Origin of the sequence: Streptomyces sp. NPDC026673, from assembly GCF_040638135.1 — a bacterium.
Taxonomy (GTDB): domain Bacteria; phylum Actinomycetota; class Actinomycetes; order Streptomycetales; family Streptomycetaceae; genus Actinacidiphila.
This window is the reverse complement of record NZ_JBEZXR010000007.1, coordinates 113,871-213,691: the sequence shown is the minus strand read 5'-3', so window position 1 is coordinate 213,691 and position 99,821 is coordinate 113,871. Positions and strand designations below refer to the sequence as shown.

Here is a 99,821-nt window from a genome sequence, read left to right as displayed (position 1 = left end):
GACCTTCTCGCCGTTCCGGCCGGGGCGGGTGCTACCGAGGATGATGCCGATCCTGGTCATGAGGCGTGATTCCCGATCTGTGCGGTGCGGGGGGGTATGGATTGAAGCTTCAACTTGAAGCTTCAAGTGCACAGTAACAGATCAGCTTGAAGCTTCAAGCCGTCCGCTAGCCTGGGGGGCATGACGAAGAACACAGCGGCATCGCCCGCGGCCGCGGCGGAGCCGCGCTGGCTGCGGGGCGGGGAGCTGACCGCGTGGATGTCGATGGCCAGAGTCCTGTCCCGGCTCCTGCCGGCCCTGGAGCGCGAGCTGGAGCGCGACGCCGACCTGAACTGGATGGAGTACCACGTCCTTGCGATGCTCTCCGAGCAGGAGCGCCACACCAACCGGATGAGCGTGCTCGCGGAGCGCGCGAACTCGTCCCTGTCGCGGCTGTCGCACGTGGTGCGGCGCTTGGAGCACCAGGGATTCGTCCGCCGCGAGCCGGACCCCGATGACGGCCGCTACACCCTGGCGATCCTCACGCCCGAGGGGTACGGCAAGCTCGTGGCCTCGGCGCCCGCGCACGTCGAGGCGGTGCGCCGGATGGTCCTGGACCCGCTGGACCCGGGTGAGCTGGAGTCGCTCGTGCCCGTCTTCGACCGGATCTACGCCGCCGTCGACGAGGCCGACCGCGGCCGCTGACATGGAGAGGGAGCGCTGCGGGCGGCTCGTGACAGCCCGCAGCGCCCCCTGGCACTGCCTGACGCTCGGTCAGGGTTCACTCGGGCCGGCACCGGCGACGGCAAGGCCGTCGGCCGGGTGTGGACGCCCGGGTGGCCGCCGCGGCCGGGGCGGCGGCCCTCTTCGTACCGATCGGCCGTGACGAGAGGCTGCTCAGGCTGCCGGTGGGGGGAACGCGCGGGTCGCCGGTGGGGCGGCGGTGCATCCCGCGCGAACGGCACGGCCTGAGCCGACGTCATCGTCGACGACCGCGGAACGAGGTGCGAGGTGGCGCACGTGCTCTCGTGGGACGGGACAACCGGCTTGCCCGGCGCGGGACTCAGGCTAGGGCCGGGCCCCTCGGGCCCCAATGAGGGAACCCCCTCGCCCCGGTCGCGTAGGGAAACCCCTCGGTCACCGCGCGTACCCTCCGGCGGGCCCGCCGACGGTGGCGGGAGCGTGCGGCAAGTCCGGCTCAGCCCGCCCGGCGGCCCGCCGCCAGCCGCACGATGTCCACCCGCGAGCGGATGCCGAGCTTGCGGTAGACCCGGGTCAGCGTCGCCTCGACCGTCTTCACGCTGATGAACAGCGTCGCCGCGATCTCCCGGTTGGTGGCGCCTTCCAGCACCAGCGCCGCCACCTGACGCTCCATCGAGGCCAGTCCGTCCAGTTCCGGCGGCGCCGTCGGGGCCGCGGGGGCCGGGCCCACCTGCTCCAGCCACGGCAGCGCCTTCGCCCGCCGGAACAGCCGGCCGGCCTCGTCCAGCGCGGCCCGCGCCGCCCCGCGGTTGCGCCGCTCCGCCTCGACCCGGGCCAGGGCGAAGACCGCGCGCGCCTCCTCCAGCCCGTATCCGAGACCGGCCAGCCGATGCCGGGCCGCCGTCAGCACGGCCACCGCCCCGTCGGTGTCGCCGCGGGCGGCGAGCACCATTCCCTCGGCGCGCTCCAGAACGGCCAGGATGCTCTGCCGGCCGAGTCGCAGCGCGTGCCGGCGCGTCTCGTCGATGACCTCGCGCGCCTCGCCGAGCGCGCCGGTCAGCACCAGGGCTTCGGCCAGGTCGCCCTGCCAGCGGCCCCGTGCGGGCTCGGTCACCCCCATCTCGCGTTCCAGCGCCCGCACCCTGCGCAGCGCCTCGACGGCGCCCTGGGGATCGGCGCCGACCAGCCGCGCGTGCCCGAGCGCGTACAGCGCCCGCGTCAGATACGGCATGTCGCTGTCGGCCTCGGCCCGCCGCACCGCGTCACCCGCCAGCGACAGGGCGCGCTCCACGGTGCCGCCCGCCGCCTCGGCCAGGGCCGCGATCTGCAGTGCGAAGCCCTCGCCGATGCCGATGTCCTCGGCCAGCCGCAGGCTCTCCCGGGCCAGGTCCAGGGCCGTGCGGCAGCGGCCGGAACGCAGCTCGATCTCGGCGAGGCTGCGCACGGAGTAGACCTCGGTCTCCACCGCGCCGCGCTGCCGCGCCTCACCGGCCAGCCACGTCAACGCCGTGCGCGCGTCGTCGAGCTGATCGCTCATCAGCAGATAGCGGGAGCGGATGTAGACCGGGCCGTTGTGGTTCATGGCGACGTCCGGGTCCTGCGGTTCCGCGGAGGCCAGCGCCAGGGTGGCGGCGGCGTCCGGGTGCCCCATCGTCGTCTCGTTGAGCGCCTTGAAGGACAGCGCCAGCAGCTCGGTCCGCCGGTCGCCCGCCCGGGCGGCGAGGGCGGCGGACCGCGCGGCCTCGGCGCGCGCCTCGTGCATCTGGCCGTCGACCAGGGCCCGCCAGGCGATCTGGTAGCGCACCAGTCCCTGCAGCCGCGGATCGTCGCCGGCGTCCGCCAGGGCCTGCGGGAAGACGTCGTCCACCTCGGACAGCGCCTGCCCGACCGAGTCGATCACCACGATCCACGCCCGCACCCGGTCCGCGGGAACGGTGGCGGCCTCCAGTACCTCGCGCGCGGTGGCCCGGGCGAGTTCGGGCTCGGCGGCGATCAGCGCGTCCTCGGCGGCCCGCAGCCGCCGCTCGTCCGCGGTGGGTTCCGAACCCAGGGGGGTGTGCCCGGCGGCCAGCAGGCCCAGTTGTGCGGCCACCGACGGGGCGCCGCGGGCCCGGGCCTCGTCCGCCGCCTCGGCCAGGCTCGCCGCGACCCGTTCGTCCTTGCCGGTCGTCGCCAGCGCGAGGTGCCGGGCCCGCTCGATCGGGTCGCCGGCCACCGCGGCCAGCGCGGCATGGGCACTGCGCCGCTCCTCCGGGGTCGCCTCCGCGTACAGCGCCGCCGAGATCAGCGGATGCGCGAAGCGGACGGGCCCGGTGCCGTCGTGGTGGTCCATCTCCACCAGGCCGAGGGAGGCGGCCACGGCCGTCTCGCTCTCGGCGTTCGCGCGGCCGGCGCTGCGCAGCGTCGTGAGCGTCGGACGGGCCCCGGCGCTCGCCATGAGCAGCGTGCGGCGGGTCTCCGCCGAGAGCATCTCCAGACGGTGGAGCACCAGCGCGCGCAGCGAGGTCGGCACCGGCAGCGGCTCCCCGGGCCGCGGCGGCGTGCGGTTCTCGGCGAGGGCGCGGCCGAGTTCCAGGGCGAAGAGCGGATTGCCGCCGCTGGTGCTGTGGATGTCCCGGACGACCGCGCGCGGCAGGCCGGTGTGTCCGCGCCGGTCGAGGAGCTCGGAGACCTCCGGCCGGGACAGCGGGGTCACCCGCAGGGTCAGCGTGTCCTGCGGGAAGAGCCGCAGATGGCGGTCGTGCTCGTCCTGCGGGTCGGCATCGGTGCGTACGGCGCCCAGCACCCGCACGGGCAGCCCGGCGACCCTGCGCGCGGCGAAGGCCAGCATCTCCGCGCTGGCGGGGTCCATCCACTGCAGGTCGTCGACGACGATCACCACCGGCCCGCCGGCGGCCAGCGCCCGCAGCACCGACAGCACGGCCAGGCGCAGCGCGAGCCCGTCCCTCTGCAGCGAGGACTCACCGCGGCCGGTGAGCGCCGATTCCAGCGCGGCCCGCTGCGGGGGCGGCAGGCTGTCGGACACCTGCTCGGCGACCAGGCCGAGCAGATCGACCAGGGCGAGGAAGGGGAGGTGGGATTCGGACTCCGTCGCGGAACAGCGCAGCACCGTCGGTTCGCCGCCGCATTCCTCGGCGAGTGCCCGCAATACGGTGGACTTCCCGATTCCGGCCGGCCCGTACAGCAGCAGGCTGCCACCCTGGGCAAGGTGTCCGCGGGCTCGCGCGAGCACGTCACCCCGCCCGATCACCCGGTCGGGTCGGGGCCTGGCCGGCGCGTCGAAGACGTGCTCCACGGTCGCCGCTCCCCTCGTGTCGTGTCCGGGTCAATGCTACGCAGAGAGCCGCGAAATCCCGCCGTTATGGGCGCGGCCCTTCACCTTTCCCCCGGTGCGGGGAAATTCGCCGCCGCCGCCGAATTACCTCGCGCAAAGGGCGGCGGCACGCCGGGAAATGCGCGAGGGCAGCAGCCCGTTGAATGCCGGACCATTCCTCGGGCCCGCCCCCGTCCCGCGCGTACCGGTGGACACACCCCGAATGATCGGGCCGATCACGCCGGCGGTCAAACCCCAAAATCGCCCGTGGCGAGCCGAATACGGGCGCTTGTCCGTTCTTCCGCTCCTGCTCCGCTCGCGGTGTTTTGTGGCCGATCGCGGTACCGGGGAGCGGCCGGCGCGGCCGCTGTGTCGCCAAAGTCACCCCACGGTCCGCGGCCCGCGGCCGCACCGCGTGCGGGCGAGCCGAGGGCGAGCCGGAGCCGGCGTCGCGGGCCCTACGGGAGCAGGCCCGCGCGGCGCGCGGCGACGACGGCCTCCAGGCGGGTGTGGGCACCGAGCTTGCGCATGGCGGACCGCAGATAGCTCTTGACCGTCTCCGGCCGCAGCCCCAGCCGGTCGGCGGCCGCCGCGTTCGTGGCCCCGGAGGCGACACACGCCAGGACGTCCAGCTCCCGGGAGGAGAGGGTGACCGGTTGCCCGGCGGGGGACGGACGCCCGATGCCGGCGGCCCCGGTCGCCGCCGCGAGGCGGCCGCACGCGGCGAGTAGTTCCTGGCGCAGCAGCGGATCGGCGACCCGGCCGGCCAGCGCCCGCAGCTCCCCGTGGGCCTCCCGGACCTCCTCCCAGGCCGCCGGGTCGCCGGCGGTCGGCTGGCGGCACGTCGACAGCAGGCGGTCGGCCTCGTCCCGCACCACCAGCCGCTGTTCCAGCTCGCGCGCCGCCTCCACCGCGGCGCTCACCGTACGGTCGCCGAGCGCCAGCGGATGGCGCAGCGCGCCGTACAGCACCCCGCGCACCCGCCGCCGGACGACCACCGGCACCGCGAGGACCGAGCGCAGCCCCTCCCCGGCCACCGCCGCGTCGTACTCGTGGCTGATCACCCGCGAGGTGCTGTAGTCGGTGACGGCCAGCGGCCGGCAGAGCGCGATCGTCTTGCCGCCGAGGCCGTTGCCCGAGGTGACGGTGAGCCCCTGCAGGGAGGCCGTGGCCGTGCCCGACAGCTCGGTGATCCGCAGCCGGCGCGGCTCCGGGAGCAGCCCTCCGAACGCCACCGGCAGACCGCTGGCGCGTCTCATCCGCAGCAGCGCCGCCCGCAGCTCCGCCGCCTCGCCCGATCCCGTCCGCGATCCCGTCATGCCCTCGCCGCTCCTTCACCCCCGTACGGGGGTAGTGAGAGCCCTGCCACCGACAACAGGATGCTACTGAGGAGGCCGGCGACAAGGAGGACACATGACGGCAACCAGCCGGACGGACGAGTTCCGGGCGGCCCGGGACTTCCTGCTGCGCCACCGGGAGGACTACAAGGCGGCGTACGAGGGCTTCCGCTGGCCGCGGCCCGAGCACTTCAACTGGGCGCTGGACTGGTTCGACGTCATCGCCCGCGACAACGACCGCACCGCCCTGCACATCGTCGAGGAGGACGGCACCGAATCCGTCGTCTCCTTCGCTGCGATGTCCGGGCGCTCGGACCGGGTCGCCAACCGGCTCCGCGCCCTCGGGGTGCGCGCCGGCGACCGGATCGTGGTCATGCTGGGCAACCAGACCGAGCTCTGGGAGACCGCCCTGGCCGCCATGAAACTGCGCGCCGTGGTCATCCCCGCCACCCCGCTGCTCGGGCCGGCCGATCTCACCGACCGCGTGGAGCGCGGCCGGGCCCGCCATGTGATCGTCCGCGCCGCGGACGCGGCGAAGTTCGACCGGGTGCCCGGTGAGTACACCCGGATCGCCGTCGGCGGCGCGCCCGCGGGCTGGCACGCCTACGAGGACGCCGACGACGCCCCCGCGGACTTCACGCCCGACGGGGACACCCGCGGCGACGACCCGCTGATGCTGTACTTCACCTCGGGCACCACCGCCAAGCCCAAGCTCGTCGAGCACACCCACCTGTCCTACCCGGTGGGGCACCTGGCGACGATGTACTGGATCGGCCTGCGCCCCGGCGACGTCCACCTCAACATCTCCTCGCCCGGCTGGGCCAAGCACGCCTGGTCCAACCTCTTCGCGCCCTGGAACGCCGAGGCGACGGTCTTCATCCACAACTACACGCGCTTCGACGCCGGCCGCCTGATGGCCGAGATGGACCGGGCCGGCGTCACCAGCTTCTGCGCCCCGCCCACCGTCTGGCGGATGCTGATCCAGGCCGACCTCGGGGTGCTGCGCACCCCGCCGCGCGAGGTGGTCGCCGCGGGTGAGCCGCTCAACCCGGAGGTCATCGAGCACGTGCGGCGCGCCTGGGGGCTCACCATCCGGGACGGCTTCGGGCAGACCGAGACCGCCGTCCAGGTCTCCAACTCGCCCGGCCAGCCCCTCAAGCCGGGCTCCATGGGCCGTCCAAGCCCCGGGTACGCGGTCGAGCTGGTCGATCCGCTCACCGGCAAGCCCGGCGACGAGGGCGAGATCTGCCTCGACCTGTCCGCCCGCCCGGTGGGCCTGATGACCGGCTACGAGGGCGACCCGGAGCGCACCGCCGAGGCGATGGCGGGCGGCTGGTACCGCACCGGCGACATCGGCTCCCGCGACGACGAGGGCTACATCACGTACATCGGGAGGGCCGACGACGTCTTCAAGGCCTCCGACTACAAGATCTCCCCCTTCGAGCTGGAGAGCGCCCTGCTGGAGCACGAGTGCGTGGCCGAGGCCGCCGTCGTCCCGGCCCCCGACCCGCTGCGGCTGGCCGTGCCCAAGGCGTACGTCGTCCTCGCCGAGGGCTGGGAGCCGGGCCCGGAGACCGCCGCGGCCCTCTTCGCGCACTCGCGGGCCGTGCTCGCCCCGTACAAGCGGGTGCGGCGCATCGAGTTCGCCGAGCTGCCCAAGACCGTGTCCGGCAAGATCCGCCGTATCGAGCTGCGGCAGCGCACCGCCGAGGGCGCCGTCGGCACCGAGTACCGCGAGGAGGACCACAGGTGAGCACCCCCGCGAGTCCCGTCGAGCCGTCCTACGCGAGCGGCACCGGCACCACCGCGCTGCTCGGCGACACCATCGGCCGCAACCTGGACCGGGCGGTCGCCGCCTGGCCGGACCGCGACGCGCTGGTCGACGTGCCCAGCGGCCGGCGCTGGACCTACGCGCAGTTCGGCGCCGCCGTCGACGACGTGGCGCGCGGCCTGCTCGCCAAGGGCGTCGGCAAGGGCGACCGGGTGGGCATCTGGGCCGTCAACTGCCCCGAGTGGGTGCTGGTCCAGTACGCCACCGCCCGCATCGGCGCGATCATGGTCAACATCAACCCGGCCTACCGCGTCCACGAGCTGGCGTTCGTGCTCGACCAGGCCGGCATCGAGCTGCTGGTGGCCTCGACCGCGTTCAAGTCCAGCGACTACCGCGCCATGGTGGAGCAGGTGCGCGGCGAGTGCCGCTCGCTCACCGAGGTCGTGTACATCGGCGACCCGACGTGGGACGCCCTCGTCGCGGCCGGGGCCCACGTCCCCCACGAGCGGCTCGCCGAGCGCGCGGCCGAGCTGTCCTGCGACGACCCGGTCAACATCCAGTACACCTCGGGCACGACCGGCTTCCCCAAGGGCGCGACCCTCTCCCACCACAACATCCTCAACAACGGCTACTTCGTGGGTGAGTTGGTGGGCTACTCCGAGCAGGACCGGGTCTGCCTGCCGGTGCCCTTCTACCACTGCTTCGGCATGGTCATGGGCAACCTCGGCGCCACCTCGCACGGCGCCTGCATCGTCATCCCGGCACCCGGCTTCGACCCGGCGGCGACGCTGCGCGCGGTCGAGCGGGAGCGCTGCACCTCGCTGTACGGGGTGCCGACGATGTTCATCGCCGAACTCAACCTGCCGGACTTCCAGGCGTACGACCTCTCCTCGCTGCGCACCGGCATCATGGCCGGCTCGCCCTGCCCGGTCGAGGTGATGAAGCGGGTCGTCGCCGAGATGCACATGGCCGAGGTGTCCATCTGCTACGGCATGACCGAGACCTCGCCGGTCTCCACCCAGACCCGCCGGGACGACGACCTGGAGCGCCGCACCGGCACCGTCGGCCGGGTACTGCCGCACATCGAGGTCAAGGTCGTCGACCCGGCCGGCGTGACGGTGCCGCGCGGCACGGCGGGCGAACTGTGCACCCGCGGCTACTCGGTGATGCTGGGCTACTGGGACGAGCCGGAGAAGACCGCCGAGGCCGTCGACGCCGGCCGCTGGATGCACACCGGGGACCTGGCCGTCATGCGGGAGGACGGCTACCTGCAGATCGTGGGCCGCATCAAGGACATGATCATCCGCGGCGGGGAGAACGTCTACCCGCGGGAGATCGAGGAGTTCCTCTACGCGCACCCGAAGATCGCGGACGTCCAGGTGGTCGGTGTCCCCGACGACCGGTACGGCGAGGAGATCCTGGCCTGCGTCATCCTCAAGGACCCGGCCGCCGGGCTGACGGTGGAGGAGCTCGGCGAGTTCTGCCGCGGCCGGCTCGCGCACTACAAGGTCCCGCGCCACCTGCGGCTGATGGACGCCTTCCCGATGACCGTCAGCGGCAAGGTCCGCAAGATCGAACTGCGGGAGTCCTTCAGGGCCGGGTGAGTTCGGCGACCCGCCGCGCCACCTCCCGCGGTGGCGCGGCGGTCGTGTCCACGACCGTCCCCGCCGCGCGCAGCCAGGGCAGCGCCTTCCGGTATTCCTCCAGGTGGTCCAGCCGCCACTGCCGGGCGCCGGTCTCGACCGTGTCCTGCTCGATCCTCCGGGTGAGTTCGGCCGGGTCGGTGTGCAGCACGAAGTGGCGCACGGGCAGGCCCGCCCGGTCCAGGCCGTCGGCGATCTCCCGCCAGTACACCTCCACCAGCACGGTCTGCGGCACGATCAGCGTCCCGCCGAGGTAGCCGTGCAGCTGCGTCAGCGACGCCACCGTGAGCGCCCGCCACGGGGGCCACTCCTGGAAGTCCCGTACGGGAACGGCCTCGGCGAGTACGTGCCGGAGCATGAAGCCGACGTGTTCGCTGTCGAAGACACGGGCGTCCGGCAGCAGGCCGGACAGCTGCGCCGACGTCGTCGTCTTGCCCGCCCCGAAGGTGCCGTTCAGCCAGATGATCACCCGCGGCATGGTAGCCCCGGTTACGCTGGCAACCCACCTGATGCGCACGGGAGATGGGGGACACCGGGGATGGCCGACTGGGACGAGGCGCGACCTGCCGGCAGCGAGCACCCGGCGATTCCCGAGCTGGTGTCCGCCGTGGTCGGGGCGGGCGGGGTGGTCATGCTCAGCGCGTTCATGCAGGCGGTGGGGACGAAGCTCGGCGAGATCACGGCGCTGCGCGTGAGCGGCCGGAGCCTGTGGCGCCGGCGCAGGGCCACCGAGGAGGAACGGACGGCCGCCGCCTTCATCGCGGCGGTCGAGAAGCTGGGTTCGGCCCGGCGCGACAGCGGGGGAGTGCTGCGGCTGCACGACGAGGGCTCCCGCACCCGGGTGCAGGTGCATCCGCTGCTGCCGGTCGAGGCGGTGGCGCAGTTCCAGCGGCTCGACCTGCACCACCCGGAGGTGGCCGGGCTGGAGATCGCCTGGACGGACACCCTGGGTGACCACCCGCAGGGCGTCTGGGCCACCACCGGCGGCACCGCGGGCACCGGCACCCGCTTCCTGTGGAACGACGCCCGCCGAACGTGGGAGCCCCACCGCCGTCGTTAGCGCCATCGGCAGCCGAAGCCTCCCCCGCCGTACACGAGATGGTCATCGTGCCGTCATCCCGGGCGGCTTATCGGTGCACGGTGATTGCTAGGGTGCAGGCTGCGCTGCCGCGAGCGCCTCGCTTTGGGGCGAGGGCGTGGCACGGGGGTCGTGGAGGGACGGAGCCGTCCGCGTCCCGGCCCACGCGGTGGGGCGCCTTTCGTCATCTTCAGGGCTGGAAGGATTCCATGGCGGCTTCTCCCGACGAGCCGACGGCGGCGGCAGACCAGACGTCGGCGGTGCGGCCCCCCGGCGCGAGCCCGCTGCCCCGGCGGGGCCGCAGGACGTCCGCGATCGCCGACGCCGCCGGCAGCACGAGCCGGACGCCCACGGACTGGACCGGCGGCCGCCCGTCGACGCTGCGCGCCAGGCAGGCCGCCGCCCTTCCCGAGGAGCCCGAGGGGTCCGGGGAGACGCCCGAGGAGACGCCCCGGGAGCCCGAGTCCTCCTACGCGGACGGCTTCGCGGCCGGGCTCGCCTTCGCGTCGCGTTCCGCGCCCGACGGGGAACACGCGCCGAGCGTGGCACCGGCCCCGGACGCCGCGGCGGAACCCGGTCGCCCCGCCGCGCGCCCCCGGCGGTCGCGCAAGGTCCTGCTGGTCGTCGCGGGCCTGGTGGCCGGCGTGCTGGTCTGCGCGCCGTTCCTGGTGCGCGGCGGCGGGGACGACGGCCGCGGCGATGCGCCGGTCACCCTCGCGGACACGGTGCCGGGCCAGGAGGCGACGGAAGCCGGCACGGGTGCGCCGAACCCGTCCGGCAGCCCGTCGCCCTCCTCGGGACCTTCTCCGCGGCAGTCGCCCGCGGGCGGTGCGCAGGGCGGTGCTCCGTCGCCGAGCGGATCCGGTGGCGGGTCCACCTCCGGTACCAAGGGCGGCGGGGCGGTGCGGCCGCCCACCGCGAGCCCCTCGCGCTCCGCGGGCGTCCCGGGCGTGGCGATCCGCAGTCACGCTTCCGGCCGGTGCATCGACGGCAGCACCCCGTGGGGCACGCCGCTGCAGATCTGGGACTGTACGGGCAGCGCCCAGCAGTCCTGGCGGATCAGGCCCGACGGGAGCGTCCGGGCCATGGGCAAGTGCATGGACGTCGCGGGCGGTTCGCGGGACGACGGCGCGGCGGTCCAGCTGGTCGACTGCAACGGCACCGGCGCCCAGCAGTTCCGTCTCAACTCCGCGCACGACCTGGTCAACCTCCAGGCCGACAAGTGCGTGGAGGTCGAGGACTCGCCGGGCGTCAACGGCAGCAGGCTGCGGCTGTGGAGCTGCACGGGGGCGGACGAGCAGAAGTGGAGCAAGGTCTGACGCTCCGGCCCGGCCGCCCCGCGCGGGCGGGTCAGGTGGTGTCGTTCCGGCCCAGGCACAGGACGTACCGGGTCGAGCCCCGCTTCTCGCGGAACGCGGCCACCGTGCGGGGGTAGGCGTCGCAGCGGCCGGTCTCGGTGGTGTTGTCGAAGCGACCGACGACCTCGTAGTCGGCCTCCGCGGAGCCGCAGTCGACGACGGAGACGTCGGGGTAGAAGACCTGCCCGTTGGTGTGGACGCAGTCGCCGACCTCGGCGTACTCGGGGTCGTCGCGGACCAGCAGCCAGCCGCAGCCGATGAGGACGACGGGTATCAGCAGGCCCAGTGCGGTGGCGCGGAGAAAGATCGGCCTGCCGGGGTCGGCGGGCGTGCCGGGTGCGCCGGGGACGGGCTCGGCAAGGCGGCTGATCTTCCAGCGCTGGTAGAGGTTGACCAGCAGGGTGAGCGGGTTGAGCAGCATCGAGGTGGGGCTCCACCAGCCCTGCACCAGGCTGTCGGAGACCATCTTGCGGTGCATGGCGGTGCCGCAGCGCCTGCAGAACGTCGCCCGCACCTTGAGGAACCGCATCAGCACGACCATGCCCTGGTGGCCGCGGACGGTCGCCCTGACCGCGGGCACCGAGCCGCAGAAGAGGCAGGAGGGCCCGTAGCCCGGCACCTCCTTGCCGAAGGGGGGCCGCGGCCGCGGACGGGCTGCGGCGGGAGCCGCTTCCGGCCGGGGCTGCGTGGGTGAAGGCGTGGGCGTGGTCAAGGAGTTCCCCCGGGGATCGTGTGAAGCCGACGTGAAGGGCGAGCCGCACCCTACTGGTTGGTACCGACAACGTTCGAGCCGATTCCCGAACCCGCTTTCGCGTCTCCGCCTTGACCCGTGGCCGGGGGCGCCCTATGTTCATTTCAGTTCCACATAACAAAAGAAGTCTTCCGCAATGTGGAATCACCCGGGCGCGACAACCTGGACCGCAGGACGACGCAGGAGTGACCGAATGCCTCGAATGACCGCCGCCCGAGCGGCAGTGGAGATCCTCAAGCGCGAGGGCGTGGACACCGCGTTCGGGGTGCCGGGCGCCGCGATCAACCCCTTCTACGCCGCCCTCAAGGCCGCGGGCGGCATCCAGCACACCCTGGCCCGGCACGTGGAGGGCGCCTCCCACATGGCCGAGGGCTACACGCGCACCGCCCCCGGCAACATCGGCGTCTGCATCGGCACGTCGGGACCCGCGGGCACCGACATGATCACCGGCCTCTACTCGGCGACCGGCGACTCGATCCCGATCCTCTGCATCACCGGGCAGGCGCCCACCGCGGTGATCCACAAGGAGGACTTCCAGGCCGTGGACATCGCGGCCATCGCGGCGCCCGTGACCAAGTCGGCCACCACCGTCCTGGAGGCGGCGCAGGTCCCCGGCGTCTTCCAGAAGGCGTTCCACCTGATGCGCTCCGGCCGCCCCGGCCCGGTCCTGATCGACCTGCCGGTCGACGTCCAGCTCGCCGAGATCGAGTTCGACCCCGAGACATACGAGCCGCTCCCGGTCTGGAAGCCCGCCGCCACCCGCCGCCAGATCGAGAAGGCGCTGGCGATGATGTGCGCCGCAGAGCGGCCGCTGATCGTGGCCGGCGGCGGGGTGATCAACGCCGACGCGGCGGATCTGCTGGTGGAGTTCGCCGAGCTGACCGGCACCCCGGTGGTGCCGACCCTGATGGGCTGGGGCGCCATCCCGGACGACCACGACCTCAACGCCGGCATGGTGGGCCTGCAGACCTCGCACCGCTACGGCAACGCGACCTTCCTGGAGTCGGACTTCGTCCTCGGCATCGGCAACCGCTGGGCCAACCGCCACACGGGACGGATCGACGTCTACACCGAGGGCCGCACCTTCGTCCACGTCGACATCGAACCCACCCAGATCGGCAGGATCTTCGCGCCCGACTACGGGATCGCCTCCGACGCGGGCGCGGCACTGCGGCTCTTCGTCGACGTGGCCGCCGAACGGAAGGCCGCCGGCGAACTGCCGGACCGCGGCGCCTGGGCCGCCTCCGCCCGGGAGCGCAAGGCCACCCTCCACCGCCGCACGCACTTCGACGACATCCCGATCAAGCCGCAGCGCGTGTACGAGGAGATGAACCGCGCCTTCGGACCCGAGACCCGGTACGTCACCACGATCGGCCTCTCGCAGATCGCGGGCGCGCAGATGCTGCACGTCTACCGGCCGCGCCACTGGATCAACTGCGGCCAGGCCGGCCCCCTCGGCTGGACCGTGCCCGCCGCGCTCGGCGTCGCGAAGGCCGACCCGCAGACGCCGGTCGTGGCCCTCTCGGGGGACTACGACTTCCAGTTCATGATCGAGGAACTCGCGGTGGGCGCGCAGCACCGGATCCCGTATGTCCACGTCCTGGTGAACAACTCCTACCTGGGCCTGATCCGCCAGGCGCAGCGGGCCTTCGACATCGACTTCCAGGTCAACCTGGAGTTCGAGAACGTCAACTCGCCCGAGCTGGGCGTCTACGGCGTCGACCACGTCAAGGTCGCCGAAGGCCTGGGCTGCAAGGCGATCCGGGTCACCGACCCGGCCGGGCTCGGCGCCGCCTTCGAGCAGGCGAAGAAGCTCGCGGCGGAGTACCGGGTGCCGGTGGTCGTCGAGGCGATCCTCGAACGGGTCACCAACATCGCCATGAGCGTCACCAACGACATCGGCAATGTCGTGGAGTTCGAGGAGCTCGCCACCGAACCCGGCCACGCGCCCACCGAGATCCTCCCGCTCACGGGCCCCTGAACCGGGTCCCGGCCATCACCACCGGCTGCCGCGTCCTGACCTGACGGGCGCGGCGGCCGGGCTCCACGACGGCCGCCCCGGGAACGCGGGGGAGCGGCCCGGCGGACCTCGGCCGGCCTCTAGAGCGGGCCGAACAGCCAGTTTCCGGGCGCCTCGGGGTCGGTGCCGATGTAGTAGGCGCGGATCGCCGCCACCAGTTCGCCCGTGCTGACCTGGCCGTCGCCGTCGGTGTCGATGCGGTTGAAGGCGGCGGTGATGTCGGCGACGGGTGTGTTGAAGGCCCGTTGCAGGACCTCGAACTCCCCCCGTACGACATGACCGTCGCCGTCGGTGTCGCACAGATGGGCCACGGCCTCCGCCGCCGGATGGAAGACCGGGTCGAAGGCCGGCCCCTCGATGAAGGCCTTGGTCATCCCGTGGTGGTACTCCGCGGAGGACAGCCGCCCGTCGCGGTCGCTGTCGGCGTAGGCCGCCAGCTCCGCCCAGACGGCGTCCAGCCGCACCGCGACCGCCTTGCCCTTGGGCGAGGTGGGGGACATGCCGAAACCGTGGATCAGCCGCGCGCCGACGTCCTGGAAGTCGGCGCGCTCGGCATATCCGTTGCCGTCCGTGTCCAGACGGCGGAAGGATTTGTCGAGCTTGCGCTTCAGAAGGGCCGTAGACATCGCTGCGTCCTTGACGTAGTCCTAGGGGTTGCCGAACGGAGGGGAACCTCTCGATACTCCCCCGGGACCGGCGGTCGCGCGACCCGAGTGGGCACGGAGGGTGAAGGTCAGGGCGGAGTTCGGGGCGGAGCTCGGAGTGCAGTTCGGCCGGCACAAGGGGCCGGGCCCCGGACGCGACCTGCCGGCGGCTCAGGGCGTGGCGTGCGGGCCGGTCCTGATCAGGACGTCGGCGGCGTCGTTGACCGGCTGGGGGGTGCCGGTGAGGTCCATGACGAAGAGCGGGACCCCGAGCCGGTCGGCGCGCAGGCGCGCGTCGTGGGCGTAGCCCGCCAGGGAGAAGAAGGCGCCGGTGGCGTCCTCGTTGAGGCAGTTGAGCCAGAGGGTCTCGATGTCCCGCAGCGGTGTCGGGCGCGTCGTCGGGTCGACCTGGGCGACGACGTCGTCGCCGCGCAGGTCGATGCCGTTGGCCGCGCGGTCCGCGGCGATCCGCACGCCGCCGAAGCCGAGCCACTTCAGGTACTGCGCGGCGGCGGTGACCGCGTCCCGCGCGGTGCGGATGGTCACCGGGCGGAACGGCGGTCGCGGCGAGGGTGCCGCGGGCTCCGGTCCGGCCCGGTGCGCCGGGGGGACGGGGTGCCGCTCGGGCGTCTGCAGGGCGCGGGTGTCCACCGGCAGCCGGATCACCGCTCCGCAGTCGCAGCCCAGTTCGGGCTGGGGCCACTGGTCGGCGCGGCCGCAGTCGGGGCAGCGCATCCCCACCCAGGAATCGTCCCAGGAGCGGTGGCGGATCTGCAGGGGGATGCCGCCGCGCAGGATCGGCAGGGCCAGCGGAGTGCCGCAGGCGCAGGGGAAGGTGGGCGCGGTGTACGTGTGCTCCCGGCGGCAGGCCGGACAGCGCACGGGCACGCTCTCTGCCATGGTTCGCGACTCCTGGGCGGTGCGGCGGTGCTCGCCGGGACGGTCCTGCCGTCCATGGTCCCGTACGGGGAGCCCTTCGCGCACGCGTGTTGCGGCCCCCGGCCGGGCGGCGGCGCGCCGCCGCCCGGGGACCCGTGACGTATCCGGCCCGAACGCCGTCACGGGTCCCCGGGCGGGGCCCTGGTCCGCGCCGCCTCGACCTACCCCTCAGAAGCTCTCGGCGGCGCGGACGGATCGTGGTTCCGGGCGGCGGCGCCCCCCTTGGGCGCGACAGGACAGGTCGGGGCGCCGCCGCCCGGAAGTCGGGGTCAGCCGGTGACCGGCAGACCGGACAGGCGCTCCACCCCGCGCAGGAGGGCGGAGTGGTCCAGGCCGCCGTCGCCCTGGGCCCGCAGCGAGGCGACGAGGTTCGCCACGACCGAGCCTACGGGCAGGGCGGCGCCCACGGTCCGGGCGGCGTCGGTGACGATGCCCATGTCCTTGTGGTGCAGGTCGATGCGGAAGCCGGGGGCGAACCGCCGGTCGAGGAAGTTGCCCTTCTTGCGGGTCAGCACCGTGGATCCGGCGAGGCCGCCGTTCAGCACCTCCAGCGCCGCCGCGAGGTCGACGCCGGACTTCTCCAGGAAGACCACGGCCTCGGCGCACGCCTGGATGTTGACCGCGACGATCAGCTGGTTGGCCGCCTTGACGGTCTGGCCGGAGCCGTGCGGACCGCACAGCACGACGGTCTTTCCGAGGGCGTCGAACAGGGGCCGCGCCTCGTCGAAGTCGGCCTGCGTGCCGCCGACCATGATCGACAGGACGGCCTCCACCGCTCCCGCCTCACCGCCGGAGACGGGGGCGTCCAGCACGCGGATGTTCCTGGCGGCCGCGGCGCCGGCGAGGTCGACCGAGGTCTGCGGGGTGATCGACGACATGTCGATCAGGAGCGCGCCCGGCCGGGCGTTCGCCAGGATGCCGTCCTCGCCGTAGGCGACGGCCTCCACCTGGGGGGAGGCCGGGACCATGGTGATGACGACGTCGGCGTCCTTCACGGCCTCCGCGACCGAGGCCGCGGCCGTGCCGCCCGCGGCGACCAGGCGGTCCAGCTTGTCCTGCTCCAGGGTGTAACCGGTGACGGAGTAACCGGCCTTGATGAGGTTCTCCGACATCGGGGAGCCCATGATGCCGAGGCCGATCCACGCGATCGTGGGCAGTGTGGTGGTCATGATGTCCTCTCCGGATTACTTGTCGGCGTCGGCGAGCCAGTCGAAGGAGGCGGCGCTGCCCTCCGGGCCCGGCTTGTACTCCAGGCCGACCCAGCCGTCGTAGCCCGCCTCGCGCAGCCGGCCGAGCAGGGCGGCGAGCGGCAGCGAGCCCGTACCGGGCGCGCCGCGGCCCGGGTTGTCGGCGATCTGGACGTGGCCGGTGCGGTCGGCGTAGGCGTCGATCACGGCGGGCAGGTCCTCGCCGTTCATCGACAGGTGGTAGAGGTCGAGCAGGAACCTGGCGTTGCCCAGACCCGTCTCCGCGTTGACCTTGTCGACCACCTCGACCGCCGAGGCGGCGCTCACCAGCGGGTAGTGCGGTGACTCGGGCTTGTTCAGGGCCTCGACCAGCAGCACCGCTCCGACCCGGTCGGCGGCGTGCGCGGCCCGGACCAGGTTCTCCAGGGCGAGTTCGTCCTGCACCTCGGGGCTCACGCCGTCGACCCGGTTCCCGTACAGCGCGTTGAGGGCCGTGCAGCCCACCGAGCGCGCGAACTCGGCCGCGACGTCGATGTTGGCGCGGAAGCGCGCGGACTCCTCGCCCGGTACGGACAGGGCGCCCCGGTCGGGGCCGGGGAGCTCGCCCGCGTAGAAGTTCAGGCCCACCAGTTGGGTGCCGGCCGCCTCCAGCGCGTCGCGCAGGGCGTCGAGTTCGGCCTGCGGAGGGGCCGGCATCCGGGTCCACGGCCACCACAGCTCGACCGCGGAGAAGCCGGCCGCGGCGGCCGCCGCGGGGCGCTCCAGCAGCGGAAGTTCGGTGAAGAGGATCGAGAGGTTCACATCGAAGCGCGTGGAGTCGAAGCCCATCGCGTGCGCCCTTCCGTATTACGGAAACTTGTTTCTACTTAACGGAAGATTGGATGAGCCGAACGGCGGCTGTCAAGAGGGATGTCCCGGAAAGCCGCTGACCAGCTAGGTTGAGGGCGTGCGCCTGAGACTCGAATTCACCACCGAGCCGTTCGACCTGGACGAGCCCCCGCGTCATGCCGTGGTGGGCCGCGAGGTCCTGGAGGCGGCCGAGCTGGAGGCGGTGGACGTCGGTCCCTTCGGGAACTCGGCCGAGGGCGGTGCCGAGCAGGTGGTCGCCACCGTCGGCGATCTGCTGCGGCGCACCCTGGAGGCCGGGGCGACCCGGGTGTCGCTGCAGGTCAACGTCCTCGGGGAGGCGGACCGGTGAGCGGGCCGGGCGAGCATCCGTTCAGCGCGGCGATCAAGCCGCTCGCCGACGCCATGGGCGCCGAGCTGGTGCCGCCCGGCGAGGCGCGCGGTGACGACGTGGTGCTCAGCTGGGAGGGCGCGGCGGTCGTCGCCGTACGGCTGCCGCATCTCGCGGACTCGCTCGACCACATCCTGGCCGACCTCGAGCGCCGGCACGGCAAGGCCCTGTCCGAGCTGGGGCGCAAGGAGAAGCAGACCGTCGTCCGCATCCTGGAGGAGCGTGGCGCCTTCTCGGTGCGGCACGGGGTGGAAACGGTCGCGTCGGCGCTCGGCGTGAGCCGCTTCACCGTCTACAACTACCTGAACAGGGAGAACGCGGCGAAGGAACGCCCCTAGATCCCCTGGGTCCTCCTGGGCGCCCCTGGGTCGGGCCTGGTCGTGCGGTGCGCCCGTCCGGGCGACCCGCCTCCATTTTTTCAACAAAGTGTTGACGTCGCGCCGTGGCCGCTCTTAGCGTGCCGTTGTGACTTCCAGCCCATCCCCGGGCCTGGCCCGGTTCAACGCCGCCGGCGGACCGGAGGCGGCCGCGCTGCTGCACGAGGTGTGCGCGAGCCGCTCCTGGGGTGCCGCCGTGGCCGCGGCCCGCCCGTACGACACACTCGACGCACTGCTCGCCGCCTCCGACGCCGCGACGGACGGGCTCGGCGTCGGCGACCTGGCCGAGGCGATGGCGGGCCACCCGCCGATCGGCAGACCCAGGCCCGGCGACCCGGTCTCCGCCCGCGAACAGAGCGGGGTGCGGGACTCCCTGCGTGAGGAACTGCTCGATCTCAACCTCGCGTACCAGGGGCGGCACGGCCACGTCTTCCTCATCTGCGCCACCGGCAGGACCGGTGAGGAGATGCTGGCCGCGCTGAAGGAGCGGATCGGCAACGACCCCGGCACCGAGCGCGAGATCCTCCGCACGGAACTGGGGAAGATCAACCGCATCCGGCTCGCCCGGCTCGTCGAGACCGCCCGGGAGGACCCCTCATGACCTCCGTGTCCACGCACATCCTGGACACCAGCGCCGGCCGCCCCGCGCCGGGCGTCGCCGTCGCCCAGTCGGTGCGCGCCGGGAGAGAGGCGCCCTGGGTGCCGCACGGCGCCTCGGTGACCGACGCCGACGGGCGCTGCAAGGACCTGCCCGACCCGCCGGAAGGCACCAGCCACGTACGGCTGGAGTTCGCCACCGAGGCGTACTTCGCCCGCCGGAGCACCGTCCACCGCAAGCCGGCCGCGGACCAGCAGGACGCCCCCCGCACCAGGGACAGCGGAGCCTTCTTCCCGGAGGTGGCGATCGTCTTCGCCGTCGAGCCGGGCGAGCACCACCACGTACCGCTGCTGCTCAACCCGTTCGGCTACTCCGTATACCGAGGGAGCTAGCACCGACATGTCGCCCACCCGACTCGGCCAGAACCAGTACGGCAAGGCGGAGACCCGTGTCGTCCGCGTCACCCGCGACGGCGCGACCCACCACGTCAAGGACCTCAACGTCTCCGTCGCCCTCTCCGGCGCCATGGACGACGTCCACTACTCCGGCAGCAACGCCGCCGTACTGCCCACCGACACCACCAAGAACACCGTCTTCGCCTTCGCCAAGCAGCACGGCATCGAGTCCGCGGAGCAGTTCGGCATCCACCTCGCCCGGCACTTCGTCACGAGCCAGGACTCCATCGAACGGGCCAGGATCCGGATCGAGGAGTACGCCTGGGAGCGGATCACGCAGGAGCACTCCTTCGTCCGCGGCGGCCGGGAGACCCGCACCACCGAGGTCGTCCTCGACGGCGCGCGGTGGCAGGTCGTCTCCGGTCTGAAGGACCTCGTGGTCATGAACACCACCGACTCCGAGTTCCGGGGCTTCATCAAGGACCGCTACACCACGCTGCAGGAGACCGGCGACCGCGTCCTCGCCACCGAGGTCCGCGCCCGCTGGCGGTTCGGCTGGACCCGCGACGAGGACCCCGCCCCGCACTGGGAGGAGTCCTGGGCCGAGGTCCGCCGCCACCTCCTGGAGGCCTTCGCCGGCACCTACTCGCTCTCCCTGCAGCAGACGCTGTACGCCATGGGCGACCGGGTGCTCGAGCACCGCCCCGAGATCGACGAGGTGCGGCTCTCGCTCCCCAACAAGCACCACTTCCTCGTCGACCTGGAGCCGTTCGGCCTCAAGAACGACACCCCCGACGGCGCGGTGTACTTCGCGGCCGACCGGCCCTACGGCCTCATCGAGGGCACGGTCCTGCGCGACGGCGCCGAGCCCCGCATCCCGGTGACGGACTGAGAGGCCCGCCATGACCCCCGCGACCGCCGCAGCACAGCGCATCGTCATCGAGAACTGCGCCGTCGCCACCGTCGACGCGCACGACACCGAGCACGTCACCGGGCACGTCGTCGTCTCCGGCAACCGCATCGAGTCCGTCGGCGCGGGCCCCGCCCCCACCGGGCTGGAGGGCGTCGTGCGACGGGTGGACGGCACCGGCCACCTGCTCACCCCCGGCCTGGTCAACACCCACCACCACTTCTACCAGTGGATCACCCGGGGCCTGGCCACCGACCACAACCTCTTCGACTGGCTCGTCGCCCTCTACCCCACCTGGGCGCGCATCGACGAGCGGATGACCCACGCGGCCGCCCAGGGCTCCCTGGCGATGATGGCCCGCGGCGGCGTCACCACCGCCATGGACCACCACTACGTCTTCCCGCGCGGCACGGGCGACCTGTCCGGCTCCATCATCCGGGCCGCCTCCGACATGGGCGTGCGCTTCACCCTCGCCCGCGGCTCCATGGACCGCGGCGAGTCCGACGGCGGCCTGCCCCCGGACTTCGCCGTCGAGACCCTCGACGGCGCCCTGGCCGCCACCGAGGAGACGATCGGCAAGCACCACGACGACTCCTTCGACGCCATGACGCAGATCGCCGTCGCGCCCTGCTCCCCCTTCTCGGTCACCACCGAACTGCTGCGCCAGGGCGCCGAACTGGCCCGGCGCAAGGGCGTTCGGCTGCACACCCACGGCAGCGAGACCGTCGAGGAGGAACAGTTCTGCAAGGAGCTGTTCGGCATGGGCCCGACGGACTACTTCGAGTCCACCGGCTGGCTCGGCGCGGACGTGTGGATGGCGCACTGCGTCCACATGGACGACTCCGACATCGCCGCCTTCGCCCGCACGCGGACCGGTGTCGCCCACTGCCCCTCCTCCAACGCCCGCCTCGCCGCCGGAATCGCACGCGTCCCCGACATGCTCGCCGCCGGCGTCCCGGTCGGCCTCGGCGTGGACGGCACCGCGTCCAACGAATCGGGCGAACTCCACACCGAGTTGCGCAACGCGCTGCTCATCAACCGCCTCGGCGCCCACCGCGAGGCCGCGCTGAACACCCGTCAGGCCCTGCGCCTGGCCACGTACGGCGGGGCCCGGGTGCTCGGCCGGGCCGAGCAGATCGGCTCCCTGGAGGCGGGCAAACTCGCCGACCTCGTCCTGTGGCGGATGGACACCCTCGCCCACGCCTCGATCGCCGACCCGGTCGCCGCCCTGGTGCTCGGCGCGGCCGCCCCCGTCACCCTCTCCCTGGTCAACGGCCGGCCGGTGGTGGAGGACGGCCGGCTCGTCACCGCGGACGAGGACGCCATCGCCCGCGCCACCCGCGAGCAGGCCCGGCGGCTCGCCCGGATCGCGGGCCTCACCGGCTGATCGGCGCGATCACCCGCGGACCCCGGTCGGGGGAGGGACGGCCCCCCGACCGGTGCCGGGTCCCGTCCCCGCCGGGGCCGGGACCCGGCGTTCGCCGCATCCGGACGCCGCACGGCGGAGGGCGGCGCCGACCGGCCGGGAACCCGTTGGAGCGCTCCCCACCGGCTCTGTTACCGTCACCGTGCCGGCCGCGGGACTACGGTGCGACTTCCGGAACCTGCCTCTGAAGCAATGATTCGCTGCTCGTGCCCCCATTCCCCGGCCGGCGTCCAGGACGGGGGGAGTCGACGCCATGAGCGAGCGGGGGGCGGCCGTCGCCGCCGAGGACGTGCTGCTGTTCGTCAACGCGGCGATCACCGCGACCGGTCAGCGCGAGTTCCGTTCCGGTGCCGGGGAGCAGCGGCTGTCGCTGGACTTCCTCCACGCGTACATGCTGGGCAACTACCGCGACCTGTACGCCGGGGTCCTCGCCCTCGACATCAACGACCACAACGCGGCACTGATCATCCACCGGCTGCTGGAGACCGCCGCCGAGGCCACCGACGAACAGCGCCGCGCCGAGGGCCGGCTGATCGCCTCCCGGCTCGCCCTGCTGCCGCCGCAGCGGGTGTACGGGATCTTCGGCGGCCTGCGCCGGGCCGGGGTGAACAACCGGCGGACCCGGGCGATCATCCGCGACTGGATCGCCGCCCGCCCGGACCCGGCCCTCGACGCCGTGAAGTACCGCAGCGGCTTCAAGCGGGCCCTGCGGCACGCCCATCTCGCTCCCGCGGGGGAGGAACTGGGCACGTTCGTGTTCCACCCGCTGAGCCGGGGCCGGTACGACACACCGCTCCTGGAGGCCTGGCGCCGCGCGCACTTCGCGCAGGACGCCCTGTACGAACTGCCCTACACCGTCGCCGAGGGCTTCGCCGCCAAGCACGGTGTCCCGCGCGAGGTGTTCCTGGAGCGCATCGCCCCGCGCATGACGCGCCTGGAGACCCTGCGGCTCCAGGAGTCCGCCCGGCGGCACGAAGCGGGCGCGGTGCCGGCCGCCCTGGACCGCATGCCGCTGACCCGGCTCGCCTCCTATGTGCTCTCGCTGCCCGTCGAGGAGCGCCTGCACCGGCGCCGCGAACTGACCGCCGCCCTGGACGCCGCCGCCGTACGGGTGGCCGGAGCGCACCGGGGAAGCTGGGGCCGGGTCACCGCCGTCCTCGACGACAGCTTCTCCGCCTCGGGTTCGGGCACCAAGCGCCGCCGGCCGCTGGCCGTCGCCCTGGCCTGCCACCACCTGCTCGCCGCGCTCGCCGGCGCGTACACCGGGCTGTGGACGTCCGGGCGGACCGACGCCCTGCTCGTCCGACCGTACGGGGCGACGCCGCTGGGCCGGCGGATCCTCGACGCGCTGGAGACCGGGCCGTCCCGGCTGGTGATCGTCTCCGACGGCTGGGACAACGCGCCCCCGGGCCTGGCCGGCGAGGTGCTCCGTGTGTGGCGCGCCCGCATCGACCCCGGGCGCCGCACCGAGGTTGTGCACCTCAACCCCGTCTACGACGCGGACGGCTTCGACGTGCGCCGGCTGTCCCCGGCCGTGGCCACCGCGGGCATCCGCGACGCCGAGGACCTGCCCGCGCTCGTCGAACTCGCCCAGTTCGCCGAGGGCCGCACCGGCCCGGCCGAACTGGCCGCCTACCTCGCCGCCCGCGCGCAGCGACTGTTCGACCGAACCCACCGGGGGGAGCACGCCCGATGACCGCACTCGACCTGACCGGCCTGGACACCCGCCCCTCCCAGGTCTGGGGCGCCGTGCGCCTGGTCCCGCTGGTGCGCGAGCAGCCCGTGGAGGACCTGCGGCTGCACCCGAGGGTCCTCGGCTACGGGCCGTCCGCCGTCCGGGTCGGCCCGCGGCACGGGTACGTCTCGTACATCCCGCACGCCTTCGTCGCCACCTGGACCGGTGACGGCACCCCGGCCGCCGCCTACGGGACGCAACTGACCTCGGGCGCGAACGACGTGCGCCCCGCCACGGGCGCCCTGCGCATGCACCGCCGGATGGCCCGCCGCGAGGCCAAGGGCAGGCTGCGCTTCCTCCCCCTGCACCTGGCACTGGAGGGCTATCTCGCACTGCACTTGGGCGGCCCCTCGGTCGCCTGGGAGGAGTGGTCGCAGCGCGCGCTGCGCCGGGGCCTGTCCCCGCGCGCGGAGGAGGCGTACACGGGGGCCGAGGTGCGCGGACTCGCCGACGCGCTGCGGGTCTTCGAGATCCACCCCGGTCAGTGCGGGGTCCTGCTCTACGTCGCCGACGCCCTGGCCGCGGCCTTCGTCGTGCCGCACCCCGACGACTACCGCGCGCTGCACCCGACCCTCGTGCAGGACCTCTACGGCGAACTCGTCCACCACTACGCCACGCTGATGCCGCCCGTGCAGGAGTTCCGCGCCCGTATCCCCGACACGGGCATCGGCTCCCTGGCGGAGCTGCGTGCCGCGGCGGCCGGACAGGAGCGGGCCTGGGCGCGGTTCCACGACACGACCATGGCCGCCGCGCTCCTGGAGCAGTCCCTCACCTGGCGGACGGTGTACCGGATGGGCCCCTTCACCCTCTCCCGGTTCCTGCCGGAGTTCCGCCCCGGACAGGAGAACCACATCGGTGAGGCCGTCACGGACGAGCGGGGCCGGACCGTCTACCTCAAGACCTTCCGGCTCTCGGAGAACCAGGCGCGCCGCGGCCACCTGCTCGACCGCCTCGCCGCCCACGACTGGCACCTGGCCCGCACCGCGGCCGCCCTCGGCGTCGACGAGGCGCAACTGGGCCGGCGTCTGGAGTCCGCGGGCTTCGGCTTCCTGCTCCGCCAGGACGTCCTCGACGGCCACCGGGCGCGGACCCGCACCGGCTGAACCTGTCTAACGGGCCGGGCCGCGCCCCTGCGAGCGGCCCTGGGCGGCCCGGCGGGCGGCGCCGCCTCGGGCGACGGTGTAGAGGTCGGTCGGCACCGGCCAGCCCTTGCGTCCGACGTGCTCGCCGTTCAGTCTGCGGGCCCACTTGCTGTAGTCGGTCTCCAGACCGTTCCCGGTGATGCGGATGCCGGGCGGCACCATCCGGGCGGCGCCCGAGGCCGGTTCGGCCACCGTGTGCCGCAGCGTCACGAACAGGGCCTGGTTCGCGGGGTGGTCGGGCCCGGCGTCGAGGTGCCGGGCGACGACCTCCCGGCGCACCGGCAGCCACAGGCGCAGCGCGGCCCGTGCCGAGTGGGGGAGCGCGAACTCCTGCACGGTCGCGGCGGTCCGGCCCGGCAGGTTCACCGTGAGCCTGATGCCGGACTCCGTCGCGGACAGGTCGGTGACGTCGGCCGCCACCAGGCCCTCGCGGGGCACCGCCGTCGCCCACAGCACCTCCAGCGCCGCCAGCAACCGGAGGCGGTACGGCTCTCGGCGCGGTTCCACGGGCGTGGTGAGCGCCCGGCGCAGCACGATGTGCCCGGTGAAGTCCAGCGGCTCCTTGGTGTGCTTCGACCACGGGCGCATCCCGCGGGCCTGCCACGGGAACGCGGGCCGTCCTGCCGCCCGGTTGAGGTCGGCGATGCCGTCCATGATGTCGCGCTGGCTGGCCGGCGTGAGCTCCCTGCCGACCTCCCCGGCCCGCGTGCGGTAGAGACCGGCCGCGATCCTGCCGAGCACCGTGTCCGGCCGCCCGGGGTGGCCGAGGACGGCGTCGTCGAACAGCGCGTCGAGGCTGCCCAGTGACCGCGCCGGCAGGTCGGCGGCGGCCCGCTCCAGTACGGCGGTGGCCTTCCTCAGCCGTTCCGCCCGGGACCGGGAGGTCGCGATGCCCGGGTCGCCGAGGGCCCGGTCCCGGGCGGCGCGGAGTTGGCGGATGGCGGGTGCGTTCACGGCAGCAGGGTAGATGCCGGCGGCCTCGGTCGCGCAGAATGGGCGTGAAGCCCCGCAGGTGGTCGAGACCTGCGGGGCTTCGCCATGTTCCACGGGCGGGGCATCGAAGTAATGTGGGGGTCGAGAAGCCCTGGCGCGCCGTCGCGCGCGCTCACGAGGTACCCCCGGATGCGGGCCGACCCGGAGCACGCAACTCCCGCGTCGCCGCCGGACCCGGCACGGTCACCGCACGCGAACCGCTCCGCCCTGTCGGGCGACACCCCGATCCCCGCCTCCCGCAGCGCGGCGCCCAGCGCGGCCGCCACCTCCGGCAGCCCCACCACCTCCGGCCTGGAACACGGCGTCGAACACCGGGACCTGCTCCGGGTCGGCCGGGACCGCGGCCGACCCCGTGGCAGGGCTCGCGGATCTGCGCCGCCGGCGCGGCGGTCGGGAGTGCTCCGTGTTTACGCGGGTGGCGCGGGCGCGGCATCCGCCGGTTCCCGGTGGCGTCCCTCGCCGCGCCGGGGCGTCGATCCGCTGCCCGCGGGCGCCTCAGAAGTGACAGACCGCCAGCAGCGCCATGTCGTCGCTCCGAGGGCCGCCGGTGTGCGCGTGGACGTCGTCCAGCAGCGCGTCCAGCAGTTCGGCGGGGCCGGAGAACGGGACCCCGTTCAGCCGGGTCACCGGATCGTAGAAGGTGCCGTCGGGGTCGCGGGCCTCGGTGACGCCGTCGGTGTGCATGAGCAGGGTCGAGCCCGGTGGGAAGGGCATCGTGTCGACCGCGTCGGGGTCGTTGCCGAACCCCATGCCGAGGGGCAGCGCGTGGCCCTCGGGTTCGGCGCTGCGCACCGTGCCGCCGTGCAGCACCAGCGGCGGCGGGTGGCCGCGGTTGACCAGGCACAGCCGCGTGCCGCCGGGCGGGAACTCCGCGAGCACCGCCGTGGCGAACCACTCCAGCCGGTCCATGCCCTCCCGGCGCTCCGCCTCGCGCCACAGAGCCCGGTCCATCCGCGTCGCCACCCCGGACAGGGTCGGCTCCTCGTCGGCCGCCATCCGGAACGCGCCGAGCACCACGGTCGCCGCCTCCACGGCCGCCATGCCCTTGCCGCGCACGTCGCCCATGATGCAGCGCAGCCCGTACGGCGTCTCCTGGACGGCGTAGAGGTCGCCGCCGATCTCCGCCTCGGCCTCCGCGGTCTCGTAGCGGGCGGCGACCCGGAACGGTCCGACGCGCGGCGGCGGTTCGGGGAGCACGGCCCGCTGCACGGCCGCGGCGACGCCGCGTGCGGAACGCAGCCGGACGTCGCGGATGTGCAGCAGCCGGTTGATGAACACGGCCACGATCGCGACGGCGCTGATCGACATCAGTTCGCTGATGCCGCCCGGGCCGCCGATGAGCCCGAAGTGGCTGAGGATGCCCGCGTCGGCCGCGATCGCGCCCAGCCCGACCAGCGCGGTGCCGGTCAGGGACATCAGGGGGGCCGCGAGCATCGGGGCGACGGAGTAGAAGGCGGTGGCGCTGAACTGGGCGGGGGTCACGTAGTCCACCAGGAAGCCGCCGACGAGCAGCACGACGGGCAGCAGGCGGACGTAGGCCAGTACATCGCGTCCTTCGCCGGTGCGGCCCTCGCCCTCTCTCCCCACGGGTGTGCTCCTGCCGTCGCTCTCGGGCCGCCGGGCTGCCGGGCTGGAGTCCAGGGTCCCCGCGGTCCCGCTCCCGTGCCAGCGGTGGCGGTCTTCCCGGGTGAACCGGTGGGGCGGGCGCGGGCCCGGGTAGCGCGGCACGGCTGCTCGGGCGAGGCTGGTGCCACCATCCGTGAGCACAGGGAGCAGCACCGATGATCCGCACCGACGCCCTCAACGAGCCGGCCGTCCGCGCCTTCGTCTCGGCTGTGAACGCCGGGGACCGGGAGGCCTTCCACGCCGCGCTCGCCGAGAACGCGACGATGTCCGACGACGGTTCCGACCGGAACGTCGACGAGTGGGCGGAGCGGGAGATCTTCGAGTCCCACGGCCACATGGACGTCCAGTCCCAGGACTCCGCGGGACTCACCCTCATCGCGGACTACCGGAACGACGCCTGGGGTGAGATGCGCACCAAGTGGCGCTTCACCGTGGACGAGGGCAAGATCAGCCGCTTTGACACCGGTCAGGCCTGAGCGGCACGGGGGCGGGGCGGCGTGCCGTCTCAGCCTCCCGTGTCGTTGCGGAACACCAGCAGGTAGCGCCAGAACAGCAGCCGTCTGAGGCGGCTGCCCGGCAGCAGGTGTGCCGACTCGGCGCGGATCTGCGGCAGGGGCGTGGTCGGTGGCCGTACGGGTGCCCGGACGGCTTCGGGGGAGCGGCCGCGCAGCCGGTCGGCGGCGGCGACCGCGAGCCGGGCGGCGGCGTTGACGGGGACGGCGGTCAGGCTCACCGCCCAGTCGGCGGGGGTGCGTTCGGGGTGGCAGCCCAGGACGAGCAGGACCCCGCCGGGGGCGAGGGCGGCACGGAGCGCGGTGACGGTGGAGAACGGCACGTGGTGCAGGCTGGCCAGGCAGGTGATGACGTCGTAGTGGCCCTTGGGCAGTTCCACGCGCGTCACGTCCGCGACCCGGAAGGTGATCCCGGGCGCGGTCCCGGCCGCCGTGACGGCCTCCGGTGAGGCGTCGATCGCGTCGACCCGCAGCCCCCGGGCGGCGAGGCGGCGGGCGAAGCGGCCGGTGCCGCATCCGACGTCCAGTGCGGTGAGGGCGCCGGGCGGGATCCGGCGCAGCAGCAGCCGGTGGTAGTGGTCGTTGTGGTCAAAGGGCATGCGCGGCGCCCTTCCGGGCCTTGAGGTGGGCGCATCGGTCGGCCCGCGCGATCGCGTCGCCGATGTGCACCGGGAGGTACGGGCCGGGCCTCATGGCGCGGGGGCGTGGTGCTGGCATGGCGTCGATCATGCCAGCGGGCCGTGCTCCGGGGGTGGTCTTTTCTCCGGCGCGGGCGGCGGCGCAGCGGGGCCCCGGCCGTGTCGGCCGGGGCCCGCGGGTGGTCCTCAGCCGAGCAGCTCGTACGCGGGCAGGGTCAGGAAGTCCACGTAGGTCTCGTCGAGGGCGGTCTTCAGCAGCAGGTCGTGGGCCTGCTGCCAGCGGCCCGCCGTGAAGGCCTGCTCGCCGAGTTCGGTGCGGATCGCGGCCAGTTCGCGGTCGGCCAGGGCGCGTACCAGTTCGGCGGTGGCCTTCTCGCCGTTGTCGGCGAAGACGACGCCGGCGTTGACCCACTGCCAGATCTGGGAGCGGGAGATCTCGGCGGTCGCGGCGTCCTCCATGAGGTTGAAGATGGCGACGGCGCCGAGGCCGCGCAGCCATGCCTCGATGTAGCGGGTGCCGACCTGGACGGCGTTGCGCAGCCCCTCGTAGGTGGGCTTGGCCTCCAGGGAGTCGACGGCCAGCAGGTCGGCGGCGGTGACGTGGACGTCCTCGCGCAGCCGGTCCTTCTGGTTCGGGCGGTCGCCGAGCACCGCGTCGAAGGAGGCGCGGGCGATCGGCACCAGGTCGGGGTGGGCGACCCAGGAGCCGTCGAAGCCGTCGCCGGCCTCGCGGTCCTTGTCGGCCTTGACCTTCTCGAAGGCGACCGCGTTGACCTCGGCGTCGCGCCGGGAGGGGATGAAGGCGGCCATGCCGCCGATGGCGTGGGCGCCGCGCTTGTGGCAGGTGCGGACCAGCAGTTCGGTGTAGGCGCGCATGAAGGGCGCGGTCATCGTCACGGAGTTGCGGTCGGGCAGCACGAAGCGTTCGCCGGCGTCGCGGAAGTTCTTGACGATGGAGAACAGGTAGTCCCAGCGGCCCGCGTTGAGGCCGGAGGCGTGGTCGCGCAGTTCGTGGAGGATCTCGTCCATCTCGAAGGCGGCGGTGATCGTCTCGATGAGGACGGTGGCGCGGATGGTGCCCTGCGCCACGCCCACATGGTCCTGGGCGAAGACGAACACGTCGTTCCACAGGCGGGCTTCGAGGTGGGACTCGGTCTTGGGGAGGTAGAAGTAGGGGCCTTTGCCCTTGGCGAGGAGGCGGTGCGCGTTGTGGAAGAAGTACAGGCCGAAGTCGACCAGGGCGCCGGGGACGGGCTCGCCGTCGACGGTCAGGTGGCGTTCGTCGAGGTGCCAGCCGCGGGGGCGCATGACGACGGTGGCGAGTTCCGCGTCGTCCTTGAGCGCGTAGGTCTTGCCCTCGGGGGAGGTGAAGTCGATGCGGCGCTCATAGGCGTCGATCAGGTTGATCTGGCCGCCGACGACGTTCTCCCAGGTGGGAGCGGAGGCGTCCTCGAAGTCGGCGAGCCAGATCCTGGCGCCGGAGTTGAGGGCGTTGATCGTCATCTTGCGGTCGGTGGGGCCGGTGATCTCCACCCGGCGGTCCTCGAGTGCGGCGGGGGCGTCGGCGACGCGCCAGTCGCCCTCGCGGACGGCGGCGGTCTCGGGGAGGAAGTCGAGGGTGCCGGTGCGGGCGATCTCGGCGCGGCGGTCCTTGCGCCGGGCGAGGAGTTCGGCGCGGCGGGGCGCGAAGCGGCGGTGCAACTCGGCGAGGAAGGCGAGCGCCGCGTCGGTCAGCACCTCCTCCGCGCGCTCGACGGGGGGTGCGGTGTCGGCGACGACGGCGTGCGGTGCGGGCCCTGGTGCGGACATGAACCTGACTCTCCTCTTGCCGATGAGGGGTGCCGTACGGCCGGAGGAGCCGGGCGGCCACCGCGCCCGGGCCTGGCACGGGGTGCCGGGCCGGGCGGGTTACGGCTGCGAGGCGCCCCGGCCGGGCGGGCGCTTCTGCTGCGTGGAGCATAGTTTTTGCATAGTGGAACTTCAACGTTTTGTGGCACCCGGTGCGGGGGGCTCCGGCGGTCCCGCCAGCAGCCGCAGGTCGTCCGGGGTGTCGATGTCGGCGGGGACCGCGACGTCCCCGCACTCGACGAGTGCGATCGCCTCCTCGTGCCGTCTCAGGTAGGAGCGTGCCCCCTGGTCCCCGACCGCACTCGCGGCGATCGCCGCCCAGTGGTCCGCGCCCAGCAGGATGGGATGCCCGCGCCTGCCGTCGTACGCCGCGGCGGCGAGCGTTTCCGGGGAGGCGTAGGCGGCCGCCACCCGGGCCACCGCCGCGGCCCCGATCCCGGGCTGGTCCACCAGCGCCACGACGACGGCCCGCGCGCCGCTGTCCGCCAGGGCCTCCAGACCGGCGCGGAGCGAGGAGCCCATGCCCTGCTCCCAGTGCGGGTTCACGGTCACCGCGCAGCCGTCCAGCGCGGCGCGCCGCCGCACCTCCGCGGCGGCCGCCCCCAGCACGACGTGCACCGGAGCGCAGCCGCCCGCGCGCAGCACCCGCGCGGCGTGCTCCACCAGCGGGCGTCCGCCGTACTCCAGCAGGGCCTTCGGCCGGCCGCCCAGCCGTCTGCCGCCGCCGGCCGCCAGCAGCAGCCCGGCGACGGCGCCCGTTCTCCCGTCGCGTTCCACACCCCCTGGATACCGTGGAAGGGGAGCGGGCGGAAGGACCGGCCATGACGAGCTGGATCATCGCCGTACGGCACGGCGAGAGCGAGGCGAACGCGGCCTTCGCCCGTGGCGTGTCGCTGGACGGGGTCCGGGACGCCGACGTGGCGCTGACGCCGCTCGGCCGTGAGCAGGCCGTCAGGCTCGGCCGGGAGCTGCTCGCCCTGCCCGGCGCCGAGGCGCCGGGCCTCGCCCACTGCTCGCCCTTCCGGCGGGCACGGCAGACCCTGAGCGCCGTCGCGGACGCCTACGCCGCCGCCGGCCGCGCACCGCTCCCCGTCGGCTACGACGCACGGCTCCGGGACCGCGGCATGGGGGCGCTGGAACTGATCACCCCGGAAGGGGTCCGCGAGCGTTTCCCCGAGGAGGCGCGGCGGCGCGCACGCCTGGGCGAGGCCGGGTACCGCCCACCGGGCGGCGAGTCGACGGGGGACGTCGAGGCCCGCGTCCGGGACTTCCTGGCCGCCGCCGAAGCCGGCCCGGGCCCGGTCCGGCTGCTCGTCACGCACGACGCCGTCGTTCTGGCGCTGCGCCGGCTGCTCGGCCCCCCGCCGTCCGGCGGCGCGTACGTGGCCCATGCCTCGATGGCCCGCTGGCGGCACGTCGGCGCCGGGCACTGGCTGCTCGCGGACTGGAACCGGACCGGGGCCCCGGACGTTGGGTGAATGTCGGCAAGTCGTCACGCGGCGAAGGAAGTTACGGCGGATTTCGCTCTCCGTATAGCGGGGGAAGCGCTCTGTCGCGTTTACTGTCCTCCCCGATACGGCGGACCGGATGGGGCCGGCCGTCCATGGGCGATGACCGGGGGCCTACCTGTGGGGGACGTATCAGTGGTGAAGGACGTGGCCGCGCGTGCGGCGGTGGACGACGACGGTGCCCTGGACCCGAGGGTCACCGCCCTGCGGGCCGCGGTCGCCCGCTGCCGCCGCGAACTCGCCGGGTACCGGGCGAACTTACCTGACCGGCACATCGCCGAGGACGAGCTCGCCGCCCTGGCCGCCGCCGCGGACGCCGGCGTACCGGACGTCCCGCGGCTGCGCCGCGGCCTGCTGGTGATCGCGGGCGCGCTGGGTTCCGTCAGCGCGCTGTCCGGAGCCCTCACCGAGGTCCGGCGGGCGATCGAGCTGTTCGGCACCCCGCGTCCCGAGTGACGCGGGATGCCCGCGAGGGAGGTCAGCCGAGCTCGGCCAGCCGGGGGACCGCCGGCGCGCAGTGGCTCTCGATCCAGCCGGCCGGCTCGGCGTCCGGCGGCACCACGATGACCGTCTCGATGCCGAGTTTGGCGTAACCGGCCATGTCGGCGACGAAGGCGTCGGTGTCGCCGTCCCGGATGGAGTCGCCGACGTAGAGCATGGTCTTGTGGATCTCCGCGTAGTCGCGCCCGGCCTCGTCGCAGTGCCCGCGCAGCACGTCCAGCTTGTGCGCGACCTCGGCGGGCGAGGAGGCGAAGAGGTTGCAGGCGTCCGCGTGGCGGGCGACCAGGCGCAGCGTCTTCCGCTCGCCGCTGCCGCCGATCATGATCTCCGGGCGCGGCGTGCTCACCGGGGCCGGCGTGCAGCGGGTCTCGGCGAGCCGGTAGTGCGCGCCCTCGAAGGGGCCGTTGTCGTCCGGGTCCCACATCTGCAGGCAGATCCGCAGCGTCTCCTCCAGGCGCTCGAAGCGCTCGGCGAGCGGCGGGAAGGGCACGCCCAGGCCCAGGTGCTCGCGCTCGTACCAGGCGGCGCCGAGCCCGAGTGTCGCCCGGCCGCCGGAGAGCACGTCGAGCGTGGTCGCGATCTTCGCCAGCAGGCCGGGGTGGCGGTAGGTGATCCCCGTGACGAGGACGCCGAGCCGCACGGAGGTGGTGCGGGCGGCGAGATAGCCCAGCGTCGTGTAGGCCTCCAGCATCGCGGCCTCGGCCCCGCCGTTGTTCTCCATCTGGAAGTAGTGGTCCATCACCGACAGCCAGCCCGCGCCGGCCGACTCGGCGGCCTCGCCGGCCGCGGCCAGCGCGGGCGCGAGCCCGGCCGGTCCCGCGGGGTGATCGAACTTGGTGAGGTGCAGGCCCAGTTGCATGGTGGTCACCCGTTCGGGGTCGTGGTCGCTACCGTGACGACGGTAGATGTTGGAGTGGGCTCGAGGTCAAGCCGCCCCGGCGGCACGCCGTCCCATTTCCGATCGCGTACGTCCGTACGGCGACCGCTGCCGGCCCGTCCCCGACCACCCGGGCCGCCCTCGTGCCGATGTGGCCCCGTATCGCCTCTCGCGTCGCCTCTCCCGTGATCGGGTGGCGGTGCCGGTGGTGCCGGTGGTTGGTCGGCTTTCCCGCCGTCTCGCTCCCTTCGGTCGCAAGGCGGCGGGCTGCGGATGGGGAGGGTGGGGGGCTGGTCCGTCGTGGCGGTGTGCGGGTGGGTGGTCGGCGGGGGTTCAGGCGCCGGAGCGGGGTCGGTCGTTCGCGGGTGCCGGTCTCGTCGCCGTCCGCGCGTATAGATGGCCGCTTCCACGCCTACTCCTGGTGGGTGGCGCGCCCGCCGTGACCTGCGTCTGCGGGTGATTCCCCGACAGGACATGGGTTCGGCAGGTCGGTTTCCGAGATCGGGCTCTGTTTCGCCGACATAGTCGGCGAAAGCGGGCCCGATCTTCTCCGGCCCAAAGATCGGGCTCTGTTCCGCCGACTATGTCGGCGAAAGCGAGCCCGATGTCCCATGGCCCCCTCGACAGCACCCCGAATCACCCGCAGACGCAGGTCACGGCGGGCGCGCCCACCACTGACCGATGGCGTGGAAGCGGCCATCTATACCCGCGGGCGGCAACGAGACCCGCGCCCACCCGCAAAGCCGACCCGCTCCGGAGCCTGAACCCCGCCACGCACCCACCCGCACACGCCGGACGAGAGTCGCCCCCACCCTCCCGTCCGCAGCCCGCCGCTTTGCGCCCGCAGGGCGCGAGACGAACCCGCGCCCACCCACAGGCCCCGCCGCCATGCAGGCCGAGCGCGCTCAGAGCGTCCCGTTGCCGGCCAGCGCGGCCGACAGTTGCCGCGCCACGCCCTGCAGTACCGGCACGATCTTCTCGGTCGCCGCCTCGGTGACCCGTCCGGCGGGACCGGAGATGGAGATCGCCGCGGCCGTGGGGGAGTCGGGGACGGTGACCGCGAGGCAGCGGACCCCCACCTCCTGCTCGTTGTCGTCCACTGCGTAGCCCTGCGTACGGATGCGCTCCAGCTCCGCGAGGAATTCGTCCGGGTCGACGATCGTCCGCTCCGTGGCGGCCGGCATGCCCGTGCGGGCCAGCAGGGCCCGGACCTCCTCCGGCGGCACGTACGCCAGCAGCGCCTTGCCGACGCCCGTGGAGTGCGGCAGGACGCGCCGTCCGACCTCGGTGAACATCCGCATGGAGTGCCGCGAGGGGACCTGGGCGACGTAGACGACCTCGTCGCCGTCGAGGAGTGCCATATTCGCGGTCTCGCCGGTGGCCTCGACCAGTTCCGCCAGGTACGGGCGGGCCCAGGTGCCGAGCAGCCGGGACGAGCTCTCGCCGAGGCGGATCAGCCGGGGGCCCAGCGCGTAGCGGCGGTTGGGCTGTTGGCGTACGTAGCCGCAGTCGACCAGGGTGCGCACGAGGCGGTGGATCGTGGGCAGCGGCAGCCCGCTGCTCGCGGACAGTTCGCTGAGGCCCACCTCGCCGCCCGCGTCGGCCATCCGCTCCAGCAGGTCGAAGGCGCGTTCGAGGGACTGCACGCCCCCGGCGCGGTCTGACGCCACGTTTCCTCCCCAGGCGGACGGTGGTGATGGTGCAGCCTACCGGCCCTGACCAGGCATGCGATCGCCGTTCGGGGCGGTCGTGTGCGAAGCGACGGACGGCGGGCGCGGAAACCGCATTCCATTTCGTGGAATCCTCCAACTGTACTGCCGGGGCGCACCGGGCGCTCGCGGTGGGGGTTGACGGCGCCGCGCGCGCGAGCGGAAGATGCGTTTCAACAGAACGTTGAATTTCTGTGAGACGCCCGCGGAAGGGGAGCCCGTGTCCGAGGCCGCTGACGGGATCGAGCTGGTGCTCCGTTCACCACGGGTCGTCACACCGCAGGGCGAGCGCCCCGCGGACGTGGCCGTGGCGGGCGGCCGGATCGCCGCCGTTCTGCCGTACGGGACCGGACTTCCGGCCGGCGCCCGCCTCGTCGACCTGGGCACGGACGCCCTGCTCCCGGGGCTGGTCGACACTCATGTGCACATCAACGACCCCGGCCGCTCCGAGTGGGAGGGGTTCGCGACCGCCACCCGCGCCGCCGCGGCCGGGGGTGTGACGACGCTCGTCGACATGCCGCTCAACAGCATCCCGCCGACCACCACCACTGCCCACCTCGAGGTCAAACGCGCCACCGCCCGCGGCAGGGTCCACACCGACGTCGGCTTCTGGGGCGGCGCGGTGCCCGGCAACACCAAGGACCTGCGGCCCCTCCACGAAGCCGGGGTCTTCGGCTTCAAATGCTTCCTGCTGCCCTCCGGCGTCGACGAGTTCCCGCAACTCGGCCCGGCGGAACTGGAGGAGGCGATGCGGGAGATCGCCCGCTTCGACGGGCTGCTGATCGTCCACGCCGAGGACGCCCGCCTCATCGACGGCGCCCCGCCGCCCTCGGGCCCGAAGTACGCCGACTTCCTGGCCTCCCGTCCCCGCGCCGCAGAGAACACCGCCATCGAGGGGCTGATCACTCTTGCCCGGCGTCTCGACTGCCGGGTGCACATCCTGCACCTGTCCTCCGCCGAGGCGCTGCCCCTGATCGCCGCCGCCCGCCGCGACGGGGTACGCCTGACGGCCGAGACGTGCCCGCACTATCTGACGCTCACCGCCGAGGAGGTCCCGGACGGCGCCACGCAGTTCAAGTGCTGCCCGCCGATCCGTGAGGCGGGCAACCGGGACGCCCTGTGGCAGGGGCTGCTCGACGGCACCGTCGACTGCGTCGTCTCCGACCACTCGCCCTCCACCGCCGACCTCAAGCGCCTCGACACCGGCGACTTCGGCGCCGCCTGGGGCGGGATCTCCTCCCTCCAGCTCGGTCTGCCCGCGATCTGGACCGAGGCCCGCCGGCGTGGCGCCACACTCGGCGACGTGGTCCGCTGGATGGCGTGGGGCCCCGCGCGCCTCGCCGGACTGACCACCAAGGGCGCCATCGTGCCCGGCCACGACGCCGACTTCGCCGTCCTGGCACCCGACGAGAGCTTCACCGTGGACCCGGCGGCGCTCCACCACCGCAACCAGGTCACCGCCTACGCGGGCCGCACCCTCCAGGGGGTCGTACGGAGCACCTGGCTGCGCGGCGAGCGGATCGCCGACCACGGCACCCCGGCCCACCCCTCCGGCCGCCTCATCGAAAGGGAGAACGCGTGACTGCCACACCCCGGTACACCGGCGCCGCCCAGCCGTATCCCGGAGGGGACCCCTACGCCGACTACCGCGGCGCGGACCTGCCGTTCACCGGCCTCGTCGACCTCGCCGACCGGCGCCTGGGCGCCGGGGTGATCGCCGCCAACGACGAGTTCTTCGCCGAGCGGGAGAACCTGCTCGTCCCGGAGCGCCCGGAGTTCCGGCCCGAGCAATTCGGGCACAAGGGCCAGGTCATGGACGGCTGGGAGACCCGCCGCCGGCGCGGCACCGGCCCCGACAGCCCGCACCCCGCAGACGCCGACCACGACTGGGCGCTGATCCGCCTCGCCGCCCCCGGGGTCGTCCGCGGCCTGGTGGTGGACACCGCCCACTTCCGCGGCAACCACCCCCAAGAGGTCGCCGTCGAGGCCACCTCCGCGCCGCTGTCCGCCGCGCCCGAGGACCTGCTCGCCGAGGGCGTGGAGTGGACCGGGCTCGTGCCCCGCACCGCCGTCGGCGGCCACGCCGCCAACGGCTTCGAGGTGGCCGTGGAGCGCCGCTTCACCCACCTGCGGCTCAAGCAGTTCCCCGACGGCGGCATCGCGCGGCTGCGGGTCCACGGCGAGGTCGTGCCCGACCCCGCCTGGCTGACCGCGCTGGGCACCTTCGACCTGGTCGCCCTGGAGAACGGCGGCGCGGCCGAGGACGTCTCCGACCGCTTCTACTCCTCGCCGGTCAACCCGATCCTGCCCGGAAGGTCCCGCCGCATGGGCGACGGCTGGGAGACCCGCCGCCGCCGCGACAAGGGCCACGACTGGGCGCGCTACCGCCTCGCCGCGCAGGGCGTCATCCGCGCCGTCGAGCTCGACACCGGCTACTACAAGGGCAACGCCGCCGGCTGGGCCGCGCTGCTCGGCCGCGACGGCGAAGACGGCGCGTGGTTCGAGATCCTGCCGCGCACGCGCCTGCGGCCGGACACCGTGCACCGCTTCGTGGTCGACGCCCCCGCCGCCACCCACGTGCGCGTCGAGACCTACCCCGACGGCGGCATCGCCCGCCTGCGTCTGTGGGGATCGCCGACCGAGGCGGGCGCCGACCACCTCACGCGCCGCTGGGACGACCTGGCCTGACGGCCCTCAGGAGACGGCGGGCGGGCACGAGCCGCACCAGGCGGTCCCCTCCGGGGCCCCGGCGCCCCGGAGGGGGGTTGGTGCCGCGCGGCGCCGGCCTCGCCCCGTACGCCGGCGCCGCGCGGGATTCGGTCAGCCCGCCGGCGTCAGCCGGAAGGACTGGGCGGCGGTGCCGTTGCAGGTGTACTGCTGCAGCAGGGCGCCGTCGGCCGTCGAGGCGGCGGCGACGTCCAGGCACTTGCCGCTGTGCCGGGCGGTGAGGACGTACGACCCGTCCGCCTGGAGCACCGGCCGCCACTGCTGGTTGGCGCCCGAGGACCACTGCCAGGTCTGCACCGGCACGGAGTCACCCGTCGCCGACGACCCGCCGGTGACGTCCCACACCTGCTCGGTGGCGGTCGCGCCGCGGTTGACCACCCGGTAGTAGCCGCCGTCGGTCGGGCGGAACTGCCACTGCTGGTTGGTCTGCCCGGCGACGCAGCTCCACTGCTGCACGGCCGTGCCGTTGGCGGTGCCCCGGTCCTTGGCGTCCACGCACTTGCCGGAGCCCGCGCCGGTCACCTGGTACCAGGCGGAGGTGCTGATGCCGTCGCCGCCCCCGCCGCCGGTGGGGGCACCGGACCAGGTGAAGGTGGTCGTGGCGCGGGCGGGCAGGCTGTAGGAGAAGTGCTGCCCGGCCTCGCGGACCGTGATCTGCCGGGTGGACGAGGAGGAGTTGTGGGTGACCAGCACCCGCTGCCCGTCGCTGTTGACGAAGGCCGTGTTCCACACCGGGTCCGTGGCGTTGCTGCCGATCCGGACCGCGCCCGCGCGGACGAACTTCGTCAGCTGCCCCATCGTGTAGTACTCGACGGTGTAGTCGACCTGGCCGCTGCGCGCGTCCCCGTTGTGCACGGTGATCAGCCCGGTGCAGGTGCCGCAGCCGCCCGCGTGCGGACCCATCGCCTGGTCCAGTGCCAGCGACCACTTCACGTAGGCGCGGGCCCAGTTGCGGGTGAAGCCGGTGATGTCGCGCAGGTCCTCCAGCTGCTGGTCGGCGACCCAGGTGCCGCCGGAGTGCTCGGTCTCGTACTGGGGCACGCCCGGGTACTGGTTCTGGATCGTGCCGCCGAGCCCGTAGTCCGGCGGGGTGGGCGCGTAGCCGTGCCAGGCGACGCCGCCGAAGAGCGGGTCGCCGCGCAGCGCGGCGTCGGCGAGCTGGGCTGCGCCGGTGGTGTTCCAGTCCCCGTGGTTCCAGTCGTGGATCAGCGCCTTGGTGGTGATCCCGGCCGCACGGAACGCCGGGAAGAGGTGGTTCTTGGTGAAGTCCAGCAGCGTGGCGCCGGTCCACTCCATCGTGGGGTAGTTGCTGTTCGCTCCGCAGCACTGCGGCTCGTTCTGGACGGAGACGTAGTCGACGTGGACGCCGCGCTGCTCGTACGCCTGCAGGTACTTCACGAAGTACTGCGCGTACATGCCGTAGTACTCCGGCTTCAGCCGGCCCATCTGGGTCAGCCTGCCGTTGTCCTTCATCCACGCCGGCGCCGACCACGGCACCGCCATGACCTTCAGGTCCGGGTTGAGCTGCCGTGCCCGCTGGGTCAGCGGCAGGACGTCGGCCAGGTCCCGGGAGATGGAGAAGTCCGACAGGTCGCAGCAGGTGTCGTCGTAGGTGTAGTGGCTGCGTGCGATGTCCGAGGCGCCCACGGGGTTGCGCAGGAAGCCCAGGCCGATGCCCTCCGTGGGGGAGAACAGCTTGCGCATGGTGGCGTCGCGGGTGGCCGCCGACAGCGCGCCGGAGGAGTTCATCAGCCAGGCGGCGCTGTCGGTGAAGGACGCCCCGCCGCCCTCGAAGGGCTGGTAGCGGGCGGCGGGGTCGACCGTGACGACCGTGCCGCCGCTGCCGTCGCCCGGCTCGAAGGCGGCCGGGGCCTGCTCCTGCAGGCCCCGGACGACGGTCTTGCCGTCGGAGGTGGTGGTCATGGTGACCTGGACGGCCGTGGCGGCGGCCGCTCCCGGTCCGGCGAGCACTAATCCGGCGAAGGCCGCCGCGACCGCCGCGAGCACGGCGATCAGGCGTCCGATGTGGGGGGAGTGGGGCATCGCGGATCTCCTGTGTGGGGGGTGGAGACGGGATGGCGGGGAGGTCAGGCCGCGCTGCGGGCGCGGCGCCGGTGGGCGGCGATGATGTCGGCGTAGCGGCGGCCGCTGCCCTTCACGGTCCGGCGCTGGGTCTCGTAGTCGACGTGGACGAGGCCGAAGCGCTTGTCGTAGCCGTACGCCCACTCGAAGTTGTCCAGCAGCGACCAGGCGAAGTAGCCGGCGAGCGGGGCGCCGCCGCGCACGGCGCGGGCGCAGGCCGCCAGGTGCTCCTCCAGGTAGGCGGTGCGCTCGGGGTCGTGGACCTGGCCGTCGGGGCCGACGCGGTCCTCGTACGCCGAGCCGTTCTCGGTGACGTAGATCTTGCGGGCGCCGTACTCCTCGGTCAGCCGCAGCAGCAGCCGCTCCAGGCCGTCGGCGTGCACTTCCCAGTCCATCGCGGTGCGGCGGACGTCCGGGACGCGCAGGGCGCGGGTGTGGGGGACCGGCCCCGACGGGTCGTCGGCAACGATGTCACGGAAGTAGTAGTTCAGGCCCAGCCAGTCGAGCGGAGCGGCGATGGTCTCCATGTCGCCGGCCTGGATGGGCAGTTCGACCCCGTACAGCTCCAGCATGTCCTCGGGGTAGCCGCGGCCGTGGATCGGGTCCAGCCACCAGCGGTTGGTGTGGCCGTCGGCGCGCAGCGCCGCGGCGACGTCCTCGGGCCGGTCGGAGGCGGGCTCGCTGGGGCTGAGGTTGTTGACGATGCCGACCTGGGCGTGCGGAATCGCGGCGCGCAGCGCCTGCACCGCCAGGCCGTGGCCCAGGTGCAGGTGGTACGAGGCGCGGACGGCGGCCGTGATGTCGGTCAGGCCGGGGGCCATCGCGCCCTGCAGATGGCCGATCCAGGCCGAGCAGAGCGGCTCGTTGAGCGTCGCCCAGTGGGTGACCCGGTCGCCCAGCCGCTCGGCCACCACGGAGGCGTATTCGGCGAAGCGCAGTGCGGTCTCCCGCTCCGGCCAGCCGCCGCGGTCCTGCTGGGCCTGCGGCAGGTCCCAGTGGTACAGCGTCGGGAAGGGGGTGATGCCCGCCTCCAGCAGGGCGTCGACCAGGCGGTCGTAGAAGGCCAGGCCCGCCGGGTTGACCGGCCCGCCGCCCTGCGGCATCACGCGTGGCCAGGCGATCGAGAAGCGGTAGGCGTCCAGGCCGAGGCGGCCCATCAGGGCGATGTCCTCCGGCACGCGGTGGTAGTGGTCGCAGGCGACGTCACCGGTGTCGCCGTTTGCGACCTTCCCCGGCGTGCGGGAGAAGGTGTCCCAGATGGAGGGCGCACGGCCGTCCTCGGCCACGGCTCCTTCGATCTGGTACGCGGCCGTCGCGGCGCCCCACACGAATCCGTCGGGGAGGGCGCTGAGGTCGAGGGTCACGGACTGCCTTTCGTTCGGGGGAAGCTGAGGAGCGGTCGGGCTCACTTGACGGCGCCGGCGGTCAGCCCGGCGACGAGGTAGCGCTGCAGGAGCAGGAACCCGGCGACCACGGGCACGCTCACCACGAGCGAGGCGGCCATGACCTGGTTCCAGTACACGTCGGTCTGGGTGGCGTAGCCCTGCAGGCCGACGGCGAGCGTGCGGGTGGTGTCGTTGGTCATGACGGAGGCGAAGAGGACCTCGCCCCAGGCCGTCATGAAGGCGTAGACGCACACGGCGACGATGCCGGGCACGGCGGCCGGGACGACGACCCGGAACAGCGCGCCGAGCGGCCCGCAGCCGTCGACCATGGCGGCCTCGTCCAGATCCCGGGGGATGGAGTCGAAGTAGCCCGCCAGCATCCAGATGGAGAAGGGGAGCGAGAAGGTGAGGTAGGTCAGGATCAGGCCGCCGCGGCTGCCGTACAGGGCGATGCCCGTCGCGTTCCCGAGGTTGACGAAGATCAGGAAGAGCGGCAGCAGGAAGAGGATGCCGGGGAACATCTGGGTGGACAGGATCGTCACCGAGAAGAAGCGGCGTCCCTTGAAGTCGTAGCGGCTCACCGCGTACGCCGCGAAGATCGCCACCGCGACCGAGCAGAGCGTCGCCCCGCCCGCCACGAGCAGCGAGTTCACGAAGTACCGGGCGAGCGGAACCGTGTGCCAGATGTCGGCGTACGGGCGCAGGGTGAAGCCGCTGGGGAACCAGCGGAACGGGCCCTGCACGTCCTGCAGCGGCTTCAGCGACGAGACGACCATGACGAACACCGGCGCCAGCGCGAAGGCCGCCAGCACGGTCAGCACGATCCGCCGGGTCCACACGAAGGAGCGCGGCGCGGCCATGGGGCTGCGGACGTCAGGCATCCTTCCTCCTCAGGGAGGTGGCGAGCAGGTAGATCACCGTCACGACGAGCAGGAACAGCAGCAGGAGTACGGACATCGCCGAGCCGGAGCCGAAGTTCCAGGTCACGAAGGACGACTGGTAGATGTGGATGGAGATCAGGTCCGCGGCGTCCGGCGCCGCCCGCCCGAACAGCACATAGGGCGTGTTGAAGTCGTTGAACGTCCACAGGAACAGCACCAGCACCAGCACCTGGTTGACCGGGCGCAGCGACGGCAGGGTGATCCTGCGGATCTGCTGCCAGATCCCGGCGCCGTCCATCGCCGCCGCCTCGTACAGCTCGCGCGGGATGTTCTGCAGGCCGGCCATCAGGCACAGGAACGCGAACGGCCACTGCCGCCACACCGACACCGTCACCAGCGCGAAGAAGCTGTTGTCGCCGATCAGCCAGAAGGGCCGGCCGTCGGTGAGGTGCAGCTGGTCGTGGAGGACGTGGTTGATCATGCCGGTGTCCCGCTGGAACATGAACGACCAGGTGATCACGGCGGCGTAGACCGGCAGCGCGTAGGGCACGAGGAAGACCGCGCGCAGCAGTCCGCGGCCGCGGAAGGCGTCCTGCATGAGGATCGCGGCGGCGGTGCCGAACAGCCAGGACAGGCCGACCGCCAGCACCGTGAACTCGCAGGTGACGAGGAAGGACTTGAGCAGGTCCTCGCCGACCGGGGCGTTGAAGTCCACCGCGACGCGGTAGTTGTCCAGGCCCTTCCAGGGGGCGGCCGACCAGTCGCTGATGAAGAACTGGGTGAGTTCCTTGAAGCTCATCACCACGCCGACGACCATCGGCACCAGGTGGATGAGCAGTTCCAGCGCGAGGGCCGGCAGCAGCAGGACGTACGGGAGTGACGCGCGCCGCAGCCGCGCCGGCAGGCGCAGCCGCGAGCGCGGGGCCCTCCCCCCGGCGGCCGGTCGGCCGCCGGGGGAAGGCGTCTTGGAGCTGTGCCGGACGGGCGGCACGGTGGCGGTCATCGGTTCCTTCACGCTCACGACGCCGGCATCTGCTGCTGGGCCTTTTCGAGGGCGGCCTTGACGCTGTCGGTGGTGACCGGCTTCCCGGCGGCGGCGTCGGCGAACAGGTCCTTCATCGCGGTGCCGACGGCGGTCTCGAACTGGCTCTCGTTGGCGACCTGCGGCAGCGGCGCCGCGCTGTTGGCCAGCGCGTCCGCGAGGACCTTCAGGTCCGGGGTGGCGAAGGCCGGGTCGGACTGGGCGGCCTTGACCGGCGGGAGCGAGCCGTAGGTGCCGTTGAGGATCTTCTGCTCGTCGTCGCTGGTCATGAACTTCACGAACTTCAGCGCGCCGTCGACGTTGTCGGTCTTCTTGAAGACCGCCAGGTTGATGCCCGCGACCATGGAGTTCACGGCGGTGTCGCCGGAGGCGCCCGCGGCCTGGAACGGCACCTGGGCGACGCCGTAGTCCTCGGGCTTCATGCCGTGGGACTTCAGCGAGGAGCCGGCGGCCTGCCACAGCAGCATGGCGGCCTTGCCGGTGGCGAAGTCGGCGACGGACTGGTTGGCGGCGTACTCGGCGTTGCCGGGGGCCGCGATCTTGTCCTTGGCGATGAAGTCGATGTACTGCTTGACGGCCGCGACCGCCTCGGGCGTGGTGAAGGTCGGCTTGCCGGAGGCGTCGAAGAAGTCGGCGCCGTGCTGCTTGCCGAAGACGAAGGCGTGGTGGACGTTCTCGGAGAGGTTGCCGCCCTCGACGGCGAGGCCGTACTTGCCGCCCTTGGTGAGCTTCTTGCCGTCGGCGACGAGCTCGTCCCAGGTGGCGGGCGGGTTGGCTATGCCCGCGTCGGCGAACATCTTCTTGTTGTAGTAGAGGCCGTACGCCAGCGAGTACAGCGGGACCGCGGCGGGGTCCTTGCCCTCGGCGCCCGTCGCGCCCAGCGCGGAGGAGACGAAGCGGTCCTTGCCGCCGATGGCCTCGAACGCCTTGGCGTCGAAGGGGCGCAGGGCGCCGGTGGCCTGCAGGGAGGCGGACCAGGTGTTGCCGATGTTGAGGACGTCGGGGCCCTGGCCGGAGGTGGCGGCGGCGAGGATCCGGTTCAGCAGGTCGGACCAGGGGATGACCTCGAGCTTGACCTTGATCCCGGTCTGCTTCTCGAACTTCTTGAGCTCGGGCGTCAGGGTCGCCTTGTCCGCCTCGATGCTGGCGCCCTGGTTGCTGGCCCAGTAGGTGAGCTCCTTGGGGCTGCCGTTGCCGCTGCCGTCGGTCGAGGAGCCGCCGCCGCACGCGGTGGCGGAGGCGATGAGCGCGGCCGCGAGCGTCACGGCGGCCGTGGTACGGGTGATGTGCATGACCGGGGATCCCTCTCCAGGGTGGGTGCCTTCGGGAAGTGAAGAACGTCACGCCTTAATTCAAGGCGTGATTTAACGTCTGAGAAAACCTGGCGTCAAGACTTGGCGCAGCGATAGATTCAGCCGGGGAGGGAGCACCATGGCAGACCGAGGCAAGCGGACCGTACGCGACCTGCGGCGGGGCAACCGTTCGGCGCTCTTGCGCCACCTGTACTTCGAAGGACCCCTCAGCCGTCAGGAGTTGGCGAGGGACACCGGACTGAGCACAGGTTCCATCAGCAACGTCGTGGCCGAACTGATCGCCGACGGCGTCGTCGAGGAGGCCGGCTCCGTCGAGTCCGACGGCGGACGTCCCCGCGTCATGCTCAAGGTCGCCCCCCGCCACGGCTTCCTCATCGGCGTCGACGTCGGCGAGACCCGTGTCCGCGTCACGCTCTTCGACCTCGCCCTCGCGGAGCTCTCCTCCACCGACCGCCCGCTGGCCGACAGCGGCCACGACGTCGCCCTGGTCGTCCGCCTCATCCTCGACGGCCTGTCCGCCGTCCTGGAGGACAGCCGGGTCGATCCCGCCCTCGTGCTCGGCGTGGGCATCGGCGTCCCCGGCATCGTGGAGCAGGGCACCGGCGGCGCGGGCGCGGTCGTCCACGGCCAGACCATCGACTGGGACGCCGTCCCCCTGGGCGCGCTGCTCGCCGAGGGCACGTCCCTGCCGCTGCACATCGACAACGGCGCCAAGACCCTCGGCCAGGCCGAGATGTGGTTCGGCGCCGGCCGCGGTGCCCGCAACGCCGTGATCGCCCTGCTCGGCTCCGGGGTCGGGGCCTGCGTGGTCGCCGACGGCAAGCCGTACCGCGGCGCCAGCAGCAGCGCGGGGGAGTGGGGCCACACCACCCTCCAGGTCGGCGGCCGGCGCTGCCGCTGCGGCGCCCTCGGGTGCCTGGAGGCCTACGTGGGCGCCGAGGCGCTCATCGAGCGCTGGGGCGCTGCCACCGGCGGCAGCGAGGAGTCCGCGATCGCCGCGCTCCTCGACGCCGCCGAGGCCGGCGACGCCGCCGCCGTCGCGCTGCTCGACGAGGCCGCCGAGTACCTCGGTGCCGGCATCGCCGACCTCGTCAACCTCTTCAACCCCGAGCGCATCGTGCTCTCCGGCTGGACCGGCCTGATGATCGGCCCCCGCCTGCTGCCCGCCGTCCGCGAGGCCACCGCGGCGTACGCGCTCCACCATCCCTGCGCCCAGACCTCCATCGAGCTGGGCAGGCTCGGGACGGACGCCGTCACGGTCGGCGCCGCCACCCTGCCGCTCGCCCGCTTCCTCGACGCGGGCGGCCGGCCGCCCGCCCCCGCGCCGCGGGCCGAGGAGCAAGCGGAACCGAAACGTCCGGGTCGTTCGTTGTCGGGTACATCCGTCTGAACGAGAGCGTCCCGAGACCACCCGGAGTACCGCAGTGACCCTCAAGCAGCAGATCGTCGGCAACGCCATGCAGATGGCCGTGTGCACCCTCCAGCCAGGACAGACCGTCTACTGCGAGGCGGGGAAGTTCCTCTTCAAGACCGCCAATGTGAGCATGGACACCCGGCTGTCCGGCCCCGGCGGCCAGGCCCAGCCCCAGGGCGGCGGCGCGGGCGGCGGCATGGGCGGCATGCTGCGGCAGGCGATGGGCACGGCGATGCAGGTCGGCCAGCGGATGATCGCGGGCGAGAGCATCGCCTTCCAGTACTTCAGCGCGAGCGGCGGCGAGGGCACCGTGGGCTTCGCGGGTTTCCTGCCCGGCGAGATGCGCGCCCTGGAACTGGACGGATCGCGCGCCTGGTACGCGGAGAAGGACGCCTTTGTGGCCGCCGAGTCGACCGTCGACTTCGGCATCGCCTTCCACGGCGGCCGCACCGGCACCAGCGGCGGCGAGGGCTTCATCCTGGAGAAGTTCACCGGTCGCGGCACGGTGATCATCGCGGGCGCGGGCAACTTCATCGACCTCAACCCCGCCGACTTCGGCGGCCGCATCGAGGTCGACACCGGCTGCATCGTCGCCTTCGAGGACGGCGTCCGCTACGGCGTGCAGCGCATCGGCGGCCTCAACCGGCAAGGGATCATGAACGCCGTCTTCGGCGGGGAGGGGCTGTCGCTGGCGACGCTGGAGGGCGACGGGCGTGTCATCCTGCAGTCCATGACCATCGAGGGCCTGGCCAACGCACTGAAGAAGGCCCAGGGCGGCGACAAGCAGGGCCCGACCGGCGGCCTGTTCTCCACCCACGCCGGCTGATCCCGGCCGCGCGGTCACGGAAGCGCCGCTTGGTGGCCGCGGCCCGTGCGGCCGGGGCCGTGTCGTGCCGCGCGGCCGCCGTGCGAGGCGAGCCGTCAACCGGCACGGGCCGGTGACCGTACGGCCTCGCGCGTCACGGGAGCCGTGGGCCCCGTACGGCTCACGCCGGAGGCGGTCGAAGGCGGTTCGTCACGGCGTGGCGCCGCCGGCCGTGCGCCGCGGGCGATCCGGGCCGCATGGGCGCCGACGGGATGCGTCCCCGCCCGTCTCACGCGTTGCGGCGCCCGCCCCTCGCCGTCTCGGCGACGAGCCGTCGGCCGCACGGGCCGACGCGCCGTGCCGGAGCGCTCACCCCACCCCGGCCGAGGTCAGGAGCCGCCGAATCGCCCGCTCCAGGGAGACGCGGACCGTGTCCGCGTCGCCGAGGGCGGCGGTCATCATCGCGCCGTCCCGCAGCATCATCAGCGTCGCCGCGTCCTCGGCGGGCTCCGGGGCACCCGCCTCCGCGAGCAGTCCGGCGACGAGATCCCGGAGCCAGTGCCGGTGGGCCACGATGGCCCGCGAGACGGGGTCCGCCGGGTCCGGGTACTCGGCGGCGGCGTTGAGGAACGGGCAGCCGCGGAAACCGGGCGCGCACAGCTGGTCGCCGAGCGCGCCCGCCACGGCGCGCAGCGCCTCCCGCGGGTCGAGCCCCTCCAGGGCCGCGGAGCTGAGGGCGCGGATCTGCTCGTCCGTGCTCTGGATGTAGCTCAGGACCAGCTGCTCCTTGCCCACGAAGTGGCGGTAGAGCGTGGCCCTGGTGGTCGAGGCCTCGGTGACGATCCGGTCCATGCCCACGGCGTGGATGCCCTCGGCGTAGAACAGCCGGGCCGCGGTGGCGAGGATCCGCTCGCGCGGCGGGGCGTCCGGGGCGGCGGACGTGGCGAGGGGAACGGCGGGCGGGGCGCTCATGTCCTTGACGGTAGCGGACGGCGGGGCGTAGCGTCTCGGCAAGAACGAACGTTCTGTATCGTTGTTCCCGACACCGGCGCACGGCGAGAGCCGCCGAGCCCGACCCCCGTAGGAGAGGACCCGCCATGCCCGTGCCCGAGATCGGCGCCCCCGCCCCCGACTTCACGCTCCAGGGAGTCCTGCTCGCCGACGACGGCGCCGCCGAGCGCGGCGAGTACTCCCTGTCGGCGCACCGCGGCGCCCCTGTCGTGCTCGCCTTCTACCCCGGCGACGACTCGGCGGTGTGCACCAAGCAGCTGTGCTCGTACACCTCGGACCTGGACCGCTTCCGCGACCTCGGGGCGGCGGTGTGGGGGATCAACTTCAGCGACCTCGACAGCCACGAGCACTTCGCGCGCAAGCGCGACCTGCGCTTCCCGCTGCTCGCCGACACCGACCGCTCGGTGGTGAAGGCCTACGGGATCCAGATGCCCGGTCTCGGCCTGAAGCGCTCGGTCTTCATCGTCGACGCCGACGGCATCGTGCGCTGGAAGCACGTCGCCCGCCTCGGGCTGACGTTCCAGGACACCGATGCGATCACCAGGGAACTGGCCGCGCTGGCCCCGCGCTGAACCGCCCGCGCCACTCTTGCGGCGGAGCGTGAAGCTGCGCTGTTGCCGAGCTTAAGAAAAGATCGATGGACTGAACGCTCGAAGCCGGGCAGATTGTGGTCTGCCCGGCGCATCGCGCGAGCCGGCGCCGACGGGCGCCGCCGCTCCGCCCCGGGCTCCCCCGTGCCCGGCCCGCGTTCCCCCGCGCGGGCCGGGTCGCATCGTCTCTCGGCAGGAGTGGCAAGAGTGAAGGCACTGGTGAAGGAGAAGGCCGAGCCCGGCCTGTGGCTGCGGGACGTCCCGGAGCCGGAGATCGGTCCCGGGGACGTCCTCATCAAGGTGCTGCGGACCGGGATCTGCGGCACCGACCTGCACATCCGTGCCTGGGACGGCTGGGCGCAGCAGGCCGTCGGCACCCCGCTGGTGCTCGGCCACGAGTTCGTCGGCGAGGTCGCGGCCGTCGGCGCGGACGTCGACGAGATCAAGCCCGGTGACCGGGTCAGCGGCGAGGGCCACCTCGTCTGCGGCAAGTGCCGCAACTGCCTGGCCGGCCGCCGCCACCTGTGCCGCAACACGATCGGCCTCGGCGTCGGCCGCGACGGCGCCTTCGCCGAGTACGTCGCCCTGCCCGCGTCCAACGTGTGGGTGCACCGCGTCCCGGTCGACCTCGACATCGCCGCGATCTTCGACCCCTTCGGCAACGCCGTGCACACCGCGCTGTCCTTCCCGCTGGTCGGCGAGGACGTGCTGATCACGGGCGCCGGCCCGATCGGCATCATGGCCGCCGCCGTCGCCAAGCACGCCGGTGCCCGCAACGTCGTCATCACCGACGTCAGCGAGTACCGCCTGCAGCTCGCCCGCAAGGTCGGTGTCAGCCTCGCCCTCAACGTCGCGGAGACCACCATCGCCGACGGCCAGCGCGAGCTCGGCCTGCGCGAGGGCTTCGACATCGGCCTGGAGATGTCCGGCCGCCCCGAGGCCATGCGCGACATGATCGCCAACATGACGAACGGCGGGCGCATCGCGATGCTCGGCCTGCCCTCGGAGGACTTCTCCGTCGACTTCGCCAAGATCGTCACGTCGATGATCACCATCAAGGGCATCTACGGCCGAGAGATGTTCGAGACCTGGTACGCCATGTCCGTGCTGCTCGAGGGCGGCCTCGACATCGCCCCCGTGGTCACCGGACGCTACTCCTACCGGGACTTCGACGCCGCCTTCGACGACGCCGCGAGCGGACGCTGCGGCAAGGTCGTCCTCGACTGGACGTCCTGACCCCTTCCGGGACCTCAGGACCCGCCGAGTCACGGCCCACCCGCACCCACGCACCTTCCAGGGAGATCCCCGATGTTCGACTCCGTCCGCGACGACGTGCGCACCACCCTCGACGAGATCCGCGAGGCGGGCCTGTTCAAGCCCGAGCGCGTGATCGGCAGCCCGCAAAGCGCCTCCGTCGCCGTCACCTCCGGCGGCCTGCCCGGCGACGTGCTCAACTTCTGCGCCAACAACTACCTCGGCCTCGCCGACCACCCCGAGGTCACCGCCGCCGCCAAGGAGGCCCTGGACCGCTGGGGCTACGGCATGGCGTCCGTCCGCTTCATCTGCGGCACCCAGGAGGTCCACAAGGAGCTCGAGGCCCGGCTGTCCGCCTTCCTCGGCATGGAGGACACGATCCTCTACAGCTCCTGCTTCGACGCCAACGGCGGTGTCTTCGAGACCCTGCTCGACGAGCGCGACGCCGTGATCTCCGACGCGCTCAACCACGCCAGCATCATCGACGGCATCCGGCTGTCCAAGGCCCGCCGCCTGCGCTACGCCAACCGCGACATGGCCGAGCTGGAGGCCCGCCTCAAGGAGGCGTCCGACGCCCGCCGCCGCCTCATCGTCACCGACGGCGTCTTCTCGATGGACGGCTACATCGCGCCGCTGGACGAGATCTGCGACCTCGCCGACCGCTACGACGCGATGGTCATGGTCGACGACTCCCACGCGGTGGGCTTCACCGGCCCCGGCGGCCGCGGCACCCACGCCCTGCACGGCGTGATGGACCGGGTCGACATCATCACCGGCACCCTCGGCAAGGCCCTCGGCGGTGCCTCCGGCGGCTACGTCGCGGCCCGCGCGGAGATCGTCGCGCTGCTGCGCCAGCGCTCGCGCCCGTACCTGTTCTCCAACTCCCTCGCCCCGGTGATCGCCGCCGCCTCCCTCAAGGTCCTGGACCTGATCGAGGACTCCGAGGAACTGCGCACCCGCCTCGCCGAGAACACCGCGCTCTTCCGCTCCCGCATGACCGAGGCCGGCTTCGAGATCCTCCCCGGGGAGCACCCCATCGCCCCGGTCATGATCGGCGACGCCTCGGAGGCGGGCCGCATGGCGGAGCTGCTGCTGGAGCGCGGCGTCTACGTCATCGGCTTCTCGTACCCCGTCGTGCCGCACGGCAAGGCCCGCATCCGGGTCCAGCTGTCGGCCGCCCACTCCACCGCGGACGTCGAGAAGGCGGTGAACGCGTTCATCGCCGCGCGCGAGGCCCTGGCAGGATGAATGGGTGATTGACGCACGACGGCTGCGGACCCTGCGGGCCGTGGCGGACCACCGTACGGTGACCGCCGCGGCCGCCGCGCTGTACCTGACCCCCTCCGCGGTCTCCCAGCAGCTCGCGGCGCTGGAGAACGAGACCGGCCACCGGCTGCTGGAACGCGGCGGCCGCGGGGTCCAGCTCACCCCCGTCGGGGAGATCCTGCTCACACACGCCAACGCGGTGCTCGCCCAGCTCGAACGCGCGGAGGCCGAGCTGGCCGCGTACACCTCCGGCGCCGCCGGCGAGGTGACCGTGGCCTCCTTCGCCACCGGCATCTCGCTGGTGCTCGCCCCGGCCATCGCCGCGCTCGGCGGCACCGCCCCGGGCATCCGGGTCCGGGTCCGCGACGCCGAGGGCGACGAGTCGCTGCCCATGGTGCTCGACGGGCGCGCGGAGATAGCCGTGGCCGTCGAGTACCGCGGCGGCCCCGGCGCCGACGACCAGCGGCTCTCCCGCGTCCCGCTGTACGCCGAGCCCTTCGACGCCGTCCTGCCGGCCGGCCACCGGCTCGCCGGCGCCCCGACCGGCACCGTCCGCGTCGCCGACCTCGCCGACGAGACCTGGATCGGCCCCTACCCCGGCAACCCCTGCCACGAGGTGGTCGTCCTCGCCTGCGAGTACGCCGGATTCCAGCCCCGCCTGGAGCACTCCTCCGACGACTTCCGCGCCGTCGTCGCCCTCGCGGCCGCGGCCGCGGGCGTGGCGCTCGTCCCCCGCAGTGCCCTGCGCGACATGGACCTGTCCGGGGTCGCCGTCCGCCCCGTCGACGACGTCGTCGCCACCCGCCGCGTCTTCGCCGCCGTGCGCCGCGGCGCCGAGGAGCACCCCCTGCTGCGTCCGGTCCTCGACGCGCTGCGCGAGGCGGCGGAGGAGGCCGGCGGGGCGGAGTGACCCCGGGGGCACCTGGCCGGTGCCGCGGTCGCGCGTGCCACGGCCGGGGCGATCGACTCTGTTCCGGATCTGTTCCGGATCAGGGCCGCTTCGGGTCCGGTTCGATGTGCGGAATCCCCTGTCGTAGCGCCCCCTCTGCGGCGGCCGACGCCTCACCGAAGCGGCGGTGCACGGTGTTCTCCGGGTGGTGCGGAGCCCCGTCGCCCACGACGCGCGGGTCCACATAGGGTGCGGCGCCCGGCGCGGCGTGCGGGGGCGTGCTCTTCTCCGCGGAGGAGCCGTCGGGCTGTCCGGTCGTCGTGCTGCCGCGTCCGCGGCGGGTGGAGGCCATGCCGTGACGGTCGCACAGGGCTCGGACATCGCCCCCCGGACCGGCTCGGTGTGGGTCCGGACCGGACTCCGTGTCAACGCCCCGGCGGATTCGTCCCGTAGAGCCGCTCCAGGACGCGGGCCACGCCGTCGTCCTCGTTGGACGCCGTGTGCGTGCGCACCGCGGCCAGCACCGCCGGGTGCGCGTTGGCGACGGCGCAGGCCGTGCCCGCCCAGGTCAGAACCGGCAGGTCGTTGGGCATGTCGCCGAAGGCGACGACCTCCGCGGCCGGGATGCCGCGGGCCGCGCACAGGTCCGCGAGGGCGGCCGCCTTCGTGACGCCGTGGGCGCTGACCTCCAGCAGGCCCCGGCCCCCGGAATGGGTGAACTGCGCCTGGCCGCCCGCGGCGTGCTCCGCGACGGCGAGCAGGGCGTCCGCGTCGAGCGCGGGTGACCACGCGAGCAGCTTCACGACGGGATCCGGGGTCACCCAGAGTTCCGCGAGCGACCCGACGGCGACCTCGGCAGCGGCGTCCTCGGGCAGGTGGTGTCCGTACCCCGGGGCCCAGCGCAGCAGATGGCCCGTCTCCACGGCGAAGCCGATTCCGGGCGACGCGTCCCGCAGGGCGGCGGCCGTCTTGCGGGCGACGGGGACGGGGAGCGGGGTGGACGCCGTGACGGTGCGGCTGCCGATGTCATACACGATCGCGCCGTTGCCGCACACCGCGGTCCCGGTGAGCCCGGTGGCGGCCGCGAGCGCGTCGAGGTAACGGGGCGGCCGGGCGGTGACGAGTACGACCTCGGCGCCCGCGCCGGCGGCGGAGCGCAGAGCGCCCAGCGTGCGGGCGGAGAGCGTGCCGTCGTTCCTCAGGAGCGTGCCGTCGAGATCGCTGGCGACCAGGCGCGGACGGGGTGTGGGCATCGCCGCATCCTACGGAACCCGGGTGCGGGAACGCCGGTCAGATCACCGGAAGATCGCGTTTTTAAGTTAATTAGCAATTAATATTGACAGGCTTCGGGGGTCCGGCCACAGTTTCCGCCGTGGCACCGGCGCCCGGCACGACTGGAGCGGGGTGCTTCGTATCCCCAACTCTCGGGAGAAATCAGTGGCTTCGCATCGTGCAAGGACGGCGCGACTGCGGCAGACCGCGGCGGCGCTCGGCGCCGCTGTCCTGGTCGGGTCGGCGGTTCCGGCGATACATGCCGCGGACGTGGTCGATCCCTGATCCCGCTCCAACCCGTTCCACCCCGCTTCACCCCGCTTCACCCCGCTTCACCTGCGTCAACCCGTGCCATCCGGCACCAACGGGTGTGCCTCCGGGCCGTGTTCGGCCGGAGGCGCACCTCTCGAAAAATAAATTACTAATTAATCTTGACGGCATGCGGACCCCTGCGACAGGCTGTGTCTGCCGCACCCAGAGCCGGGCCGTCAGGGGGCCTCAGCTCCGTTCCGTGGGCACATAGGGAGTGCACAGATGACCGCCTTCAACGCCACCCGCCGCAGATTCCTCGTAGGAGCAGGCGCAGTCGGCGCCGGCGCGCTGCTCAGCAGCTGCGTCACCCAGAGCCCGTCCGCCTCCGGAGGAAAGTCCGGCGGCCCGGTGACCCTGCAGTCCAACCTCTCCTCCCCGCAGGCGAAGACCTCGATGCAGCAGCTCGTGGCCGCCTTCAACAAGCGCGGCGGCGCCGAGGCAGAGCTCAACACCGTCGCGTCGGAGACCTTCCGTACGCAGCTGCCCACCTACCTCACCTCGGCCAACCCGCCGGACATCTACACCTGGTACCCCGGCTCCGTCGCCGAGTCGTACGCGAAGAAGGACCTGCTCCTCGACCTGGACGACATCTGGGGCAAGCCCGAGCTGTCCGGCTACTCCGACGCGCTGAAGAAGCTCTGCACCTCGACCTCCAGCGGCAAGAAGGTCTTCGTGCCCACCAGCTACTACTGGTGGGGCATGTTCTACCGGAAGTCCAACTTCGCCAAGTGGGGCGTCCAGGAGCCGAAGAACTGGGACGAGTTCCTCGACCTGTGCGACAAGCTCAAGAGCAAGGGCGTCGACCCGATCGGCCTCGGCGCCGGCGGCGACACCCCGTGGGTCGCCTCTGCCTGGTTCGACTACCTCAACATCCGCGTCAACGGTGCCACCTACCACCGCGAACTCCTCGCGGGCAAGCACCGCTTCGACGACCCCGAGGTCCGCAAGGTCTTCGACAAGTGGGACGAGGCGCGCCCGTACTTCGACCCCGACGGCACCGCGATCCCCTTCCAGGACGCCACCACCGCCCTCCTCCAGGGCCGCACGGGCATGATGCTCATCGGCACCTTCTTCGCCGACGCCGCACCGAAGGACGCCCTGGGCGACATCGACTTCTTCCAGTTCCCCATCATCGACCCGAAGGTGCCCGTCGCCGAGGAGGCGCCCACCGACGGCTACTTCGCCAGCGCCCGCAGCAAGCGCACCGACGGCGTCAAGGAGCTGCTGCGCTACCTGGCCTCCGCCGAGGGGCAGGAGCTGTACCTCAAGAACTCCTCCGGCACCGCGCTGCCCACGCACCCGGACGCCAAGGACTCCGGCACCCCCCTGGTGCTCAAGGGCCGCAAGCTCATCGAGAGCGCCGCCGACGTGACGCAGTTCTTCAACCGCGACTCCAGCGACGCCCTCCAGCCGACCGCCGACACCGCGCTGGTGCACTACCTGGCCAAGCCCAAGGAGATCGGCTCCATCCTCACCACGTGGCAGCGCAGCGCACAGAAGATCTGGAGCCAGTGACAATGGCGCTGTTCGGCTCCACACGACGGTCCAGGGCCACTCGGGTGCCCCCGGTGGTCCTGGCCCTCGTCCTCATCCCGCTGCTCGTCGAGGCGTTCTGGGTCTTCTGGCCGGCCTTCCAGGGGTTCTACCTCTCCCTGACCTCCTGGGACGGGCTGGCCGCCCCGCAGTTCGTGGGCCTCGACAACTTCAGCGAGATGGTGCACGACGCGGTCTTCCGCACTGCCGCGATCAACACGGTGCTGTGGCTGCTGCTCTTCGGCGGGCTCTCCGCCGCCCTGGGACTCGGTGCCGCGCTGCTGCTCCAGCAGGAGCGGCGCGGCATCGGGTTCTACCGGGCGGCGCTCTTCCTGCCGGTGGTCTTCTCATTGGTGGCGACCGCCCTGGTGTGGCAGGCCATGTACCAGCCGGACGGCCTGATCAACAACGTGCTGGAGGCGGTCGGCCTCGGGAGCTGGCGGCACGCCTGGCTCGCCGACCAGGACACGGCCTTCTACGCGGTGATCGTGCCCGCGCTGTGGCGCCAGGTCGGCTATGTGATGGTGCTGTACCTGGCCGGCCTCAAGGGCATCGACCCCGTGCTGTACGAGGCGGCCAAGGTCGACGGCGCCACCCGCCTGCAGCAGTTCCGGCACATCACGCTGCCGCAGCTGCGCAGCGTCAACGCCGTCGTCCTGTCGGTGATCGTGATCGACTCGCTGCGCTCGTTCGACGTGGTGTGGGCGCTCACCCGCGGCGGCCCGTACCACTCCTCCGAACTGCTGAGCACCTACATGTACTCCACCGCGTTCCAGTCCCTGCGCCTGGGATACGGCTCCGCGCTCGCCGTCGTCATCTTCGTGCTGGCCTTCGGCGTCATCGCGAGCTACCTCGTGCGCGCCTTCCGGGAGGCCGACTGATGACCGCCACCCACACCGCCGTGAGCGTCAAGGACCCGGCCGGCCGCGACGGCGAGACCGCCAAGGTCCCGGCGGCGCCCCGTCGGTCCCTCCTGGGCGGCCGCGCCCTGCGCACCACCGGCTTCCATCTCACCGCGGGCCTGCTGTCCGCGCTGTGGCTGCTGCCGATCGTCCTCGTCCTGGTCACCAGCACCCGGACCTTCGACGACATCGCCGCGCACGGCGTCGGGAGCTGGCCGCACTCCTTCACCCTGGACGGCTTCCGCCAGGCGTGGGTGGACGGCGGGCAGCAGCGCGCCCTCATCAACAGCATGGTGGTCACTGTCCCCAGCGTGCTGCTGTCACTGGGCCTCGCCTCCATGGCCGCCTTCGCGCTCAGCCGCTACGAGCTGCCGTTCCGCCGCGTCCTGCTGCTGCTCATGCTCGGCGGCAACCTGCTGCCCCCGCAGATCCTGCTGATCCCGGTCTCCAAACTGAGCGAAGTACTCGGCATCTACGACCAGCTGTACGCCCTGATCGGCGTGCAGGTCGGCTTCGGCGTCGGCTTCTACGTCTTCGTGCTGCACGGCTTCATGCGGGCGATCCCCGGCGAGATCCAGCAGGCCGCCGTCATCGACGGCGCCGGTCCCTGGCAGATCTACTGGCGGATCATCCTGCCGCTGGCCCGGCCGGCGCTGGCCGCGCTGAGCGCCCTGTCGTTCACCTGGATCTTCAACGACCTGCTGTGGGCCATCACGGTGCTGCGCACCGACAGCCAGATGCCCATCACCGCGTCCCTCATCGGACTGCAAGGTCAGTACGTCTCCATGTGGAACGTCATCGCGGCCGGTTCGGTGATCGCCGCCGCCCCGACCGTGGCCGTCTTCCTCAGCTTCCAGCGCCACTTCGTGGCCGGACTCAACCTCGGAGCCGTCAAGTGACCACGCACGACCGGTGGCTGCTGCGCACCGACACCACCACCTACGCCGTCACCCTCGGCGGCGACGGCCGCTGGGCCGAACTCGCCGCCTGGGGGCCGCACGGCGCCGAGGACGGGCCGTCGCCCCTGGACTGGTCGCGCCGCACCCACTTCATCACCCCCGCCGACGCGGCCCCGGCCGAGTACATCCCGTACGGTCTGCGGCCGTTCACCGGCGCCGACCTGATCGCCTCCCGCCCCGGCGGCGACCGCGGCAGCTGGTGGCGGTTCACCGGCGCCACGCAGGACGGCGACCGGGCGCTGCGCCTGGAGTTCTCCGACGACGTCCTCGGGCTGCGCACGACGCTGCACTACGAGACGGTGCCCGGCACCGATGTCGTCCTGCGCTGGGCGGAGCTGACCTGCACGGGCGAGCAGGAGGTGCGCCTGGAGCGCTTCGACTCCGCCGCCGTCAACGTGCCCGTCCAGGGTGGTTCACGGCTCAGCTACCTCTCCGGGCAGTGGTCCCAGGAGTTCCAGCTCAAGGACGTCGAGCTGGAGCGCGGCCGCTTCGAGATGGAGAGCACCCAGGGCTCGGCCGGGCACGCCTACCACCCCTGGCTCGCCGTCCAGGACGCCGCCGCTCCCGCCGAGGGACCCACCCCCACCTACGGCATCGCCCTGGAGTGGTCCGGCAACTGGCGGATCACCGCGGACGCCGAGCCCGGCGGCGCCGTACGCGTCCGCGCCGGCCGCGTACCGCACGAGGGCGCCGTCCGCCTCGCCCCCGGTGCCACCCTCGTCACGCCCCGGCTGGCCTGCGCCTTCAGCCCGGACGGCCTCGACGGCCTGGCCCGCGTGTGGCACCGCTACGAGCGCCACCTGACCGGCGAGCGCATCGACCGGCCGCGCAAGGTCCTCTACAACTCCTGGGAGGCCACCGGCTTCGACGTCGACGCCGCCGGGCAGCTGGAGCTCGCCAAGGTCGCCGCCGAACTCGGCGCCGAACTCTTCGTCGTCGACGACGGCTGGTTCATCGGACGCCCCGACGACACCGGCGGCCTCGGCGACTGGGACCCGGACCCGGCCGAGTTCCCCGGCGGATTCGACCGGTTCATCGAGGACGTCCGCGCCCTCGGCATGGACTTCGGCCTCTGGGTAGAGCCCGAGGGCATCAGCCCCCGCTCGAAGCTGTACGCCGAACACCCCGAGTGGGTGTACCGGATCGACGGCCGGCCCGCCACGCTGGTGCGCAACCAGCTTCTGCTCGACCTCGGCCGCGAGGACGTCCAGGACTTCGTCATCGGCACCCTCGACCGGCTCCTCGGCTCCCACGCCATCAGCTACCTCAAGTGGGACATGAACCGGCCGCCCACCGAGCGCGGCCGCCCCGGTCACCCGGCCGGCCCCGACCCGGAGCTCCAGGACCTCGACGCCGCCCATGTCGCCGGCTACCTCCGCGTACTGGACCACCTGCGCACCGCCCACCCGCACGTCACCGTCGAGGGCTGCGCGGGCGGCGGTGGCCGCGTCGAGCACGCCACCATCGCCCGCACCGACGTGGTGTGGCCCAGCGACAACACCGCACCCATGGACCGGCTGCGCATCCAGTACGGCTACCTGCACGCGCACGCCCCGCACACCATGAGCTCCTGGGTCACCGACGCCCCCGGCGTCTTCGACCCGCGGCCGCGCTCGCTCGCCTTCCGCTTCGTCAACTCCGCCGCCGGCGTGCTCGGCATCGGCGCCGACATCCGCCACTGGACGCCGGAACAGCGTTCCGAGGCCGCGCGATGGATCGCCCGCTACAAGGAGATCCGCGATGTCGTCCACCACGGCGAGGTGCACCTGCTGGGCAGCCCCGCCGACCCGACCTGCGGCATCCAGTACGAGGAACCGGGCGGTGCCCGCCTGGTGGTGACGGCGTGGAACACCGGTCCGCTCGACGGCGCACCCCTGGTGCCCGGCCGGGCCGCCCGGCTGCGACTGCGCGGCCTGCGGCCGGACGCCGTCTACGCCGACACCGCCGACGGCACCCGCTACAGCGGCGCCTATCTGCTCCACTCCGGGTTGCCGTTCGCCTGGACCGCCGGACACGACGCGGAGTTGACCGTCCTGGCCCGGCAGTGACGACAGCGGCAGAATCTGCACCCCACCTGATTCCCGAACAGGAGACGACCCACCCCATGAACCCAGCTGCCCGCTTCACCAACCGCGTCGCCGTCGTCACCGGCGCCGCGTCGGGCATCGGCGCGGCCTCCGCGGCACGCCTCGCCGCGGAGGGCGCCGCCGTCGTCCTCGTCGACGTCGCCGCCGAACGCGGCGAGGAGACGGCCGAGCGGCTGCGCAAGGACGGGGCACGGGCCCTGTTCGTCGCCGCCGACGTCGCGAGCGAGGACGACTGGCAGCGGGTGATCACCGCCGCCCACGGCTTCGGGCCGGTGGGCGTCCTGGTCAGCAACGCGTACACCGTGGCGGTCGCGCCGGCCCACGAGACGAGCCTCGCCTCGTGGGAGCGGCAGCTGTCGGTCAACCTCACCGGCGCCTTCCTGGGGGTGAAGGCGACCCTGCCGGACCTGCGCGAGCGGCAGGGGGCCGTGGTCCTCGTCTCGTCGGTCCACGCGAACCGGGGCATCCCCGGCCACCCGGCGTACGCGGCGAGCAAGGGCGCGCTGCTGTCGCTGTGCGGTCAGCTCGCCGTCGAGTACGGCCCGGACGTCCGCGTCAACGCGGTGCTGCCGGGCCCGATCCTGACGGCGGCCTGGGACCGGGTCCCGCAGGCCGACCGTGAACTCAGCGTCGCCGGGACCGCCGCCCGTCGTTTCGGCACCCCCGAGGAAGTCGCCGCCGCCGTCGCCTTCCTCGCCGCCGACGAAGCCTCGTACATCACCGGATCGAGCCTGCTCGTGGACGGCGGCTGGAGCGTCGCCAAGGCATCCGCCTGACGGAACCGGACGCACCGGCCACCGACCGAACAGCAAGAAAGGCAAACACATGAGGCCATACGCGCGCCGCGGAGTGCACGGACAGACCGTGGAGACCCTCGCGCGCCGGGTGCTCAGCGGCGAGATCCCCGAGGGAGCGACGCTCGACATGGCGGCCCTGCAGAGCGAGCTGGACGTCAGCCTGACGGCCCTGCGTGAATCGTTGAAGGTGCTCGCGGCCAAGGGCATGGTCGACGCCCGGCAGAAGCGCGGCACGTTCGTGCGGCCCCGCTCCGACTGGAACCTGCTCGACGCCGACGTGCTGCGCTGGCAGTTCTCCGAGGGCAGCGGCAGCGCCGCCGACCCGGGACTGCTGCGCAACCTCGGCGAGGTCCGCGGCATCATCGAGCCGGCCGCCGTGCGACTGGCCGCGGTCCGTCGCACCGACGCCGACCTGGAGGCGCTCGAGGAGGCGCTGGCCGCCATGGGCGAGGAGGGCGGCGCGAGCCACGCCGTGGAGGCCGACCTCGCCTTCCACCGGGCGCTGCTCGCGGCCACCCACAACGAACTGCTGGAACGCATGGAGATGGTCATCGAGTCGGGCCTGGCCCAGCGCGACCAGCTCGTGCACAGCGCCCCCCACAGCGAGGACCCGGTGCCCAGCCACCGAGCCGTCCTCGACGCCGTGCGCGACCGGGACCCGGCCGCCGCGGAACACGCCATGCGCGCCCTGCTCGACCAGGCGACACGCGACCTCGACAAGGTCAGCGGCCCGCACGCGCCCGAGAGCGCGGACGATTCCGCCGAGGAGAAGGACGGCCAGGCACTGTGAAGATCGCGCGCGTCGAGACGTTCCTCGTCCCGCCCCGCTGGCTGTTCTGCCGCATCGAGACCGACGACGGTGTCGTCGGCTGGGGCGAGCCGGTGGTGGAGGGCCGGGCCGAGGTGGTGCGAACCGCCGTGGAGGTGCTCGCCGAACACCTCGTGGGCCAGGATCCCCTGCGGATCCAGGACCACTGGCAGGTGCTGAGCAAGGGCGGCTTCTACCGGGGCGGCCCGGTGCTCTCCAGCGCCGTGGCCGGCATCGACCAGGCCCTGTGGGACATCGCCGGGCGTGCCCTCGGGGTTCCGGTGCACACCCTGCTCGGCGGCCCCGTCCGGGACACCGTCCGGGTGTACGCCTGGGTCGGCGGCGACGAACCGGACCGGCTCAAGGAGGAGATCGCCGCCCAGGTGGAGGCGGGCTTCACCGCGGTGAAGATGAACGCCGCCGGGCGCACCCCGCCGCTCGGCAGCCCCGCGGAGACGGCCGCCGTCGTCGAGCGCGTCGCCGCCGCCCGCGAGGCCCTGGGCCCGCACCGCGACGTCGCCGTGGACTTCCACGGGCGGTTCAGCGCCGCCAACGCGCGCCGTGTGCTCCACGAGATAGCCCCGCTGCACCCGCTGTTCGTCGAGGAACCCGTCCTGCCCGAGCAGGCGCACCTGCTCCCCGGGCTGGTCTCCGCCTCGTCCGTGCCGCTCGCCACCGGTGAACGGCTCTACGGGCGGGCCGAATTCCTCCCGGTGCTGACGGCGGGCGTCGCCGTGGCCCAGCCGGACCTCTCGCACGCCGGAGGGATATCGGAGGTCACCCGGATCGCCTCGCTCGCCGAGACCTTCGGGGCCCACCTGGCACCGCACTGCCCGCTCGGCCCCATCGCACTGGCCGCCAGCCTCCAGGTCGCCTTCGCCACACCCAACTTCCTGATCCAGGAGCAGAGCCGGGGCATCCACTACAACAAGGACGCCGACCTGCTGTCCTACCTGGTCGACACCGAGCCCTTCCGCTTTGTCGACGGCCACGCGCGCCGCACCGAACTGCCCGGACTCGGCGTCGCCATCGACGAGGACGCCGTCCGCGCCGCCGACCGCTCCGGCCACGCCTGGCGCAACCCCGTGTGGCGGCACGCCGACGGCTCCTTCGCCGAATGGTGACCGGCACCCGGCTCCCGGTCTCCGTGGTCACCGACCCCGACCACGGCGGACGCTGGACCGCGCTGACCGCGGGCGGCCGGGAATGGCTGTGGCACCGCGACGAGCCGAGGCGCCGTCTGGTCCGGCCCGGCGATCCCTTCGCCGACGCCGGCGGACTGGAGGAGTGCGTACCGACGGTGCGCGGGCTGCCCGACCACGGGGACGCCTGGTCACGGCCCTGGCGGCGGGCGGGGGACGGAGACGGAGCCGGGGACACGGACGTCGTGGACTGCCCCGACTTCCGCCTGACCCGGCGGCTCCGTGCGGAGTCGGGAGCCGCCGTCGCCGACTACACGCTCACCGCCGAACCCGGCTACCGCTTCGTGTGGGCCGCCCACGCCCTGCTGGAGCTCTCCCCGTCCGCGCGCATCGGCATCGACGGAACCGCGGAGACCCGGCTCTACCCCGACGAGGGCGCCGGCTGGGTCACCGGGCAGTGGCCGCGCGTCGACGGCATCCCGCTCGACCGGCTCGGGCCGGACGACGGGACCGCCGTCGGGGCGGTCGTCCTCACCCCACGGGTCGCCGTGCACGACGGCCCCGACACCCTGCACCTGTCCGTCGAGGTCGGCGGACAGCCGGTCGCGGTCGCCCTGTGGCGCAACCTCGGCGGCTTCCCCCAGGACGCGCCGTACCGGTCGATCGGCGTCGAGCCGATGCTCGGCCGCGTCTTCGACCGCGCCGGGGCGGACGACGGCGACACGGCCGTCGTCCCGCCCTCGGGCGAGGTCGCCTGGCGGCTCACGGTCACCGCGACCCGCCGCCCCTGAACCCCCACCACCAGAAGGGATGTCGGATGGACCTGCTCGCCGCGCTGCGTGCCCACCGGCTGCTCGCCATCGTCCGCGGCAGCGACCCGGACGCGGCGCTGACCACCGTGCTCACCCTCGCCGAGGAGGGGATCACCCTCGTCGAGGTCTCCCTCAGCGGACGTGACGCGCTCGACGTCATCGCGCGGGCCCGCGCCGCGCTCGGACCGGACGCGACCCTCGGGGCCGGAACCGTCCTCAGCGCCGACGACGCGCGGGCCGCCCAGAAGGCCGGTGCCTCCTTCCTCGTCACTCCGGCGGTCAGCGACGGCATCGCCACCGGACGCGAACTCGGACTCCCGGTGCTCGCCGGGGTGATGACCCCCACCGACATCCTCCAGGCGCTGCGGCTCGGCGCCGACGCCCTCAAGCTCTTCCCGGCCGGCAGCGCCGGCGGCCCGGGCTACCTGCGCGATCTGCGCGGCCCCTTCCCCGATCTGCCCTTCGTGCCCGTCGGGGGAGTGGACGCGGACGCCGCGGCGGCCTACCTGCGACTCGGCGCCACCGCCGTCGGCGTCGGATCACCCCTGATCGGCGACGCCGCCGAGGGCGGCAGCGTCACCGCGCTGCGCGAACGGTCCCGCGCCTTCCTGGACGTCGTCCGCCCGAAGGCCCACGCATGAGCGCGCCCGTATCCCCGGCGGTTGTCGGGACCGACCGTCTGGAACTCGGCGAGGGCATCCGCTGGACGGACGGCCGCGCCGTGCTGACCGACATCCTCAGCGGCCGGCTGCTCTCCGCCCCCGACGACCCTGCCGCGCCCTTCACCCGGATCGCCGACGTGCCCTTCCCCCTGGGCGCTGTGGCGCCGGTCGAGGGGCGCCCGGGGCACTGGGTGGCGGCCGCGGGCACCGGCATCTGCCGTATCGACCCGGCGGGCCGGGTCGAATGGATCGCGCGCCCCGAGGACGACGCCCCCGTGGCGATGCGGATGAACGACGGCGTCGCCGACCCGCACGGGCGCTTCTGGGCGGGCAGCATGGCCTACGAGGCCACCGAGGACGCGGGCTCCCTCTACCGCCTGGACCGCGACGGCCGCGTCACCCGTGTCCTGCGGGACATCACGATCCCCAACGGCCCTGCCTTCACCGCCGACGGCACCGTGATGTACCTCGCCGACAGCGCCCGAGGCGTCATCCGGCGCTATCCGGTCGACCCCGGGAGCGGCGACCTGGGCACACCCGAGCCCTTCGTCACCCTCACCATTGGCAGCCCCGACGGCATGACCACCGACACCGAGGGCGGGCTGTGGACCGCCGTCTGGGGCACCGGGCAGGCACGCCGCTACCACCCGGACGGCAGCCTCGACCGGATCGTCGAGCTGCCCGCCGGGCAGCCCGCCGGACTCTGCCTCGGCGGACCCGACGGCAGGACCCTGTTCGTCACCAGCGCGCACATCGGCCTGGCCGCCCCGGGACCGCTCGACGGCGCCGTTTTCGCCGTCCGGGTGGACGTGCCCGGCACACCGGCCGCGCCCTACCGCCCGGCGGGCCCCGCGTCCGCCACCCCCGCGGACCGCGCCGACACCCCCTAGGAAGCCAGCATGAGCACCCCCCGGCCATTGCGTCCCGGCCCCGTGGTCTGCGTCGGCGAGACCATGGCCGCCCTCGCCCCCGACCCCATCGGGCCGCTGGACGACGCCGACCTGCTGCGGATCGACATCGCGGGCGCCGAGTCCAACGTCGCCCTCTACCTCGCCGACCACGGCGTCCCCGCCCGCTGGGTCTCGGCGGTCGGCGACGACCCCTTCGGCCGGCGCGTCCGCGAACGGATCGCGGCGGGCGGCGTCGACATCAGCGGTGTGCGCACCGACCCCGTACGTCCCACCGGGCTGCTGCTGAAGGACCCCGGTGCCCACGGCACCCGCGTCCACTACCACCGCGCCGGGTCCGCCGCCTCGGCGCTCACCCCCGACGTGCTCGACGACCCCGCCGTGGCCGGAGCCGCCCTCCTCCACCTCAGCGGCATCACGCCCGCCCTGTCGCCCGGCTGCCACGCCCTCGTCGAACGGGCGCTGCGCCCCGACCGCCCGTGGCCCGTCAGTTTCGACGTCAATTACCGTCCCGCCCTGTGGACCGGCCGCTCCGCCGCCGACGTCCTGCTGCCGCTCGCCGACCGGGCCGACATCGTCCTCGTGGGCCTCGACGAGGCGCAGGCCCTGTGGGGCGAGCGGATCACCGACCCCCGCGCCGTCCGCGATCTGCTGCCCGGCCCCCATGTCCTCGTGGTCAAGGACGGGGCGCACGCCGTCACGGCCTTCACCGGAACGGACGCCCACAGCGTGCCCGCCCTCACCGTGCGCGTGGCCGAACCGGTCGGCGCCGGCGACGCCTTCGCCGCCGGATTCCTCGGCGGTCTGCTGCGGGACATGCCGGTGGAGCGCGCCCTGCGGCTCGGCCACCTGACGGCGGCCTCGGCCCTGCGGGTCCCCGCCGACCACGGGCCGCTGCCGGAGCCCTCCGTCATCGCCTCGCTCCTCGACGCCGAAGAGGAGACCTGGAAGGCCGCCACGATCGGCTGATCCCTTCGGATGAGGCCGTCCGGGACGTCTCGTCCCGCGGGGTGACGTGTCGCGGCGTCCCGCCGGGTTACCGTGCGACTCATGGACACGGTCGATCTCACGGTCTACGGCGAGGAGTTCACCGCCGACCCCTACCCCGTCTACGCCAGGCTCCGCGAGCAGGGCCCCGTGCACCGCGTGCGCACCCCCGACGCGGGGGAACTCTGGCTGATCGTCGGCTACGACCAGGCCCGGGCGGCCCTGGCCGACCCCCGGTTCGCCAAGGACTCCCGCGCCCTCGGCTGGACCTCCTACGACGAGGAGCTCCTCGGCCGCCACATGCTCGTCGCCGACCCGCCGGAGCACACCCGGTTGCGCAAGCTGGTGGCCAGGGAGTTCACCGGCCGCCGGGTCGAGGAGCTGGCGCCGCGCGTGGAGGTGGTCACGGCCGGTCTGCTCGACGCGATGCTGGCCCGCCCCGACGGCACCGCCGATCTCGTCGAGGCGCTGGCCTACCCGCTCCCCATCACGGTCATCTGCGAGCTGCTCGGAGTACCCGACCTGGACCGGGCGGCGTTCCGCGCGTGGTCGAACGAGGTCGTCGCGCCGACGGGAGCGGAGGCCGAGCGCAGGGCCTTCGAGGAACTCGCCGCCTACCTCGACGAACTGATCGAGGACAAGCGCTGCTCGCCCGGCGACGACCTGATGAGCGCGCTCATCCGCACCACCTCGGAGGACGGCGACCGGTTCTCGCGCCCCGAACTCAGCGGCATGGCCTTCCTGCTGCTGATCGCAGGCCACGAGACGACCGTCAACCTGATCTCCAACGGCGTCCGCGCGCTCCTCACCCACCCGGAGCAGCTGGCCCTCCTGCGGGCCGACGACGGCCTCCTCGACGGCGCCGTGGAGGAGATGCTCCGCTACGACGGCCCGGTCGAGACGGCGACCTTCCGCTTCACCACGGAACCGGTCGACGTCGCCGGCACCGTCATCCCCGCACGCGAACCAGTCCTCGTCGCCCTCGCCTCCGCCGACCGCGACCCGCGCCGCTTCGACGAGCCGGACCACTTCGACATCCGCCGGGACACCCGCGGCCACGTGGCCTTCGGCCACGGCCTGCACTACTGCCTCGGTGCCCCGCTGGCCCGGCTCGAAGGACGCATCGCCGTCCGTGCCCTCCTGGAGCGCTGCCCCGACCTCGCCCTGGACGCGGATCCGGCGAAGCTGGACTGGCTGCCCGGCATGCTCATGCGCGGGGTCCGCCGGCTGCCCGTACGCTTCACGCCCACCGGCCCGGGCACGGCCGGCACCTAGAATGGCGGTGCCCCGCAACGAACCCGGCTGCGTGAAGAACACCTTCCCCGAGTCCCACGAGGTGTTCGGCGCCCCGCGCCCGCGCTTCCGGCCGCCCGCCGCGCCGTCCGTCTCCGCCTCCGCGGCCGCCCCCGCGACGATCTTCCCGTTCATACCGCCCGTCCCTTCCCCCGTGTCGGCCGCAAGGCCCTTCGAACCGGGAAACCGCCTCCGCGGCGGAACGCGTTGCACGGCCGCGGCGAATTCACCGGATGCGGTGAATTAACCGGATGCGGTGACGCGCCCGCCCTGCGAAGCTGCGCCGATGAACCGTCGCCGCATGTCACGCATCGCCCACACCGACCACCCCATCGCCGCCCCGCTCGACGACTCGACCGTGCGCCGCCTGCTCGACAGGGCGCTGCGCCGCGGCGACGAGCGCGTCCTCGACCTGGGATGCGGTGAGGCGCCCTGGCTCCTGCGGGCTCTCGACGGCCACCCGGGCGTCACCGCGGAGGGCGTCGACCTGGACACCGAGGCGCTGGGGAAGGCGGCCCGCGAGGCGGCCGCGCTCGGCGTCGGCGACCGGCTGTCGCTCCACGAGCGGGACGCGGGCGACTTCACGTCGCCGCACTCCTTCGACGTCGTGCTCAGCGTCGGCGCGGCGCACGCCTTCGGCGGGCTCCTGCCGACCCTGGCCGCGGCCCGCGCCCACCTGGCACCCGGCGGTACCGTGCTCATCGGAGACGGCTTCTGGGAGCGCGAGCCGGCCCCGGACATCGTCGAGATGCTGGGGGAGTACGAGGACCTGCCGAGCACCGTTGACCGCATCGTCGCCGACGGCTGGACCCCAGTCCTCGGCCACGTCAGCACCGTCCGGGAATGGGACGACTACGAGTGGTCCTGGACCGGCTCGCTCGCCGAGTGGGCCCTGGACCACCCCGACGACCCCGACAGCGGCGCCGCACTCGAGGCCGCCGCCGTCCACCGGGCCGAGTGGCTGCACGGCTACCGCGGCACGCTCGGCTTCGTCACGCTCCTGCTGCGCCGCACGACCTCCTGAGCGAGTCCGCCGCCGCCCACCCGAGCGACCCGCCCCACGGTCCGTCAGCCGGCCGCGTTCCGGGTCCCCTCAACCGCGCCTCACCCGCGCCTCACCCGTGCGCGGCGGCCACCTCGCCGGTGCCCGGGGCCCTGCCTACGCTCGGCCCATGGGCACTTCGCAGGCACCGGACGGCTCTCCCGCCGCGGACGACGTCGCGCACCTGCTCGTACGGTGCCTGCTGGCCGAGGGCGTGGAGTACGTCTTCGGGATCCCCGGCGAGGAGAACATCCACTTCGTCGACGCGCTCGACGGCTCCGGCATCCGCTACGTACTCGTCCGGCACGAACAGGCCGCCTCCTTCATGGCCGAGATGTACGGCAGGCTCACCGGCCGGGCCGGGGTGTGCTCGGCCACGCTCGGGCCCGGGGCGATCAACCTGCTCCTCGGCACGGCCGACGCGACGACCAACAGCACCCCGCTGGTGGCGCTGGCCGCGCAGGGCGCGCTGAGCCGGACCCACAAGGAGTCCCACCAGGTCATCGACCTGGTGTCCATGTTCGCGCCGGTCACGCAGTGGGCGCACCGGGTGATCACCCCCGAGGCCGTGCCGGAGATGGTGCGCAAGGCCTTCAAGACCGCGCAGAGCGAGCGTCCCGGTGCGGTCTTCCTGGCCGTGCCCGAGGACATCGAGGGGGCACCGGCGCCGCCGTCCCTGACACCTCTGCAGGTCGACAGGGTCCGTACGATCGCACCGTCGCCCTCGCAGATCGAGCGGGCCGCCGCGGTGCTGGCGGCCGCGCGGCGGCCCATCCTGCTGGCCGGGCACGGCGCCGCCCGGGCGAAGGCCTCGGCGGCGCTGAAGCGCTTCTCCGAACGGCTGAACATCCCGGTGGCGACCACCTTCCACGGCAAGGGCGTCTTCCCCGACGACCACCCCAACGCGCTCGGCGCGGTGGGCTTCATGCGCCACGACTACGCCAACTTCGGCTTCGACCACGCGGACGTCCTCATCTGCGTGGGCTACGAGGTGCAGGAGTTCGACCCGGTGAAGATCAACCCGGTCGGCGACAAGCGCATCCTGCACCTGCACCGCTTTCCCGCCGAGGTCGACGCCCACTACCCGGTCGCGGTCGGGGTCCTCGGCGACCCGTCGCCGAGCCTCGACGCCCTCGCGGACGCGGTCCCGCGCCGCTTCCCGCACGAGTGCGCCGACGAGCGCATCCGCGCGCTGCTCGCAGAGGAACTGGAACACGGCCGTACCAACGACGCCTTCCCGGTGCTGCCGCAGCGCGTGGTCGCCGATGTGCGCGCCGCCCTGGGCCGCGACGACATCGTGCTCGCCGACACCGGCGCCGGGAAGATGTGGATGGCGCGCCTCTACCCCGCGTACGAACCCGACACCTGCCTGCTCTCCAACGGCCTGTCCAGCATGGGCTTCGCGCTGCCGGGGGCCATCGCGGCCAAACTGGCGCGCCCGGACCGGCGGGTGCTCGCCATGATGGGCGACGGCGCCTTCCTGATGAACTCCCAGGAACTGGAGACGGCCGTCCGCGAGCGGATCCCGCTCGTCGTCCTCGTCCTCGTCGACGACGAGTACGGGCTCATCTCGTGGAAGATGGAGCTGGAGCTCGGCCGGCACACCCACACCCGCTTCGGCAACCCGGACTTCGTCGCCTACGCCGAGAGCTTCGGCGCCCGCGGGCACCGCGTCACCGCCGCGGCCGACCTGCTGCCCCTTCTGCGACAGGCCCTCGACGAGGACGCCGTCTCCGTGATCGCCTGCCCCGTCGACAACTCCGAGAACCTGCGCCTCACCGACCGGCTCGGCACACTGAGCGGCCCCTTCTGACCGGGCCGGGCGGCCGGCCGCCCGGCCCGGTCAGACGGCCCGCAGCCCCGCCGGCCGGGACCGGAAGCTCGCCACCAGCATGTGCAGGCTGACGACCAGCGCCCACAGGGGGAAGACCAGCTCGGCCAGCGACACGCTCGGCACCACGAACAGCAGCGTCAGGCCGACGAGGTAGCCCAGGAGCACCAGCCAGCGGGGGAACGCCCCCAGGCGCAGCGCGACGGTGGAGGCCGACAGCACGAACACCGCGGCCATCCGCATCGCGTAGGTCGTCAGGAGGCTGTAGGTGAAGTGCTGCCCGAAGTACGACAACTCGGCCCGGGCATCACCGGCGGACGTGACGTCCGTCGTGGCCAGGAGGCTGCCGGCCGCGGCGGCGGCACCGAAAAGGGTCGCCACGAAGACCAGGCCGCTGCCGATGAGGACCGTCGCGAGGAACGTGTCCTCATCCGGGCCGACGTGGGCGCGCACCGCCCCCATGAACCACAGGAAGAAGATGCCGGCGAAGGGGATGAGCGCCAATGCCGTCTGCACCCCATGGCGCGAGGTGGTGTCGAGAGGGGTGTCCGTCAGGACGCCCGCACCGCTCGGGATGGCCGCCCGGACCAGGATGATGGCCGCGCCGAGCAGCACCGCGAAGGCGATGCCCACCAGTCCCGCCACACGCGGCGTGCGCAACGCCTGGACCTTCATCGCCATGAAAGGTTCTTCCCTCGCGGACAGCCGGGACCGACTCATCCCAGGAAGCACCGGCGCAGGTGATCACGCCACCCGGGGCGGACCGCGGGGGTGACACGCCCGCGCGGTCCCCGGCCGTCACCCCGCCCGCTTCTCCGCACGCGCGGCGACCTCGGCCATCTCGGCGATCGTGACCGGCCGCCGCTCCCTCCGGGACACCTCGCACGCCTCCGCCACGAGCAGCGCCGCGAGCGCTTCGCGCCCGTCGCACGGGTTCTCCGCCCTGCCGGCCACCACCTGCACGAAGGCGTCGATCTCCGCCCGGTACGCGTCCCCGAAGCGGTCCACGAAGCCGGTCCACGGGTCCGGCACACCCGGTGCCGCGCCCGGTTCCACGGACGTGATCGGCGTGCGGGCGCCGACGCCGACCGCGATCTGGTCCAGCGATCCGGCGAGTTCCATGCGGATGTCGTAACCGGCGCCGTTGTAGCGGGTGGAGGTGGCGGTCGCGAGGGTGCCGTCGTCGAGGGTGAGGAGGGCAGCGGCGGTGTCCACGTCGCCCGCCTCGCGGAAGAACCCGGCCCCGCCGTTGGCGCCCACGGCGTACACCTCGGCGACCTCACGGCCGGTCACCCACCGGGTGGCGTCGAAGTCGTGGATCAGGCAGTCACGGTAGAGCCCGCCGGACAGCGGCACGAACTCCGGCGGTGGCGGCGCCATGTCGGAGGTGAGGGCCCGTACGGTGTGCAGCCGCCCGAGCCGGCCGGCCCGCACGGCCTCCCGGGCGGCGCGGTAGCCGGGGTCGAAGCGGCGCTGGAAGCCCATCTGGAGGACGGTGCCGGCGTCCTCGACCTCGCGCAGGGCGGTCACCGTCGACTCCAGGTCGAGGGCGACGGGCTTCTCGCAGTAGGCGGGGAGACCGGAGCGCACGGCGCGGGAGATGAGTCCGGCGTGGGCGGAGGTCGCCGAGGCGATGACGACCGCGTCGCCGCCGCCCGCGAGCGCCTCGCCGACCGAGGCCGCGGCCCGGGCGCCGGCACCGAGCCGGGCGGCGGCCTCGGCGGCCCGCCCGGCGTCCGCGTCCGCGATGACCAGCTCCGACACCTCGGGGTGCTCGTGCAGCGAGGCCGCGTGGAAGGACCCGAGGCGTCCGACGCCGATGAGGACAACGCGCATGAACAGTGGTGCCTTTCTCACGGGTGCGGTGGGTGGCGCGGGCGGGCGGCCAGGGAGTAACCGGCCCGCCCGCGCCGGATCCGGGGCGAAGGGTGGGCGGAGCCCCCCCTCAGCGGTAGAAGGCCGGGCGCTCGATCAGCTCGACCGCGACGCGTCCGCCCGAGGTCTGCGAGCGGACCCCGGCCTCGCAGACCGCCGCGGCGGCATAGCCGTCCCAGGCACTGGGGCCGGTGACCTCGCCGCGCCGGGTGGCGTCGACCCACGCCTGGACCTCGCGGTCGTAGGCGTCGGCGAAGCGCTCCACGAAGTCCGGGGCGATCGTGCCGCCCCAGCGGCCCGCGGTGTTGACGAGCAGGTCGTGCGCGTCGCCGATGCGGGCGCTGCCGCGCTCGCAGACCGCCTCGGCCTGCACCTGGTAGCCGAAGCCGCAGTTGAGGAAGACCTCCACGTCGACGATCGCGCCGCCGTCGGTCTCGAAGACCACGAACTGCGGGTCGTCCAGGCCCTCGGGCGCGTTCGCGGACGGGCGCGGGCGCAGCATGGTGACGGCGGCGATCTCCTGGCCGAACAGCCAGCGGGTCACGTCCATCTCGTGTACGAGCGAGTCGTTGACGAGGTTGGCGTTGGTGAAGCCGGCGGGGATGCTCGCGTTGCGGTGCCGGTTGTGCAGCATCAGGGGCCGCCCCAGCTCGCCGCTGTCCAGCAGGGCCTTGAGCTTCACGTATTCGGCGTCGTAGCGCCGCATGAAGCCGACCTGCACCCGCCGGTGCCCGAGCTTCTGCTCGGCCTCCATCACGCGCAGCGCCGAGGCGGCGTCCGGGGTGAGCGGCTTCTCGCACAGCACCGGGAGGTCGTGTGCGAAGGCGGTGAGCAGGGCCGCCTCGTGGGCGGGGCCGGGGGAGGCGATGAGGACGGCGTCCACGTCGGCCGCCTCCATGGCGGCGGCCGGATCGGTGTAGGCCGTGCAGCCCTCGATGCCGTCCGCGACCGCCTTGACGCGCTCCGCGTCGACGTCCACGACGGCGGTCACCCGGGCGCCGCTGACGACGTCGTTGATGCGGCGGACGTGGTCGGCGCCCATCTTGCCGGTCCCGATGACGGCGACCCGGAGCGGTCCGTGCTGCGTCATGATGCGTGTCTTCCCTTTCGTGGGCGGGGCGTCAGGCGCCGCAGGAGCGGAGGAACTTCCGGGTGCGCTGCGCGATCGGCAGCGGCCGGTCCGGCTCGCAGGGGTACATGTCCTGCTCGACGATGGCGAAGAGGTCGACGCCGAGGCGCTGCGCCGCGGCCAGTACCGGCTCCAGCGCGGGCACCCCGCCGGGCGGCTCGCACATGACGCCGCGCTGCACGGCGGGGCCGAAGGGGATCTCGTTCTTGACGACGTCGGCGAGGATCTCCGGGTCGACCTGCTTCAGGTGCAGGTAGCCGATCCGCTCGCCGTAGGTCTCGATGAGCTTGACGCTGTCGCCGCCGCAGTAGGCGTAGTGGCCGGTGTCCAGGCAGAGGTTGACCAGCCCGGAGTCGGTGGCGTCGAGGAAGCGCTCGACGTGCTCCTCGGTGTCGATGTGGGTGTCGGCGTGCGGGTGGACCACGATGTCCAGGCCGTAGGTGTCCCGGACCCGGCGGCCCAGGCGCTCCATGCCGGTGGCCAGGTGCCGCCACTGCTCGGCGGTGAGCTCGCGCGGCTCGATGATCTCGGCGGTCTTGTCGTCGCGCCAGAAGGACGGGATGACCACCAGGTGCCGGGCGTCCATGGCCTGGGCGAGGGCGGCGACCTGGCCGACGTGCTCCCAGGTGGCGTCCCACACCTCGGGGCCGCGGTGCAGGGAGGTGAAGACGGTGCCCGCGGAGACCTTCAGGCCCCGGCGGGAGGTCTCCTCGGTGAGGCGGGCGGGGTCGGTCGGCAGGTAGCCGTGGGGGCCCAGCTCGATCCACTCGTAGCCCGACTGGGAGACCTCGTCGAGGAAGCGCTGCCAGGGCACCTGCTGCGGGTCGTCGGGGAACCAGACGCCCCACGAGTCGGGTGCGGAGCCGATCCGGATCCGGTCCAGAACGGGGGAGGGGGCAGTCATGAGGAGGGCTCCTCTCACCGGTCGCGGCGGACCGGTCGTGGTTCGGAAGGGCGGCCCGTCAGGGCGGTGGTACGGGTGCCCGCGAGGCTCCGGCGTCCCGCTGGAAGCTTCGCCGTCCGGCCGGGCAACCGTCAAGAGTTGGTCCTGACATACGGACGTCATGTCAGGTTGGATGGGGGTGATCCCTCACGGGGAGGGGCTGCCCTCGGTGAGGTCCTCCGGTTCGGGGAGTTCCTCCACGTCGACGCCGCGGACCTGTGCCAGCTCGTGCTTGAGCGCGGCCAGTTCGGCGCCGCCGGCCATGTGGTTGGTCAGCTCCTCCAGCGAGACCTCCTCGCGGCCCGCGCTCAGCTCCAGGGTGCCCAGCCGGAGCACCGAGAAGTGGTCGCCGACCATGAAGGCGTGGTGCGGATTGTGGGTGATGAAGATGACGCCCAGGCCCCGGTCCCGTGCGGCGGCGATGTACTTCAGGACGACACCGGACTGCTTGACGCCCAGCGCCGCGGTCGGTTCGTCCAGGATCAGCACCCGCGCGCCGAAGTAGACGGCGCGGGCGATGGCCACGGACTGCCGCTGGCCCCCGGAGAGGGTGCCGATGGGCTGCTCCAGGTCGTCCAGGACGATGCCCATGGCCCGCAGTTCCTCGTCCGCGGTCCGCTTCATCCCGGCGATGTCCAGGCGTCGTACGGGCCAGGGACCGCGGGTCACCTCGGAGCCGAGGAAGAAGTTCCGCCACACCGGCATCAGGGGAACGGTGGCCAGGTCCTGGTAGACGGTGGCGATCCCGCGGTCGAGCGCCTCGCGCGGGGTGTTCAGCCGTACGGGTGCGCCGTCGATGCGGAACTCGCCCTCGGTGTGCTGGTGCAGTCCGGAGACGATCTTGATCAGGGTCGACTTGCCGGCGCCGTTGTCGCCGAGCACGCAGGTCACCTGCCCCGGCCGGACGGCCAGGTCGACTCCGTGCAGGGCGCGGACGTTGCCGTAGCTCTTGCCCACGTGAGCCAGTTCGACGATGGGCTCCGGGACGGCTGCGGCGCCGTCGGGGGTGGTGGCAGCGGTGGTCATGGGGCTCACCTCCGGGTCGCCGTGTGGCGGACCCACAGATTGACGAGGGTCGCGATCAGGAGCATCACGCCGAGGAAGAACTTGAACCAGTCGGGGTTCCAGTTGGCGTACACGATGCCCTGCGACACCATCCCGAAGATGAAGGCGCCGATCACCGACCCGACGGCCGAGCCGTACCCGCCGGTGAGCAGGCAACCGCCGATGACGGCCGCGATGATGTACAGGAACTCGTTGCCGACGCCCTCGCCGGACTGCACCGCGTTGAACGAGAACAGCAGGTGCATGCCGGTGAACCAGGCGCCGAAGCCCACGGCCGTGAAGAGCGCGATCTTGGTGAGGTTCACCGGTACGCCGACCGCCCGGGCGCTCTCCTTGTTGCCGCCGACCGCGAAGGTCCAGTTGCCGAACTTGGTGCGCAGCAGTACCCAGGTGGCCAGCGCCGCGAAGCCCAGCCACCACAGCACGGTGACCTTCAACTGGACGCCGCCGATGCCGATCTCCGAGGCGAAGACCGCGCGCGCCTGGTCGAAGCCGTCCATGTCGCTGATGGAGTCCGTGGCGACGTTGCCCGTGAAGATCTTCGTGACGGCGAGGTTGAGGCCCTGCAGCATCAGGAAGGTGGCCAGGGTGATGAGGAAGCTGGGCAACCCGGTCTTCACCAGCAGATAGCCGTTGAGCGCGCCGATGCCCAGGGACACCACCAGTGCGACGACCACACCGGTCCACACGTTCATGCTCAGCTGGAAACTGAACATGCTGGCGGTCAGGGCGGAGGCGGTGACCGCCACGCCGGCCGAGAGGTCGAACTCGCCGCCGATCATCAGCAGGGCCACCGGCAGCGCCATGATGCCCATGACCGACGCCTGGTAGAGCACGGTCGCCAGCGAACTCGCCTCACGGAAGGACGGCGCCACCGCGAAGAAGAAGAAGTAGACCGCGACGGCGGCGATCAGCGCGCCGATCTCCGGCCGGGCCAGCACCCTGCGCAGCAGCGAGCGTTCGGCCGTGCGGCCGTCGGTCTTCGAGGCGGGAGCGGCGGGTGGGGAGGGGGACGCCGCACGGGCGGCTGCCTGGGACACAGGGATCACCGAGTGCCCTTCGCGGCGAACGATGCCACGGACTCGACGTTGTCCTTGTCGACGAAGGCCGGGCCCGTCAGGACCGGGGCCACGCCGCCGCCGCTGAAGTTGCCGTTGGTCTTGTACAGCCACAGGGAGTCGACGGACAGGTAGCCCTGCAGATAGGGCTGCTGGTCGACGGCGAACTGCACGCTGCCGTCCTGGACGGCCTTGACCAGATCCTTGTTGAGGTCGAAGGTCGCGACCTTGGCCTTGCTGCCCGCGTCCGAGACCGACTGGACGGACGTGAGCGCGTAGGGCGCGCCCAGGGTGACGACGTAGTCGATGCCGGAGTCCTGCTTGAGCTTGGCCGTGATCGTCGACTTCACCGACGGCATGTCCGCGCCGTTGACGTACACGTTCTCGGTCTTGCCCTTGAAGGTCTTCTTCACACCCGCGCAGCGGGCCTCCAGGGCGACGTGGCCCTGCTCCTGGATCACGCAGATGGTGTGCTTGGCGCCGAGGTCGTTGAGCTTGTCGCCGAGGGCCTCGCCAGCCACGCTCTCGTCCTGCCCGAAGTACTCCAGCAGGCCCTGCTCCTTCCAGTTGTCCAGGCCCGCGTTGAACCCGACCACCGGGATGCCCGCCGCCTCGGCCTTGGCGACCGCGTCCTTCATGGCGTCTGGCTTCGCCAGGGTGACGGCTATCCCGTCGACCTTCTGGTCGATCGCGTTCTGGATCAGGTTGGCCTGGGTCGCCGCGTTGGGGTCGTTGGAGTAGATCAGTTTCACGTTGTCCTTGGCGGCGGCGGCCTCGGCGCCCTTGCGGATCAGGTCCCAGAAGGTGTCGCCGGGGGCGGCGTGGGTGACCATCGCGATCTTCATCTGAGGGGTGTTCGCCTTGCCCGCGGCGGTGTTGTCCGCGGACTCCTCGGCCTTCTTCCCCCCTGACCCGCTGGAGCAGCCGGCTGCGAGGAGCACGGCCGCGGCGGAGAGGGCCGCGATGGCGGAGATCCGACGGGTTCTGCGAGAGCGTTCCATGTTCCTGCACCTCACTGCGGTGGGAGGGAGAAGGGGGTGGACCTGTTCACATGGCCGGTTGCTGGACGGGAGCAAACCCCTCTCCAGAGCCCCTGTCAAGACTTTGTTAGGACATCAATTCATCTCGACGTAACGACAGGGTAACGAGCGGCTCATCGGAGGTCTGAACGTTCGTATGTAAGGACATAGTGTTGACATCGCTCGTCCGGCCGGGCTAGACCTGAGGGAGCCGCAGAGCGGTTTCCCCGGCGACGCACGACGAGGAGTCATGCCCATGACCGAGCCGTACGACCTGATCACGATGGGCCGTATCGGGGTGGACCTCTACCCGCTGCAGACCGGCGTGCCGCTGCCCCAGGTCGAGACGTTCGGCAAGTTCCTCGGCGGCTCCGCGACGAACGTCGCGGTCGCCGCCGCCCGCCTCGGCCGCAGCACCGCGGTCATCACCCGCACCGGGGACGATCCCTTCGGCGTGTACTGCCACCAGGCGCTGAAGGAGTTCGGGGTCGACGACCGCTACGTCACCCCGGTCGCCGCCTACCCCACGCCGGTAACCTTCTGCGAGATCTTCCCGCCGGACGACTTCCCGCTCTACTTCTACCGGCTCCCCAAGGCGCCCGACCTGGAGATCCGTTCCGATGAACTGGACCTCGACGCCGTCCGCGACGCCCGGATCTTCTGGATGACGGGAACCGGCCTGTGCGCGGAGCCCAGTCGCACCGCCACCCTCGCCGCCCTCGATGCCAGGGCCCGGCGCGGTACCACCGTCTTCGACCTCGACTGGCGCCCCATGTTCTGGAAGGACCCGGCCGAGGCCCGTCCCTTCTATGCGCGGGCGCTGGCCGGCGCCACCGTCGCCGTCGGCAACCTCGACGAGTGCGAGGTCGCCACAGGGATCCGCGAACCGCGTGCCGCCGCCGAGGCGCTGCTCGCCGCGGGCGTCGAACTCGCGGTCGTCAAACAGGGCCCCAAGGGCGTCCTCGCCGTCCACCGCGACGGCACCACGGCCGAGGTCCCGCCGGTCCCGGTCGAGGTCGTCAACGGGCTCGGGGCCGGGGACGCCTTCGGCGGCTCCCTCTGCCACGGGCTGCTCGCCGGCTGGGACCTGGAGCGGATCATGCGCCACGCCAACGCCGCCGGCGCGATCGTCGCCTCCCGCCTCGCCTGCTCCTCCGCGATGCCCACCGCTTCGGAGGTCCAGTACCTCCTCGAACGCGGCTGACGGTCCGTCCTCTGCCCTGAAAGTGAGCTCCTCTTGAGCATCAGCATCTCCGACCTCGTGAAGGTGCGGACGCGGCACCCGGAGGCCGTCGCCGAGGCCGCCGCCCGCCGTGTCCGCCGTCCGCTCATCGGTGACAGCGGCCGGCTGATGATCGTCGCCGCGGACCACCCCGCGCGGGGCGCCCTCGCCGTGGGGGACCGCGAGTTCGCGATGGCCAACCGCGCGGACCTGCTGGAGCGGTTGTGCACCGCGCTCTCCCGCCCGGGCGTCGACGGGGTCCTCGGCACCGCGGACATCCTCGAGGACCTGCTGCTGCTCGGCGCGCTCGACGACAAGGTCGTCATGGGGTCGATGAACCGCGGCGGTCTCGCCGGTGCCTCCTTCGAACTGGACGACCGCTTCACCGGCTACCGCGCCCAGGACATCGCCCGGCTCGGCTTCGACGCGGGCAAGCTGCTGCTGCGCATCGCCTACGAGGACAGCGGCTCGCTGAGCACCCTGGTCTCCGCCGCCCGCGCCATCGACGAGATGGCCGAACACAGACTCCCCGTCTTCGTCGAGCCCTTCATATCCCGTCGCGTCGACGGCAGGCTGCGCAACGACCTCAGCGCCGAGGCCGTCACCAAGTCCATCGCCATCGCCTCCGGCCTCGCCGGGACCTCCGCCTACACCTGGCTCAAGGTGCCGGTCACCGAGGACGTCGACGACATGGCCGCGGTCATGGAGACCTCCACCCTCCCCGCCGTCCTGCTCGGGGGCGAGGTGAGCAAGGAGCAGGACGCGGTCTACGAGAAGTGGCGCAAGGCGCTGCGCCTGCCCACGGTCCAGGGTCTGGTCGTCGGCCGCTCGCTGCTCTATCCGGCGGAGGGCAGTGTCGAGACCGCCGTCGACACCGCCGTCGGTCTGCTGTGAAGTCCGGGTCGAACCGCGAGAAGTGCGAGGCTCACGCCATGACCAGCACCGAGAACCACCTGGCCGCCGGGAAGGCCGCCGCCGGGCCGTACGCCGTCGACATCGACCCGGAACGGGCCGGCTGGGGCTACTCCTCCCTGCGGGTCCTGGAGCTCGCGCCCGGCGGACGGCATGAGTTCGCCACCGGCGACAGCGAATGGATCGTGCTGCCGCTGTCCGGCGGTTGCGAGGTCTCCACCGGCGGAGAGACGTTTCGGCTCACCGGGCGCGAGAGCGTCTTCGCCGGCGTCAGCGACTTCGCATACGTGCCGCGCGACGAGCGGGTCACCGTCACCAGCGCCGCCGGCGGGCGGTTCGCCCTCACCGGCGCCCGCTGCGAACGGCGGCTGCCCGCCCGCTACGGACCTGCCGCGGCCGTCCCGGTCGAGCTGCGGGGCAGCGGCAACTGCAGCCGCCAGGTGAACAACTTCGGCGCCGCCGGGGTCTTCGAGTGCGACCGCCTGATCGCGGTCGAGGTGCTCACCCCGGCGGGCAACTGGTCGTCCTTCCCGCCGCACAAGCACGACGAGGACCGGGAGGGCGAATCGCGCCTGGAGGAGGTCTACTACTTCGAGATCGCCCCGGCGCACGGCCGGGAGGGCATCGGCTACCAGCGCGTCTCCCCCTCCGGCAACGGCCGCAACACCGACGTGCTCGCCGAGGTGCGGCACGGCGACGTCGTCCTCATCCCCGACGGCTGGCACGGCCCCTCCATGGCCGTCCCCGGTCACGACATGTACTACCTCAACGTCATGGCGGGTCCGGGGGAGGAGCGCGCCTGGCTGATCTGCGACCACCCCGACCACGCCTGGATCCGGGACACCTGGCCCCGGCAGCCGGTCGACCCCCGGCTCCCCCTGTACACCGCCCCCGCGGCCACCGACGAAGCACCCGAGAGGTCCTGATGAGCAGCCAGTCCGTACGCCGCCTCACGGTCGCCCAGGCGCTGGTGCGGTTCCTGTCCGCCCAGTACACCGAGCGCGACGGGGTCCGCCGCCGCCTCGTCGCCGGCACCTGGGGCATCTTCGGCCACGGCAACGTGGCCGGCATCGGCCAGGCCCTGCTGGAGTACCAGCGGGAGATGCCCTATCACCAGGGCCGCAACGAGCAGGCCATGGTGCACGCCGCCGTCGGCTGGGCCCGCCAGCTCAACCGGCTGTCCGCGCAGGCCGTCACCACGTCCATCGGCCCCGGCGCGACCAACCTCGTCACGGGTGCCGCCCTGGCCACCGTCAACCGGCTGCCCGTGCTGCTGCTCCCCGGCGACTCCTTCGCCAACCGCGTCCCCGATCCGGTGCTCCAGCAGCTCGAGCACCCCCAGTCCGGCGACGTCTCCGTCAACGACGCCCTGCGGCCCGTCTCCCGCTGGTTCGACCGGGTCACCCGCCCCGAGGCCCTGATCCCGTCCGCGCTCCAGGCGATGCGCGTGCTCGCCGACCCCGCCGAGACCGGCGCGGTGACCCTCGCCCTGCCGCAGGACGTCCAGGCCGAGGCGTACGACTGGCCCGAGGAGTTCTTCGCCGAGCGCGTCTGGCATGTGCGCCGTCCGGCCCCGGAGGCCGCGGAACTCGCCGCCGCCGCCGAGGCGGTGCGCGCCGCCCGCCGCCCGTTGATCATCGCGGGCGGGGGCGTCCACCACAGCGAGGCCGAGCAGGCCCTGGAGGCACTCGTCGCGGCGACCGGCATCCCGGTGGCCTCCACCCAGGCGGGGAAGGGGTCGCTGCGCCACGACCACCCCGCCGACCTCGGCGGCGTCGGCCACACCGGCACCGCCGCGGCCGACGACATCGCGCGCACCGCCGACCTGGTCATCGGCGTGGGCACCCGCTACACCGACTTCACCACCGCCTCCTCCACGCTCTTCGCCGCCCCCGGCGTTCGCTTCCTGAACCTCAACATCACCGGCTTCGACGCCCACAAGCTGGGCGCCCGCACCCTGGTCGGCGACGCCCGCGCCGGCCTCGAGGCGCTGGCCGAGGCGGTGGCGGGACACCGTGTCGCCCCGGAGTACGAGGCGGAGTACCGCGCCGGCAAGGAGTCCTGGGAGCGGGTCGTCGACGCCGCGTACACCGCGGAGGACGAGGCGGCCCGGCCCACCCAGACCCAGGTGCTCGGCGCCCTCGACACCGTCGTCGGCGACGACGACGTCGTCATCAACGCCGCCGGCTCCCTCCCCGGGGACCTCCACAAGCTCTGGCGCGCCCGCTCCCCGCGCCAGTACCACCTGGAGTACGGCTACTCCTGCATGGGCTACGAGATCCCCGCGGCGATCGGCGTCCGGATGGCGGCGCCCGACCGGCCCGTCTGGGCACTGGTGGGCGACGGCACCTACCTGATGATGCCGACCGAGATCGTCACCGCCGTCCAGGAGGGCGTCAACATCAACCTGGTCCTCATCCAGAACCACGGCTACGCCTCCATCGGCGGCCTGTCCTCCGAGGTCGGCGGCGAGCGCTTCGGCACGGCCTACCGCTACCGCGCGGCCGACCGCACCTTCACCGGCGACCCGCTCCCGGTGGACCTCGCCGCCAACGTCGCGAGCCTCGGGATGGACGTCCTGCGCGCCCAGACCGTGCGCGAGCTGCGCGAGGCACTGGCCGCCGCCCGCGCCTCGGACCGCCCGACCTGCGTCTACGTCGAGACCGACGCCACGCCGACGGCCCCCGCCGCCCAGGCCTGGTGGGACGTGCCGGTCGCCGAGACCGCCTCCCGCGAGGCGGCCGTGGAGGCCCGCAAGACCTACGAGCGGCACCTGGGAGACCGCCGCCGCCATCTGTGAGGCCCCTCCCACCCACCACCATCCACCGCACCGGCCCGTTGGCGCGGGCCCCTCGAGAAGGCGTGGACTCAAATGTTCGGACAATGTGATGTCAGAGTTTCCTGAGATCGAGACCGGCGGATACGCTCCCCCTGTGTCCAAAGCAGAGTCCGCGCCGCTCGAGTTCGAGGTGGACCGCTCCAGTCCGGTGCCGCTGTACTACCAGCTCGCCCAGCAGCTGGAAGGCGCCATCGAGCACGGCAGGCTCGCCCCCGGCAGCCTGCTCGGCAACGAGATCGAACTCGCCGGACGGCTCGGCCTCTCCCGGCCGACCGTCCGCCAGGCCATCCAGTCCCTGGTCGACAAGGGACTGCTGGTGCGCCGCCGCGGTGTGGGCACCCAGGTCGTGCACAGCCAGGTCAAGCGGCCCCTGGAACTGAGCAGCCTCTTCGACGACCTCCAGGCCGCCGGCCAGAGCCCCGCCACCCGGGTGCTGCGCAACGAGACGGAACCCGCGTCCGCCGAGGTCGCCGCCGCCCTCGGTGTCGCCGAGGGCAGCGACGTCGTCGTCCTCCAGCGACTGCGCTTCACCCACGGCGAGCCGATGGCCCACATGTGCAACTACCTGCCGCCCGGTCTGCTCGGCCTCGACAACGCCAGGCTGGAGTCCACCGGGCTGTACCGCATGATGCGCGCCGCCGGGATCACCCTGCACAGCGCCCGGCAGTCGGTCGGCGCCCGCTGCGCCACCGAGGCGGAGGGCGAACTGCTCGCCGAGGACCCCGGCGCCGCCCTGCTCACCATGAGCCGGACGACGTACGACGACACCGGACGCGCCGTGGAGTACGGCACGCACATCTACCGCGCCTCCCGCTACGCCTTCGAGTTCCAGCTCCTCGTGCGGGCCTGAGGGGCCCCGGAACACCCCCTTCCGCAAGCATCGCTCCTTGTGACGGATACTTGGTCGGTTCCAAGACCCGCAGGGAGAGGCACGACGTGGACAGCGCGATCAGGGGAAGGCGTGCGCTCGGGGCGCTACTGACGGTCATCGTTGGTATCGCGCTGGCGGGCTGCAGCAGCACCGGAGGTCTGCGCGCGGAGCAGCGGGCCAAGGAGGCGCAGGCCAACGGCTCGGCCGTGAACACGCCGAGGTGGACGGTCGCCATGGTCACCCACTCCGGCGCCGGCGACAGCTTCTGGGACATCGTCCAGAAGGGCGCCCGCCAGGCAGCGGCCAAGGACAACATCAAGTTCCTGTACTCCAACAGCGACCAGGGCAAGGACCAGGCACAGCTGGTGCAGACGGCCATCGACCAGAAGGTCGACGGCCTGATCGTCACGCTCGCCAAGCCCGAGGCGATGAAGGACGTCGTCCTGAAGGCGGAGAAGGCGGGCATTCCGGTTATCACCATCAATTCCGGCTCCGCCCAGTCCAAGGAGTACGGCGCCCTGGCCCACATCGGCCAGGACGAGACCATCGCCGGCGAGGCGGTGGGCGACGAGCTCACGTCACGCGGGAAGAAGCACGCCCTGTGCGTCCTGCACGAGCAGGGCAACGTCGGCCACGAGCAGCGCTGCGCGGGCGTGAAGAACACCTTCAAGGGCACGACGGAGAACCTCTACGTCAACGGCACCAACATGCCCGACGTCCAGTCCGCCCTCCAGGCCAAGCTCGAGTCCGACCGTTCCATCGACGCCGTCGTGACCCTCGGCGCGCCCTACGCGGCCACCGCCGTCAAGGCGAAGGCGCAGGCGGGCAGCCAGGCGGAGGTCGACACCTTCGACCTCAACGGCCAGGTCGCCGGCGCCCTCGAAGCCGGCACCATCGGCTTCGCCGTCGACCAGCAGCCGTATCTGCAGGGCTACGAGGCCGTCGACCTGCTGTGGCTGTACCGCTACAACGCCGACGTCCTGGGCGGCGGCCGGCCCGTCCTCACCGGCCCGCAGATCGTCACCAAGGACGACGCGGCGGCGCTGAAGGACTACGCGAAGCGGGGCACCCGATGACCACGGACGGCGTCCTGGCGCAGCGGAGACTCACCCACCGCCTGTTCGGCCGCCCCGAGCTGGGCGCGGTCGTCGGCGCGGTGGCCGTCTTCGTCTTCTTCTCCGTGACGGCCGACGCCTTTCTGCGGCCGGCCAGCATCGGCACCGTTCTGTACGCGGCGTCCACCATCGGGATCATGGCGGTGCCGGTGGCCCTGCTGATGATCGGCGGCGAGTTCGACCTGTCGGCGGGCGTGCTCGTCACGTCCTCCGCCCTGGTGTCGTCGATGTTCAGCTACCAGATGACGGCGAACGTCTGGGTCGGTGTCGGCGTCTCGCTCCTCGTCACCCTGGCGATCGGCTTCCTCAACGGGATCATGCTCGCCCGCACGAAGCTGCCGAGCTTCATCATCACGCTGGGCACCTTCCTGATGCTCACCGGCCTGAACCTGGGCTTCACCAAGCTCATCGACGGCACGGTCAGCACCAAGTCCATCGCCGACATGGAGGGCTTCCCCTCGGCGCGTGCGCTGTTCGCCTCGCACCTGACCATCGGCGACGTCGACCTCCAGGTCACCATCCTGTGGTGGATCGCCCTGGTCGCCGTCGCCACCTGGGTCCTGCTGCGCACCCGCGCCGGCAACTGGATCTTCGCGTCCGGCGGCGGCCCCGAGGCGGCCCGGGCGGTGGGCGTCCCCGTCACCCGCACGAAGACGGGCCTGTACATGGCGGTCGCCCTGTGCGCCTGGATCTCCGGGCAGCACCTGCTGTTCTCCTTCGACGTCGTGCAGTCGGGAGAGGGCGTCGGCAACGAGTTCCTGTACATCATCGCCGCCGTCATCGGCGGGTGCCTGATGACCGGTGGCTACGGCTCCGCGATCGGCTCGGCGGTCGGCGCCTTCATCTTCGGCATGACGAGCAAGGGCATCGTCTACGCCGAGTGGAATCCCGACTGGTTCAAGTTCTTCCTGGGCGCCATGCTGCTGCTGGCCACGCTGCTCAACGCCTGGGTGCGCAAGAGGGCGGAGGCGGTGAAGTGACGGCCCTGGTGAAGCTGACCGACGTCAGCAAGGCGTACGGCCACGTGCGCGCCCTGGAAGGCGTCTCCCTGGAGGTGCACGCGGGGGAGATCACCTGCGTCCTCGGTGACAACGGCGCCGGCAAGTCCACCTTGATCAAGATCATCGCGGGGCTGCACCAGCACGACGCGGGCACCTACGAGATCGAGGGCGCGCCCGTGCGCCACGCGTCCCCCCGCGAGGCCCTCGACCACGGCATCGCCACCGTCTACCAGGACCTCGCCGTCGTGCCCCTGATGCCGGTGTGGCGGAACTTCTTCCTGGGCTCCGAGCCGAGGAAGGGCCGCGGCCCCTTCAAGCGCCTGGACGTGGCGACGATGCGCGAGACCACGCGCTCGGCGCTGCGCGACATGGGCATCGACCTGCGCGACGTGGACCAGCCCATCGGCACCCTGTCGGGCGGGCAGCGGCAGTGTGTGGCCATCGCCAGGGCCGTGCACTTCGGGGCCAAGGTGCTCATCCTCGACGAGCCCACGGCGGCGCTCGGCGTCCGCCAGTCCGGCGTCGTCCTGAAGTACGTGGCGGCGGCTCGGGACGCGGGGCTCGGCGTGGTCCTCATCACGCACAACCCGCACCACGCCCACCTCGTCGGCGACCGCTTCGTCCTCCTCCGCCGCGGCACGATGACCGGCTCGTACACCAAGGACGGCATCACGGTGGACGAACTCACCCGCGAGATGGCCGGCGGCACGGACCTCGAAACCCTCGCCCACGAATTGCGCCGCCCCGCCGGGTGACACCGGGTGGGTGGCTCCCGCCGCCCACCCGTCCGCCCGCCGACCTGCCCGAGCGTGCGTCCGTCCCGGACGGCGGGCCGCGCCCCCGTAACCCCCGGCACTTAGAATCACTCGGAGAAACGCCCCCGACCCCGGAGATGACGAGCCTTGCGAGCGACGACCGAGCAGCAGTTCGGGACCGAGTCCGGGATCGGAACCATGGGGGTGAACCGATGAGCATGTACCGCGGTGCCGCCCGCTCCTCCAGCAGTTCCACGCTCCTCAGCACGGTGGGCCGCCGGGAGCGCCGTTCGCACCTCACCGCGCCCCGCGTCCCCACCGTCGGCATCGACATCGGCGGCACCAAGGTGATGGCCGGTGTCGTGGACGCGGACGGCAACATCCTGGAGAAGCTGCGCACGGAGACGCCGGACAAGAGCAAGAGCCCCAAGGTGGTCGAGGACACGATCACCGAGCTCGTCCTCGACCTGTCCGAGCGCCACGACGTGCACGCCGTCGGCATCGGGGCGGCCGGCTGGGTCGACGAGGACCGCTCCCGGGTGCTCTTCGCCCCCCACCTGTCCTGGCGTGACGAGCCGTTGAAGGCCCGTCTCACCGAACGCCTCCGGGTCCCCGTCATGGTGGACAACGACGCCAACACCGCCGCCTGGGCGGAGTGGCGCTTCGGCGCCGGCCGCGGCGAGAGCGACCTCGTGATGATCACGCTGGGTACCGGGATCGGCGGCGCCATCCTGGAGGAAGGCCACGTCAAGCGCGGCCGCTATGGCGTGGCCGGCGAGTTCGGCCATATGCAGGTCGTGCCCGGCGGGCACCGCTGCGCCTGCGGCAACCGCGGCTGCTGGGAGCAGTACAGCTCCGGCAACGCCCTGGTGCGCGAGGCACGCGAGCTGGCGGCGGCGGACTCCCCGGTCGCGTACGGGATCATCGACCGGGTCGACGGCCAGGTGCGGGAGATCACCGGGCCGCTCATCACGGAGCTCGCCCGTGAGGGTGATGCGATGTGCATCGAGCTCTTCCAGGACATCGGCCAGTGGCTGGGCGTGGGCATCGCCAATCTCGCCGCCGCCCTGGATCCTTCCTGCTTCGTCATCGGCGGCGGCGTCAGCGCCGCGGACGACCTGCTGATCGCCCCGGCCCGGGACGCCTTCCGGCGCCATCTGACCGGGCGCGGCTACCGGCCGGAGGCGCGTATCGTCAAGGCGCAGCTCGGCCCCGAGGCCGGGATGGTCGGCGCCGCGGATCTGGCGCGGCTGGTCGCGCGCCGCTTCCGGCGGGCCAACCGGCGGCGGGTCGAGCGGTACGAGCGCTACGCGAAGGTTGTCGGCAAGTGAGTGCCATGCCCCCGAGGAAACCGCCGCGCTGGGTGCAGTGGACGGTCGTCCCGCTGCTGATCCTGGTGCCCATCGGGTACGTCATCATCTCGGCCGAGCAGAGCAGGGACAGCGGCGAGGAGAAGCAGCAGCAGGCGGCCGTGACCACGCTCACGTACCTGTGGCCCACCAAGCTGCAGCGGCGCATCTACGAGGTGCCGATCCCGTCCGGTTCGACGCCGGTGGCCTACCTGGAGACCAACAACTGGGCGGCCAGCTCCTTCTACGTGCAATTCCGCACCAACCAGGGGGGCCTCGACACCTTCCTCGCCCAGGTGGGCACGAGCCGTTCCGCCCTCCGGGACGGCCAGGTGACCGTGAGCCGGAAGCAGGCCCGCACGGTGCGCTGGACCTTCGGCCGGGACCGCCGGTGGGCCGGCCTCAAGCTCAAGCAGCACGGCGACAAGCCGGACCACAACATCACGGTCGACTTCTCCAACGCCGACCACCCCGTGGTCTATGTCGTGTCCACGATAAACTTCCGCTGACCGGCGCCAGCGGCGCCGCAGACAGGCCCGCGCCGTTCGCCCCGGGCCCGGTCGTCCGCGCCCCGGAGCGCCTCGATAGCGTGGAGCGAGTGAGCGACGAGCAGACCCCCAAGCCCCTCCAGCACCGCTTCGACGGCCCGCAGGACGCCCCGGTCCTGGTCCTCGGCCCATCACTGGGCACGACATGGCACATGTGGGACCGGCAGATACCCGAGCTGACCCGGCACTGGAGAGTCCTGCGCTACGACCTCCCCGGACACGGCGGAGCCCCTGCCGACCCCGCGGCGTCCACCGACGAACTCGCCGACCGCCTGCTGCGCACCCTGGACGAGGCCGGAGTCGAGCGCTTCGGCTACGCGGGATGCGCCTTCGGCGGTGCCATCGGCACCCGGCTCGCGCTGCGCGCTCCGCAGCGACTGGCCTCGCTCGCGCTGATCTCCTCGGCCGCCCGCTTCGGAACGCCCGACGCGTGGCGGCAGCTCGGGGTGGTCGTCCGCGCGAACGGCCTGGAGCAGATCGCCCGCAGCGCGCCGGAACGCTGGTTCGCCCCCGCCTTCCAGGCCGCCCAGCCGGCCATCGTGGACTGGGCCGTGCAGATGGCCCGCGCCGTCGACCCCGAGTGCTACATCGCCGCCTGCGAGGCGCTGGCCGCACATGACGCCCGCGCCGAACTGGGCGGGATCGCCGTGCCGACCCTGGTCCTGGGCGGCGCCGAGGACCAGGTGACGCCGCCCGCCGACGCCAGGGCCCTGGTCGCCGGCATCCCGGACGCGCGGCTCGCGGTCGTCCCCGGCGCGTCGCACCTGGTGCCGGTCGAGCAGCCCGCCGCCGTCGGCGAGCTCCTCGTACGCCACTTCGAGGCGACCTGGACCGAGCAGCACTTCGCGGTCGCCGTCCCCGTGCCGCCCCCCGCCCCCGCCCCCGCCGCTTTCGATCCCGAGCCGGTGGCGGCCCCTGTGCCGCCCGCGCCGGGGCATCCCGCCGACACCGCGGCCCTCCGCCCCGACCCGTACACGGAGGGCGAGCGCACCCGCCGCGAGCTCCTGGGCGACGCGCACGTCGACCGGACGGCGGAGGAAGCGGAGGGTTTCGCCGGGGACTTCGAGGAGTTCGTCACCCGCTACGCCTGGGGCGAGGTCTGGAACCGGCCGGGGCTCGACCGGCGGACCCGCAGCGTGATCACCCTGACCGCGCTCGTCGCGGGCGGTCACCACGGCGAACTGGCCTCGCACACCCGGGCCGCGCTGCGCGGTGGCCTCACCCCGGCCGAGATCGAGGAGGTGCTGCTGCACACCGCGGTCTACTGCGGCGTGCCCGCCGCGAACTCCGCCTTCGCGGTGGCGCGGCGTGTCATCCGGGAGGAGACCCGGCCCCGGGAGTGAGTCCGCGCGCCCCGCGGTCCCGTCAGCCCATTGGCATCTCCACCCGTCTGCGGCGTGTGGGGGGCGCGCGGCCTCGGCCATGATGGCCCTACAAAGGATCACCGCTCCGGAGGAGAGTCATGAAGTTGACGAAGAGGGGCCACGCCTGCGTCCGGCTGGAGAAGGACGGGCGCGCGCTCGTCATCGATCCCGGAGCGTTCACCGAGCCGGAAGCGGCGGCGGGGGCGGAGGCGGTGCTCGTCACGCACGAGCACGCCGACCACTTCAGCGAGCAGCAGCTGCGCGCGGCTCTGGAGGCCAACCCCGCCGCCGAGATCTGGACCCTGAAGAGTGTCGCCGACCAGGTGTCGGCCGCTTTCCCGGGCCGGGTCCACACCGTGGGGGAGGGCGACACCTTCAGCGCGGCCGGCTTCGATGTCGAGGTGCACGGCCAGATGCACGCCGTGATCCACCCCGACATCCCGCGCATCACCAACGTGGGCTTCCTCGTGGACGGCTCCGTCTTCCATCCGGGTGACGCGCTCACCGTGCCAGGCCGCCCCGTCGAGACGCTGCTGCTGCCGGTGCACGCCCCCTGGAGCAAGGTCTCCGAGGTCATCGACTACCTCCGCGAGCTGAAGCCGGCCCGCGCCATCGACGTCCACGACGGCCTGCTCAGCGACCTCGCCCGCACCGTCTACGACCGGCTGCTCGGCCCCGACGGCCCCGGTGTGGCCGGCGCGGAGCACGGCCGGCTGGCCCCCGGCGACAGCACCGACCTGGGCTGAAGGGCCCGCCGCGAACGGCCCCGGATCACGCCCCGGGGCCGGCTGTCGGAGGCGGACGGTACATTCGGGTGCATGCGCATCGCCACGTGGAACGTCAACTCGATCACCGCCCGCCTGCCGCGGCTGCTCGCCTGGCTGGAGAAGAACAGCCCGGACGTGCTGTGCATCCAGGAGACCAAGTGCGCCGAGGCGCAGTTCCCGTTCGATGAGCTGCGCGCCCTCGGCTACGAGACGGCCGTCAACGCCACCGGCCGCTGGAACGGCGTCGCCCTGCTCTCCAAGGTCGGGCTCGAGGACGTGGTCGTCGGCCTGCCCGGCGGCCCTCTGTACGAGGAGGTCGACGAGCCCCGCGCGGTCTCGGCCACCTGCGGCCCGGTCCGCGTCTGGTCGGTGTACGTGCCCAACGGCCGCGAGGTCGGACACGAGCACTTCGCGTACAAGCTGCGCTGGTTCGAGGCCCTGCGCACGGCGATCGCCGACGACGCGACGGGCGAGCGCCCCTTCGCGGTGCTCGGCGACTACAACGTGGCGCCCACCGACGAGGACGTGTGGGACCCGGCGGTCTTCGAGGGGATGACCCATGTCACCCCCGCCGAGCGGGAGGCGCTGACGCATCTGCGCGCGGCCGGGCTGAGCGACGTGGTGCCCCGCCCGCTGAAGTACGACCGTCCCTACACCTACTGGGACTACCGCCAGCTGGCCTTCCCCAAGAACCGCGGCATGCGGATCGACCTGGTCTACGCGAACCAGTCCTTCACCAAGGCCGTCGGCGACGCCTACGTCGACCGCGAGGAGCGCAAGGGCAAGGGCGCCTCCGACCACGCCCCCGTCGTGGTCGACCTCGACGTCTGACCGGTCCGGGGGAGGCCCACCGCGAAGCGCCCGCCCACCCTGCGCTGGAACTCGACGTAGCCGCGCAGCCCCGGCGGACAGGGCAGGTGCAGGGTGACCGGATGCTGCACCTCGCGCAGGTCCACCACCACGGCCTCGTCGGGCAGACCGGCCAGCACGCCGGCCAGTTCCGGGTCGGCACCCGGACGGGCCCGCCCCACCGGCGTGCCGCGCAGGTCGGGCCGGTAGGAGAAGACGTGCGAGGTCTCGGCGAGCCGCTCCAGCACGCCGGTGCGGTCCGGCCCCGTCCCGTCCGCGGGCTCGGGCTCCGTCCCCGGGCGCTCCAGGGCGGCCAGCCCCGCGCCGGCCAGCATGGTGACCCAGTCGACCAGTGACGGCGCCACATACGCCCAGGTGTCCTGGAAGACCCCGGTCGCGGCGAACACCCGGCCCCAGGCGCCGGTGCCCGTGTCCACGTCGACGAAGAGCGCGTCCCCGTCCGACTCGTGGAGCAGATGCGCGGAACCGGGCGGCCCCACGGCCCACCCGCCCGGGTTCAGTCCGCGCTCCGGGGCCAGCCGGTACTCCTCCAGTCCGCCGATGCGGATCGACCGCACCCTGCCGACCAGCTGCCGTACGTCCCCGGGCAGCGGCACGCCCCACGCGGCCACCTCGGCGTCGTCCGCGCCGGGGGACAGCCGCACCGTCTCCGGCGCCCGTTCCGCCAGCTCCTCCAGCAACCGCCAGGCGCGGTCCGCCGCCCGTGCCGCGGCTTCCCGTTCATCCCGCATCCCATGGCCCTTCTCACCCCGGGCAGCCTTACGTTACGTATTGTGCGGCAACGGAACGTATACAACGTGTCGTTACCGCCGGCATACGCCCGCGCGTACGCTCCGGCCATGACGAGCTTCTCCGCCGATGTCGCCGCCACCGTGCTGGAACCCGAACCCCTGGACCCGGGTCAGATCGTCTCCGGTTCCCCGGAGGTCACCGGAAAGGTGCTGTGGCGGTCGTCCGACGGCACCCGTACGAGGGGAATCTGGCAGATCACCCCGGGCGTGGTGACCGACACCGAGGCGGACGAGATGTTCGTGGTCGTCAGCGGGCGGGCCACCGTCGAGGTGAAGGGCGGACCGACCCTGGAGCTGGGCCCGGGCGCCGTCTGCGTCCTCCGTGAAGGAGACCGCACGACATGGACCGTCCACGAGACGCTGCGGAAGGCCTACGCCATAGGCTGACGCCCATGGGCATCTCCTTCCTGGACAGATGGCGCAAACGGTATGGCGAGGTCCGCGGCGCGGCCGTACCGGAGTCCCTCGCCGAGGATCCGGAAGGGGTCGCCCAACTGCTCTCGGAGTGCGAGCTGCTGCGCGCCAGGGCCGAGGCCGAGGGGGTGGAACTGGACGACACCGCCGGTTCCCTGGAGCGCCTCGACCAATTGGTGCCACGCTGGCGCGACGACCCGGACGAGCTGTCGTGGCTCGGCAACGACGCCGGGCTCTACCTCGGGACGGTGGTCGTGCGTACCGTCGCGGGCGCGACCTGGCAGATCTGGCCCAACGGCAGGCCCGTCGTCCTGCTGGCCTCCGGTCGCGAACTCGACGTCGTCGAGGCCGGCCACGAGTGGGCCGAGAGCGGTACACCGGAGCTGTCCCAGGTCTACGCCGAGGCGTCCGAGGTCTGAGCGCCGCGTATCAGATGACGCGTTCGGCCTCGCCCAGCATGCCCTGGAACCAGCGGTCGAAGCCGTAGAGCAGTGAGCCGGGCGGTGTGGTGGAGAGCCGGTAGACCAGCGAACCGCGCGGGTCCGCGGGAGGCCCGATGACCGAGACGAAGGTGGCGCCGTCCAGCCGCACCAGCCGCCACACGGGCGCGGTGCGATAGCGGTAGACCTCGAGCTGAATCGTTCCTTCTTCGGCGAGCGCACCGAGCATGTCCTCCGCGAAGCGCAGGCTCGAGGCGAAGAAGCGAGGCGTCTCGCCCACCTCCTCCGCGATCCGGGCGACCGCCGGGCTCTCCGGGTGCAGCAACAACAACCGCATACGGGCGGCGCCGGGCCGGCCCGCGCGGGTCAGCGGTCCGCGCAGCAGCGAGTCGCCGAGCGCGACCATCCCCAGCGCCCGCACCCCCACCACGTCCACCGTCTCGGCGCTCGCCGCCACCTCGCGGATCTCCGCCGCCGCCTCGGGCTTGGTCAGCGCCACCGCCGCCACCTGCGGATGGTCCATCAGGTCCCGCGCTCCGTAGGAGCGGACGCGCCTCGGCGCGAGCCCCATGAGCATCCGCGCGTGGTCCGGCATGCGCAGCCCCTGCGCGATCCGCTCGAACACGTCGAACCGCACGACCGAACGGCGGCCCCGCACGATCTCGTTGACCCGGCCCTGCAGCAGGCCCGTCGCCGCCGCGATGCGCGACTGGCTCGCGCCCCCGTACTGCTGCGCGAAGCGCAGGATCGCCCCGGCGTCCCGGGCGCGCAGGGCCTCCCGTATGTCCTCGCGCTCCCAGGCCCACGCGGGGATCTCGACGGCATCGCCAGAACCCGGTCCCGACATCCACGACTCCCGTCCACGCCGGCGGTCCACCGGCGTTACCAGCGGGTATGTCGTGGTGAGAATAGCGCGGGGGTATCGCGTGCACGGGTGCTTCGCGGGAATGCTCGGCGCCACCTACGACACCTGTGAGGTGGTCACATGTGGGACAACCTGGCCGCCGGGCCCCCGCTCCCGCGCGTCGCCCCCGGCGACGACGGCGGTGCGGGCGACGAGTCGCCCCCGGATACCCTCCTTACCCACGATCCGGTGAGCGAACCCGTCGCGGGGCCACCCGCCACCGTCCTGCTGGGCGAGGTCTTCCTGCCCGCCGACGTATGGGCGCCCGCCCGGGCGCGCCGCATCCTCGCGTCGACTCTGGAGGCGTGGGGGCTCGGTCATCTGCTCGACACCGCGGGCGTCGTGCTGGCGGAGCTGGTCTCCAACGCCGTGCGGCACGCCGGGGGCCGCCGCGTGGGCATCACGCTGTGGCAGCGGCTGACGCTGGTTCACCTGTCGGTGCGCGACGGATCGCGCACGCCGCCCTGTCTGGTGCTGACCGGTCGGGTCCCCGACACCACCGGGAGCACCCGGGGTCTTCAGGTGGTTTCCGCCCTGAGCCACCGCTGGGGGACGGAACTGCTGCCGGGCGGCAAGCGTGTCTGGGCCGAGATCGCCGTCTGACGGAGCGTCGGGAGGTGCATGATGGAGCCATGGACTCCCTGCAGCAGATGCCCAACATCGGAGCGGTACTGGCCGAGCGCCTCCGCCGCGCCGGTGTGCCGGACGCCGACGAGCTGCGCCGCCTCGGATCCGGAGGGGCCTTCGCGATGATTCGGGAAGGGCTCCCCGAGGACGCCTGCACCCACACCCTGCTCGCCCTCGAGGGCGCGATCCGCGGTACGCGCTGGACCGCCATCCCCAAGGCTGACCGCGACGCGCTGGTCGGCCGGGTGCTGGGCGAGGGCCACGCGGGCGCCGCCGCCGGAGGCCGCTAGCCGGCACACAGCCCATCCCGTCATCCCGGCGCGGCGCCACGCCGGCCGGTGGCACGGATGCGTGAGGTGCTGCGGAACGGCACGCCGGCGGCGCTGGGCCGACGCGTCCTCGGGGATGCCGGGAGGCACACCGTCCAAAGGCTCCGGGGCCTCGGCGTCCGGCCGGCGCGCGACCCGGTCAGGACGAGAAGTCGATGCGGTACTCGAGCCGCCAGCGGTCGGCGCGGATCACCGTGTCCGAGGTCTCCACGGCACGGTCGTCCGCGTCGAAGTACGTCCGTTGCACCGCCGTCACGCACTGGCCGTGCGCGCAACCGAGCGTCTGCGCCTCCCAGCCGGTGGCGGGCCGGGACTCCACCACCTCATGGGCCCGCACCACGCGGACGCCGATCGCGGCGAGCCGCCCGCGGACTCCCCGGCGGGCGTAGGGGCCGCGCTCGGGGAGCGTCACATCCGTGCCGTCGGTGATGGCCAGCGGCTCCCAGCTGGTCGCGAGCTGCACGGGCCGGCGGTTCGCCAGGTACTCGTACCGGGTCGTCACCACCGGGTCGCCGGTGGCGATGCCCAGCCGCTCGGCGATGGCCGGCGGGGCGGACGTGGTGACGGTGGAGGCCTCCCAGTCCACCGCGGTGCCGTCGCCGGCCACCCGTGCGGCGAAGGGCGAGTCGACGGCGCCCGTGCTGCGGTCCAGCGTCCCGCGGTCGGACCGGTCGACCACGAACACCCCGCGGCCGAACTGCCCCTCGACGTAACCCGCCGCCTTCAGCACCCGCACGGCCCGGTCCACGGTCTGGTCGCTCGCCCGGTAGGCCTCCTTGAGCCGGGAGCGGGAGGGGATGCGGGATTCGGGCTTGAGGAGTCCCTCGTCGATCCGCCGCATGAGGTCGTCGGCGATCCACTGGTACACCGGCGCCGGTTCGGCCATCCCCGCTGTCCTCTCTCCCGCTCCTGGCATGACGTTAGGTACGCAGGCCACGGCTGCGTACCGAGGTACGCACGCTACGGGAGTGACGGTCGGCGAAGCGGCACGGAGAGCCACGACGGGTCCGCCGCCGGGGAGGAGAGCGTGAGCCCGGAGAAGGCCGGGTTGTGCTCGATGTAGAGGGGGTCGACGGTGTCGACGACCACGGCGAGCCGGTGCCCGGCGGGGAGGTCGTAGGCGGTGGAGTACAGCTGCAGGTCCACTCCGAAGGGGTTCCCCGGGGTGCGGTCGGTGAAGGTGTACGGGGCGTGGGTGACCAGCTTCCCGATGCCGAGCGCGTTCACGTCGTACAGGTAGGCGATGAAGGTGCCCCGTGCGGCGGAGGGCGTCACCGTGGTGTGCAGCACGGGGGTGCCGCGGACCTGCTGCGATGTCTCGTACCGCGGGCTCTTCCAGACCGCGGCGAAGGCGCGCGGCAGCAGCGGCACGGAGACGATGGGCGGCGTCCGGGCGAGCTGGTCGGCCAGCGAGGACAGGAAGATGATGCCGCCGTCCGCGCCGGAGTCGACGTTCGCGGTGATGCGGCGGGTGCTGTCCAGTGACAGCTTCCGGGTGGCCGAGGGGACGCCCGACCAGCTGTCGTACCCCTCGTACGCGCCGCCGCTGCGCGAGGCGAGCCGGACGGGCTGTTCCCCGTCGATGCCGTTGTCCTCGCCCTTGAGATGGTGGTCCAGCCAGCGCCGGGTGTCGGACCAGACGTCGTTGGGGAGGCCGAACAGACCGGTGATCTCGGGCGTCGCGTGGTCGCCGGGACGGAACTCCAGGCGCTTGGGGACGCTCAGCCGGTCGTAGAACGACGCGAGCTGGTTGGGCGGGAAGATGGTGTCGCCCCAGGCGTTGGCGAGCATGACGGCGGTGCCGTTGGCGTTGATCCGGTCCAGGTAGGTGGCGGGCGAGCGCACCTTGCCCCAGGCGATGAGCTCGTCCTCCTGGTCGTAGTTGGAGGCCAGGAAGTCGGTGAGCACCTGCTGGAACTCGGCGCTCGGCCGGCCGGTGAGGTAGCCGGCGGCGCCGAGCAGCAGGGAGGACTGCAGGTGCTGGGTGCGGCCGCCGTAGATCGACTCGGTGAGGTCGGCCCAGCCGCTGAGCGCGGCGACCGCCTTGACGCGTGGGTCGTGCGCCGCGCCCATGAGGGTCAGCCCGGCGCCGTAGGAGACGCCCGCCATGCCGATCCGCTCGGGGTCGGCGGGCGTGTTGGCGAGGGTCCAGTCGATGACCTTGGAGATGTCCGCGACGTCGAGCGGTCCGGCGACGTCGATCCTCCCGCCGGACAGGTAGAAGCCGCGCGCGGTGTAACTCACCACGACGTAACCCGAGTCGGCGAGCTTCTGGGCCTGCGCCAGGTACTCCAGGTCGTTCAGGCCCCAGCTGCTGGGGAGGACGACGGCGGGATGGCGCTCATACCCGTCATCGCCCGAAGGGGTGAAGACGTTCCCCTTGAGGGTGATCCCTTCGGCTCCCGGGATGTCGACGAAGCGGAAGGACGGAGCGGAGGAGGTGCCGGCCGCCGAGGCCGTGGAGCTCGAGCCGGTGACGGGTGTCGCGTGCGCGGCGGGTGCCGCGATGCCCAGTGCGGTGGTGGCGAGCAGGACGGCGGAAAACGTACCCGCCGCGGTGCGAGGCGTTCTCATGGCGGCTCCTGGTGTCCCCGGGACAAAGTGACTGGAGAGTAACCAGGGCTGCTTACCGCGGGTAATACGTCTGCATGTTACGCACCGGTAACGATTGCCCGGAACTGAGGGAACGTCAGTCCATCGAGCGAACTTTCGGCACATCCATTGACTTGGCCCACACGAGGCGCCGAATCTGAACCCGTCAGCGTCGACAGGGGGAGGGCCCGATGGGTGTCGGACGTGCATCGATCCTGGGAACGGCCGCGGCCTCGGCCGCACTTGTGCTCGCCGCCGTGAGCGCGGTTCCGGCCGCCGCTCACACGCGTGACGGCCACAGCCCCGGCCACGGCCAGGGTCATCGGGACGCGTATGTCGCGCTCGGCGATTCGTACACCTCGGGACCGCTCATCCCCGAGCAGGTGGACGCGAATTGCGCCCGCTCGAACCAGAACTACCCCTCGCTGGTGGCGCAGCGGCTCAGAGGCACCACGCTCACCGACGTGAGCTGCGGCGGGGCCACCACCGCCGAGATGTGGAAGGCGCAGGGCGGCAACCCGCCGCAACTGGACGCCTTGAACCGGCGCACCTCGCTGGTCACCCTGCAGATCGGCGGCAACGACATCGGCTTCGGCAGCATCATCCGCACCTGCGCCGGTGCCGCCGCCGCGGACCCGGTCGGCAATCCCTGCGAGAGGTACTACACGACGGGCGGCACCGACCAGTTGCGGGCGGCGGTGGAGGCGACGGCCCCGAAGATCGACGCCGTGCTGCGCGCCATTAGCCATCGCGCGCCACGGGCCCGCGTGGTGGTGGTCGGGTATCCGGCCCTGCTCCCGGACAGCGGCGTCGGCTGCCGCCCGGCCGTCCCCTTCGCCGACGGGGACTTCGCCTACCTCCGGGACACCGAGAAGCGGCTCAACGCCATGCTGGCGCGGCGCGCGAAGGCGGCGCACGCGATGTACGTCGACACGTACACACCGACCGTCGGTCACGACATGTGCACCGCGCCCGGCGTCCGCTGGATCGAGCCGCTCACTCCCGCCGCGCCGGCCGCGCCCGCCCATCCCAACGCCTTGGGCGAGCGGGCCATGGCCGCCGCGGTCCTGGACCGGCTGTGCGTACGCGGTCGCATATGAACGGGCCGCGGGAGTCCACGCCCCCGCGGCCGCCCGTCCGGTCCGGGGCCGTCATTCCGCCGCGACGGTCACCGGGCGGCTGACGGGGGTCCTGGCGTCGCGGGTCACGTCGGCGACCACCTCCACCACGTCCGGTCCGTAGGCTTCGGAGTTGATCACCTTCAGGAGCAGGCAGAAGGTGCTGTCCACGCCGTACTTGCGGGACAGCCGCAGATGGTGGCGGGCCAGGTAGCGGACGGCCGCCTGGTTGTTGACCCCGCGCTGGCCGGAGGCGAGGAAGACCGGGCGGCTGTTCCCGGTGTTCTCGTCGGCGGCCAGCCGGGCAAGGAGCACGTACTCCACCTTGCCCTTGTCCATGCGGTAGGTGTCACCGCCCACCTTCAACGCGCCCTGGTCCTCCTTCGGTCCGGTGAAGTCGTTGACCTCGAACCCGGGGAGCATGGACCGCAGATGGGCGGCCATACGGTGATTGGATATCGGGCCGCCGACGCAGAACTCCGTGCGGGCGCCGAAGCCCTGCCAGGCGGTGTCGTGCGGCAGGATCTCGGCGTGCGCCCCGCACTCCTTGATCAGCGCGGACAGTTCGATCAGGGCGAAGACGTCGTGGCGCGCCACACTCCACCCCCGTGTCGCGCCCGGGTCGCGGTTGACCACCATGAGGCACTCGGAGCCGGTGGGCAGTCCGAAGAAGCGCTGTTTGCGGCGGAGCCCGCGCCGCCACAGATAGGCGCGGACGAACCAGCCCAGCGCAGCGCTGATACCGCTGGCGGCCAGTCCCAGGACGATGTTGCGCACGTCGTCGCTCATGGGGCGGGATGGTAGTTGAGGCGTTCCTGACGAGGAAGGCGGGGTGGAGTTACGCTGCCCGCACGGTCGCCCCAGTGGAGGTCCACGTATGCGTCGTCACGCTGTACGGAGTCTGTCGCTGCTCACCGTAACCGCCACCGCCGCGTTGTCGGTGGCCGCCGCCCCGTTCAGACCGGCGGCGGACCATGACGCGGCACCGGCCAAGGTCCCGCGCGCCGTCGGCTACGGAGGCGCGGTCTCCAGCGTCGACGCCGACGCGTCCGCCGCCGGCATCGAGGTGCTGCGGCGCGGAGGGAACGCCGTGGACGCCGCGGTCGCCACCGCGGCTGCCCTGGGCGTCACCGAGCCGTACTCCTCGGGCATCGGCGGCGGTGGCTACTTCGTCTACTACAACGCCAAGCAGCGCAAGGTGTTCACGATCGACGGCCGCGAGACGGCCCCCAGGAGCGCCACCGACAAGCTCTTCGTCGAGAACGGTCAGCCCCTCCCGTTCGGCGACGCCGTCACCAGCGGACTGAGCGTCGGTGTCCCCGGCACGCCCGCGACCTGGGACGCCGCCCTGCGATCGTGGGGCAGCCGCAGCCTGCACGATGTGCTGCGCCCCGCCGAGCGCATCGCGCGCGACGGCTTCACCGTGGACGCCACCTTCCGCAGCCAGACGGAGGCGAACCAGGCACGTTTCAAGGACTTCCCGGCCACCGCCGCGCTCTTCCTGCCCGGCGGGCAGTTGCCCGTCGTCGGCTCCACCCTCAAGAATCCCGACCTCGCCCGTACCTACGCCGAGCTGGGCCGCAAGGGCGTCTCCGCCGTCTATGCCGGAGGCATAGGCGCCGACATCGTCAACACCGTACGCAAACCCCCGGTGGACCCGGCGGCGACCCGGGTCGTGCGGGCCGGCGACCTCACGTCGGCGGACCTGAAGGCCTACAAGGCCAAACCCCAGAGTCCGACCCGCGTCTCGTACCGCGGGCTGGACGTCTACGGCATGGCGCCCTCCTCCTCCGGCGGCACCACGGTCGGCGAGGCGCTGAACATCCTGGAGCGGACCGGCAGGCTCTCCCGGCTGTCCGAGGCGCAGTATCTGCACCGCTTCCTCGAGGCGAGCCGGATCTCCTTCGCCGACCGCGGCCGCTGGGTCGGCGACCCGGCCTTCGAGAAGGTCCCTACCGCGGGGCTGCTGTCCCAGTCGTTCGCCGACTCCCGCGCCTGCCTGATCAAGGACGACGCGGTGCTGACCAGCCCGGTCGCCCCGGGCGACCCGGCCCACCCGGCGCGCTGCGCCACCGGCGGCAAGGCCGCCCCGACGACCTACGAGGGCGACAGCACCACGCATCTCACGGTCGCCGACAAGTGGGGCAACGTCGTCTCGTACACGCTGACCATCGAGCAGACCGGCGGCAGTGCCATCACCGTCCCCGGACGTGGTTTCCTGCTCAACAACGAGCTGACCGACTTCTCGTTCGTCCCGGCCAGTGCCACCGTCCACGACCCGAATCTGCCCGGCCCCGGGAAGCGGCCGCGCTCCTCGATGTCGCCGACGATCGTGCTGAAGGACGGCCGTGCGGACTTCGCACTCGGATCGCCGGGTGGGGCGACGATCATCACCACCGTGCTGCAGGTGCTGACCGAGCACGTCGACCGCGGGATGCCGCTGGTGGACGCGATCGCCGCGCCGCGGGCCAGCCAGCGCAACGCCGCGGCCACCCAGGTCGAGCCGGCCTTCCTCGCCGAAGACGTGGCGGCGGAGCTGAAGGACATCGGGCACAGCTTCGCCGACGCGGGCGAGATCGGTGCCGTCACCGGTGTCCAGCGACTGCCGGACGGCCGCTGGCTCGCCGCCGCCGAGCCGGTGCGCCGCGGCGGCGGTTCGGCGATGGTGGTTCAGAGCACCACGCGGTAATGGGTCGTCAGGCGCCGCTCGTCGTCCAGCACATGGAAGGCGACGCCGGGCGGCGCCGTCCGGTCGGCCACGGAGCCGTCCGGCTCGCCCTCCCACGGCATGCGCAGCGTCCACGTCACCCCCGGTGCGGCGATCAGCGGCCGTCCGGCGAAGGTCGTGGCGGCGGGCGTGTGCGCGTGCCCGGTCAGGACGGCGACCACTTCGGGGTGGGACGCGAGGAGGTCCTCCAGGGCCCCGGCCCGGCCGAGCCGGTAGCCGTCGGGCAGCGGATGGTGGAGGGCTACGGGCGGGTGGTGGAAGGCCACCAGTGCGGGGGTGCCGGGGGTCAGGCCGCCCAGCGTCGCGGACAGCCACGCCAGGGTCTCCTCGTCCAGGAGGCCGTCGTCCTCGCCCGGGATCGTCGAGTCGCACATCAGGACCGCCGTCCCGGCGACGAGATGCGCCCGGTTCACCGG

General features: G+C 72.8%; 95 protein-coding genes (1 of these 95 only partly in view). 58 read left to right on the top strand and 37 right to left on the bottom strand.

What is annotated here, in order from left to right; genetic code table 11:
- Positions 1-180 precede the first annotated feature (180 nt).
- Positions 181-684 (top strand): MarR family transcriptional regulator, encoded by a 504-nt coding sequence (locus AB0F62_RS08820; protein ID WP_361794016.1) that lies wholly within the window; start codon positions 181-183, stop codon positions 682-684.
- A gap of 493 nt (positions 685-1,177) precedes the next feature.
- Here the strand turns inward: AB0F62_RS08820 and AB0F62_RS08815 are convergent, their stop codons facing one another.
- Positions 1,178-3,976: an AAA family ATPase gene (locus AB0F62_RS08815; protein ID WP_361794013.1), complete on the bottom strand. Its 2,799-nt coding sequence runs from the start codon at positions 3,974-3,976 to the stop codon at positions 1,178-1,180.
- A 476-nt stretch (positions 3,977-4,452) separates the two neighbouring features.
- A complete protein-coding gene (locus AB0F62_RS08810; protein WP_361794010.1) occupies positions 4,453-5,313 on the bottom strand; it encodes a helix-turn-helix transcriptional regulator in 861 nt (286 codons plus the stop codon).
- Between the two features lie 94 nt (positions 5,314-5,407).
- Here AB0F62_RS08810 and AB0F62_RS08805 point away from each other — a divergent pair, with 94 nt between their 5' ends.
- Both AB0F62_RS08805 and AB0F62_RS08800 read left to right on the top strand, forming a co-directional pair.
- Positions 5,408-7,084, top strand: coding sequence for an AMP-binding protein (locus AB0F62_RS08805; RefSeq protein WP_361794007.1), 1,677 nt, complete (start codon positions 5,408-5,410; stop codon positions 7,082-7,084).
- Entirely contained in the window at positions 7,081-8,706 is a 1,626-nt protein-coding gene (locus AB0F62_RS08800; RefSeq protein ID WP_361794004.1) for an AMP-binding protein, read from the top strand. The genes AB0F62_RS08805 and AB0F62_RS08800 overlap by 4 nt, the downstream gene beginning before the upstream one ends.
- Here AB0F62_RS08800 and AB0F62_RS08795 read toward each other — a convergent pair.
- On the bottom strand, positions 8,693-9,214 hold the full coding sequence (locus AB0F62_RS08795; RefSeq protein ID WP_361794001.1) for an AAA family ATPase: 522 nt from the start codon (positions 9,212-9,214) through the stop codon (positions 8,693-8,695). The two genes, AB0F62_RS08800 and AB0F62_RS08795, sit on opposite strands and share 14 nt — an antisense overlap.
- A gap of 69 nt (positions 9,215-9,283) precedes the next feature.
- Between AB0F62_RS08795 and AB0F62_RS08790 the strand changes: the two genes are divergently transcribed.
- A complete protein-coding gene (locus AB0F62_RS08790) occupies positions 9,284-9,805 on the top strand; it encodes a hypothetical protein (RefSeq protein ID WP_361793998.1) in 522 nt (173 codons plus the stop codon).
- Between the two features lie 227 nt (positions 9,806-10,032).
- Positions 10,033-11,142 carry an RICIN domain-containing protein gene (locus AB0F62_RS08785; RefSeq protein ID WP_361793995.1) on the top strand — a complete coding sequence of 370 codons (1,110 nt, stop codon included), beginning with the start codon at positions 10,033-10,035 and terminating at the stop codon, positions 11,140-11,142.
- A gap of 31 nt (positions 11,143-11,173) precedes the next feature.
- Here the strand turns inward: AB0F62_RS08785 and AB0F62_RS08780 are convergent, their stop codons facing one another.
- Positions 11,174-11,800 (bottom strand): hypothetical protein, encoded by a 627-nt coding sequence (locus AB0F62_RS08780; RefSeq protein ID WP_361793992.1) that lies wholly within the window; start codon positions 11,798-11,800, stop codon positions 11,174-11,176.
- 325 nt (positions 11,801-12,125) lie between these two features.
- Here AB0F62_RS08780 and gcl point away from each other — a divergent pair, with 325 nt between their 5' ends.
- Entirely contained in the window at positions 12,126-13,913 is a 1,788-nt protein-coding gene (gene gcl, locus AB0F62_RS08775) for a glyoxylate carboligase (RefSeq protein ID WP_361793989.1), read from the top strand.
- A gap of 119 nt (positions 13,914-14,032) precedes the next feature.
- Here gcl and AB0F62_RS08770 read toward each other — a convergent pair whose 3' ends face one another.
- From AB0F62_RS08770 to AB0F62_RS08755, 4 genes are all read right to left on the bottom strand, one after another.
- Positions 14,033-14,578 carry an EF-hand domain-containing protein gene (locus tag AB0F62_RS08770; protein WP_361793987.1) on the bottom strand — a complete coding sequence of 182 codons (546 nt, stop codon included), beginning with the start codon at positions 14,576-14,578 and terminating at the stop codon, positions 14,033-14,035.
- A gap of 189 nt (positions 14,579-14,767) precedes the next feature.
- Complete coding sequence (locus AB0F62_RS08765; RefSeq protein WP_361793984.1) at positions 14,768-15,496, bottom strand: hypothetical protein; 729 nt, start codon at positions 15,494-15,496, stop codon at positions 14,768-14,770.
- Positions 15,497-15,804: 308 nt separating this feature from the next.
- Positions 15,805-16,704, bottom strand: a complete 900-nt coding sequence (locus tag AB0F62_RS08760; protein WP_361793981.1) for a 2-hydroxy-3-oxopropionate reductase — start codon at positions 16,702-16,704, stop codon at positions 15,805-15,807.
- A gap of 15 nt (positions 16,705-16,719) precedes the next feature.
- On the bottom strand, positions 16,720-17,550 hold the full coding sequence (locus AB0F62_RS08755; RefSeq protein ID WP_361793978.1) for a TIM barrel protein: 831 nt from the start codon (positions 17,548-17,550) through the stop codon (positions 16,720-16,722).
- Positions 17,551-17,668: 118 nt separating this feature from the next.
- Between AB0F62_RS08755 and AB0F62_RS08750 the strand changes: the two genes are divergently transcribed.
- The 8 genes from AB0F62_RS08750 (at position 17,669) to AB0F62_RS08715 (ending at position 24,503) form a co-directional block, all read left to right on the top strand.
- Positions 17,669-17,920 carry a hypothetical protein gene (locus tag AB0F62_RS08750; RefSeq protein WP_361793975.1) on the top strand — a complete coding sequence of 84 codons (252 nt, stop codon included), beginning with the start codon at positions 17,669-17,671 and terminating at the stop codon, positions 17,918-17,920.
- A complete protein-coding gene (locus tag AB0F62_RS08745; protein WP_361793972.1) occupies positions 17,917-18,297 on the top strand; it encodes a helix-turn-helix domain-containing protein in 381 nt (126 codons plus the stop codon). Before AB0F62_RS08750 ends, AB0F62_RS08745 begins: the two co-directional genes overlap by 4 nt.
- Positions 18,298-18,424: 127 nt before the next feature.
- Positions 18,425-18,937: a 2-oxo-4-hydroxy-4-carboxy-5-ureidoimidazoline decarboxylase gene (uraD, locus tag AB0F62_RS08740; protein ID WP_361793969.1), complete on the top strand. Its 513-nt coding sequence runs from the start codon at positions 18,425-18,427 to the stop codon at positions 18,935-18,937.
- Positions 18,934-19,326 carry a hydroxyisourate hydrolase gene (uraH, locus tag AB0F62_RS08735; protein WP_361793966.1) on the top strand — a complete coding sequence of 131 codons (393 nt, stop codon included), beginning with the start codon at positions 18,934-18,936 and terminating at the stop codon, positions 19,324-19,326. Before uraD ends, uraH begins: the two co-directional genes overlap by 4 nt.
- A 7-nt stretch (positions 19,327-19,333) precedes the next feature.
- Positions 19,334-20,221 carry a factor-independent urate hydroxylase gene (pucL, locus tag AB0F62_RS08730; protein WP_361793963.1) on the top strand — a complete coding sequence of 296 codons (888 nt, stop codon included), beginning with the start codon at positions 19,334-19,336 and terminating at the stop codon, positions 20,219-20,221.
- A gap of 10 nt (positions 20,222-20,231) precedes the next feature.
- Positions 20,232-21,626 (top strand): 8-oxoguanine deaminase, encoded by a 1,395-nt coding sequence (locus tag AB0F62_RS08725; RefSeq protein ID WP_361793960.1) that lies wholly within the window; start codon positions 20,232-20,234, stop codon positions 21,624-21,626.
- 292 nt (positions 21,627-21,918) lie between these two features.
- Positions 21,919-23,361: a hypothetical protein gene (locus tag AB0F62_RS08720; RefSeq protein WP_361793957.1), complete on the top strand. Its 1,443-nt coding sequence runs from the start codon at positions 21,919-21,921 to the stop codon at positions 23,359-23,361.
- Positions 23,358-24,503 (top strand): hypothetical protein, encoded by a 1,146-nt coding sequence (locus AB0F62_RS08715; RefSeq protein ID WP_361793954.1) that lies wholly within the window; start codon positions 23,358-23,360, stop codon positions 24,501-24,503. Before AB0F62_RS08720 ends, AB0F62_RS08715 begins: the two co-directional genes overlap by 4 nt.
- A gap of 6 nt (positions 24,504-24,509) precedes the next feature.
- Here the strand turns inward: AB0F62_RS08715 and AB0F62_RS08710 are convergent, their stop codons facing one another.
- Positions 24,510-25,496 carry a hypothetical protein gene (locus tag AB0F62_RS08710; protein WP_361793951.1) on the bottom strand — a complete coding sequence of 329 codons (987 nt, stop codon included), beginning with the start codon at positions 25,494-25,496 and terminating at the stop codon, positions 24,510-24,512.
- A gap of 534 nt (positions 25,497-26,030) precedes the next feature.
- Positions 26,031-27,122 (bottom strand): PP2C family protein-serine/threonine phosphatase, encoded by a 1,092-nt coding sequence (locus AB0F62_RS08705; RefSeq protein ID WP_361793948.1) that lies wholly within the window; start codon positions 27,120-27,122, stop codon positions 26,031-26,033.
- Positions 27,123-27,316: 194 nt separating this feature from the next.
- On the opposite strand from AB0F62_RS08705, the gene AB0F62_RS08700 reads away from it, so the two are divergent.
- Positions 27,317-27,637: a nuclear transport factor 2 family protein gene (locus AB0F62_RS08700; RefSeq protein WP_361793945.1), complete on the top strand. Its 321-nt coding sequence runs from the start codon at positions 27,317-27,319 to the stop codon at positions 27,635-27,637.
- A gap of 29 nt (positions 27,638-27,666) precedes the next feature.
- On the opposite strand, the gene AB0F62_RS08695 is transcribed toward AB0F62_RS08700, so the two are convergent.
- From AB0F62_RS08695 to AB0F62_RS08680, 4 genes are all read right to left on the bottom strand, one after another.
- Entirely contained in the window at positions 27,667-28,272 is a 606-nt protein-coding gene (locus AB0F62_RS08695) for a class I SAM-dependent methyltransferase (protein ID WP_361793942.1), read from the bottom strand.
- A complete protein-coding gene (locus tag AB0F62_RS08690; RefSeq protein ID WP_361793939.1) occupies positions 28,262-28,390 on the bottom strand; it encodes a hypothetical protein in 129 nt (42 codons plus the stop codon). The genes AB0F62_RS08695 and AB0F62_RS08690 overlap by 11 nt, the downstream gene beginning before the upstream one ends.
- 107 nt (positions 28,391-28,497) lie before the next feature.
- A complete protein-coding gene (gene aceB, locus AB0F62_RS08685) occupies positions 28,498-30,120 on the bottom strand; it encodes a malate synthase A (protein WP_361793936.1) in 1,623 nt (540 codons plus the stop codon).
- Between the two features lie 171 nt (positions 30,121-30,291).
- Positions 30,292-30,936, bottom strand: coding sequence for a nucleotidyltransferase family protein (locus AB0F62_RS08680; protein ID WP_361793933.1), 645 nt, complete (start codon positions 30,934-30,936; stop codon positions 30,292-30,294).
- 44 nt (positions 30,937-30,980) lie between these two features.
- Here AB0F62_RS08680 and AB0F62_RS08675 point away from each other — a divergent pair, with 44 nt between their 5' ends.
- Together AB0F62_RS08675 and AB0F62_RS08670 are read left to right on the top strand one after the other, a co-directional pair.
- The gene (locus tag AB0F62_RS08675; protein WP_361793930.1) at positions 30,981-31,637 is read left to right on the top strand and encodes a histidine phosphatase family protein; all 657 of its coding nucleotides are present in this window, start codon (positions 30,981-30,983) and stop codon (positions 31,635-31,637) included.
- Between the two features lie 165 nt (positions 31,638-31,802).
- Complete coding sequence (locus AB0F62_RS08670) at positions 31,803-32,123, top strand: DUF5955 family protein (RefSeq protein WP_361793927.1); 321 nt, start codon at positions 31,803-31,805, stop codon at positions 32,121-32,123.
- A gap of 22 nt (positions 32,124-32,145) precedes the next feature.
- On the opposite strand, the gene AB0F62_RS08665 is transcribed toward AB0F62_RS08670, so the two are convergent.
- Both AB0F62_RS08665 and AB0F62_RS08660 read right to left on the bottom strand, forming a co-directional pair.
- Positions 32,146-33,027 carry an LLM class F420-dependent oxidoreductase gene (locus tag AB0F62_RS08665; protein ID WP_361794031.1) on the bottom strand — a complete coding sequence of 294 codons (882 nt, stop codon included), beginning with the start codon at positions 33,025-33,027 and terminating at the stop codon, positions 32,146-32,148.
- 923 nt (positions 33,028-33,950) lie between these two features.
- Complete coding sequence (locus AB0F62_RS08660; protein ID WP_361793924.1) at positions 33,951-34,715, bottom strand: IclR family transcriptional regulator; 765 nt, start codon at positions 34,713-34,715, stop codon at positions 33,951-33,953.
- 259 nt (positions 34,716-34,974) lie between these two features.
- Between AB0F62_RS08660 and allB the strand changes: the two genes are divergently transcribed.
- Positions 34,975-36,336 (top strand): allantoinase AllB, encoded by a 1,362-nt coding sequence (gene allB, locus AB0F62_RS08655; RefSeq protein WP_361793921.1) that lies wholly within the window; start codon positions 34,975-34,977, stop codon positions 36,334-36,336.
- Positions 36,333-37,442: an allantoicase gene (gene alc / locus AB0F62_RS08650; RefSeq protein WP_361793918.1), complete on the top strand. Its 1,110-nt coding sequence runs from the start codon at positions 36,333-36,335 to the stop codon at positions 37,440-37,442. Before allB ends, alc begins: the two co-directional genes overlap by 4 nt.
- Before the next feature lie 132 nt (positions 37,443-37,574).
- On the opposite strand, the gene AB0F62_RS08645 is transcribed toward alc, so the two are convergent.
- Genes AB0F62_RS08645 through AB0F62_RS08625 form a run of 5 tightly spaced genes read right to left on the bottom strand, consistent with a single transcriptional unit; the run spans position 37,575 to position 44,163 of the window.
- A complete protein-coding gene (locus tag AB0F62_RS08645; protein ID WP_361793915.1) occupies positions 37,575-39,524 on the bottom strand; it encodes an RICIN domain-containing protein in 1,950 nt (649 codons plus the stop codon).
- A 44-nt stretch (positions 39,525-39,568) separates the two neighbouring features.
- Positions 39,569-40,927 (bottom strand): GH1 family beta-glucosidase, encoded by a 1,359-nt coding sequence (locus AB0F62_RS08640; RefSeq protein WP_361793912.1) that lies wholly within the window; start codon positions 40,925-40,927, stop codon positions 39,569-39,571.
- A 41-nt stretch (positions 40,928-40,968) separates the two neighbouring features.
- Entirely contained in the window at positions 40,969-41,829 is an 861-nt protein-coding gene (locus tag AB0F62_RS08635) for a carbohydrate ABC transporter permease (RefSeq protein ID WP_361793909.1), read from the bottom strand.
- Positions 41,822-42,832, bottom strand: coding sequence for a sugar ABC transporter permease (locus tag AB0F62_RS08630; protein ID WP_361793906.1), 1,011 nt, complete (start codon positions 42,830-42,832; stop codon positions 41,822-41,824). Before AB0F62_RS08630 ends, AB0F62_RS08635 begins: the two co-directional genes overlap by 8 nt.
- A gap of 14 nt (positions 42,833-42,846) precedes the next feature.
- Positions 42,847-44,163, bottom strand: coding sequence for a sugar ABC transporter substrate-binding protein (locus AB0F62_RS08625; protein WP_361793903.1), 1,317 nt, complete (start codon positions 44,161-44,163; stop codon positions 42,847-42,849).
- A 139-nt stretch (positions 44,164-44,302) separates the two neighbouring features.
- Between AB0F62_RS08625 and AB0F62_RS08620 the strand changes: the two genes are divergently transcribed.
- Together AB0F62_RS08620 and AB0F62_RS08615 are read left to right on the top strand one after the other, a co-directional pair.
- Complete coding sequence (locus AB0F62_RS08620; protein WP_361793900.1) at positions 44,303-45,574, top strand: ROK family transcriptional regulator; 1,272 nt, start codon at positions 44,303-44,305, stop codon at positions 45,572-45,574.
- A 34-nt stretch (positions 45,575-45,608) separates the two neighbouring features.
- Positions 45,609-46,424, top strand: a complete 816-nt coding sequence (locus tag AB0F62_RS08615; protein ID WP_361793897.1) for an AIM24 family protein — start codon at positions 45,609-45,611, stop codon at positions 46,422-46,424.
- A 348-nt stretch (positions 46,425-46,772) separates the two neighbouring features.
- On the opposite strand, the gene AB0F62_RS08610 is transcribed toward AB0F62_RS08615, so the two are convergent.
- Positions 46,773-47,375, bottom strand: coding sequence for a TetR family transcriptional regulator (locus AB0F62_RS08610; protein ID WP_361793894.1), 603 nt, complete (start codon positions 47,373-47,375; stop codon positions 46,773-46,775).
- 125 nt (positions 47,376-47,500) lie between these two features.
- Between AB0F62_RS08610 and AB0F62_RS08605 the strand changes: the two genes are divergently transcribed.
- From AB0F62_RS08605 to AB0F62_RS08590, 4 genes are all read left to right on the top strand, one after another.
- Positions 47,501-47,986, top strand: coding sequence for a peroxiredoxin (locus AB0F62_RS08605; protein ID WP_361793891.1), 486 nt, complete (start codon positions 47,501-47,503; stop codon positions 47,984-47,986).
- A 225-nt stretch (positions 47,987-48,211) separates the two neighbouring features.
- A complete protein-coding gene (gene tdh, locus AB0F62_RS08600) occupies positions 48,212-49,240 on the top strand; it encodes an L-threonine 3-dehydrogenase (RefSeq protein ID WP_361793888.1) in 1,029 nt (342 codons plus the stop codon).
- A 72-nt stretch (positions 49,241-49,312) separates the two neighbouring features.
- Positions 49,313-50,506 carry a glycine C-acetyltransferase gene (locus tag AB0F62_RS08595; RefSeq protein ID WP_361793885.1) on the top strand — a complete coding sequence of 398 codons (1,194 nt, stop codon included), beginning with the start codon at positions 49,313-49,315 and terminating at the stop codon, positions 50,504-50,506.
- A gap of 4 nt (positions 50,507-50,510) precedes the next feature.
- Positions 50,511-51,434, top strand: a complete 924-nt coding sequence (locus AB0F62_RS08590) for a LysR family transcriptional regulator (protein ID WP_361793882.1) — start codon at positions 50,511-50,513, stop codon at positions 51,432-51,434.
- A gap of 79 nt (positions 51,435-51,513) precedes the next feature.
- On the opposite strand, the gene AB0F62_RS08585 is transcribed toward AB0F62_RS08590, so the two are convergent.
- Positions 51,514-51,765 (bottom strand): hypothetical protein, encoded by a 252-nt coding sequence (locus tag AB0F62_RS08585; RefSeq protein ID WP_361793879.1) that lies wholly within the window; start codon positions 51,763-51,765, stop codon positions 51,514-51,516.
- Between the two features lie 73 nt (positions 51,766-51,838).
- Positions 51,839-52,666, bottom strand: coding sequence for an HAD family hydrolase (locus AB0F62_RS08580; protein ID WP_361793877.1), 828 nt, complete (start codon positions 52,664-52,666; stop codon positions 51,839-51,841).
- A 553-nt stretch (positions 52,667-53,219) separates the two neighbouring features.
- Between AB0F62_RS08580 and AB0F62_RS08575 the strand changes: the two genes are divergently transcribed.
- The 14 genes from AB0F62_RS08575 to AB0F62_RS08510 all read left to right on the top strand — a co-directional run bounded on the left by AB0F62_RS08575 (position 53,220) and on the right by AB0F62_RS08510 (position 68,742).
- Positions 53,220-54,512: an ABC transporter substrate-binding protein gene (locus AB0F62_RS08575; RefSeq protein WP_361793874.1), complete on the top strand. Its 1,293-nt coding sequence runs from the start codon at positions 53,220-53,222 to the stop codon at positions 54,510-54,512.
- Positions 54,513-54,565: 53 nt separating this feature from the next.
- Positions 54,566-55,411, top strand: a complete 846-nt coding sequence (locus AB0F62_RS08570; protein WP_361793871.1) for a sugar ABC transporter permease — start codon at positions 54,566-54,568, stop codon at positions 55,409-55,411.
- Complete coding sequence (locus tag AB0F62_RS08565; protein ID WP_361793868.1) at positions 55,411-56,331, top strand: carbohydrate ABC transporter permease; 921 nt, start codon at positions 55,411-55,413, stop codon at positions 56,329-56,331. The genes AB0F62_RS08570 and AB0F62_RS08565 overlap by 1 nt, the downstream gene beginning before the upstream one ends.
- Positions 56,328-58,439: an alpha-galactosidase gene (locus AB0F62_RS08560; RefSeq protein ID WP_361793865.1), complete on the top strand. Its 2,112-nt coding sequence runs from the start codon at positions 56,328-56,330 to the stop codon at positions 58,437-58,439. The genes AB0F62_RS08565 and AB0F62_RS08560 overlap by 4 nt, the downstream gene beginning before the upstream one ends.
- 56 nt (positions 58,440-58,495) lie before the next feature.
- The gene (locus AB0F62_RS08555) at positions 58,496-59,254 is read left to right on the top strand and encodes a glucose 1-dehydrogenase (protein WP_361793862.1); all 759 of its coding nucleotides are present in this window, start codon (positions 58,496-58,498) and stop codon (positions 59,252-59,254) included.
- A 49-nt stretch (positions 59,255-59,303) separates the two neighbouring features.
- Positions 59,304-60,065, top strand: coding sequence for a FadR/GntR family transcriptional regulator (locus tag AB0F62_RS08550; RefSeq protein ID WP_361793860.1), 762 nt, complete (start codon positions 59,304-59,306; stop codon positions 60,063-60,065).
- Complete coding sequence (gene dgoD, locus AB0F62_RS08545) at positions 60,062-61,207, top strand: galactonate dehydratase (RefSeq protein ID WP_361793857.1); 1,146 nt, start codon at positions 60,062-60,064, stop codon at positions 61,205-61,207. The genes AB0F62_RS08550 and dgoD overlap by 4 nt, the downstream gene beginning before the upstream one ends.
- Complete coding sequence (locus AB0F62_RS08540) at positions 61,201-62,016, top strand: hypothetical protein (RefSeq protein ID WP_361793854.1); 816 nt, start codon at positions 61,201-61,203, stop codon at positions 62,014-62,016. Before dgoD ends, AB0F62_RS08540 begins: the two co-directional genes overlap by 7 nt.
- A gap of 26 nt (positions 62,017-62,042) precedes the next feature.
- Positions 62,043-62,678: a bifunctional 4-hydroxy-2-oxoglutarate aldolase/2-dehydro-3-deoxy-phosphogluconate aldolase gene (locus AB0F62_RS08535; protein WP_361793851.1), complete on the top strand. Its 636-nt coding sequence runs from the start codon at positions 62,043-62,045 to the stop codon at positions 62,676-62,678.
- Entirely contained in the window at positions 62,675-63,589 is a 915-nt protein-coding gene (locus tag AB0F62_RS08530; RefSeq protein ID WP_361793848.1) for an SMP-30/gluconolactonase/LRE family protein, read from the top strand. Before AB0F62_RS08535 ends, AB0F62_RS08530 begins: the two co-directional genes overlap by 4 nt.
- A gap of 9 nt (positions 63,590-63,598) precedes the next feature.
- Positions 63,599-64,576: a sugar kinase gene (locus AB0F62_RS08525; RefSeq protein WP_361793845.1), complete on the top strand. Its 978-nt coding sequence runs from the start codon at positions 63,599-63,601 to the stop codon at positions 64,574-64,576.
- 81 nt (positions 64,577-64,657) lie between these two features.
- Positions 64,658-65,869 (top strand): cytochrome P450, encoded by a 1,212-nt coding sequence (locus AB0F62_RS08520; RefSeq protein ID WP_361793842.1) that lies wholly within the window; start codon positions 64,658-64,660, stop codon positions 65,867-65,869.
- A gap of 304 nt (positions 65,870-66,173) precedes the next feature.
- Positions 66,174-66,911, top strand: a complete 738-nt coding sequence (locus tag AB0F62_RS08515) for a class I SAM-dependent methyltransferase (protein ID WP_361793839.1) — start codon at positions 66,174-66,176, stop codon at positions 66,909-66,911.
- Positions 66,912-67,059: 148 nt separating this feature from the next.
- Positions 67,060-68,742: an acetolactate synthase large subunit gene (locus AB0F62_RS08510; protein ID WP_361793836.1), complete on the top strand. Its 1,683-nt coding sequence runs from the start codon at positions 67,060-67,062 to the stop codon at positions 68,740-68,742.
- 30 nt (positions 68,743-68,772) lie between these two features.
- Here AB0F62_RS08510 and AB0F62_RS08505 read toward each other — a convergent pair whose 3' ends face one another.
- The 7 genes from AB0F62_RS08505 to AB0F62_RS08475 form a co-directional block, all read right to left on the bottom strand.
- Positions 68,773-69,441: a hypothetical protein gene (locus AB0F62_RS08505; RefSeq protein WP_361793833.1), complete on the bottom strand. Its 669-nt coding sequence runs from the start codon at positions 69,439-69,441 to the stop codon at positions 68,773-68,775.
- Between the two features lie 117 nt (positions 69,442-69,558).
- On the bottom strand, positions 69,559-70,596 hold the full coding sequence (locus AB0F62_RS08500) for a Gfo/Idh/MocA family oxidoreductase (RefSeq protein WP_361793830.1): 1,038 nt from the start codon (positions 70,594-70,596) through the stop codon (positions 69,559-69,561).
- Between the two features lie 109 nt (positions 70,597-70,705).
- Positions 70,706-71,725, bottom strand: coding sequence for a Gfo/Idh/MocA family oxidoreductase (locus tag AB0F62_RS08495; protein ID WP_361793827.1), 1,020 nt, complete (start codon positions 71,723-71,725; stop codon positions 70,706-70,708).
- Between the two features lie 31 nt (positions 71,726-71,756).
- Positions 71,757-72,668 (bottom strand): sugar phosphate isomerase/epimerase, encoded by a 912-nt coding sequence (locus tag AB0F62_RS08490; RefSeq protein WP_361793824.1) that lies wholly within the window; start codon positions 72,666-72,668, stop codon positions 71,757-71,759.
- A 186-nt stretch (positions 72,669-72,854) separates the two neighbouring features.
- Positions 72,855-73,733, bottom strand: a complete 879-nt coding sequence (locus AB0F62_RS08485; RefSeq protein ID WP_361793821.1) for an ATP-binding cassette domain-containing protein — start codon at positions 73,731-73,733, stop codon at positions 72,855-72,857.
- Between the two features lie 5 nt (positions 73,734-73,738).
- Positions 73,739-74,812 carry an ABC transporter permease gene (locus AB0F62_RS08480; RefSeq protein WP_361793818.1) on the bottom strand — a complete coding sequence of 358 codons (1,074 nt, stop codon included), beginning with the start codon at positions 74,810-74,812 and terminating at the stop codon, positions 73,739-73,741.
- 5 nt (positions 74,813-74,817) lie between these two features.
- The gene (locus AB0F62_RS08475) at positions 74,818-75,831 is read right to left on the bottom strand and encodes a sugar ABC transporter substrate-binding protein (protein ID WP_361793815.1); all 1,014 of its coding nucleotides are present in this window, start codon (positions 75,829-75,831) and stop codon (positions 74,818-74,820) included.
- 274 nt (positions 75,832-76,105) lie between these two features.
- Here AB0F62_RS08475 and iolC point away from each other — a divergent pair, with 274 nt between their 5' ends.
- The 13 genes from iolC (at position 76,106) to AB0F62_RS08410 (ending at position 89,423) form a co-directional block, all read left to right on the top strand.
- Complete coding sequence (gene iolC, locus AB0F62_RS08470) at positions 76,106-77,053, top strand: 5-dehydro-2-deoxygluconokinase (RefSeq protein ID WP_361793812.1); 948 nt, start codon at positions 76,106-76,108, stop codon at positions 77,051-77,053.
- Positions 77,054-77,086: 33 nt separating this feature from the next.
- Positions 77,087-77,965 carry a deoxyribose-phosphate aldolase gene (locus tag AB0F62_RS08465; RefSeq protein ID WP_361793809.1) on the top strand — a complete coding sequence of 293 codons (879 nt, stop codon included), beginning with the start codon at positions 77,087-77,089 and terminating at the stop codon, positions 77,963-77,965.
- A 38-nt stretch (positions 77,966-78,003) separates the two neighbouring features.
- A complete protein-coding gene (gene iolB / locus AB0F62_RS08460) occupies positions 78,004-78,909 on the top strand; it encodes a 5-deoxy-glucuronate isomerase (protein ID WP_361793806.1) in 906 nt (301 codons plus the stop codon).
- Positions 78,909-80,783 (top strand): 3D-(3,5/4)-trihydroxycyclohexane-1,2-dione acylhydrolase (decyclizing), encoded by a 1,875-nt coding sequence (gene iolD, locus AB0F62_RS08455; RefSeq protein WP_361793803.1) that lies wholly within the window; start codon positions 78,909-78,911, stop codon positions 80,781-80,783. The genes iolB and iolD overlap by 1 nt, the downstream gene beginning before the upstream one ends.
- A gap of 133 nt (positions 80,784-80,916) precedes the next feature.
- The gene (locus AB0F62_RS08450; RefSeq protein WP_361793800.1) at positions 80,917-81,672 is read left to right on the top strand and encodes a GntR family transcriptional regulator; all 756 of its coding nucleotides are present in this window, start codon (positions 80,917-80,919) and stop codon (positions 81,670-81,672) included.
- 86 nt (positions 81,673-81,758) lie between these two features.
- A complete protein-coding gene (locus AB0F62_RS08445) occupies positions 81,759-82,769 on the top strand; it encodes a sugar ABC transporter substrate-binding protein (RefSeq protein ID WP_361793797.1) in 1,011 nt (336 codons plus the stop codon).
- Positions 82,766-83,788, top strand: a complete 1,023-nt coding sequence (locus AB0F62_RS08440; RefSeq protein ID WP_361793794.1) for an ABC transporter permease — start codon at positions 82,766-82,768, stop codon at positions 83,786-83,788. Before AB0F62_RS08445 ends, AB0F62_RS08440 begins: the two co-directional genes overlap by 4 nt.
- Positions 83,785-84,564, top strand: a complete 780-nt coding sequence (locus tag AB0F62_RS08435) for an ATP-binding cassette domain-containing protein (RefSeq protein ID WP_361793791.1) — start codon at positions 83,785-83,787, stop codon at positions 84,562-84,564. Before AB0F62_RS08440 ends, AB0F62_RS08435 begins: the two co-directional genes overlap by 4 nt.
- 212 nt (positions 84,565-84,776) lie before the next feature.
- Positions 84,777-85,895, top strand: coding sequence for an ROK family glucokinase (locus AB0F62_RS08430; protein ID WP_361793788.1), 1,119 nt, complete (start codon positions 84,777-84,779; stop codon positions 85,893-85,895).
- 5 nt (positions 85,896-85,900) lie between these two features.
- Positions 85,901-86,422, top strand: a complete 522-nt coding sequence (locus tag AB0F62_RS08425) for a hypothetical protein (RefSeq protein WP_361794028.1) — start codon at positions 85,901-85,903, stop codon at positions 86,420-86,422.
- An 89-nt stretch (positions 86,423-86,511) separates the two neighbouring features.
- On the top strand, positions 86,512-87,804 hold the full coding sequence (locus tag AB0F62_RS08420) for an alpha/beta fold hydrolase (protein ID WP_361793785.1): 1,293 nt from the start codon (positions 86,512-86,514) through the stop codon (positions 87,802-87,804).
- Positions 87,805-87,923: 119 nt separating this feature from the next.
- Positions 87,924-88,571 carry an MBL fold metallo-hydrolase gene (locus tag AB0F62_RS08415; RefSeq protein ID WP_361793782.1) on the top strand — a complete coding sequence of 216 codons (648 nt, stop codon included), beginning with the start codon at positions 87,924-87,926 and terminating at the stop codon, positions 88,569-88,571.
- Positions 88,572-88,643: 72 nt separating this feature from the next.
- Positions 88,644-89,423 carry an exodeoxyribonuclease III gene (locus AB0F62_RS08410; protein ID WP_361793779.1) on the top strand — a complete coding sequence of 260 codons (780 nt, stop codon included), beginning with the start codon at positions 88,644-88,646 and terminating at the stop codon, positions 89,421-89,423.
- Here the strand turns inward: AB0F62_RS08410 and AB0F62_RS08405 are convergent.
- Positions 89,348-90,193 carry a hypothetical protein gene (locus AB0F62_RS08405; protein WP_361793776.1) on the bottom strand — a complete coding sequence of 282 codons (846 nt, stop codon included), beginning with the start codon at positions 90,191-90,193 and terminating at the stop codon, positions 89,348-89,350. The two genes, AB0F62_RS08410 and AB0F62_RS08405, sit on opposite strands and share 76 nt — an antisense overlap.
- Before the next feature lie 108 nt (positions 90,194-90,301).
- Here AB0F62_RS08405 and AB0F62_RS08400 point away from each other — a divergent pair, with 108 nt between their 5' ends.
- Positions 90,302-90,640 (top strand): cupin domain-containing protein, encoded by a 339-nt coding sequence (locus AB0F62_RS08400; protein ID WP_361793773.1) that lies wholly within the window; start codon positions 90,302-90,304, stop codon positions 90,638-90,640.
- Positions 90,641-90,645: 5 nt separating this feature from the next.
- On the top strand, positions 90,646-91,086 hold the full coding sequence (locus AB0F62_RS08395; protein WP_361793770.1) for a DUF6278 family protein: 441 nt from the start codon (positions 90,646-90,648) through the stop codon (positions 91,084-91,086).
- A 10-nt stretch (positions 91,087-91,096) separates the two neighbouring features.
- Here the strand turns inward: AB0F62_RS08395 and AB0F62_RS08390 are convergent, their stop codons facing one another.
- Complete coding sequence (locus AB0F62_RS08390) at positions 91,097-91,954, bottom strand: helix-turn-helix domain-containing protein (protein WP_361793767.1); 858 nt, start codon at positions 91,952-91,954, stop codon at positions 91,097-91,099.
- 138 nt (positions 91,955-92,092) lie between these two features.
- On the opposite strand from AB0F62_RS08390, the gene AB0F62_RS08385 reads away from it, so the two are divergent.
- Both AB0F62_RS08385 and AB0F62_RS08380 read left to right on the top strand, forming a co-directional pair.
- Positions 92,093-92,614, top strand: coding sequence for an ATP-binding protein (locus tag AB0F62_RS08385; RefSeq protein ID WP_361793764.1), 522 nt, complete (start codon positions 92,093-92,095; stop codon positions 92,612-92,614).
- 29 nt (positions 92,615-92,643) lie between these two features.
- The gene (locus tag AB0F62_RS08380) at positions 92,644-92,928 is read left to right on the top strand and encodes a TfoX/Sxy family DNA transformation protein (RefSeq protein ID WP_361793762.1); all 285 of its coding nucleotides are present in this window, start codon (positions 92,644-92,646) and stop codon (positions 92,926-92,928) included.
- A 178-nt stretch (positions 92,929-93,106) separates the two neighbouring features.
- On the opposite strand, the gene AB0F62_RS08375 is transcribed toward AB0F62_RS08380, so the two are convergent.
- Positions 93,107-93,853: a GntR family transcriptional regulator gene (locus tag AB0F62_RS08375; protein WP_361793759.1), complete on the bottom strand. Its 747-nt coding sequence runs from the start codon at positions 93,851-93,853 to the stop codon at positions 93,107-93,109.
- 74 nt (positions 93,854-93,927) lie between these two features.
- Positions 93,928-95,541, bottom strand: coding sequence for a CocE/NonD family hydrolase (locus AB0F62_RS08370; RefSeq protein WP_361793756.1), 1,614 nt, complete (start codon positions 95,539-95,541; stop codon positions 93,928-93,930).
- 209 nt (positions 95,542-95,750) lie between these two features.
- Between AB0F62_RS08370 and AB0F62_RS08365 the strand changes: the two genes are divergently transcribed.
- Positions 95,751-96,659 carry an SGNH/GDSL hydrolase family protein gene (locus AB0F62_RS08365; protein ID WP_361793753.1) on the top strand — a complete coding sequence of 303 codons (909 nt, stop codon included), beginning with the start codon at positions 95,751-95,753 and terminating at the stop codon, positions 96,657-96,659.
- A 51-nt stretch (positions 96,660-96,710) separates the two neighbouring features.
- Here the strand turns inward: AB0F62_RS08365 and AB0F62_RS08360 are convergent, their stop codons facing one another.
- Entirely contained in the window at positions 96,711-97,466 is a 756-nt protein-coding gene (locus AB0F62_RS08360) for a hypothetical protein (RefSeq protein ID WP_361793750.1), read from the bottom strand.
- An 88-nt stretch (positions 97,467-97,554) separates the two neighbouring features.
- Here AB0F62_RS08360 and ggt point away from each other — a divergent pair, with 88 nt between their 5' ends.
- Entirely contained in the window at positions 97,555-99,366 is a 1,812-nt protein-coding gene (gene ggt, locus AB0F62_RS08355; RefSeq protein ID WP_361793747.1) for a gamma-glutamyltransferase, read from the top strand.
- On the opposite strand, the gene AB0F62_RS08350 is transcribed toward ggt, so the two are convergent.
- Positions 99,348-99,821: the 3' portion of a phosphodiesterase gene (locus tag AB0F62_RS08350; RefSeq protein ID WP_361793744.1), read on the bottom strand. 273 nt of this gene lie beyond the right edge of the window; the window shows 474 of its 747 coding nt (coding positions 274-747); the start codon falls outside the window, past its right edge — the gene reads right to left on this strand; it ends in the stop codon at positions 99,348-99,350. The two genes, ggt and AB0F62_RS08350, sit on opposite strands and share 19 nt — an antisense overlap.

Excerpts from the sequence above, each read along its gene's own strand:
- AB0F62_RS08820 (WP_361794016.1), top strand. The coding sequence starts at position 181 with ATGACGAAGAACACAGCGGCATCGCCCGCGGCCGCGGCGGAGCCGCGC.
- AB0F62_RS08810 (WP_361794010.1), bottom strand. The coding sequence starts at position 5,313 with ATGACGGGATCGCGGACGGGATCGGGCGAGGCGGCGGAGCTGCGGGCG.
- AB0F62_RS08805 (WP_361794007.1), top strand. The coding sequence starts at position 5,408 with ATGACGGCAACCAGCCGGACGGACGAGTTCCGGGCGGCCCGGGACTTC.
- AB0F62_RS08790 (WP_361793998.1), top strand. The coding sequence starts at position 9,284 with ATGGCCGACTGGGACGAGGCGCGACCTGCCGGCAGCGAGCACCCGGCG.
- AB0F62_RS08785 (WP_361793995.1), top strand. The coding sequence starts at position 10,033 with ATGGCGGCTTCTCCCGACGAGCCGACGGCGGCGGCAGACCAGACGTCG.
- gcl (WP_361793989.1), top strand. The coding sequence starts at position 12,126 with ATGCCTCGAATGACCGCCGCCCGAGCGGCAGTGGAGATCCTCAAGCGC.
- AB0F62_RS08770 (WP_361793987.1), bottom strand. The coding sequence starts at position 14,578 with ATGTCTACGGCCCTTCTGAAGCGCAAGCTCGACAAATCCTTCCGCCGT.
- AB0F62_RS08765 (WP_361793984.1), bottom strand. The coding sequence starts at position 15,496 with ATGGCAGAGAGCGTGCCCGTGCGCTGTCCGGCCTGCCGCCGGGAGCAC.
- AB0F62_RS08760 (WP_361793981.1), bottom strand. The coding sequence starts at position 16,704 with ATGACCACCACACTGCCCACGATCGCGTGGATCGGCCTCGGCATCATG.
- AB0F62_RS08755 (WP_361793978.1), bottom strand. The coding sequence starts at position 17,550 with ATGGGCTTCGACTCCACGCGCTTCGATGTGAACCTCTCGATCCTCTTC.
- uraH (WP_361793966.1), top strand. The coding sequence starts at position 18,934 with ATGACCTCCGTGTCCACGCACATCCTGGACACCAGCGCCGGCCGCCCC.
- pucL (WP_361793963.1), top strand. The coding sequence starts at position 19,334 with ATGTCGCCCACCCGACTCGGCCAGAACCAGTACGGCAAGGCGGAGACC.
- AB0F62_RS08725 (WP_361793960.1), top strand. The coding sequence starts at position 20,232 with ATGACCCCCGCGACCGCCGCAGCACAGCGCATCGTCATCGAGAACTGC.
- AB0F62_RS08720 (WP_361793957.1), top strand. The coding sequence starts at position 21,919 with ATGAGCGAGCGGGGGGCGGCCGTCGCCGCCGAGGACGTGCTGCTGTTC.
- AB0F62_RS08715 (WP_361793954.1), top strand. The coding sequence starts at position 23,358 with ATGACCGCACTCGACCTGACCGGCCTGGACACCCGCCCCTCCCAGGTC.
- AB0F62_RS08700 (WP_361793945.1), top strand. The coding sequence starts at position 27,317 with ATGATCCGCACCGACGCCCTCAACGAGCCGGCCGTCCGCGCCTTCGTC.
- AB0F62_RS08695 (WP_361793942.1), bottom strand. The coding sequence starts at position 28,272 with ATGCCCTTTGACCACAACGACCACTACCACCGGCTGCTGCTGCGCCGG.
- AB0F62_RS08690 (WP_361793939.1), bottom strand. The coding sequence starts at position 28,390 with ATGCCAGCACCACGCCCCCGCGCCATGAGGCCCGGCCCGTACCTCCCG.
- aceB (WP_361793936.1), bottom strand. The coding sequence starts at position 30,120 with ATGTCCGCACCAGGGCCCGCACCGCACGCCGTCGTCGCCGACACCGCA.
- AB0F62_RS08675 (WP_361793930.1), top strand. The coding sequence starts at position 30,981 with ATGACGAGCTGGATCATCGCCGTACGGCACGGCGAGAGCGAGGCGAAC.
- AB0F62_RS08665 (WP_361794031.1), bottom strand. The coding sequence starts at position 33,027 with ATGCAACTGGGCCTGCACCTCACCAAGTTCGATCACCCCGCGGGACCG.
- AB0F62_RS08645 (WP_361793915.1), bottom strand. The coding sequence starts at position 39,524 with ATGCCCCACTCCCCCCACATCGGACGCCTGATCGCCGTGCTCGCGGCG.
- AB0F62_RS08635 (WP_361793909.1), bottom strand. The coding sequence starts at position 41,829 with ATGCCTGACGTCCGCAGCCCCATGGCCGCGCCGCGCTCCTTCGTGTGG.
- AB0F62_RS08630 (WP_361793906.1), bottom strand. The coding sequence starts at position 42,832 with ATGACCGCCACCGTGCCGCCCGTCCGGCACAGCTCCAAGACGCCTTCC.
- AB0F62_RS08625 (WP_361793903.1), bottom strand. The coding sequence starts at position 44,163 with ATGCACATCACCCGTACCACGGCCGCCGTGACGCTCGCGGCCGCGCTC.
- AB0F62_RS08620 (WP_361793900.1), top strand. The coding sequence starts at position 44,303 with ATGGCAGACCGAGGCAAGCGGACCGTACGCGACCTGCGGCGGGGCAAC.
- AB0F62_RS08610 (WP_361793894.1), bottom strand. The coding sequence starts at position 47,375 with ATGAGCGCCCCGCCCGCCGTTCCCCTCGCCACGTCCGCCGCCCCGGAC.
- AB0F62_RS08605 (WP_361793891.1), top strand. The coding sequence starts at position 47,501 with ATGCCCGTGCCCGAGATCGGCGCCCCCGCCCCCGACTTCACGCTCCAG.
- AB0F62_RS08595 (WP_361793885.1), top strand. The coding sequence starts at position 49,313 with ATGTTCGACTCCGTCCGCGACGACGTGCGCACCACCCTCGACGAGATC.
- AB0F62_RS08585 (WP_361793879.1), bottom strand. The coding sequence starts at position 51,765 with ATGGCCTCCACCCGCCGCGGACGCGGCAGCACGACGACCGGACAGCCC.
- AB0F62_RS08580 (WP_361793877.1), bottom strand. The coding sequence starts at position 52,666 with ATGCCCACACCCCGTCCGCGCCTGGTCGCCAGCGATCTCGACGGCACG.
- AB0F62_RS08575 (WP_361793874.1), top strand. The coding sequence starts at position 53,220 with ATGACCGCCTTCAACGCCACCCGCCGCAGATTCCTCGTAGGAGCAGGC.
- AB0F62_RS08565 (WP_361793868.1), top strand. The coding sequence starts at position 55,411 with ATGACCGCCACCCACACCGCCGTGAGCGTCAAGGACCCGGCCGGCCGC.
- AB0F62_RS08555 (WP_361793862.1), top strand. The coding sequence starts at position 58,496 with ATGAACCCAGCTGCCCGCTTCACCAACCGCGTCGCCGTCGTCACCGGC.
- AB0F62_RS08550 (WP_361793860.1), top strand. The coding sequence starts at position 59,304 with ATGAGGCCATACGCGCGCCGCGGAGTGCACGGACAGACCGTGGAGACC.
- AB0F62_RS08540 (WP_361793854.1), top strand. The coding sequence starts at position 61,201 with ATGGTGACCGGCACCCGGCTCCCGGTCTCCGTGGTCACCGACCCCGAC.
- AB0F62_RS08535 (WP_361793851.1), top strand. The coding sequence starts at position 62,043 with ATGGACCTGCTCGCCGCGCTGCGTGCCCACCGGCTGCTCGCCATCGTC.
- AB0F62_RS08530 (WP_361793848.1), top strand. The coding sequence starts at position 62,675 with ATGAGCGCGCCCGTATCCCCGGCGGTTGTCGGGACCGACCGTCTGGAA.
- AB0F62_RS08525 (WP_361793845.1), top strand. The coding sequence starts at position 63,599 with ATGAGCACCCCCCGGCCATTGCGTCCCGGCCCCGTGGTCTGCGTCGGC.
- AB0F62_RS08520 (WP_361793842.1), top strand. The coding sequence starts at position 64,658 with ATGGACACGGTCGATCTCACGGTCTACGGCGAGGAGTTCACCGCCGAC.
- AB0F62_RS08515 (WP_361793839.1), top strand. The coding sequence starts at position 66,174 with ATGAACCGTCGCCGCATGTCACGCATCGCCCACACCGACCACCCCATC.
- AB0F62_RS08510 (WP_361793836.1), top strand. The coding sequence starts at position 67,060 with ATGGGCACTTCGCAGGCACCGGACGGCTCTCCCGCCGCGGACGACGTC.
- AB0F62_RS08505 (WP_361793833.1), bottom strand. The coding sequence starts at position 69,441 with ATGGCGATGAAGGTCCAGGCGTTGCGCACGCCGCGTGTGGCGGGACTG.
- AB0F62_RS08500 (WP_361793830.1), bottom strand. The coding sequence starts at position 70,596 with ATGCGCGTTGTCCTCATCGGCGTCGGACGCCTCGGGTCCTTCCACGCG.
- AB0F62_RS08495 (WP_361793827.1), bottom strand. The coding sequence starts at position 71,725 with ATGACGCAGCACGGACCGCTCCGGGTCGCCGTCATCGGGACCGGCAAG.
- AB0F62_RS08490 (WP_361793824.1), bottom strand. The coding sequence starts at position 72,668 with ATGACTGCCCCCTCCCCCGTTCTGGACCGGATCCGGATCGGCTCCGCA.
- AB0F62_RS08485 (WP_361793821.1), bottom strand. The coding sequence starts at position 73,733 with ATGACCACCGCTGCCACCACCCCCGACGGCGCCGCAGCCGTCCCGGAG.
- AB0F62_RS08475 (WP_361793815.1), bottom strand. The coding sequence starts at position 75,831 with ATGGAACGCTCTCGCAGAACCCGTCGGATCTCCGCCATCGCGGCCCTC.
- iolC (WP_361793812.1), top strand. The coding sequence starts at position 76,106 with ATGACCGAGCCGTACGACCTGATCACGATGGGCCGTATCGGGGTGGAC.
- iolB (WP_361793806.1), top strand. The coding sequence starts at position 78,004 with ATGACCAGCACCGAGAACCACCTGGCCGCCGGGAAGGCCGCCGCCGGG.
- iolD (WP_361793803.1), top strand. The coding sequence starts at position 78,909 with ATGAGCAGCCAGTCCGTACGCCGCCTCACGGTCGCCCAGGCGCTGGTG.
- AB0F62_RS08440 (WP_361793794.1), top strand. The coding sequence starts at position 82,766 with ATGACCACGGACGGCGTCCTGGCGCAGCGGAGACTCACCCACCGCCTG.
- AB0F62_RS08430 (WP_361793788.1), top strand. The coding sequence starts at position 84,777 with ATGAGCATGTACCGCGGTGCCGCCCGCTCCTCCAGCAGTTCCACGCTC.
- AB0F62_RS08425 (WP_361794028.1), top strand. The coding sequence starts at position 85,901 with ATGCCCCCGAGGAAACCGCCGCGCTGGGTGCAGTGGACGGTCGTCCCG.
- AB0F62_RS08415 (WP_361793782.1), top strand. The coding sequence starts at position 87,924 with ATGAAGTTGACGAAGAGGGGCCACGCCTGCGTCCGGCTGGAGAAGGAC.
- AB0F62_RS08410 (WP_361793779.1), top strand. The coding sequence starts at position 88,644 with ATGCGCATCGCCACGTGGAACGTCAACTCGATCACCGCCCGCCTGCCG.
- AB0F62_RS08405 (WP_361793776.1), bottom strand. The coding sequence starts at position 90,193 with ATGCGGGATGAACGGGAAGCCGCGGCACGGGCGGCGGACCGCGCCTGG.
- AB0F62_RS08400 (WP_361793773.1), top strand. The coding sequence starts at position 90,302 with ATGACGAGCTTCTCCGCCGATGTCGCCGCCACCGTGCTGGAACCCGAA.
- AB0F62_RS08395 (WP_361793770.1), top strand. The coding sequence starts at position 90,646 with ATGGGCATCTCCTTCCTGGACAGATGGCGCAAACGGTATGGCGAGGTC.
- AB0F62_RS08390 (WP_361793767.1), bottom strand. The coding sequence starts at position 91,954 with ATGTCGGGACCGGGTTCTGGCGATGCCGTCGAGATCCCCGCGTGGGCC.
- AB0F62_RS08385 (WP_361793764.1), top strand. The coding sequence starts at position 92,093 with ATGTGGGACAACCTGGCCGCCGGGCCCCCGCTCCCGCGCGTCGCCCCC.
- AB0F62_RS08380 (WP_361793762.1), top strand. The coding sequence starts at position 92,644 with ATGGACTCCCTGCAGCAGATGCCCAACATCGGAGCGGTACTGGCCGAG.
- AB0F62_RS08375 (WP_361793759.1), bottom strand. The coding sequence starts at position 93,853 with ATGGCCGAACCGGCGCCGGTGTACCAGTGGATCGCCGACGACCTCATG.
- AB0F62_RS08370 (WP_361793756.1), bottom strand. The coding sequence starts at position 95,541 with ATGAGAACGCCTCGCACCGCGGCGGGTACGTTTTCCGCCGTCCTGCTC.
- AB0F62_RS08365 (WP_361793753.1), top strand. The coding sequence starts at position 95,751 with ATGGGTGTCGGACGTGCATCGATCCTGGGAACGGCCGCGGCCTCGGCC.
- AB0F62_RS08360 (WP_361793750.1), bottom strand. The coding sequence starts at position 97,466 with ATGAGCGACGACGTGCGCAACATCGTCCTGGGACTGGCCGCCAGCGGT.
- ggt (WP_361793747.1), top strand. The coding sequence starts at position 97,555 with ATGCGTCGTCACGCTGTACGGAGTCTGTCGCTGCTCACCGTAACCGCC.